This window comes from Paraliomyxa miuraensis, assembly GCF_026337845.1.
GTDB lineage: Bacteria > Myxococcota_A > Polyangia > Nannocystales > Nannocystaceae > Paraliomyxa > Paraliomyxa miuraensis.
On sequence record NZ_JAOVZF010000157.1, the window covers coordinates 57,672 to 173,014 of the forward strand.

The window sequence follows — 115,343 nt, forward strand, 5'->3', positions numbered from 1 at the left end:
CCTCAAGGTTGCGCCCTCCGATGCGCCGGCCGGGCCCGATGCGGCCGGTGAAGCGGCAGAGCCCGAGGATGCAGCGAGGCAGGACGACGGGGATCCGGCGGAGGAGGCCAATCCCTACGACGGCGGCGACGCGACTCCGGAGGGAGCGGCGGAGCCCGACCAAGATGATGCGCCCGAAGGCGATCGGGCGTCGGCCGACGGGCGGACGTAGCATGCCGCGGTCCGAGCCGCCCCACAGCACACGCGAGCAGATCACCCGCGTGATGGACACGCGCCTGTCGACCACTCGCAGCGTGCCGACTCGCCCCCGCCGTCTGCGCCCCGCCAACCCCGAGATCCCCGAACGGATCGGCCGCTTTCGTCCGCTCGCAATCCTCGGTCGGGGCGGCATGGGAGTGGTCTACCGCGCCGAGGACCCGAGCCTCGGTCGCATCGTGGCGATCAAGCTGCTCACCCGCCAGCGCGAGGACCTCGACGCCCAGCAGCGGCTGCGCCGGGAAGCCGAGGCGCTGGCCCAGCTCTCCCACCCCAACGTGGTCCAGATCTTCGATGGCGGAGTCTTCCGTGGTCAGGTCTACATCGCCATGGAGCTCGTCGCCGGCCAGAGCCTGCGGGCGTGGGTCCGGCACGGAAACCCACCGCTCGAGGCGATCGTCGACGCCTACGTGCAGGCGGGCCTCGGCCTCGCCGCCGCCCATGGACGAGGCATCATCCATCGCGACTTCAAGCCCGACAACGCGATCATGGGCGACGATGGGCGGGTGCGCGTGGTCGACTTCGGGCTCGCGCGAGCCGACGAGAGCATGGGCTCGCGGGCAGTCCGAAGCCCAGTCCCGGGCCCGGTCGACTCCGAGCGCAGCACCGGATCGTTCCACTCGATGCTCGACCTTCCGTTGACCGCCTCGGGGGCGGTGATGGGGACGCCGGTCTACATGGCGCCCGAACTCCATCAGGGGCTTTCGGCCTCACCCAGCAGCGATCAGTTCGCGCTGTGCGTGTCGCTGTTCGAGGCCGTCTTCGGCCGCCGGCCATTCGATGGCACGCGCCTGCAGGAATTGGTGGGTCGCATGCTTCGCTTCGAGCCGACCACCGAGCCCTCCGATGCCGCCGTGCCCCCGCGCCTGCGCGAGGTCGTCCTCCGGGGCCTGCTTCCCGATCCGGCGCAGCGCTGGCCCTCGATGGATGCGCTGCTGTCCGAGATCCGACGCGCGGTGGCACCACCGTGGTGGCGACGCCTCGGACCCACCGTGGTGCTGTCGCTGTCGGTCGCGGCCGGCGGCGTCGCGCTCGTCACCGCCTCGTCCGGTGCGCCCTGCGTCGACGCCCACGACGCGCTCGCCGGCGCGTGGGACGATGCCCGTCGTGCGGCCGTGCGCGACAACCTGCTGCGCACTCCCGCCCCCTATGCCACCCAGACCTGGACGCGGGTGGAGACGCGCCTCGACGACTACGCCGAGCGCTGGGTCGACACCCATCGCTTCGCCTGCGCGGGGACGCGCGAAGGAGGAGCCCTCGATCTGCACATGGCCTGCCTGCAGCGCCGACGACGAGAGCTGACCGCCGCCGTCGACGTGCTCGCCGAGCCCGGCCAGGACGTGTTGATGCGCGCCTCGTCGCTGGTGGATGGCCTGCTGGAGGTGGACGATTGTCTCGACCCCACCGCGGCCGACGAAGTCACGCTGCCGCCGCCCCGCGATGCCGCCCAGGCTCGCGCGGTGGAGGGCGTGCGCGAGCGTCTGGCCCGCAGCGCGGCCCTGCACACGGCGGGCAAGTTCACCGAGGCGGCCAGGGAGGCGCGCGAGGCCAGCACTGCCGCCGATGCGCTGGACTATGCGCCGCTCTCGGCCGAGGCTGCACTACGCGACGGCGCCTCGCGCAACAGCCTCGGCGAGCCCTCACAGGCCATCGCTCCCCTCGAGCGCGCTTACTTCACGGCCATGGAGCTGGGCTACGACGATCTCGCGGGGCAGGCGGCAGCGCTGCTGGTGAACGTGACCGGAGTGGGGCAGGGCGACCTGCCGACGGCCGCGCGCTGGGCCGAGCACGCGCTGGCCGTCACCGAGGGGCGTCACGAGCGAGTGCGGGCGTCCGCGCTGTTCGGCCTGGGCATGGTGTACTTCGAGCAGCAGCAAGGCGAGCGCGCGCGGCCGCTGTTCGAGGAGACGCTCGCGATCCAGGAGCGCCTGCTCCCACCCAACGACGGTCGCATCGCGGCCACGCTCAACCGGCTGGGCATGGTGCTCGACGAACTCGACGAGCCCGAGCGTGCGCTCGAGCTGCAGGAGCGGGCGCTGGCCCTGTGGGAGCAGTCCGTCGGGCCTCGGCATCCCTACCTGGCGGCGGGCTACCAGTACCGCGCCATCGCGCGGCAGAACCTCGAGCAGTACGACCGCGCGCTGTCCGATCTGCGTCGCGCCCTCGCGATCTGGGAGCAGGCCCTGGGCCCCGAGCACCCCGAGGTCGGAGGTGCGCTGGCCAACCTCGGGGTGCTGCTGCGAGACATGGACCGCACGCCGGAGGCCATCGAGCACTACCGCCGTGCGCTGTCGATCTGGGAGCGAACGATCGGCTCGGAGCATCCGCGGGTGGCCAGCGTGCACCTGAACCTCGGCCATGCGCTGGCAGACCAGGGAGATCGAGCGGGAGCGATCGCCGAGTTCCGCCGCGCGCTCGAGCTGCGCGAGCGAGCCCTGGGCCCCGAGCACCCGACCACCCTGATCGCACGGCAAGCCCTGCAAGAGCAGCGAACGCGAGGCCCCGAGCCATCGTCCACGCCATCCCCCGAGGCCAACGCCCCGCCCACCGACGTCCTGCCCCCGGGGCCCCCGGGCGCCCCTCGATGACGCGCACGCGCCGCCTGGCCCAGGGCGGACGGCGGCGCCCCCGGGTATACTCCCCCGCGAATGAGCGCCTCCTCCACGCCCGAGCTGGCGACGTTCGCCGACGTCCGTGCGTGGCTCTTGGCGATGAATCCACCCGGTCGTGGCCTGCGGGTGCAGACCCACGAGGACGGGCCCCTCGCTCTGGCCCGATCGCGCGCCACGGTGACGGTGATGGCTCCGGGCCACCTCGTACCCGAGCGCTTCGATCACCTGCTGGTGGTGGGCACCCGCGAAGAACTCACCCAGGCCCTGCAGGGCTTCACCGATCCTCGGGTGCACCTGCTGGCCCTGCCGTGCCATCCGCTGCTGGTGGCCCGGGTCGTCGAGGCGGCGATCGAGAGCGCCGAGGCGTTCGCCCGCGCTCGGGTCACCGACCAGCTGCTCGACATCGGCCTGGCCCTCAACGCCGAGCGACACCCGCAGCGGGTGCTCGAGCTCATCCTCAAGCACGCCCGCGAGATCACGGGCGCCGACGCGGGCTCGATCTACCTCGTCGACGAGGAGGCCGACGAGATCCGGTTCGCGGTGGCCGAGAACGACTCGGTCCCCACCAACCTCGGCGACCACGTGCTCCACATCGGCGACGGCTCGGTGGTGGGCAACGCGGTGCTCCGGCGCCACGTGATCCGCAGCTCGCACCTCTACCGGCGCACGATGCTGCCCGGCAATTTCGTGCGCCACGACCGAAGCATCGACCAGGAGCTGCAGTACCAGACGCGCTCGATGATCACGGCCCCCATGATCAGCCCCGAGGGGCGGGTGCTCGCGGTCATCCAGCTCATCAACGCCAAGCTCGGGTCGGCGCCGCTGCGAACCATCGAGGACTTCGACGAGCGGGTGCGACCGTTCACCGCCGACGACGAGCGCCTGTGCCAGAGCCTGGCCTCGCAGGCGGCGGTCGCCCTCGAGAGCGCGCGGCTCTACGCCGAGATCCAGTCGCTGTTCGAGGGCTTCGTGCGCGCGAGCGTGCGGGCGATCGAGCAGCGCGACCCCACCACCTCCGGGCACAGCCAGCGCGTGGCCGACCTCACCGTCGCGCTGGCCCGCGCGGCCGACCGCGCCGACGCGGGCTGGTTTGCGGAGGTGCGCTTCTCGGCCGATCAACTGCGCGAGATCGAGTACGCGGGCCTCCTGCACGACTTCGGCAAGGTCGGCGTGCGCGAGGAGGTGCTGGTCAAGGCCAAGAAGCTCTACCCGGCCCAGCTCCAGCGGGTACGCGCGCGCTTCGAACACATGCGCACCGCCTTGTTGGTCGAGCGCCTGCAGACCGAGCTGCAGCGGCTGCGCACGGGCCAGCCCGAGCCGCTCGGCCACGAACGGGACTACCAGCGCCGCGTGCTCGAGGTCGACGCCATGCTCGCGCTGGTGCTCGAGGCCAACGAGCCGACCGTGCTGCCCACCGAGGTGAGCTCGCGGCTGACCGCCATCGCCGGCGAGAGCTTCGTCGACGCCGCCGGCCAGCGCCATGCGCTGCTGCAAGGGGACGAGCTCGAGGCCCTGCTCATCCGACGCGGCAGCCTCACCGACGCCGAGCGGATCCAGATCCAGCACCATGTCACGCATACCTACGACTTCCTGGTGCGGATCCCCTGGGGGCAGAGCCTGGCGATGGTTCCCGACATCGCCGCCAGGCACCACGAGTACCTCGATGGCAGTGGCTATCCCTCCAACCTGCCCGCCGAGCGGATCCCGCTGCAGGCGCGCATGATGACCGTGGCCGACATCTTCGACGCGCTGACCGCCTCGGATCGCCCCTACAAGAAGGCCGTCCCGATCCCGCTGGCGCTCGACATCCTCCGCGCCGAGCAGCGCCAGGGCAAGCTCGACCCGCAGGTGCTGGCCCTGTTCATCGACGCCAAGATCTTCGAGGGGGGCGCGCGCCCGTGATCCCGCGCATCGCCGTCGCCGCGGGCGGCGATCGAGCGGCGAGCCCCTGGCCCAGCCCGGCCATGGCTCGCCGCCTCGCCCTTCGCGTGCGCCGGGCCGCCCGGGCCATGGGGTGCAGCCGCGCCGAGCTCGATGCGCTCGATCTGCGGATCGTCGACGACGCGCGCATGCGCGAGATCAAGCTGCGCGCCTTCGGAGTGGCCGAGGCCGCCGACGTGCTGTCGTTTCCCGCGGGCGAGCCGCTGCCGGGGCAGGAGCCCACCGCGTCGCTCGGCGAGATCGTGATCAACCGCGATGCGGTGACGCGGCAGGCCGCTCGCCCCGATGCTCGCGGATGGCTCGACGAGGCCACGTCGCTGGCGATCCACGGCGTGGCCCACCTGCGCGGCCACGATCACGATCGCCGCGATCGAGCCCGCCGCATGCTGGACTGCGAGCGCCGCGGCAGCCGAGCGGTGGGCCTGCCCTGTGTTCGCCCCTATGGAGGATGCGGAGCGTGAGCGCCCCCCTCGGTGGAATCGTCCCCACGATCGTCGTCCACGGCGGCGCCGGGCGAGTGGCCCCCGAGCACCACGCCGAGGTCGTCACCGGGGTGCGAGCCGCGGCCGAGCGGGGACGCGCCGTGCTCGTCGACGGTGGAGACTGCGAGGCCGCCGTGATCGCGGCCGTGCGGGAGCTCGAGGATCGCGAGGTCTTCAACGCGGGGCGCGGCGCCTGCATGACGGCCGACGGACGCTTCGAGGTCGACGCCGGCATCATGCGCTCCCACGATCGAAGGAGCGGTGCCGTCGCAGCCGTCGCCGACCTCGCCGATCCCATCCTGGTGGCACGGGCGGTGATGAACGGCAGCCGCCACTGCCTGCTTGCAGGGGAGGGCGCCGCCGCCTTCGCGCGGCGCCAGGGGGTGGGGACCTTTGGGCGCGAGCACCTTTGGACACCCAAGGCCCAGGCCCGCTACGACGAAGCGATCGCCGGCCACGCTCCGATCGTCGGGCAGGCCGATACGGTGGGCGCCGTCGCCATCGATGCGCGAGGCCACCTGTGTGTCGGGTGCTCGACCGGCGGCGTGCTGCTCAAGTCCGCGGGACGAGTGGGAGACAGCCCGCTGGTGGGCTCGGGGTTCCATGCCGCGGCCGAGCTCGGTGCAGCATGTGCCACGGGCCTTGGTGAGGCGATCATGGCCCATGTGGCCAGCTACACCGCACTGCTGCGCGCGGCCGAGGGCATCGATCCCGACGAGGCCGCCGATGAGGTCTGTGCTCGCGTTGCGTCCACTTCCGTGGCCGGAGCCACCGCGACCTGTGGGATCATCCTCATCACCTCCACGGGAGCCGTGGGGGTCGCGCATCGCAGCCCGCACATGAGCTGGGCCGTCGCGCAGGGCACCGAGACGGTGGTGGCCGACCTGCAGCGCACCCTTGCCCCGTCCACGGCACGCCGCCTATAAGGCACTTCGTGCTCCTCTCGGCCTGGATCCTCGCCGTCGCGCTCGCGCTCGAGCCCGACGCCAGCTCCAGCCTCGAGTCCGATGGCGGGTCCCGCGAAGCGGCGGCGGAGAACGCCGGCCCGACCCCCCGCCCAACGAAGGCCGAGGGCACCGCGCGGCTCGTCCTCGGACCCGAGCTCCGCGGCAGCGTCTCGGTGGTGGACGAGCAGGGGCGCGAGGTGGCCGTGGTGGTGCTGCGTCCCGAGCGGCGCGCCGTGGTCGAGGTGCCCGCGGGGCGCTACACCCTGCGCGACCCCAGCGGGGAGACCGTGGCCACCGTCGAGGTCGAGGCCGACCAGGTGCGCGCGGTCGAGCTCCCCTCCGCGTATCAGGAGTCCGCGACCTCCAGCAGCGCCCCGCGAGTCGGCCCCGCGTCGGGCCCCGCGGTGGTCACCGGTCGCCTCACCGAGGACCCCGAGGGCTCGTCCACATCCCCCGCCGCCTCGCAGGTCGAGCTCGTTCGCCGCCGCCGTCGCTGGGCCCGCTGGGCTGCCCCCTTGCTCTCCGCCGTGGTGCCCGGCGGCGGCCAGGCGCTCAACGGCCAGCCCGGCCGCGGCCTGGCCGTGTTCACCGGCACCGCGGGCCTCGTGCTCGGGACCATCGCGGTGGCCGGCGCTCGCGATCCCTTCGGGGGCGCCGGCGGGGCGTCGACCCGCTCCAACGCCGCCGAGATCGCGCGCCTGGGGGCCCTCTCGGGCCTGAGCACCGCCGCCGGTCTGCTCTACATCGGTCAGATCCTCGATGCCCATGCGCAGGCGGTGGATCGCCGCCCGCCTCGCCCCCACGTGGGCCACGCGGTCGCCCTCGAGCTGTCGCGCTTCGAAACGGTGGCCTTCGGCCCGGGTCGGCCCGCCTATCAGCTCCACTCCGACTGGTCGATCGCGATCATGGGGCAGATCGCGCCACGAGTGACGCTGGGCCTGTCGGATGCCAGCATCAAGCTCGGCCGTGAGCGCGACCGCGTGACCGTGCAGGCGGGCGCCCGCGCGGCCTATCGCTTCTACGATCGCCGCCGGGTGTGGCTGTCGGCGGGCGGCGGTGCGCTGCTGCAGGGAACGCGGGCCGATCCGGCGGCAGAGCCACTGACGGTCGACCCGGATGCACCCACCCCCGCGACCGAGCGGACGTTCTGTGTCGCCCCCTATGCCATGCTCGATGCCCGACTGTTCCTGCTCGACCGCTGGTCGCTGGGCCTGGTCCCGCGGGTGAGCGTGCCCCTGGCCTCGGCCCGGCGCACCAACGAGTGGGGGGTGGGCGGCCACGCCATCCCCCGCAACGCCGTCACCTTCGAGCTGGGCGCCAACCTGGGGGTGTACTTCTGATGGCGCGCGCGATCGTACGCGCGATCGCAGCCGCGGCGCTGTTGGCCGGCTGTGCGCTCGGCTTTCGGGGCGAGGCGCCGTTCGTCGGCGAGCACGATCTCGTCGGCACCGACGAGCTGCGCATCGAGCTCCCCGACGCGCAGCTGACCGTGGTGGCGTGTGCGGCCGACGTACCGCAGACCTGTCCTCCACAGCTGCACTACGAGGGCTCCTGGGTCTCGATCGCCGGGACCCGGCAGGACGCGCGTCGCAGCGCGTCCACGCCCTCCCTCGTGTTCGAACGCGACGAGGGCTTCGCCGTGCTGCGGGCCGAGGTTCCGCTCGCCGTCGATGGCCTGGTCGACCTCGAGCTCGGTCCGCTGACCCTCCCCGACGATCGCGATCTCGATCTGCGCACCGGCGTGGGCGACATCTCCGTGCAGGGCACCGAGGCCAGCGTGGTGGTCGACGTCGACGTCGGCGACGTCGAGATCCGCGGCGCCGACGGGGGCCTCGCCGTGCGCACCGGCCTGGGTGACGTCGACGTGGTGACCTCGGGGCACGCCGAGCTCCACACGGGCGCAGGAGCGGTCACCGTGGAGCAGAGCGGAGCCCCCCGCGACCTGCGGGTGCGCACCGACGGCGGCGGCCACATCACCGTCACGCTGGCCTCCGACGCCGACATCGACCTGGAGATCCACACCGAGGGGCGGATCTCCGTGCGCACGCCCAGCATCACCGCGCTCACCTCGGGGGTGCTGCAGCGCCGCAACGGCAACGGCTCGATTCGAGTCGAGCTGCGGAGCCCCCGCGGCGACGTGGACGTGCGCAGCGTTGATCCCGGCTGAGGGCCGTGCTAAACGCGTCCTCCTCCCACCCGCCAGAGTGGCGAAATTGGTAGACGCAGCGGACTCAAAATCCGCCGGGGGTGACCCCATGCCGGTTCGAGTCCGGCCTCTGGTACCGCAACGAGCCCTTCGACCGCCGCCAAGCGCAGGTGTCTCGGGCAGGGCCCAGCGCCCCTCGAGAGGCGCCTGGCCCGTCCGCTCGGGTGCGCTGGACCCGACGTCGGATCCACGCTTCGTTCTGCCCAGCCGCGGGCCCTGCTCGCTCGCGAGCCCCGCAGGGGGTGCACGAGCGGCACGAGCCAGCCATAATGGCATCAGCACGCGATGACCCAGGGCAGGGGAACCACCTCGTGATCACGATGGACAGCTCGAGCCTGGGCGGCCACCTCCTGTGCGCCGTACCCCAGCTGCTCGATCCCAACTTCCGTCGCTCGGTGGTGTTGATGCTCGAGCACAACGAAGAGGGCGCGCTCGGCTTGGTGCTCAACAACCCCTTGCCCAACACGGTGGCCGAGGTCTCGCGCAGCCTCCACCTCCAGTGGGAGGGCGACGAGCAGGCCACCGTTCGCCTGGGAGGTCCCGTCGAGCCCATGCGCGGCTGGATCCTCCACGATCAGCCCGACTGGGATCCCACCGCCGACGAGGTCCTGCCCGGGCTTTGGCTCACCACTTCGCTCGAGCCGGTGACCAAGGCCGGTCATCACACGGTGGGCGGCGACGGTAGCCACGTGTTGTTCCTGCTCGGCTACGCCGGCTGGGCCGGCGCCCAGCTCGAGGCCGAGATCGCGGCCGGCAGCTGGCTCCCCGTCCCCATCGACGCCCGGCACGGCCCTGCCCGCTTTGGTGTCTCGCCCCGCTGGGTGCTCGAGACCGATCCCGAGCAGATGTGGGCGGGGGCCCTGGGCGCACTGGGGGTCGATCCCGGTCGACTGGCTCGCGCCAAGCTCGGCGCCAACGCCTTGCAGTGAGTCGCCCCCCGCAACCGGCTTTCCGGTTGGCGAACACCCAGGTCGCCCCAGGGGGGCGTAGGGGATGTGCTTCGGGGGTCCGTATCGCGTGGCCTGGGGGCAGGGAGTGGTGAGAATTGTCGACTGGACGTGCTTTGGTAGTTATCCGTACCATTGACCGACTGCTCGCCGGAGATTGATCGTGATCCGCCCCAAGCACGCCCTCGCGTCCCTCCTGACCTTGCTTGCCCTCGGAATTCCCTCGGCGACCGCCGCCCCGGTCTCGTCGCCGACCCACGCCATCACTGCCGACGCCCCGTGGGCGCGAGCCATCGACGACGATCTCTCCAAGCCGTTGGTCGAGCAGTGGTACGGCCGCGAGGTCGCCGAGGCCTGGCGTGACCTCGAGCCCCGGTGGGAGGGCACCCAGCTCTTCACCCGCGACAGCTTCGACGCGGACATGCTCGCGACGCTCGGCCTCGATCCGATCCCCGCGATGAACTACGAACCCAGCCCCGGCGTGGTGTTCGTGGCCATGGACGGCGTGACCCTGTCGCCCAATTGCGGCAACGGAGATACGGCCAACTCGGCGCTCAACTGCTCGCCCCTGGTCAGCAGCCAGACCACGTTCCCGGCCTTCGGCGCCGGAGCGGCCGAGTTCCAGCAGCTCGCCGCCTACTACGAGGACTTCGACCTGGTGTTCACCAGCAACCGCCCGCCCGACTGGCTGCCCTACACCATGACGGTGATGGGCGGCTCCGCGGCGCAGATCGGCGCGGCCGGGGCCTGCGGGATCGCCAACGTGGCCTGCGATGGCCTCAAGCGCAACCACGTCTCGCTGAACTTCCCGCAGTCGTGCAACGGCATGGCCGAGACCGCGGCCCAGGAGACCTCGCACAACTGGGGCCTCGAGCACACCGACAACCCCACCGATCTGCTCTACCCGTTCAACAACGGCGGGTTCAAGACCTTCGTCGACGACTGCATGGACATCAGCGACGCCACCGGCGATGGCATCACCAACTGCGGCTACATCCACGAGATCTACTGCGAGGCCGGCATGGGCGAGCAGCAGAACTCCTACGCCGAGCTGATGGGCGTGTTCGGTCCCAGGAACCCCGACACCGAGGCGCCCCAGATCGTCTCGATCCAGCCCGCCGACGGAGCGGTCGTCGGCAATGCCGACGACATCCTCGTCACCGCCTCGATCTCCGACGACTCGAAGTTCATCGGCGTCAACTGGACCTGGCTCGAGGGCCTGCCCGACGGAGTCGAGAGCTACCGGCGCTGCACCAACAACGTGTGCGACCAGGACTTCAACCCCGGCGTCAGCTTCGATGCGATCGACATGCCCTGGGACTTCGTGGTGCTCGCCGGAGCCCCGGCCGGGATGTACACGTTCCAGGTCGAAGCGCTCGATTCCTATGGCAACTACGCTACCGAGACCATCTCCTTCGAAATCGTCGATGGCTCGGGCGGAACCACCAGCGGCGGATCGGGCTCGGGCGGCGTGGACGAGAGCGGTGGCGCCATGACCACGGAGCAGCCGCCGCTCGGCACCGGGGACGACACCGGTGGGGGCGGCGATGCCACCGAGAGCGGTGGTGGCCAGGACGATGGCAGCAGCGGCGGATGCCGGGTCGCGCAGGAGGATCTCGGTCCCATGGGCGCCGGCCTGCTGGGCCTGCTGGTGCTGGGCTTGCGTCGCCGCCGGGCCTGACCCGGTCCCGGCGCGAGCCCTTCGCCCGTCAACCGGAGGTCGGGGGGACGTCGTCCCCCCGCGCCATGGTCAGCGCATGAACCAGCAGCGCGGCCCAGCCTCCCATGAGGCACAGGCCGCCCAGCGGGGTGATCGCCCCCAACACCCGCGGTCCCCCCAGCACCATCGCGTAGAGCGTGCCGCTGAACACCAGCACGCCTGCCGTGAGCAGGAGCGAGGCCACGGCCAGCGCGCGGCGGTGGCCGCTGCGAGCCATCACCGCCACCGCGACCAGCACCACCGCATGCAGCTGCTGGTAGTGCGCGCCCGTCTGCCAGATCTCGAGGTCGCGCTCGGAGACCGCACCGCGCAGCGCATGGGCCCCAAAGGCACCGGCCATCACCCCCAACAGCCCCAGCACGGCGCCGGCCGCCAGCGTGCGCCGGGCCCCCATCGAGGCACGGCCCGAGCGGCCTGGCGACGAGCTCACGGCGCGCCTCCCTGGGCGATCTTGGTGCGCTCGCGCTCGAGCCGTCCCCGCAGCCAGGTCCCGAAGTCCTCCTCGCGACCGTCCTCGAGGACCACGCGATAGCGCACCATGTTGGCGAACGAGTCGGATGCGATCTCCTCGATGAACGTGTCGAGGTCGTGGATGTCGGCCCCGAGGAACTCCCACTTCTTGCGCAGCATGTCGGCGAACTGCGGGCCCGTGTACTCCTTGCGCTTGGGCTTGCGCTTGGGTCCGGCCAACGGGGCCTTCTTGGCGCTCGGCTTGAGCCCGGGCCCCGGCGCCGATCCATCCCCGTTCCCGGCGCCCGTCTTGGTCAGGGTCTCGCGGGCGGGCGACACGAACGACAGCTCGCTGCGCTCGACGATGGTGAGTGCGTCGAGGATCTGGAGCCGTCGCGCGTGCTCCTCGGCCTGCCGCGCCTGCTCGGGGTCGATGGGGGGGGCGGGCCGTCCCTCGAGCTCGGCGAGACGGGCGTGGTACCAGTTGCGCGCCAGCATCCACTCGTCCTCGGACAGCAGCACCCGGTCGCTCGGAACGTTGCGGCCGCGATCGGGGGCGGCGATCCGATCGATGAACTCGCGGGCGCTACGGACCCCGTTGGGGTCGCGCTCGAGCAGCAGCTGCAGCTTGTCCGCGGTGGCCTCGCCTCCGCGCTCGATGTCGTCGTGCACGAACACGTGCTCGCTGCGGCGAACGGCGGCGATGATCGCCTTGATCTTGTCCTGCTCGGTCATCTCGTTGCCGAGCTGCGCGGACGACATGCCCCGGGCGTCCTCCTCGGTGGCGTCGAGGATCCTCGGATTGGGCGAGCCGCATCCGGCGGCGAGCGTGGCTCCCACGCCCATGCTCGCGACCCACGGTGCACATACGGCCCACCACGCCCGCCGCCGTACCGCGAGAGCGGCGGACGCGGGACGGCTGGCGCGACGAGCGAACATCCGTTAGTAGGCTAGCATCGCGCATCATGATTCACACCTAGGGGATCTGTGGGAGGCGCGCGCCGCTCGAGATCCTTTGCTGACGCCGCTGGCCGAGCGCATGCGGCCGCGCTCACTCGACGAGGTGGTCGGCCAGGAGCACCTGCTCGGCCCCGATCGTCTGCTGCGACGCCTGGTCGAGTCGGGTCGGATCCCGAGCATGATCCTGTGGGGACCCCCCGGCACGGGCAAGACCACGCTCGCGCACCTGCTGGCGGGCCGGCATGGGGCGGCATTCGAGGTGCTCTCGGCCGTCAGCGCCGGCGTGCGAGACATCCGAGCCGTGGTCGACCGCGCCCGGGACCGGCGACGGCACGAGTCCCGCGCGACCGTGCTGTTCGTCGACGAGATCCATCGCTTCAACAAGGCCCAGCAAGACGCGCTGCTGCCCCACGTGGAGGCGGGTGTCTGCCGCCTGGTGGGAGCCACCACCGAGAACCCCAGCTTCGAGGTCAATGCCGCGCTCCTGTCCCGCGCACGGGTGTTCCAGCTGCGCCCGCTGGGCATCGGCCACCTGGTCACCCTCATGCGGCGGGCCCTGGTCGACGACGAGCGGGGCCTGGCGCGCGGCGACCTCACCGTCGAGGATGCCCTGCTCGGTGCGATCGCCCATACCGCCGGCGGTGATGCACGGCGGGCCCTCTCGGCCCTCGAGGCGGTGGTCGACCTGCTGCCGCCGGGCCAGACCACGCTGACGCGCGAGCTGGCCTCGCAGGCCCTGGGCGGGCAGCCGCTGCGCTACGACAAGGACGGCGAGGAGCACTACAACGTGGTCTCCGCCTTCATCAAGAGCATGCGAGCCAGCGATGCCGACGCCAGCGTGTACTGGCTGGCCCGCATGCTCGAGTCGGGCGAGGACCCCATGTTCGTCGCGCGGCGGATCGTGATCTTCGCCAGCGAAGACGTCGGCAACGCCGATCCGCAGGCGCTGCTCGTGGCCAAGGCCGCCGCCGATGCCGTGCACTTCGTGGGCATGCCCGAGGCGGTGCTGGCCCTGTCGCAGGCCACCACCTACATGGCGCTGGCGCCCAAGAGCAACGCCGCGCTGCGGGCCTACTCGGCGGCTCGCAAGGCGGTCCGGCAGTACGGCGCGCTCCCGGTGCCGCTGGTGGTCCGCAACGCCGTCACCGACCTGATGAAGGAGGTGCAGTACGGGGTCGGCTATCGCTACCCGCACGACCTCCAGGAGGGAGTCGACCAGGAGCACGTCGGCTACCTGCCCGATGCGATCCAGCGCCGGCGCGAGGCCGAGCCCTGGGAGCCGTTCGTACAGCCGAGCGATCGCGGCTGGGAGGGTCGTGCGGCCGCCGAGCTGGCGTCACGACGCCAAGGCTCCACCGCGGACGAAGCCTCCGCCCAAGCGCGCTCGAGCGACGAGCCCGAGGGGGCCTGAACCCACCACGGGTCCCGTCGAACTACGACTTGCTGCCCTCGGCGCGATCGCGACGGGCCTGCTCGGCGCGGCGGCGCATTCGCTCCTTGAGGCGACGCTGAGCGCGACGACGAAGCATCTTGGCGGTATGGCGATTGTCTCCTCGACCCATAGGCGGCAGGTTTTCGCGCAAGGCTTCGGCGGAATCAAGCCCCGTCGTGACATCGGGGGCCGCCTTCGCTACATCCACGCTCGTGGTGGCACGCCTGAGCGTCAACGTGAACAAGATCGCGACGTTGCGGAACTCCCGCATCTCGCCCCAGGTCCAGGGCGAGAGCGGCTACGGTGGGGTTCCTCGCATCGAGCGGGCCGTCCAGATCTGCCTGCGGGCGGGCGCTCCGGGCATCACCCTGCACCCGCGCCTCGACCAGCGCCACGTCACCCCGCAGGACGTGCGCGCGGTGGCTCGCCTGCTCGCGCCGCTACGCGACCAGCCCAAACCGCTACGCGACCAGCCCGAGCCGCACGAGTGCGTCGAGCTCAACATCGAGGGCGACCCGCGGCCCGATCTGCTGGCGCTGGTCCACGAGGTCTTGCCGCATCAGCTCACGCTGGTGCCCGTGCGCCCCGGGGAGATCACCAGCGAGGCGGGGTGGCCCGCCGACACCCCACGGGAGGCGCTCGCACAGGTGATCCAGGAGGCCCAGGCGGCCGGCATGCGGGTGAGCATGTTCGTGGATCCCAATCCCGACGCGATCCGATGGGTCGCCGACCTCGGCGCCGATCGGATCGAGCTCTACACCGAGCCGTTTGCCGCCGCGGCGCGGGGCGGTCGCGATGCCGCCGAGGCCGCGATGGCTCCCTACCGGGCCGCGGCCGAGCTGGCTCATGCGCTGGGCCTGGGGGTCAACGCCGGCCACGACCTCGACCTCGACAACCTGCTCGTGTTCCGCACGCTGCCCCATCTCGACGAGGTCTCGATCGGCCACGCGCTGATCGCCGAGGCGGTGTTCTGCGGGCTCGAGACGGTGGTGCAACGCTACCTCGACGTGCTCGCCGGCGCCGAGCACTGAGCGTGCCGTCGCTCGTGGCCACCTCGCTCAGCCCTCGAGCTCGGCGAGGATCCCCTCCACCCGCACCTGATCTCGCCGCCGCCCGGGGACCAGCTCGAGGTAGCGCTTGTAGTGCCCACGCGCCTGCTCGGCGTTGCCCAGCTCGCGCTCGATGTCGCCGAGCAGGCGGTGCAGCTCGCCGAGATCGGGCGCCAGCGCCAGCGCGACCTGGGCCGACCAGCGTGCGCGCTCTGGCAGGCCGCGGCCCAGCATGATGCGCGCGTGCTCGATGGCCTCGATGGCCTCTTGATAGTCGCGGTACTCCTCGCTGTAGAGCAGCGGATCGGGCGGTAGATCGTCGAGCGGGGCCGGCGGGCCCTCCGTTCGTCGCAGCCGTCGACCGAGATCGATGGCCTGATAGCGCCCCAGCGTCGACGGCCCCTCGGCCACCCACATCACCATGGCCGTGGCGTCCACCACCACCGACTGCGAGGTGCTCAGGTTCTCGAGCGCGTTGCGGTTGCCGAGCCCCAGCTCTTCTTCGCCGACCCCACGACGGTCTCGCAGCACCGCCACCGCACGGGCCACGTCGATGGGCTCCCCGCTGGTCAGCAGCTCCTCGAGTCGCTGGTAGCGATAGCCCGACGACGTGTAGCGCCGCACCCAGTCGTTGTGCAGGTCGCCCTCGAACGCCTCGTCGACCATGTGATCGGTGGCCCACACGATCGCGTCGCCCTCGCCACGCACCACCCGGCGGTTCTCGCGATCGCGCGGCGCCACCTCGAGCACCACCGCCTTGCGGTGCATGCCGTCGGCGATGAGCACGATCCCGGAGCTGCGCAGCTCGGCCTGCTGCACCATCTCGACCGCGCGCTCGAGCGTGTCGGCCTGCTCGAGCACCGTGCGCAGCACCAGCGGCAGCGGCGAGCCCTCCTCGGGGGGATCGTCGGTGCGCGCGGGGTCGAGCGCCACGAAGATCCCGCGCGCATTGATCCCCGTGACCACCCCCATCAGCCCCGGCCAGCCCACCGAGACGAACGGATAGCGGCCGTCGGGGTAGTAGAACGTCACCACGCGCTCGGCCTCGAAGTCGCGCCCGAGGTCGAAGCTCAGCGTACGCCCGATGACGAGGTTGCCCGGCTCGCCCGACGCGGTGCGCTTGGGCGCGGCTGCGAACATGCTGCCCTCGAGCAGCACGTCGTCGAGGCGCTGACCCAGGCCGTAGACGCACTGGTAGAGGAACAGGCGCTGGTAGCTGTTGATCCGATCGCCTTCCGACTCGGGCAGCGCCTTGGCCATCGCCGCCAGCTCCACGCGATGCTCCGGGTCGAGGAAGCGATCGGCCCCGCGGTAGTCCCAGCGCAGCACCATGGCCGCGGTCCACTGCTCGAGCCACGCGCCGTAGCGCCGGTCGACGAGGTCGCGGATCCGATCGTCGAGCTCGCGAAACAGCCGCTCCGACAGCCGGCCTCGCGCATCCCCGAACTCGGCCGGCGAGCCCTCGAGGTGCATGCGCCACAGCAGGCCATCGCGCTCGAGCCACGAGCGCCCGTAGTTCAGCCTTCGCCCGGTGGGATCCACCGAGAACTCGTAGCTCGGCACCTCGACCTCGGGCGCCTCGAGCTCGGTGTAGCTGAGGTACCCCGAGTACGACAGCGCGATCAGGATGAAGCCGATCCCGAGGAGCACCAACGTCGCGCGCAGCAGCGCGAAGAAGGGGCGTTCGGACGCCCGGGGGGCCGAGGGAAAGCGCGCCATGACGGGCTACGGGGGCGGCAATCTACCCTACCGGGCGAGCCGAGCGAGCCATCGCGGAGCGATGACGCCCGCCGGCCTCGCGCCGAAACGAGGCACGACCGCCCCCCGTACCGACCCCGGGACCGCAGGGGCTCGTCGCGCGACAGCCGCCGCGCTATGCTCCCAGGCCCAATGTCCATGCGTGCACGCGCATCGATCGGGTGGATGGGGGCCGTCCTCGGGCTCCTCGGGCTGACCCTGGCCTCCGCTTGCGAGGACGAGCGGCCGCCCGCACCACCGCCGGTCGCCGATGCCCCCGAGGGCCCGCAGGCGGCCCCGCCGACCCAGGCCGAGTCGTTCTTCGACCCGGGCGGTGGCCCCGCCGTACTCACCTACGCCGGTGACCGCGGCTCCTTCGCCGACGCCAGCGCGGTCGATGCCGTACCCGAGGAGGCGCGCGGCCTGGTCCGAGTCACCGTGCTGGACGGCGATCCGCCCCCGCCCGGGAGCGTATGGGTCACCAACCTGCGCGCTCCCGAGCCCGACGGACGCTTTCGCCTGCGCACCGTGGCGCGCGACATGTTCGAGGAGCTGGCCCTGGGCGAGGGACGCAGCAGCGCCGTGGAGCTCCCGCAGGGCCTGCAGCCGCCCGAGCAGGTCGCCGCGGTCGATGGCGTGGTGGTCTACAAGACCGCGTGGTGCGGCGTGTGCAAGAAGGTCGAGGCCTACTTGAAGCGCAAGGGCGTCGACTACGAGGCCAAGGACATCGAGAAGGATCCACGAGCCGCGGCCGAGCTCCAGGCCAAGGCCAGTGCCCAGGGGGTTCGCACGGGGAGCGTGCCCGTGATCGACGTGGGGGGGCAGCTCATCGTGGGGTTCGATCGGGCCAGGCTCGAGAAGCTGCTGTAGGCGAGCTACTCGATCGGCTCGATGGCCTCGAGGAACTCCTCGGCCTCCACCACCTCGTGGAAGTGTGCGGCCGCCTGCGGCATGAGCTTGCCCTCGCGCAGGGCGGACAGGTGCTGCGAGAGGCTCGCGCTCGAGGGGTAGACGAGCACGCTGGGCAGGGTCGCGCTGGCAAAGGCGTCCTGCATGGTGCCGTGCTCGTCGGTACCCTCGGTGACATCGATCTTGACCAGGTGGAAGCGCGTGGAGAGCAACGGCTCGACCGTCTCGTGGTGGAAGGTGGACAGCTCCATCTCCTTGCAGGGGTTGCACCACGTGGCGGCGAAGTCGATGAGGAGCGGCTTGCCCTCGGCCTCGGCCGCCGTGATCTCGGCCTCGAGCTGGGCCACCGTGGTCACCTGGTGCCAGTTGGCCGGCGGCACGTAGACCAGGTTGTTGACCGCCACCAGCGTGCCGAACACGGTCAGCCCCACCGCGAGGGCCTTGCGAAAGCGCTCGCCCGTGGGCCCGTGGAACGAGAGGTGGATCGCCCCCAGGCCCACGCCGATCAGCACCGCCGTCACGGCCACCCAAAATCCCCAGCTCGGATCGAGGATGAAGTTCTCGAGCGACGACGACAGCGGTCGCAGGAACCACAGCGCCATCACGATGAGCAGCACGCCGAAGAAGCTCTTGACGTACTCCATCCAGGCCCCGGGGCGAAACAGGCTCGCTCCGAGCGCGACGGCGAAGAACAACGTGCCCATGCCCAGCGCGTAGGTGAACAGCAGCGAGCCGCCGTAGAAGATCCCGCCGCCCTCCGCGGCCGCCTTGGCGATCATGGCCAGCAGCGACAGCAACACGGGCCCGGTGCACGGGGCGGAGATGAAGCCCGACACCAGGCCCATGAGGAAGGCACCCATCGGCCCCGCCCCGCCGACCGCGTTGAGCCGGTTCTGCATGCTGGTGGGCAGCTGCAGATCGAACGCGCCGAACATGCTGGCCGCGAGCGCCACCAGCAAGAGCGCAATGGGTACGACCACCCAGGGATTGGCCAGCCACGCCCCGAACGCATTGCCCGTGAGCGCGACGACGACCCCGAGGCTGGTGTAGAGCGTGGCCATGCCCAGCACGTAGGCGGTGGCCAGCAGCAGCGCGCGCGCTCGTGACACCCCCTTGGCTCCGAACACCGCCACCGTGATGGGGATGAGCGGGAACACGCACGGGGTCAGGTCCACCAGCACGCCGTAGACGAAGGCGGTGGCGTAGGCACCGGCGCCTCCGCTGCCGAAGCTCTGGGCGAAGTCGGGGGCGGAGGCCAGCAGGGCGGAGTCGAGGACGTGGGGCAGGAGATCCATGGGCGAAGCCCTCGCGGGTTGGTCGAGCGCGGCTCGATACGGGGAACGGGTCGAGGAGGCGGATCGTTAGCCCGGACCGCGCCCCTCAAGGCGGTGGGACCCGGACACAATGGCCGGCCTGCTGCAGCTCGGCAAGGTCCCTGGCGGAGACCGCGCCGCAGCAGGTGTCGTCGTCGAGGAGGCGGATCAGCTCGTCGAGCAGCGTGCGCGGCAGGCCGTGGCAGCATGCCGTCTGCCGGTCGTCGTGGCACTCGGGCAGCACCTGGCAGCGCCCGTCGTGGGGCGCGAGGCACGAAAGCCGCAGCGAGGGATTGAGGTCGGTGTAGTCGAGCACGGCCTCCGTGCCGGGAAACAGCGCTGTGCCCAGCAGTCCATCGGGCTCTAGCGCCTCCGGAGCCACGTCGCGCCGCACGGCCAGCGCCAGGGGATGGTCGGCCGGGAGCACGGTCGTGGGAATCCAGTGCGAGGGGCGTGGCCCGCCGGATCCATCCTCGAGGAAGGGCTCGCCGAGCACGGCGAGGGACGCCCCCGCTTGATCGCCCGCAACGCCGTCGAGGTCCTCGGCCTCGTCGACCTCGGCGGAGTAGGGCGGCGCCGCATCGCGGATGTCCCCGGTGAGCTCGGCTCGTTTCTGGTAGCGAAGACACTGCAGGTGGGCCGCATCGCGACGCTCGTCGGCGCGCTCGCAGGGCCCCTTGGCCCGGCTTCGGTCGGCCCCGGGGACCAACGCCAGGCTGCGCACCCGCAGGCGTAGCAGCGGCGCGTCCTCGCCCGCGGACGGCCAGCCCGCAAAGTGCAGCACGCCGTCGTTCCCGATGAGGCAGGCCGGCAGCGTGCCGTCGATCTCGGTGGTGGGGCTGATGGGGGTGGGGCACGGGGGCATCGCTTCGAGATCACCGAACATGCGCGCGGCGCTGTCGGAGAACAGCACCAGCCCCGGAACTCCCGTGGCGACCACGAGGCTGGCCGAGAAGCCGCCCAGGATGGGGTCGGTGGGCTCGTCGCACATGGCGGTCAGGCTGGGGCCGCGGGTCAGGTCGCACATGCCCGGGCCGAAGGGATCATCGGGCGAGGTGAGGTAGCGGGGGGCGCAGGGCGGGATCGCGACGCATGCATCCATCACCATGCGGCTGGGCTGCAGCGGGAGCTCGGGGGCGCTGGTCGAGATGTCGAAGCCGGGCAGGTCGCACGGGCCATCCTCCACCTCGCAGCGATCGGAGAGTTCACGCCCCAGCAGGCGACCGGGAAACTGCACCGGGAGGAACGCCCGCCCCTGGTCGGCGAGGATCGTCTCGCTGCCGGGGAACTCGCCGTAGAGGGTGACGGTGGCGTCGTCGGGACCCGCGGTGCGGATGGCGACCGCGAAGTTTCGCAGGAGATTGCCGCCCAGGACCCCGTCGGGCTCGATTGCATTGCTCTGGTTGCCAGCGGTCCACGACCAGTCGTCCGCGTCGGCGGCACGCACCAGGGGCAGCTCGTCGAAGCGGAAGCGGGCCACGGCGTCCTGCAGATCCCGTTCGTGGCGCATGCGCTCCTCGTCGGTCGCGTCGGCCTCGAGCTCGGCGAAGATCGTGCCGGCCGGGCGAACCTCGAGGCACTCGATCGACAGGCGCGAGCCTGCGCTGGCCTCGGGATCGCGCAGCACGCTCAGGGGGGCGAGCGAGTCGATGAGCAGCATCCGACACTGGCGCGAGCCGGATGGATCGCAGCCACCGGCCGCCGTCTCGCCCGGACACCCCTCGTCGATGAAGGCCAGCCGTGGCAGCACCGAGCCGTCGCCGTGGGCGAGCGCGAGGTTGCGGCCATACTGCCCGTCGATGGCGATGGGCTCGGCACTGCACGCCATCACGGATGGCGCCAGCAACCACACCAGCATCGAGAGAGCAGCGACCGGGCGCGCGCTCGGGACGGCGATGGTCTCGATGACCTCGGCCCCGGTCCGTGCGCTGCTGTCGCCCCTCACGGCGAGGATGGTAGCAGCCACGGCACGGGGCCGAGGAAGGAACGACGGGAGACGGACGGGACGACGCCTACTCGGCTTCGAGCTGGTCGATCTTCTTCTGGAGGGTGGAGATCACGGTGTCCATGCCGCCCTGGGCGTAGAGCCGGTTGATCTCGTACTTGTAATTCTTGGCGAGGCTGACGCCGTCGGTGATGACGTCGCGCACGTGCCACTTGCCCTCGACCTTGTGCATCACGTAGTCGATCTCGACGACCTTGGTGGCGCCTTCCTTGTCCTGGAAGGTGACCTTGGTGTCGACCTTGGTGGCCTTCTCGCGGACCTCCTCGCCGACGTACTCGACGGAGCCGCGATCCTTGGCCTTGATGCGCTTGAGATAGTTCTCGCGGATGAGGGCGGTCAACAGGGTCTGGAATTCGTCGCAGCGCTCGCCACAGAGCTCGGCGTACTTGGAGGGGCCTCCGAGCGCGGCCTGGGCGATCCAGCGGTAGTCGAGCAGCTCGTCGACCTTGGCCTGGATGTCCTTGCGGTCGGCGTCGGCATCGACGAGCGTGGTCACCTCGGTGTGCGAGGCCTTGAAGGCATCGATGGCGCCGGGGCCCCCTTCGGCCAGGGCAGCGGTGGGCAGGAGCAGCGCGAGGCTGAGCGACAGGGCGGCGATGGTCTGGCGCATGAGGGACATCGTTGGCTCGAGGGGTTCGTACGGCAACCGCGCGGATGCCGTGGGGGTGGCGGTTGGGGGCCTCAGACGGGGCCCTCCCGGGAGGTATTCAGGCCCCCGGAGCATACTCAAGTGCTCGGGATCACTGGGCTCCCTCGGCCTTGGGGCGGCGTGCGGGCGCGCTGGCAGCCGCTCCGTGGGGCCTGGACGGGTCCGGCGCAATCAGCGGGGCACCGGTGGCTCGGGCCAGGCGGGCGACCGCCTCGTTGTGCGCATGGATCGCCTCGGCCTCGTCGAAGCGCTTCTTGTACCAGTCCGACAGCGCACGCAGGAGCTTCTCGGCATCGCCGCCGCCGACCATGTCGCGCTGCTCGAGCGAGACGACCAGCTGCCAGCTCAGCTCGGTGGCGCGCCGCGACAGGGTGATGCGCTCGCGGGCCTCCACCACGTCCTCGTAGGCGCGCGTCACGTCTTGTCCCAGCAGCAGGGTCGCGGCATCGCGCTGGTACTCCTGTGCTCGCAGCTCGGCGCGGGCCTTCTGGAGATCGAAGGCGTCGTTGTGGAAGTCCCAGCGCCAGCGCATGGCCAGCGCGGCCGTGACCCGCGAGTAGTTGAACCGGTCTTGGTAGTAGAGCCGGTTCATCTCGGTGTCGACGGCGTTGGAGACCGCAAAGCCCACGCCCACGACCAGGCCGAGGTCGGGCAGGAAGTTGGAGCGCGCGAGCTTCTCCTGGGCCTTGCGCGCTTCGACGGCGGCGCGGGCCATGTGGGCCTCGGGGCGCTCGCTGATCGCCAGCTCGCGGTAGTCGCCCACCGAGCGCAGGCCTCCGTCGATCACGAACGGCTCGAGCCGATCCTCGCGCACGTCGAAGCCAGGCGGTGCGGCCGAGCCGGCCAGATCCCACAAGGCGGCCAGCGCGAGGGCCTCGCCCTTGAGAGCGGCGCGCATCTTCTGCTCGACGTCGATCTCGGCCAGCTCGACCTTGATGAGGTCGTTGGGATCGCGATCGGGATGGGACGCCTCGGCATCGGCGTCCCAGTCGTCGTCTCCGGATCCGCCCAGATCGGCCTCGACGCGCGCTCGGGCCTTGTCGACGACCGCCTTGGCGTCGCGCAGGATCGCCTGGGTCTCGCGGGCCAGCATCAACCCGGTGTGCGCCTGCAGCACCAGCTTGAGGGTCTCCTGCTGGTACTGGAGCTGCTCGAGCTTGGCCAGCGCGACCGCGGCGTTGGCCAGCCGCTTGGTGTTCTTGATCTTGCCGAATGTATAGAGCGGAATCACGGCGTCGGCATCGAACGCGAACCGCACGCCCGCGCGGGCGAGCTGGCTGAAGTAGCCCTGGACGGTGGTGAGGTCGAGGTCGTCGTTGCCGGCCGGGCGACACCACTGGAACTGGAACTGGTCGCTCGGCACCGCGGCGCCGTCCTGGACGTAGGTGGCATCGACCACGAGATCGTCGCAGGCGATGTTGGCCCCCGGTGAGAGCGTGGCGACCGTCTCGATGATGGGCAGCCAGGCGAACTGGGCCTTGCGGGCTTGCGCCTTCATGGCCTCGATCTTCTCGCCGGCCGAGCGCACGAGGGGGTTGTGCAGGGAGTAGCGGACGATCTGCTCGCGGGTGAGCACGGGGATGCCCTGCGGTCGCGGGCCGTAGGGGTCGAGGCGATCGGCGGTGGGGAGCGAGAAGGCGGAGCGGGGCTTGGCCTCGGTCGTTGGTGTCGGTGCGACGGCAGGGGAAGGCGAGGCAGCGGGGGAGGGCGAGGCGGTCGAGTCCGGCGACGCCGGTGAGGGCTCGGGCGCCGCAGGTCCGGGCGCTGCCCTCGCCGAGTCGATGGAGGACAGCGACAGGGCGACCACGGCCGCGGCGAGGCGTCCGAAGCGGGCACGGCTCCACGGGCGCGAAGGCATCACCGCGTTCTCCCTAACCCGGGCGCCCACGCCGATCAAGCGACGAGGGTCTCACGGTCCCTGCCGCCCCGGGCAAGCGGTAGGCGCCTTGCGCCGCGTTCCCCCGCAGGCGGAGGCTTGGCTTGCGTGGCTCGATCCGGGTTGCCATCGTACGCACCGTGACGGTCCGCTACGCGCTGCTCCACGAGATCCCCGGCCAGGCCCGCGCGCGTCTGCGCCTCCACGGGGCCGACACCCGCCGGTTCCTGCAGGGGACGGTGACTGCCGACCTCGAGGCCCTGCGACCCGGCGAGGCGCTGGCGGCCGGGCTGTGCACGGTCAAGGGCAAGCTCGTCACCGATCTCGTGCTATTGCCGGAAGGAGACGACGAGGTGCACGTGCTGGTGCCGACCGATCGCGCGGGCGCGGTCACGGAGCACTTCGATCGGCACATCATCATGGACGAGGTCGAGGTGGAGGCACTCGGGCCCGTCGGGCTGGCGGTGGCCTGGGACCCCGAGACGAACGAGCCGCCCGCGCTGCGTCAGACGCCCGGGGTGCAGGCGTTCGCGACCCGTCACCCGGCCCCCGGGCGGCTGTTGGTGGGCGTGCCGCAGGCGGTGCAGGGGGTGCTCGCCGGCTACGAGGCGGTCGACGCCGAGGGGTGGGCGGCCCGTCGCATCGCCACGGCATCGCCGGCGTGGGGCCACGAGCTGCGCGAGGGCTTCTTTGCGCCGGAGGTGGGCTTCGTGTACGCGGTCAGCTACGACAAGGGCTGCTTCCTGGGGCAGGAGCCGCTGGCGCGGATCCACGCGCGAGGGCAGGTCAACCGGGTGATGGTGCGCGTGCGAGCGTCCGCGGTGCCGGCGGAGGCGACCCCGCAGGGCGTGGCGCTGGCGGCCGAGGAGCGCCAGGACGCCGGGCGCCTGACGACGTGGGCCCCCGCAGAGGGTGGGGTCGATGGGCTGGCGGTGGTTCGTCGAGCGGTGGCCGAGCCCGGGACCAGGCTGCGAACCACGGACGAGCCCGCGATCGAGGTCGAGGTGACGAGCGGTCCGCTGGGCGACGATCCTGGCGTGGCCGGGCGCCACCCGCGATCCGACACCCCGGGCAAGTCCGGCTGAGCCGGCGCATGCGAGGGCGGTAGGGCTTCGAAACGCGCTGCGCCGTGGCTCCCCGAGCGACGGCGGGAGGAGGCCACGGCGCAGGACGGCGCGCTGCCGCGATCAGGCCGCAGGACGCTGCGAGATCACCAGGTGCTCCTCGGGGATCTTGAAGCCGGCCTTGCCGAGCTCGGTGCGGATGGCGGCATTGGTGTCGAAGTACACCTGCCAGTAGTGGTCGTTGTTGGTGTACGGGCGCACGCACAGCTTGGGCCCGGCGAGGTTGAACTCGAGGATGAAGACGTCGGGCGCGGGCTTGCTCTCGACGTTGGGGATCTTGGCGATGGCCTCGCGCAGGATCTCCATGGCCTGGTTGGCGTCGTCTCCGTGGTTCAGCTGGGCGAAGAGATCGACGCGGCGGTAGGGGTTGGCCGAGAAGTTCTGGATCACGCCGCCGAGCACCTGGCCGTTGCCGATGAACACGCGAACGTTGTCGAGGGTGTCGATCGAGGTGACGAACATGCCGATGTCGGTGACGGTGCCGGTCTGGCCGCCGATGGTGACGAAGTCGCCGACCTTGAACGGGCGCAGCACCAGCAGGAACACGCCGGCCGCGAAGTTGCCGAGCAGGCCCGACCACGCCATGCCGATCGCCACGCCGCCCGCGGCGAGCAAGCCGGCGAACGTGGTGGTCTCCACCCCGAACACCGACAGCACGGCGATGAACAGCAGGATGTTGAGCAGGATGTCGAGGGCCGAGCCGAGGTAGCGCGCGACGGTGGAGTCGAGGCGCTCCTTGAGCATGCCGTTGACGATCCGCGTGACCATGCGGATCACCATGCGACCGATGATCCAGAGGAGGAGCGCGCCGACGATCATCTTGCCGACGTCGATGCCGACATCGAGGGCCTTGTCGAGGTATTCGTTCATCGAGAGGGGTCTCCTGAGTGCGGCGCGATATACAATCGTCGTGCCAGGCCGTGCGAGCGCATTCGCGAGCCTCTCGGACGATTGGTTCGAGGAGCGCGGACCCAGCGGGGCAAATTGCCCGGGACACCGTTCGGATCGAGGTGGAGCGTTCGGACCACGGCGCGAATTCGCGCAATCCGGTACGGAACCGTGGATCGAACCCGCGGGCTCCCGCGGCCGCTCAGAGCCCGAACGCCGTCTGCCGTCGCGCGTCCTCGAGCACCGCGGCCGCGGCATCGTGACCGCTCTGGCACGCGGACTCGATGGTGGCGGGCAGCCCCGTGCGGACCCAGTCGCCCCCGAGCAGCAGCCCCGGCAGGGGGCTGCGGGTGGCGGGCCGCAGCTGGTAGGTGCCGGCGGCATGGGTGATGGTGGCCTTGCGCTCCTTGATGATCTTGTGGGCGCGAACCTGGACCGGGCGCTCGGGGAAGTAGCGCCGCAGCTCGCTGCGGCACAGCTCGAGCAGGGTCGAGGGACGATCGTCGACCAGCCCGCGGGCGCCGGAGATCGTGCAGTTGAGCAGCACCTGCCCGTGATCGTGGCCCTCGATGCGGCTGCGATCGAACAGCCAGTGCAGCGGGCTGCCGATGAGCCCCAAGAACGGCACGTCGACGAACGGGGCCCGGTCGAGCACCAGCCACAGGTTGATGATGGGGGACACGGTCAGCCGCGCGACGTCGGCGAACACGGGGTGGCGGCGCGCGGCGGCGGGCAGGGCATCGAGCAGCGGCTGCGGGGGCACGGTGGAGATCACGGTGCGCGTCTCGATGCGCTCGCCCGAGCGCAGCACGACGGCCCGTACGCCGTCGGCATCGGCCTCGATCGCGCGCATGGGCTGCCCCATGCGCAGCTCGGCGCCGCGCTGTCGCAGGTGCTCGAGCGCGTCGTCGACGTAGAGCCGCGACAGCGGGACCCGGGGCACGCCCAGGCGCGAGTCGTCGCGGGTGCCGAGGAACGCCCGCTCGAGCACGGCCACCAGCATCGCGGCCGAGGCGATCAGGGGATCGTCGTTGAGCACGGCCCAGATCAGCGGATCCCAGAAGGCGCTGCGGATCCCCTGGGTCTGGCCCATGCGGCGCAGCCAAGCGTCGCAGGTCTCGTTGTCGTCGGGGCGCGCGGCCTCGTGGCGCAGCATCACGCCCGCCCGCAGCGCGGCGGCCTTGTGCAACAGCCCCACGCCCCGCATGGAGGCCAGCCCGGCCGCGAGGTGCAGCGGGGCGGGCAGGGCGGGGCAGCGCAGCCGCACCCGGGCGCCGCCGGGCCTGACCATGTCGACCTCGAGGTTGCGCTGGAACGAGACCGCGTCGTCGTTGCCGATGGCGCGCAAGAACGCCAGGGTCTCGCGGTAGCAGCCCATCATCAGGTGCTGTCCGTTGTCGAGCTCGAGGCCGGTGGCGGGGTGTCGAAACGAGCGCGAGCGGCCGCCGCCGCCGCCGGTGGCCTCGACCAGGACGATCGGCTGGCCCGCATCGCACAGCCGCACCGCGGCCGAGAGCCCGGCAAGGCCCGCGCCCACGATCACGAGGGGCTGCGGTCGCTCCGAGGATGCGCTCCCGTCCATGGCCGGCCCACCCATTGCGCGGCTACCAGGTCAGCCCCGAGCGCGCGATGGCGAGGGCGGCGACCTTGAGCTTGTCGCGACGGCGCAGCACGGGGCGCCGCGTGAACACGTTGAAGTTGCGGGTGCGGATCTCGCCGAGGATCCGATGGTAGGTGCGCCCCATGATCTCGGCGGGCAAGAGCGCCTTGGCGTCGGCCGCTCGCAGGGCGTCCCACGCCCGTCGATACTCGCGCTCGGCGGCGTCGGCGAAGTCGCTGGCCATCGCGACGAAGCGATCGTCGTAGCGCTGCCGAAGCACGTCGTCGTCGCGCAGGCCGTGTCGGGTCAGGAGCTCGCGCGGCAGGTAGATCCGACCGCGCGCGGCGTCCTCGGCCACGTCGCGCAGGATGTTGGTGTACTGGAGCGCGAGTCCCAGGTGCTCGGCGTAGCGTCGCGCGGGCTCGGTTTGATCGCCGAACAGCGCGATGCACAGGAAGCCGACGCACGAGGCCACCCGGTAGCAGTAGAGGCGCAGATCCTCGAGGTCTTCGTAGCGGTCGCGATCGAGGTCCATTGCGACCCCCGCGATGATCTCGTCGAAGGCCTCGCGCGGGTACTCGAACAGCGCATGGGTGCGACGCAGGCCGCGGCCGAGTTCGGTGTGCGGAGGGTCGTCTTCGAAGTAGGCGTCGCCGTAGATCCGGGCGATCTCGCGGCTCCACTCGTGCAGGTGCAGGCGCGCCTTGGCGGCGCCCTCGGGGCCGGGCTCGCGCTCGTCGACGATGTCGTCGACCACCCGGCAGAACTCGTAGACCAGGTGCAGGCCCTCGGCGCGCTCGGGGCCGAGGAACAGGAACGCGAACTTGAAATTGGAGCTGCTGCGCTCGGTGAGGCGGCGCAGCAAGCCGGTCACGCCGCGGCCGTGCCGGCGCTGGGGCTCGGGGCGGGCGTCGTCTCGGAGCTCGGCGGCGGCGCTCATGGGTCAGGCCTCCCCCCGCAAGAAGCGGCGTCCGAACGAGAACAGCGAGCGCACGGCGATGCCGGCCACGTCGCGCTTCTCGAGCGTGGGGCGGTGGTCGAGGGTGGCGAATCCGCGGTCCTCGATGCGCTGGAGCACCGCCATGCCGCCTCGCCACGTGGCCTCGAGCTCCATCGACAGGCCGGGCGAGACCCGGCGGATGAGCGGGCGACCGCGGTGGAACATGGCTCGGACCCGCGCGACCGAGAACTCCATCAGCTCGCGCAGCTCGGGGGTGGTGCGCTGAGCCAGGAGTTCCTCGTGACCCACGCCGAAGTGCACGAGGTCTTCTTCGGGCAGGTAGATGCGGCCGCGCGGGATGTCGACCGACAGGTCCTGCAGGAAGTTGGCGATCTGGAGCGCGCTGCAGATCTCGTCGCTGAAGCGGTGCAGCGCGGGGTCGCGGTGGCCGTGGACGAAGAGCACCAGCTGCCCCACCGGGTTGGCCGAGTGCGAGCAGTAGTGCACCACCTCGCCGAAGGTGGCGTAGCGGTGCTTGGTCAGATCCATGCGAAACGCGGTGAGCAAGGCCCGCAGCGGCCCGATGGGGATGTCGTGGCGGCGCACGGTGTCGCGCAGGGCGAGGAACACGGGGTGCTGCACGTCGCGGTGGAAGCAGGTCTCGAGCAGGTGCTCCCAGGCATCGAGCGCCTCGCGGCGGCGGCCCTCGAAGCGCGGCTCGTCGGCGAAGTCGTCGGCGGTGCGGGCGAACGCGTAGATCGCCGCGATGTGGGGCCGGAGGTGAGCCGGCAGGAATTTGCTGGCCACGGGGAAGTTCTCGTAGTGGGTGGCCGCCATCCGCTCGCACCAGCGGTAGGCGTTGGCCTTGGTCCACGGCCCGGGAGGCGCACCGTCGGGCGGGCTGAATCGATCGCTGGCATCGTCGGCCGTCGGAGACGCGGGGACGCAGTAGAGGCGGGGCTCGGTGGCGCTGACCATGGGGAAGGCTCTGGGCAAGGCGGTGGGGACGGCGATCGAAGGGCAGGGCTGGGCTCAGGAATCGGTGCGGGGGCGGGCGCGCATCTGCTGCAGCAGGAGCATGGCGCGCTCGGCCTTGATCTCGCCGTGCTCCACCAGCGCGCGCGCGAGGGCCTCGACCTCGGGGCCGGTGGCGCCCGCGCCGAGGGCGACCGAGCGGGCGTGCAGCGACATGTGGCCGCGCGAGATGCCCTCGGTGGCCAGGGCCCGCAGCGCCGCGAGGTTGCTGGCGAGACCGGCGGCGGCCATCACCTGGCCGAGCTCGGCTCCGCTCTGGCAGCCGAGGATCTCGAGCGCGAGGCGGGCCACGGGATGGGTTCGGGTGGCGCCCCCCACCACGCCCACGGCGGCGGGCAGGCTCATGCGGCCCTCGAGCCAGCCGGCCTCGTCCTTGCGCCAGATGGCCAGGGGCTCGTAGCGGCCGTCGCGGGCGGCGTAGGCGTGGGCCGAGGCCTCCATCGCACGCCAGTCGTTGCCGGTGGCGAGCACCACCGCGTCGACGCCGTTCATGATGCCCTTGTTGTGGGTGGTCGCGCGGTAGGGGTCGAGCTCGGCGAAGCGCGAGGCGGAGACGATGCCGTCGACGACCTGCGGGCCGGTGTAGCCCCGGCCCGCGAGTGCCTCCGGCGGAATCCGGGCGGAGACGTGGGCGCAGCGGCGGTCGCTCAGGTTGCTCAGGATCCGCAGGCCCGCCTGCCACCCGGTCAGGGCCTCGAGCTCCGGGGCGACGGTCTCGGCCACGGTGTTGAGCAGATTGGCGCCCATGGCGTCCTGGCAGTCGACGAGCACGTGGACCACGAGCATCGCGGGGTCGACCACGCGGGCCTCGAGCTCGCGGGCACCACCGCCGCGGATGAGGAGGCGCGGGTGGGCCTCGTCGGCGAGCACCAGCAGGCGCTCGGCGGCCTCGCGGATGGCGTGCGCGGCGGCTTCGGCATCGGCCGGGGCGTCCAGAGCGGGAGTGAGCTGCACCTGGGCGATCATCCAGGGCGGATCGGAGTGGGCGGCAAAGCCCCCGCCGGCGCGGATCATCTTGGCCGCGTTGGAGGCCGCCGCGACCACCGAGGCCTCCTCGACGCACATGGGCACGAGGAAGTCGCGTCCGTTGATCCGGAAGTTGGTGGCGATGGCCAGCGGCAGCTCGAGGGTGCCGACCACGTTCTCGATCATGTGGTTGGCGCGCTGCACCCCGAAGCTGCCCGCGTCGAGCTCGCGCAGCCGATCCATCGACAGGCCCGTGGCCTCGGCCACGGCGCGGCGGCGGTTCTCGACGCTGAGCTTGAAGAACCCGGCCAGGCGCGAGTTGGTGGGCAGCCGCTGCTCGGCGCGCAGGCCCTCGGCGTGGGCGCTCAGATCCGTGCGCAGCACGAGCCCGTGCACGCGACGCAAGCGCTCGCCCAGGCGATCGAGCGCGGAGCGGTCGGTGGCCATGATCAGCACGAGGTCGCCGCCGCTGGCTCCGCTGGGCTTGGCGCACAGGCCCATGGCCTCGGCTTGCTCGACGATGGTGGCGATCTCGGCGGTGATGAAGGTGGCCCCGGCCAGCTCCTGGAGCAGCCGCAGCCCGTGGTTGTGGGTGGCGGTGGCCTTGCGCAGGCGTTCGAAGCGCTCGCGCAGTCCGTCGTCGTCGGGGGGGTCGTCACCGTCGAACAGGTAGGCGTCGATGAACGAGCGCGATGCGTCGGCGAGCACGTCCATCGCGGCGGAGTACCTGGCCGGGTGCGCGGCCTGGCCCTGGCGGACGCGGCGGACCAGCTCGGAGGTGATGGCGGGGTAGCCGGCGTCGACGAACGCGAGGTGCAGGCCCGGGAGCGGGTGCACGGGCACGGCCTTGCCCTGCTCGAAGCGAAGGGTGCCTCCGAGCACGGCCGCGGCCACGTCGGCTCCGCTGCCGCCGCCCCCCTGGGCTTCGGCGTGAGCGGCCATCGCCAGCTCGAGGGCATCGGGGAGCACCTCGGGATCGCGAGGATCGAGGCCGTGCGCGGCGAGGTGGTAGCCCACCACGGCCGCGGTCACGGCCGCGCTGCTGCCGAGGCCGAGCTTGCGGGCGCCGAGGTAGAACCGACCGGTGTCGACGTCGGGGTGCCCGTCGTCGCCGGCCGCCGCGACCCCGGCCTGCTGCAAGTACTCGACGACCCGCGCGTGGGCGCAGGCAACCACCGACGTGGGCTGCTGCCCGCGGCCATCCTCGCGGGGGGCATGGGCGACGGCCCGCACGTCGACCGCGGTCACCAGCGACGGAGCGCCCTCGAGCACGGCGTACTCGCCGATGAGGAATGCCTTGCCGGGGGCCGAGACCGAGATGCTCATGCGGAGGCCTCCTCACGCCCAGCCTCTGGGATGGTCTCGGGGGTGGTCTCGAGGATCGCCGCGGTCGCATCGGGTCCCGGGCGCGCCTCGATCACCCCGAGCACGCCGGGCACGGCCGCGAGCCGCTCGCGCAGCGCGGTCGCGGTCGTCGGCTCGCACAGCACCTTCACGTGCGGGCCGGCGTCGATGGTCACGTAGCCCGACAGGCCCTCGGCCCGGGCCTGCCACACCTCGTGCACCACGGTCACCGTGGTGCCGTTCCAGTAGAGCAGGGGGGGATCGGTCGCCATCATGCTCGCGTGCATCTTGAAGCAGCTGTGCTCGACCACGCGACCGAGCGCCGGGAGGTCGCGGGCCCGCAGCGCGGCTTCGGCCGCGTCGAGATCGGCCTCGGACGTGGCGACCCATGGCGAGTAGTAGGGTGACGTCTCGCGGCAGCGCTCCATGCCGTCGGTCGAGCCGATCGGCTTGCGGCCGGCGGTGGTCTGCACCACGAGCAAGGTGAGCGGCCAGTGGTCGGCGCCGACCAGCGGCCGTGCGCGGCAGTCGCTGCCGTCGGGGGCGCTGCCCCGGTGGAGGCGCACGAAGCCGCCGAAGATCGAGCGTGCAGCGCTGCCCGAGCCCTGGCGGGCCAGGCTCGAGAGGGCGGCCGGTGGCAAGTCCGTACCGAAGGCGGTGGCCGCAGCGATGGTCAGCGCGGCAAAGCCCGATGCGGAGCTGGCCAGACCGGCCGCGGTGGGAAAGCGGTTGTACGAGACGACCCGAGCCGCGGGACGAGCCCCATCACGACCGCTGGCGGCCCAGATCCGATCGAGGTGACGCCAGACCTTGGCCGCCTGTACGTCGTGCACGGGCCGGCCGTCGAGTTCGAAGGCATCCGCATCGGCGGGATGCAGCTCGGTCTCGGTACGCAGCGCATCGAGGGTCATCGACAGCGAGCCCACGGCGGGCAGGTTGAGCTCGGCGGACACGCCCGTGCGCTTGCCCCAGTACTTGACCAGGGCGATGTTCGAGCAGGCGGTGGCGCGGACGGGCTTCATGGGAGGGTGGGCGAGGCAGTGGAGGGCGAGGACCCGTGGAGCACGAAGGAGATGGGTGCGTGGCCCTGTTGGGTGAAGGCATCGATGATGGGTCGAGGATCGTCGCCGGGCAGCACGAGCACGCAGCCGCCGCCTCCAGCGCCGGTGAGCTTTGCACCCAGGGCGCCGTGGCGGAGTGCGGTGGAGCACAGTGCATCGAGGGCCGCGCAGGAGACCCCGAGGGCGGCGAGCACCCCGTGGGCGACCTGCATGATCTCGCCCAGTCGGGCCCGATCGTGGGGGCCCTTGGATGCTCGCAGGGTCTCGATGCCCTCGTCGACCGATCGCCCCAGGACCTCGAGCAGCGGTCGCCCGAGCGCGGGAAGACGCTCCACGCGAGCTCGCACCTGGGCCACCTGGACCGCGGTCCTGCGCTCGACGCCGCTGGGGACGATGAGCAGCGGCAGGGGCTCGGACAGCGGGATGGGGGTGGGTTCCTGGCCCCGGACGAAGCGAAGCAGACCGCCGCGGGCGGCCACCTGCGAGTCGAGCCCCGAGGGCTCGCCATGGAAGATCCGCTCGCCGGCGAGCGAGGCCTCGACCACGGCGCCCACGTCGGCGTGGGGGCCGAGCGCGAGGCGGGCCAGCGCCACCGTGAGGGCCGCCGACGAGCCCAGCCCGGCGCCGGGCAAGAGCGTGCTCTGTGCGGCGATCGCCCAGCCGGTCAGCGGTCCGTCGCAGTGCCCGAGCACCTCGAGGGCGGCGCGGGCGACCGGGTGCTCGGACTCCACGCGCAGCTCGAGGTCGATCCCCCACGCGGGGATCCGCAGGGTGCTCGGCTGTCGTGGATCCGGCCGCGGGCTCGCGGTGAGGGTGACGCCTCCGGGCAGCCCGGCCGCGAGCGCGGGGTAGCCGTGCACCACCGAGTGCTCGCCGAGCACGATGGTCTTGCCGTGGGCTTGCGCGCGAGGGTGTAGGCGGAGCTCCACGAGGACCTCGTCAGAGTCGGGGCTCCCAGCGCCGCAGGTCGGGCCCGAGCAGGGTGGGGACGCGACGGAAGTCCTCGACGGTGCGGCAGCCGGTCAGCAGCATCACGCTGCGGACGGTCATCATCACGCGCTGCAGGAACTGCCTGGCGCCCTCGTAGCCGCCCGCCTTGTGGGCCCGCAGCACCTGCGCGGCCATGCCGGCCGCGGTTGCGCCCAGGGCCACCGCCTTGGCGGCGTCGAGGCCGGTGCGCACGCCACCGGTGGCGATCACATCGAGGCCCAGGCCCCGCAGCTGCAGCACGGAGGCGGCGGTGGGGATGCCCCAGTCCCACAGCTCGCCGGCCACTGCCTTCCAGTCGGGGTCGACGGCGCGGTGCTCCTCGACCGCCACCCAGCTGGTGCCGCCGGCTCCGCTGACGTCGACGGTGCGCACGCCGGTCTTCACGATGAGCTCGCCCATGGCGCGCGAGAGCCCGCACCCGGTCTCCTTGGCCACCACCGGAATCGGCAGGTCCTGCACCAGGCGCGCCAGCACCTCCAAACCGCCCCGAAAGTCGCGGTCGCCACCGGGCTGGACGATCTCCATGGCGGGATTGAGGTGGATGCACAGCGCGTCGGCGCCGACCCGTCCGCACAGATCCTGGATCTGCGCGGTGGTCATGGCTCGAGCCTGCACGAGGCCGAGGTTGCCCAGCAGCAGCACGTTGGGGGCCACCTCGCGCACCTGGAAGGTCCACGCGGTGTCGGGGCGCTCGAACATGGCGCGCTGCGAGCCGAGGCCAAAGCCCAGGCCCAGCTCGTCGGCGGCGCGGGCCAGGTCGCGATTGATCTGGGCGGCGATGTCGGTGCCCCCGGTCATGGCGGCCACGATCACCGGGGCGGTGAGCCGCTTGCCCAGGAGGGTGGTCGTGCCGTCGACCTCGTCCGCATGCATCTCGGGCAGGGCGCAGTGCACCAGCTCGACCTGCTCGAGCAACGTGCTCTTCTCGCGAAAGCCCACGTTCGGCCCTGCGCAGAGCGCCAGGTGGTCCTTCTTGCGCTGGGAGATGTCGAAGCGGTCCGCCACGGCTGCCGCGGACTTTGGCGCAGGGGCCCCGCGAGCGCCACCTTGGGGCCGTGATCAGCCGCACAGCCGTCGGGCGGTTCGGCGACGATCGCGGGTGAGCTGGCCGCGTGCACGGGTCTTCGCGGGTTGGTCGCCGCCCGCGTTCCGAGGCACCCTGTGACGGCGTGACCGACGTTTGCGGACGCTACGCGCCCACGCCCAGCGGGCGGCTGCACCTCGGCAACGCCCGTACGGCGCTGCTGTCGTGGTTGTGGGCTCGCTCGCTGCGTGGACGCTACGTGATGCGCGTGGAGGATCTCGATCCCGGTCGCTCGCGGGCCGAGCACGAGCGCGACCAGCTCGCGGATCTGCGCTGGCTCGGGCTGGACTGGGACGAAGGTCCCGACGTGGGTGGTGCCCACGGCCCCTATCGGCAGTCGGAACGCGGCGAGCACTATGCGGCCGCGCTGGCTCGCCTGCACACGTTCGAGTGCACCTGTACCCGCCGCGAGCTTCGCGAGGCCACGTTTGCGCCGCACGGGCGCGAGCCGGTGTACCCCGGCACGTGCCGCGAGGGGGTGAGCCATCCCGAGCGTCCGCGGGCGATCCGCTGGCACACGCCGCCGGGGGTGATGGAGCTGCACGACGCGATCCAGGGGCCGCAGCGCGAGGACGTGGAGCGCGAGGCCGGGCAGTTCGTGCTGCGCCGCGCCGATGGAGCGTGGGCCTACCAGCTCGCGGTGGTCGTGGACGATGCGGCGATGGGGGTGACCCACGTGCTGCGGGGCGCCGACCTGCTGCACAGCACCGCCCGACAGGTGCTGCTCCAGCGGACCCTGGGGCTGCCCACGCCCGCGCATGCCCACGTGCCCTTGGTGGTCGGGCCCGACGGCGAGAAGCTCGGCAAGCGCCATGGCGCCCCCGATCTCACCGCGTTGCGGGAAGGCGGCGCCGACCCGCAGCGGGTGGTGGCGGCGCTTGCCCGCTCGGTGGGACTGGTGGGTGCTTCGGTGGTGCGGGTCCGGGCGCGGGCGCTGGTGGCCGACTTCGACGTGACGCGAATCCCGGGGCACGACACGGCGCTAGAGTCCACGGACGTGCAGTGAACCGCGACCCCTCGGTGATCACAGCTCGTCGAGCCAGGCCTCGCGCTCCGAGGCCGAGACGAGTCCGAGGTTGTATAGATGCCAGGTCAGCGCAGACTTGCCGACGCCAAGCGTGCGCATGGCCGCCTGAAGGACGTCCGTGGTCCAATCACGAGCCTCGACGGGCAGCAAGGCCCGTACGGCGTCCGGTGGCATCAAGAACATGGCGGCAAATGCGTTGGCACGGCGCTCGAGGACCTGTGGAGCCCATGGATTGGAGACCACGCCGACCATGCCGTTGGAGTCGAGGTCGTACAGCAGATGGCACAACTCGTGGGCCAGAGTCATGCGGCGGCCCCAGGGAGTCCTGGAGAAGCGCCCCGACAAGTTCACCGCTACGAGCGGAACGCGGCCCGAGGACACCACTGCGATCCCATCGACGTGTGAGTCATCGAGCCGTACGTCCACCACTCGAACGCCCAACCGTGGCATCAGGATGCGTTCGAGGTCGGTGTCTCCGGTCAGCGGGCGGTGTGGCTCGATCCCGAGGGCGTGGCGTAGTTCCAGCGCGCGCTCGTAGCCATCCTCGGTGATGGCCATGGCGCCGAAGGGAGGGGGCCGGTGCTCTTGGAGGTTGGCGAGTGCATTTCGCCCATCGGGGGCCTCGGGGACCGCAATCGCCAGCCGCATCAGCGCCTCGAGGTCGGCCGTGGTGAGCCGGGGATTCGCCGAGCGAAACAGGAGTGCAGGCACGGTCAGGTGAGCAACCAATCCCGGACGCTCGGCACCGTGGGCCCCGAGCAGTGACTCCACGGTCTCTTCCAACGTCCCCGACGTGACGCCCAGCAGTTGCCGCAGCTGCCCGGCGGCTTGATCGAGCGCCTGCCCTGCCGCCCATTTCAGGCGCGGCAGCCGGCGGTGGCCCCTCTCGAGGCTGACGAGTCGTTGCTCGAGGTCGCGTGCCGCGAGGCATGCGTGGGGCGCATCGCCGAGTTCCCCGACGACCGCCGTCGACCAGTCGAACAGGACACGCGCAACCTGCTCGACGGGAAGCAGCGCCGCACCGGGAGACTCGACGAGGCGAACGCCGCGAGGCACCGTTCTCCACTCGCGATCATCCCACGAGAGCTCGGCCTCGCTCCCTGCCCGACGGATGTGGAGGTCGGGAACGCGAAATTCCGGCAGCGCGGAGCCCAGTCCATGCCGATGCCACCACGCGTGCCTCTCCTCGAGCAATCGATCGAGGTCGTCCTCTCGGCCGAAGAGGGCGTCGAGACAGTCCATGCGCCACGATGCGGCGGTCCCCGCGTATGACGGACGGGGAAGGCGCTCCTCGTGCAGCAGCGGATCCCAGCGTTCGACGAGCCACCGCACGACTGGAAGCAGCGGAACCTCGGCTGCATCGAGCGCGACGCCATCGGCTCGCCCCGCCGTCAGGTTGCGACCGGCAACCCAGACCTGCAACGCTCCCCACGAGGCACGCTCGGCTGGATCTCCACCTTCGTCCGGGTCGGCACGAAGCTCGAACCCGAGGGCGAAGCTGGACTCGTCGCCGATCATCTTCATCGCTCGTCGCCCCAGCCCTTGCGCATGGCCCTGCGGAACGTTGCCTCGTCGAGCCGGCCGGCCGCGACGAGTCGGTTCTTGGCCTCCAGCGGCAAGCGCGACCACGGAATCGGATGCCCATGCCAGAAGCTGACATCCCCCTCGTGAGCGTGGCAGAAGGCCCGAAAGCAGCTTCGACCCTCGACGTTCCAGATCGCGTCCTCGGCCTCGACCCCTGTGGAGAGCAGCAGTTGAGCGTCGGTACCGTCGATCTCGTCGGGGCACGGCGAGCCCCACGCCCCGGGTCGCTTGTGCTTCTTGTACGTGCTCGTGTCGTACCTCCGGGGCATTGTGAGGACCAGCATAACGAGGCCGGCGTCCCCGACAAAGCGCAATCGTCGCAACCCTTGGACACGGACGCGCTCGGACCGGGCGAGTCCACGCGCTTGTCGGGTGCGCCACCCGACGATAGAACCGCCCCTCACGACGGCAGGAGCGAACTGGACGATGAGCAATGGGCACCGTGCGCATGCTGGGACGATGGCGTTGATGGGCATGCTGGCCGCGCTGGCCTGCCAGCCGCGCAAGGACGTGGAGTCGTCGACCCCGCCGGTGGTGGTGGATGCCGACCCCACGCCGGCGGGCGAGGGGAAGCACGACGCTCCTGCCCCGAGCTTCGAGTATCCCAAGGCCGCCCGCGGCGACGTGGTCGACGAGTATCACGGGGTGAAGGTCGCCGACCCCTACCGCTGGCTCGAGGATCTCGACGGCGAACGGACCCGCGCGTGGGTGGAGGCCGAGAACGCGGTGACGTTTCGCTACCTCGAGACGATCGCCGAGCGCGAGGCGATCCGCGAGCGGCTGACCGCCCTGTGGAATTACGAGCGCTGGGGCGTGCCCAGCCGCCACGGCGACCGCTACGTGGTCAGCCGCAACGACGGCCTGCAAAACCAGTCGGTGCTCTACACCCTCGACCGGCTCGACGGGGAGCCCACGCTGCTGCTCGATCCCAACACCCTGGCCAAGGACGGCACGGTGGCGCTGTCCGGGACCAACTTCTCGCAGAGCGGCACGCTCATGGCCTACGGCACCTCGGCTTCGGGCTCGGACTGGGAGGTGTGGAAGGTCCGCGACGTGGCCACCGCCCAGGATCGACCCGACGAGCTGCGGTGGATCAAGTTCTCGGACGTGGCCTGGACCCGTGGCGACGAGGGCTTCTACTACGCGCGCTACGACGCGCCCAAGGCCGGCGACGAGCTCGAGGATCTGAACTACGACCAGAAGGTCTACTACCACCGCGTGGGCACCACCCAGGACCAGGACGTGCTGGTCTATGCGCGGCCCGATCACAAGGACTGGGGCTTCACCCCCACCGTGACCGAGGACGGGCAGTACCTCGTACTCACGGTGCGGATCGGAACCGATCCCCGCAAGAGCATCTTCTTCCAGAAGATCCCCAACGGGGGACGGGGCCCATCGAAGGGGGTGGCCAAGGGTCCCGCGAAGACGATGAAGGAGCTGCTGCCCGACTTTCGGGCCAGCTACGCGTTCATCGGCAACGACGGGCCCGTGTTCTACTTCCGCACCGACGACGGCGCCCCCAAGGGTCGCATCGTGGCGGTGGACACCCGCAAGCCGGTGGGCAAGAACCAGCGCGAGCTGGTGGGCGAGGCGGCCGACACCCTGCGCAGCGCCTCGCTGGTGGGTGACTCGCTGTTCCTCGGCTATCTCAAGGACGCGCACTCCAAGGTCGAGATCTTCGATCTCAAGGGCAAGCGCACGGGCGAGGTGGAGCTGCCCGGGCTCGGCTCCGCCGGGGGCTTTGGCGGCAAGCGCAGCCACACCGAGACGTTCTACTCGTTCTCGAGCTTTGCCACCCCGGGGACGATCCATCGCTTCGATCTGCGGTCCAAGAAGAGCGAGGTGTTCCGCGAGCCCAAGGTGGCATTCTCGCCCGGCGACTACGTGACCGAGCAGGTGTTCTACGCGAGCAAGGACGGGACCAGGATTCCGATGTTCCTGTCGCGGCGCAAGGATCTGAAGCCCTCGGCCGACACGCCGACGTATCTCTACGGCTACGGCGGCTTCGACATCGCGATCACCCCCTCGTTCTCGGTGCCCAACCTGGTGTGGATGGAGATGGGGGGCCTCTACGCCGTGGCCAACCTGCGCGGAGGCGGCGAGTACGGCGAGGACTGGCACCAGGCCGGCACCAAGCTCGACAAGCAGAACGTGTTCGACGACTTCATTGCGGCGGCCGAGTACCTGGTGGCCCAGGGGTGGACCAGCCCGGCCAAGCTGGCGATCGGCGGGCGCAGCAACGGCGGGCTGCTCGTGGGCGCGGTGATGACCCAGCGACCCGATCTGTTCGGCGCCGCGCTGCCCGGGGTGGGGGTGATGGACATGCTGCGGTTCAACCAGTTCACCATCGGCTGGGCATGGGAGAGCGACTACGGCTCACCCGCGGATCCCGAGCAGTTCAAGGCGCTGCGATCCTACTCGCCGTACCACAACCTGAAGGAGGGCACCGCGTACCCGGCGACGCTGGTGTACACCGCCGATCACGACGATCGCGTGGTGCCGGGCCACAGCTACAAGTTCGCGGCGCAGCTCCAGCACGCGCATGCCGGGAAGACGCCGGTGTTGATCCGCATCGACACCAAGTCGGGACACGGCGCGGGCAAGCCCACGGCCAAGCAGATCGAGGAGTGGGCGGACCTTTGGGGGTTCGTGGTCGACAACCTCGACATGACGCCGATGGGGGGGAGCTAGGGCCCCGTGCGAGCGCATGGACTCGGAATCTGCCTCGCCTGGACGCTCGGCGGGGGCTGTGCGGGGGCGGGGTCGACGATGGTCGAGCCCGGCGAGCCCGTGCTGCGTCCCCACGAGGCCGGCGCTTCGGCGGTGGAGGAACGGACAGCGACCGCGGCTGGTGAGCCTGCGCCTGCGCCAACCCACCCCGAGCTGCGCGCGCAGATCGAGGCGCGCAACCGCGACCTCGAGCAGGCCTATGCCCGCGGTGACATGAAGGCGGTGGCGGCGATCTACGCCGACGATGCGCTGATGCTGTCGCCCGGCGGCCGCCGCTGGGAGGGGCGGGCGGAGATCGACGAGTACTGGAGCCGCCTTCGCGACCCGATCGAGTGGACGCTCGAGGTGCGAGAGGTCGAGGGCAACGAGGGGCTCGCGGTCGAGCGCGGGCGCTCGACCCTGGTCTACGGCCGCCCCGAGCCCCACCGTTCGGTGGTCGAGTTCATGCTGGTCTGGGTGCGTGAGGTGCCTGGAGATCCGAGCACCCCCTGGCGGATTGCGGTCGACGCGTACTGGTAGCCGGCCTTCGGTCGGGCGAGCAGGTCGCGCGGGCCCGATCGAGGTAGCATCCCGGCCAATGGCAGGACGCGGGGGCTGGGCCCACGGAATGATGTTCGTCGGGGCGTTGGTCCTCGGCTGCGGCGACGACGACGGCTCGGCGACGACCGCGAGCAGCAGCAGCGACGACGGGGGAGCGAGCACGTCGTCGTCGAGCACGGGAGAGGCGGTCACCAGCACCGGGCTCGACGCAAGCACCACCGCGCAGACGGACGAGACCGGGCCGCCGCCCGAGACCTGCGGCAACGGGATGATCGACGTGGGCGAGCTGTGCTACTTCGACGCGGTCGCGCTCGACGTGGGGATGACGCCGTCGGACGTGATCATCGTGGATCTGCAGGGGGACGGTGCGCTCGATCTGGTGAGCGCCGACGTGGGGGGCGACGGGCACACGGTGCTGCTCGGCGACGGCATGGGAGGGTTTGGCGCTCCCATCACCTTGCTCGGTGGCTTCGGCACGCGCGGGATCGCGGCGGGGCACATCGATCAAGACGCCGTGCTGGATCTCGCGGGCGCCAATCCGGGCACGGACTACGTGGCGGTCTACCTCGGCGACGGGGCCGGAGGATTCGCCGATCAGATGCCCGTGGGGGCGGGGACCGGTCCGCGGGCGGTGGCGGTGGCCGACCTCGAGGGCGATGGCTGGGGCGATCTGCTGGTCGTGGGCGAGGCCAGCGGTGACCTCACCGTGCGGCGTGGCGACGGGGCCGGTGGATTCGCGCCCGCCGAGGTCCATCCGGTAGGGCTCGAGCCCTATGATCTGGCCGTCGGCGACGTGGACGACGATGGGTTGATCGACGTGGTCGTGGTCAACCAGGGCGAGGACACGATGTCGCTGCTGCGCGGGCAGCCCGGAGGGACGTTCGCAGACGAGGAGCGGATCGTGGTGGGCCCCGGACCACGCGGGGTGACGATCGGTGATGCCGACGGGGATGACGTCGTGGACGTGATCACCGCGAACTTCGACGACGACCGCATGGGGATCCTCTACGGTGACGGCATGGGCGGATACGGCCAGCTCCAGAGCTATCCGGTGGGCAAGGAGCCCTACGCGGTGGCGCTGGCGGATCTGACCGCGGACGGAGTGCCGGAGATCATCGTGGTGCGGCGCGGGACGGGAGAGATCGGGATCTACGAGCGAGCTCCGCTGGGGGACTACGACATCCGCGGGGTGTACCAGGTGCCGCTCAATCCGCTGGCGCTGGAGCTCGGCGACCTCGATGGCGATGGAGTGCTCGACATCGCGGTGGCCTGCGGCGGGGCGAACGTGCTGGCGGTGCTGATGAGCCGCCCGTAGCGCATCCACTCACGTCGGATCGTCGTGGTGCAGCCCCGCCACCCCCGAGGCCAGCTCGGGGCCCAGCCGCCGTGCCTGCTCGAACGCAGTGCCCACCACGGGCGCATACCGGCACACGTCGAACACGATCCTCGCGATCCGATCGACCGCGACCCCGCCGGGCCGCAGCCGCCCCTCCTCGAAGTCACCAGGCCGGACCGCCGCCTGGTAGGGCAGGGTGAACCCGTGACACCAGTTGAAGCAGTTGCGCACCGCGGTCAGCGACATGTCCCCGCCGCCCCCTCCGGTCACCGCCACCACCCCTGCGAACTTGCCCGCGAGCTCGAGGTAGAGGAAGTCGAACCAGTTCTTGAGCGCGCCGCTCATGTTGCCGTGGTACTCGGGCGTCACCAGCACGAACCCCTCGGCCCACGCCGCGTCGGCCCGCACCGTGCGGACCGGCGGCAGCTGCCCCTGCTCGACGGCATCCTGCTCCATCAACGGCAGCCGTAGCCGCGACAGATCGTGCACCCGCACCTGCGCTCCGGCACGATGAGCCACCTCGACCGCGTACTCGACCACCGCCACCACCTGGCCATCGGGGCGCGCGGAGCCGGACACCACCAGCACTCGAGGGGCCTGCATGGCGCCATGCTGGGCTCGCGTAGGCCGCGCTGCAAGCATCCCCGACCACGCCCTCCCGTCTCTCCTGTGACCGAACGCTGGCATCGTGGCCCCGATGTGCTTGATTCTCGGAGGGATCCGGCCGATGCTTGCCCCGCCCGGGACTCCGGGTGGCACCTCGCAGGCGCTGGACGGTCTCCTTTCGGGGCCGCGTGTCCGGTCCCGTGCGGGCGCGCTGCGCATCCTTCGCCGCGCAATCGTGCCCATCTCGTGTCGAATCGGCCTTCCCTGGAGGTCGGCACGTCGCGTTCCCCGTTCGCCCGCCATCGGGCCGAAAGGAAGACCTCGATTGCCGCAGATCAGCTCCGAGCCCTCCGAGCCCCTCCGCTACCGCGCGGTCACCCGCGCCAACGTGGCCCGCACGCCGCAGTGGGACTCGATCCCTCGCGAGCTCCGCGACGCGATCATGGTCGTGTCCACCGTGCTGCCATTTCGTACCAACGAGTACGTGATGCGCGAGCTCATCGACTGGGACCGCGTCCCCGACGACCCGATCTTCCAGCTCACCTTCGTGCAGCGCAGCATGCTCGAGCCGGCCGACTACGCCACGATGGCGAGCCTGGTCCGAGCGGACGCTTCGCGGCCCGAGCTCAAGCAGGCCGCCGACCGCATCCGCCTGCGCATGAACCCGCACCCGGCGGGGCAGCTGACCCACAACGTCCCGCAGCTCCACGGCCGGCCGCTGCCGGGCCTGCAGCACAAGTATCGCGAGACGGTGCTGCTGTTCCCCAGCCAGGGCCAGACCTGCCACGCCTACTGCACCTTCTGCTTTCGCTGGGCCCAGTTCGTGGGCCTGCCCGACCTCAAGTTCCAGGCCCAGGAGACCCGCGACCTGCTCGAGTACCTCGCGGTGCACCCCGAGGTCACCGACGTGCTCGTGACCGGGGGAGATCCGCTGGTCATGCGCACCGAGGCCTTGCGCGGCTACATCGACCCGCTGCTCGACGCCGGGCTCGAGCACCTGCGGCACCTTCGAATCGGCACCAAGTCGGTCGCCTACTGGCCCCAGCGCTTCGTCACCGATCCCGATGCCGACGCGCTGCTGCGCCTGTTCGAGCGCGTCGTCGCCTCGGGACGGCACCTGGCGATCATGGGCCACTACAGCCACCCGCGTGAGCTGTCGACCCCCATCGCCCAGGAAGCGGTCCGCCGGATCCGCTCCACGGGCGCGGAGCTGCGCATGCAATCGCCGGTGATCCGCCACGTCAACGACGACCCCGACACCTGGGCCGATCTATGGCGCACCGGCGTGCGGCTGGGCGCCGTGCCGTACTACATGTTCGTCGAGCGCGACACCGGTCCCAAGCGATACTTCGAGCTGCCGCTGGTGCGCGCATGGGAGGTGTTTGCCCAGGCCTACGCCCAGGTGTCGGGCCTTTGCCGTACCGTGCGCGGGCCGTCGATGTCGGCGTTCCCCGGCAAGGTGCTCGTCGACGGCGTCGCCGAGATCCACGGCGAGTCCGTGCTGTGCCTGCAGTTCCTGCAGGCCCGCGACCCCTCGTGGGTGCGCCGTCCGTTCTTCGCCAAGTTCGACCCCCACGCCACCTGGCTCGACCAGCTCACGCCGGCGTTCGGGGCCGAGCACTTCTTCTTCGAGCGCGGCCCCACGGGCGTGCCGCGGAGCCCCCGACGCCTGGCCGTCGTGGGCGGCTAGAGCACCGAGGACGCATGGACGGGATTCGCGGGGTCCTGGAGTGGGGGGTGGGGGGCGTCACGGTGGGCGACGTGGGCGTGGCCCTCGTGGCCCTCGTCGTCGGCATCGTCGCCGGGCGCGTGGCCCAGCGCGTGCTTCGGGGCGTGGACCAGCGGCTCCCCGAGGGCTCGCTGGGGCATGCGGCGCTCGACGCCACCTCCGAGCCGCTGGTATGGGCGCTGCGCTTGGCTGGACTCTGGGCCGCCATCACGTCGCTGCCGCTGCCCAAGCTCGAGTCGGTCGATCTGCCGGGCGTGGTGGGGGCCTGCTATCAAGCCACCGTCATCGGCCTGGCCACCTGGCTCGGCGTGCGGCTCATCAGCGAGCTGTCGGTGCTGTGGGCCCGCCGCGCCTCGGGCACCGAGGACACCTTCGACGACCAGCTCGTCCCCATCGTCCGCAAGACCGCCAAGGTGATCCTGGTGTGCGTGGGCGGGGTGATGGTGCTGCAGAACCTCGGCTACTCGGTGGGCTCGCTGCTGGCCGGCCTCGGCATCGGTACCGCTGCCATCGCGTTCGCATCCAAGGACACCATCGCCAACTTCTTCGGCTCGCTGGTGGTGTTCATCGATCGCCCGTTCCAGGTGGGCGACTGGGTCGAGATCGGCGACGTGGAGGGGACCGTCGAGACCGTCGACATCCGCACCACCCGGATCCGGACCTTCGCCAACAGCCTCATCACCGTGCCCAACTCGCAGATGACGGTCACCGCGATCCAGAACTGGTCGCGCATGAAGAAGCGCCGGATCAAGATGGAGATCGGGGTCAGCTACGACACCACCCCCGAGCAGATGCGCGCCTCCATCGCGGCCATTCGCGGCATCATCGCGGGCGACGAGCGCTTCCACCACGACTTCTACCTCGTCAACTTCCACGCCCTGGGCGACTCGAGCCTCATCATCTACTGCTACTTCTTCACCATCACCACCCACTGGGCCGAGTACATGCAGACCCGCGAGGACTTCCTCCTGGAGGTGATGGTCAAGCTCCGCGAGGTCGGGGTGGAGATCGCATTCCCCACTCGGACCGTGCACTTGGTGGGCCCCGGCGCCCCCGCCGTGGCGGCGCTCCCGGCGGCCATGCAGCGGCAGACGCCGCTCTAACGTAAGCTCCCGGCCATGAAGGCGGCGATCCTGGGGGCGACCAAGGGCATCGGGCGGGCGCTGGCCCGGCGCATGGCGGCGCGAGGCGATGCGTTGTTCCTCCTCGGGCGCGACCACGAGGACCTCGCCCGCAGCGCCGCCGATCTCGGCGTACGTGGCGGAGCGGACGTGGCCCATGCCCGCTGCGATCTCGAGGATCCGAGCACCTTCGCGCCCGCGCTCGAGGCCGCCGAGCAGGCCATGGGCGGTCTGGACGCCGTCATCGTGACGGCCGGGATGTTCGGTACCCAGGAGCACCTCGAGGCCGACCTCGAGCTCACGCGGCGGCTGCTCACGGTGAATTTCGCCCACACGGTGCTGCTTTGCGAGCACGCCCGGGCGCGCCTGCTCGCGCGTGGGGGCGGAGTGCTCTGCGTGTTCTCCTCGGTCGCGGGCGACCGTGGGCGCAAGCCGGTGGTGCTCTACGGGGCCAGCAAGGCGGGCCTGTCGGCCTATTTGGAGGGGCTCGATCATCGCGAGCATGGCCGCGGCCTGCGCACGGTGTGCATCAAACCTGGTTTCGTTCGGACCGGCATGACCGCCGGCCTGCGTGCACCGCCGTTCGCCTCCGATCCCGACCCGGTTGCCGCCCGAGCGCTCGCTGCCATCGACCGCGCTCGCCCGGTGACCTACGCGCCTTCCATCTGGGCCCTGGTCATGGCCGTCATCCGTCGCTTGCCGCGTTGGGTGATGCGCCGCGTGAAGTTCTAGCCGCGCCGCGTCCACGAGTCCACCTCCGTAAGGCTTCCTTGGACGGCCGTGATGGCCCCATGCCCCACAGTGGGACTTGTTTGGATCTCGACGGACGACCCCCACGTCCCGGATAATGGGGTGGTGTCGAGTCGGCGTTCGAGCGGGGAGATCCTGCGCCTGGCCAAGTTCCAGGTCGATCGCCCTACCGTCGACTATCCCTCGGACGATGGAGCTTCCGACGCGCTCCCGCGCAACACACCCACCAAGATCGGCCGCTATACCGTGCTCGATCTGCTCGGGGTGGGGGGCATGGGAGTGGTGTGCACGGCCTACGACCCCAAGCTCGATCGCAAGGTCGCGCTCAAGCTCCTGCGCAAGCGTGCCAAGGGCAAGAGGGACAGCCGCAACTCCACCGGGCAGGCCCGCCTCATCCGTGAAGCCCAGGCCCTGGCCAAGCTCTCGCATCCCAACATCGTCACCGTTCACGACGTCGATCGGTTCGAGGGCCAGATCTACATGGCCATGGAGTACGTCGACGGGGAGTCGCTCGACCAGTGGATGGTCCGTGGTCAGCGAACCTGGCGCGAGGTGCTCGAGATCTTCATCCATGCCGCCCGCGGCCTGGCGGCCGCCCATGCGGCCGGCATCACCCACCGCGACTTCAAGCCGGCCAACGTGCTCATCGGCAAGGACGGCCGCGTCCTCGTGGTGGACTTCGGTCTGGCCAAGAGCCACGACGACAAGAGCCAGGATCGATCGGCCACCAACCACGACAAGATCACCGATCCCGCCACGTTCCTGCGCGAGCGCGGCAGCCTCATGGACGTGATCGGCTCGACCCAGGACACCAAGCTCACCCAGGTGGGCCGTACGGTGGGGACGCCGGCCTACATGGCACCCGAGCAGTTCCTGGGCCTGCCGGTGGGTCCCGAGACCGACCAGTTCAGCTTTGGCGTCGCGCTGTTCGAGGCGCTCTACGGCTACCTCCCGTTCCCCGACGACTCCCGCGACGAGCTCATCGAGCGCGTCACCGAGGGGCGCGTGGCCGAGCCCCCCAAGGACACGCCGGTGCCCAGCTGGGTGCATCGCGTGGTGCTGCGAGCGCTGCAGCAGCGCCCCGAGGACCGCTTCCCGTCGATGACCGTGCTCATCGCGGCGCTCCAGGCCGATCCGGCCAAGCGGCGTCGGCGAGCGCTGACGGTCGTCGGCGGCGTGCTGCTCGCGGCGCTCGGTGGCTACGGCGTCGTCCAGGCGCTGACGCCCGCGACGGGCACGTGCAGCGGGGCCGGCGAGCGCATGAACGAGGTGTGGAACGCCACCCGCAAGGCCACCGTGGAGTCGGCCTTTGGCGAGATCAAGCGCCCCTACGCCGCCGACGCCTGGAAGCGCGTGGAGCAGGAACTCGACGCTCGAACCGCGGCCTGGATCGAGCACCATACCGAGGTCTGCGAAGCCACCAGCGTACGGCACGAGCAGTCCCCTGCGCTCATGGATGTGCGCATGGCCTGCCTCGAGCGACGGCGTGGAGAGATGCGCGCGCTCATCGAGGTCTTCCAGATGCCCGACGAGCGCGTGGTCTCCGAGGCCGTCAACGCGGTGCAGGGGCTCGAGGACAGCGAGCTCTGCTTGACCATGCGGGAGAGCAACGACGCGCCGATCGAGGACGAGGTCGTTCGCGATCAGGTGGAAGAGATCGAGAGCATGCTCGCCCAGAGCATGGCGCGCAGCAACTCCGAGCGCGTGCAGTCGGCGATCGAGCTGGCGGCCTCTGCTCTGGCGGACGCGCGTAGCGTGGGTCATCGTCCCACGCTGGCTCGTGCCGCCGTGCAGCACGCCAAGCTTCGCGCCGACAACACGACCGATGCGGAGGCCGCAGGGGTACGCGACGAGCTCATCGAGGCGATCACGCTCGCCGACGAGACCAACCAGCCAACCCTCGAGATCGAGGTCTGGTCCAAGCTGATCGTGTTCGACGGCGTCACGCGAGGGCACCCCGAGGCGGGTCTTGCCCTGCAGGTCCCCGCCAAGATGGCCCTGCGGGACGTCCACGGCCCGAAGGCCGAGGCGTTGTTGGAGCAAGCCCTCGGCAAGGTGCTGTACGAGAGCGGCGATCACCAGGCTGCGCTCGAGGCCCACATGCGCGCGCTCGAGAAGTTCGAGGCCGAGGGGGACGAGGAGAGCACGCACATCGCGGGGGCGCTCAGCAACATCGGGGCCGAGTACGCCATGCTGGGCCAGCACGACAACGCGAGGAACTTCCTCGAGCAGGCGGCCGCGATGGTCGAGAAGCTGTACGGCCCCCACCACCCCATGCTGGGCAGCATTCAGCTCAACCTGGGAGGCGTACTCACCATGGAGGGCGACAAGGAAGGGGCACGCGCCAAGTACGAAGCCGCCGCCGACCTGTTCCAGCGTGCGTTGCCCGAGGGGCATCACCGCACGTTGCGAGCCCTCCAGGCGCTCGCTCAGGCCGAGCAGAACCTCGACCCCGCCAAGGCCGAGCAGCGCTTCGAGCAGGTGCTGTCCATCATGCGGAAGCAAAAGGAGCCCAATCCGGGCCTGATGGCCATCACCTACAATTCGCGCGGCCACATGCTGCGCATGCGAGCGCGCGAGGCGGCCGAGGTTGGAGATCTCGAGACGGCCGCGCTACAGCGCCGCAAGGCGTTCGACGACTTCACGGCCTCGCTCGAGATCTACGACCACATGCCCATCGACAGCCGCCCGACGGCGCGCGTCAAGATCGTCGAGCTCAACTTCTGCCTGCTCGAGTTCGACCGTGACCGGGTCGACGAGGCGGCCGAGCACTGCGAGGAGGCAATGGCGCTCCAAGAGCAGCAGGGGGACGAGCCCGACATCCACGGGTTCGAGGCCATCCTCTACCTCGCGAGGATCGAGGTTCGTCGCGGAAACGAGAGCGATGCGCTGGCCCTGCTCCGCAAGGGGATCGGGCTCGGCACGCCCAAGACGACGTTGTTGTTGCGCCTCGAACTCGCGAACATGATGTGGAAGGTCCGCGCCTACGGGGAAGCCTCGAAGCTGGTGCAGGAGGCCCGAGACGCCATGGATGGCGAGACGGACGCGGACGACCGCCTGCAGCTCGAGACCTGGCTACGCGAGCACCCGCTGTGAGCGACGAGCGCCACGTGGGCTCGCAGGCGTGGACGCGTCGATCCGAGCTCCAGATGTGAGGAGGGCGTGTTCCTCTTGAAGGAACACGCCCCGCGATCGGCTCGATGCCGTGAGCGCCTACATGTCCTCGAGGCCGTTGCTGCCGCAGTAGCCATCGACCAACGCGGCGATCTGCAGCTTGCGCCAGCCGCTCGAGAACTGGATGTGCGCCGACGCGTGCACCATCTCGTCGCCGCTGTTGGCCAGCCCCTCGATCACGGTGTCGAGATCGTAGCTGAAGCGAAGCTGGGACATCAGGGTCTGGAACTGCTGGAGAGGGTTCTGACCGCCGAGCTCGACCTCGCCGTCGAACACGAAGGGCCCAATCGTCGACAACAGCACGTCTCCATCGGCGTCGCGCAGCTGCACGAAGCCGTTGGCCGAGGTGCGCGTGCACAGCACCGCGCCGTCGGGGCTGCTGATCGCGTCGTTGCTCAGCTGCTGGATCTGCGTGCCATTCCGGTCGTAGGCCGCCGTGTCCACGATGTCGAAGTCGATGATGATCCCGCCGCCGCCACCCTCTCGGCTCAGCGAAACGTCGCCATTGGCGAGGAAGGGATTGCCATTGCCATTGCCCTGACCCGCCTTGCGGAAGTCATAGAGCGCCTGCTCGTCGTCGTTGGTGGGCCCAGATACGGGCTGATCATCGCAGGCCGTGAGGCCGGTCGCGGCAACGCAGAGAAACAGCGGGAGAAGACGTCGCATCGCTTTGTGGACCTGATACACGCGGGACCGGGGAGTTCCGCGGAGAGAGGGGAGGGGGCGGGAAGGCTTGGTCAATGTAATCCGCATTCACTCTGATTTCATGGAGAAAGATAAGTAATCCCGCCTCCACATTCTTTGCCCGTTGATGCCAAATTGGCCAAGGAATCGAATCTCTGGGCGAATCCTAGATGGCTTAAGGGTTACACTTACGTTGGCCACCAAACAGTCAAAAACTAACAATCCTCAATGAGAGGGCGAAAACACTTGGGGCCTCGGCACCAAACCGGCGCAGAGCCTGACATCGAGCACGGAACCGAGACTCGTCACTCGACCGATCGGCCGCCATGCGAGCGGCGCAGGGGAATCAAGGGGCCGATCTCCTCGTGGTCCTCGGGCGCGTCGCTTCCGAGCCCGGAGAAGCGCGGATCGAGCAGATGGGCGGGCTCGAGGTTGCCTGCCGCCGCGGCGAGGTTGGCTCGAAGGTTGGGCACGTGGGCCTCGAGCTCGGCGAGCCAGCGCTTGACCTGCTTGCGGCGCGCATCGGGCTGACTCCCGCATAGATTGCAAGGGAGGATCGGAACCCGAAGCTCGGCTGCGTAGGCGGCGAGCTCGGCTTCAGCGCAGCCGAGCAAGGGGCGAATGATGGCGTGCCCTCCCGGCGGGGCCGGTAGCTTGGCCGCCATGGCACGCAGGCGTCCCGCGAACAGCTGATTGAGCCACAAGGTCTCGATGAGATCGTCCCGATGGTGGCCCAGGGCGATCTTGTTGGCGCCGAAGCGATCCGCCAGCTGGTGGAGGATCGCGCGCCGCATGCGAGAGCAGCGGGAGCAGTAGGTCTTGCCGGCCGGCGTCTGCTCGACGACCACCGAGTAGGTGTCGCGCAGCTCGATGTGGTGCTCGAACCCGTGGGCCCGCAGGTGCTCCCGCAACGGGGTGGGATCGTACCCGGGCTGCCCTTGGTCGAGGTTCACCGCCACGAGGGAGATCGGAAACGGCAACCTGCGCTGGTAGGCCCGCAAGAGGTGGAGCAGCGCCCACGAGTCCTTGCCGCCGGAGCAGGCCACCATGATGCGATCTCCCGGCTCCACCAAGCCATGGGCGCGGCTTTGCTGTGACACCTGTCGCAGGAGCCGGGCCTCGAGCGCCGAACGGATCGTCACGGAGGGGCGGCTATAGCACGGCACCGTCCCGGGTGAACACCAGCAGCGTGACCGGGCCGTCGTTGCAGAGTTCGACCTCCATGTGCGCGCCGAAGCGGCCCGTCTGGACCGGGAGCCCCTGGGCTCGCAGCTCCTGCGCCACGCGCAGGTAGAGGGCCTCGGCCAGGGCGGGGGCCTCGGCGGCATCGAAGCCGGGCCGCCGGCCCTTGCGGATCGTTCCGGCCAGGGTGAACTGACTGATCACCAGGCATCCCCCCTTCGTCTCGGCCAGGTCGAGGTCCATTCTTGGCGGCCGATCCCGTCGTTGGACGCCTTCGGCGTCCGGGGCCTCGGGAGGGCGGCCAGGGAAGATCCGAAGCCCCGCGATCTTGCGGGCGGTGGCCAGCGCATCGGCCTCGGTGTCACCCCGCTCGACACCCACCAGGAGCAGCACACCTCGCTCCACCCGACCGACGACCTCGCCCTCCACTCGTACCTCGGCGCGGGAGACCCGCTGAACCACGGTTTTCATGGGTGCATCGTACCTCGACCGTACACGCGGCCACGGGACCGTGTCGCGGGGTGACGGGAGCGGTCGGTCGCTTGCTCGGTCGCCGTCCCGCACGCTACGGTCGCGGCACGGGACGAGGCCCGCGCCTTCCCCGAGCACGCGTACGAAGAGACCAGCCATGGGTGACCACGACGTCAACGAGACGAGCGACGACATCAGCCAACGGGTCTTCGTCAAGGCGCTCCTCGACGATGTCAACGCGCTCGAGGACATGCTCGAGCGCGAGATGTTCGAGACCGGGATTCGCCGCATCGGGGCGGAGCAGGAGATGTTCCTCGTCGATCGCACGATGGGGCCCGCGTCCGTGGCCACCGAGCTGCTCGACAAGGCCAACGACGAGCGGCTGACCACCGAGCTGGCACGCTTCAACCTCGAGGCCAACCTCACCCCCCACGTGTTCGGGCGCGACTGCTTGCGCAAGCTCGAGCAGGAGCTCGAGGACGTGGTGGCGGCGGCTCGCGCCGCCGCCAATGCCTGCGACGCGGACGTGCTGCTCGTGGGCATCCTGCCCACGCTGCGCAAGTCGGACCTGGGGCTCGACAACATGTGCCCGATCCCTCGCTACCACGCGCTCAATCGCGCGATGAGCAAGCTGCGGGGCGGTGACTTCCACGTGGTGATCAAGGGCCTCGACGAGCTCGAGACCACGCACGACAACGTGATGCTCGAGTCGTGCAATACCAGCTTCCAGATCCACTTCCAGGTGGCGCCCAAGGAGTTTGCGCGGCTCTACAACGTGGCCCAGGCGGTGACCGCCCCGGTGCTGGCGGCGGCGGTCAACTCGCCCGTGCTGCTCGGCCGGCGGCTGTGGGCCGAGACCCGCGTGGCGCTGTTCCAGCGCTCGGTCGATGCCCGCAGCAGCGCCCATCAGGCCCGCGGGCTGCGGCCGCGGGTGAGCTTTGGCGACGCGTGGGTCAAGGAGTCGGTGCTCGAGATCTTCCGCGAGGACATCGCGCTGTTCCGCGTGGTGCTGGGCCAGCAGGAGTACCAGAGCTCGCGGGCCGAGCTCGCGGCGGGGCGGATCCCCAAGCTGCAGGCCCTGCGCCTGCACAACGGGACCGTCTATCGCTGGAACCGGGCCTGCTACGGGTTCTCCGACGATGGGATGCCCCACCTGCGGATCGAGAACCGGGTGCTTCCGGCCGGGCCGTCCATCGTCGACGAGGTCGCCAACGCGGCGTTCTACTTTGGACTGATGTCGGGGGTGACCAGCGAGTATGAGGACATCGCCAAGGTGATGGACTTCGACGACGCGAAGAACAACTTCTTTGCGGCGGCGCGACACGGGCTGGGGGCGCAGTTTCGCTGGGTGGGTGGCGAGACCTACACCGCCAGCGGGCTCATCCTCGAGCGTCTGCTGCCGCTGGCCCGTGAGGGACTGCGACGCTCGCAGATCGACGAGGAGGACGTGGCGCGCTACCTCGACATCATCGAGGCCCGCGTGCGCACGCAGAGCACCGGGTCGACCTGGGCGCTGCGCTCGTTGTCGGCCATGGCGCCGCAGGCCCCGCTGGACCAGCGCCATCGGCGGATCACCCGGGCGATGCTCGAGCACCAGCGCGGCGACCGGGCTCCCGTGCACACCTGGGAACCTTGCACCATCGAGCGCGACGACGCGTGGCGCGAGGCCTACCGCACGGTGGGACAGATCATGTCGACCAACCTGCTCACGGTGCGACCGGAGGATCTGGTCGACCTGGCGGCGAGCATGATGGACTGGGAGAAGATCCGCCACGTGCCGGTGGAGGACGACGAGGGGCGCCTGGTGGGGATCGTGTCCCATCGCGCGCTCTTGCGGCTCGTGGCGCGGGGGCAGGCGGGGGATGCCCAGGTGGCGGTCAAGGACATCATGCGACGCGATCCGGTGTCGGTGACGCCGCAGACCCAGACCATCGAGGCGATGAAGCTCATGCGCGATCGTGCGGTGGGGTCGCTGCCGGTGGTCGAGGACGACAAGCTCGTGGGCATCATCACCGAGCACGACCTCATCGACGTGTCGGCCAAGCTGCTCGAGCGCTTCCTGGCGGAAGAAGAAGAAGAGTGAAGAGTGAAGAGGGAAGAGTAGGGCCGGGTCGAGCGAACGTCGCGACGGCCCGACGCGACGGCCCGACGTGACGGGGGTTCACTCGTCGGTGGAGTCCACCTTCGAGCCCACTCCCGAGCCCACTCTAGAGCAGGGATCGGCGGCCTCGAGATCGTCACCCGGGTAGTGCAAGAGCCGAACCGGAAGCGACTCGGGGAGCTCGCCCCGCAAGGAAGCCAACAGCTCGACCGAGGCCGCGTGACGGTCGTCGAAGTAGTCGATGCGCACGTGGTGCATGCCGGCCTCGAGCGGAACCTCGGCCCCGCGCGAGCGCTCGCCATGCCGCCCCCAGTTGTCGACCACGACCCGTCCGTCGATCGTCAGCCGCGACCCGTCGTCGGACACGAGCTGGAACGAGATCTCGAGCGCCTCGGGAAGCTCCATGCAGGTATCCCAGCGGATCGAGAATCCGTCATTGGGCAGCTCGGAGAACGGGCTCTGGCGCTTCCAGTCGAAGTGGACGTCGCCGTCACGCCGCACGATGGGCTCGCCTTGGAAGTCGGGGGAGCCGAAGTACTGGCCGCGCCAGGGACCTTCGCGAAAGTCGGGGACGGTCACGACCAAGCCCACGACCACCGGGATGGCCACGAGGATCCCCATCAGGGTGCGACGCACGAGGCGACGGCGTTGCTCGAGCCGTCGCCCGGGGGCAAAGCGAGCATCGGCGGCGGTGGCCACCGCCGTGCACAAGGCCCGGGACAGGGTCATCAGCACGCCGTCGGCGATCGCCGCGTCGTCGTCGGTCTCGAGCGCGCGGAGGGCATCGGTGACGGCCTGCGGTGAGCCCAGCCATGGCAGCGCGCTGGTGTCGATGGTGGCAGCAGGCTCGGGTCGGGCGATCCCAGCCGCACGGGCCAGGGCCGAGAACCCTTGCCGCAGGTGATCGGCGGCCGTCCAGGGGGGAACGGAGGGATCATCGAGCAGCGACGCCGCGGCCAGGGCATGGGCCTCGGCGGCGGCGAAGCCCTCGGCCTCGGTCGCGGTGACGGGCATCGAGCCCGAAGGGGTCTGCCGCGCGGCCGGATGCTCGTCCGACGGCGGGCCCAACGTGGTCCCTGGCTGGCTCATGGCTCGTCGGCCTCCTCGGAGCGCTTGGTCTCCCGAGCGGGGCCGGCCTGCCGGCGGGCGTTGCCCAAGCGGCGCGGCCGGGGACGTCGCGTCTTCGGCTCGTCCTCGTCCGTGTCGTCCTCTCCGCCCTCGTCCTCGTCCTCGGCCACCGGATCGCCTCGCAGGTCGCGAATGGTGAGCAGCATGGTGCCCATGCGCTCGACTCGCAGCAATTCGGGGCGCCGTTCATAGCGGAGGTGGCAATCGGCACGGGTGTAGCCCAGGTAGAACTGGGCGCCCTCGGAGGCATTCTTGGCCCAGGCGAAGTTCCCATGCACGTACTCTCGGGCGATGAAGTCGGGGATGCAGCCGGTCACCAGGTAGCGCGTGTCGAGGAAGCGCTGGGGATCGGTGCGCCACAGCTGCTCGGCCAGGGCGGCAAAGCCCTCCTTGTAGGAGTTGCCGTAGTAGTCGGTGTCGTAGTTGCCGTAGGCACCGGGCAGGCCTCCGATGATCTCGTTGAAGTAGACGTACTGGTGGGGGTGGAGCTCGTGCATCGCCCGGACCTGCCGAACGATCATGGTGCTCGCTCCGAGCGCGAGCATCACGAGCGTCACCATCACCGCGCGCGGAGCCGCTGGCCAGCGACGCGCGAGGACCCTTGGCAGCGAGACGGCACCGAGGGATGCAACGACCGCGAGCACGGGCACCAGGAACAAGAAGTGACGCAGGCCGTCGTAGAGCACCGAGCGCAGCACGATCGCATAGAGCGGGGGGATCGCGATGGCGAGCACGAGCACGCCGCCCGCCCGAGCCCGTTGATGCGGCACGGGAACCCGCGAGCGCCGTAGCCATGCTGCGCCGGCCAGCCCCACCGCAACGAGCACGAGCACGAGCACGAGCACCGGGAGCTTGAGGCCGAAGTAGTGCAGCAGGTAGTCCCAGCGCGGATCGGTGGTGAGCATCTCCTCGCCCGCGAACGGCATGGATCGCTTGTGGATGGTGAAGCGGCTCATGCGACCGAGGGCCATGAAGGGGCGACGGAGGGGGTCGAGCAGGGCCCAGGGCCACGGCATGAGCATCACCACCCACGCCCCCATCATGGCCAGCGCGGCGGGGCGTCCGAGGCGCTGCACGGTGCGAAGGCCCGCGGCCAGGCTCCCGGTGGCGCGCAGGCGCTGCCAGGCGAGCACGGCCACGATCGCGCCGAGGTAGCAAAGCAGGAGGATCCCGGCGATCCGTACGCCCATGGCCAGGCCGGCCAGGATGGCGAAGCGGATCCAGACCCGTCGCGGCACGCGGGGCAGGTGCAGCACGACCTCGCACAGCGCGTCGATGGCCCACACATAGCCGACCGCGAACGGCAGGTCCTTGGGGTTGTTGAACATGTGGCCGTAGTACACGGGGGTGGTGGCCAAGAGCGTGACCGCCATGAACCCCGCGAACGGTCCCCCCAGGCGCCGCGCCAGCCGCCAGGCGCCCAGCAGGCCCAGCACGCCGACCAGCGCGCCGAACAGGTGGATGGTGTCGAAACCCGAGAGCGGCGAGACGCGGCGGACGATGGCGCCCAGCAGATCGAACGTTCCGCCGTAGAGGAAGTCGATGCGGTAGCACAGAGCCGAGGTATCGGCGCCCAGGGTCAGAAACCACTCGAGGATGTAGTCGCCGTAGACCAGGTGCCAGGTCTCGTCCCAGGTGATGCCGTAGTCGCGGAAGGTGAGCAGGACGACGGCGATCACGGCGGCGATCACGGCGGCCGAGGCAAGATCGAGGACCAGGCCGATCCGCCCGCCCTTGGCTCCGGATGCGTGCATCGACCCCCACGGGGGATCGAGGGAGGGGTGCAGGGCAGGGCCCAGCGAGGCGGACCGGGACCGGCTCATGAGCCACGACGCTGGGCGAGCACCATGGTCCATGGGGCGACGAGCGGCGCCTCGAGGATCTCGAAGTGCGGCTCGATGAAGCGGAAGAAGCCGCGGCGGCTCCAGTGATTGACGTGCTCGGGATCGTTGCCGAAGGCGCGCACGTGCTTGCCCCTGGCCATGTTGAGGCCGCGGAACATGGGCTCCCAGGGGACCGAGAGCAGCAGGTGGCGCCGCGTGAGCCGGTCGAGGATCGGCAGCATCTGCGCGGGATCGGGGATGTGCTCGAGCACCTCGAGCATCATGACCAGATCGAACGTGCGTCCGTCGTCGGCCAGCTCGCGGGCGTCGCGAGCCTCGAGCTCCGCGCGCGCGCCCAGGCGCGTGCGTGCGTCTTCGATGGCGGGCTCGGAGAAGTCGACCCCGTGCAGCGCGGCGGTGACACCCCCGCGGCTGAGTGCGTCGAGCATGTAGCCCTCGCCGCAGCCCACCTCGAGGATGCTGCGCGGCGCGACGCCCTGGACCAGCCGGATGGCCCGGGACTTGAAGTGGTGGATCAGCGCGCGCTGGATCGGGTTGCGGCTCTCGTGCTTCTGCTTGTTGCCGTAGTCCTTCGACACTGGAGCACCTCCGCTCAGCGCTTGCCCTCGCAGGGATTGGCGTCGTCCGGGAATTCCATGCCCGGGAACTCCAGTATGCGGGACGGGATGGGGCTTGGTGGCTCGTCCTCGTCGAACGAGGCCGTCACGTGGATCGATGCGTCGTACTTGAACTCGAAGTACTCGATCCGCAGGTGGTGCACCCCGGCCGACAGCGGGATGCGCTTGCCCTTGGCGGTGGGGCGGTGCTTCTCCCAGTTGTCGACGATGATCTTGCCGTCGAGGATGATCCGCGCGCCATCGTCGGAGACCACCTGGAACGCGGCGTCGACCTCCTCGTCGATGACCAGACAGGTGTCCCAGCGCGCGCCGAAGCGGTCGGAGGGGATCGAGTCGGTGGGGGGGTCCTTCTCCCAGTCGAAGTCCACGTCGACGTCGCGGCGAACGTCGGGGCGGCCCTCGAACTTCTCGGTGGGGTAGTAGGCGCCGCGCCACGAGCCGACGTCCTCGGCCTGCCAGGGACGCAGGGCGAGCAGGATGAAGGCGGTGACGCCCCCGACCCAGGCGGCGGTCCGCAAGCCCCAGCGCATCGCGAGCTGGGCCTTGGGGGGACGGCCGAGCTGCTGCAGGCGCAGGGCCTCCACCAGCCGACCGAGCGTACGCAGGTGGGACACGAGCGCGGGGGTAGACGGAATGGTGGGGGGGGGCTCGGTCTCGCCCCAGGGCTCGGGATCGCGGGGGTGCCGACAGACTGCGACGAGGGTGCGGTGGACCCGTTGGCGCTCCTTGTCGGGGATCAAGGGCAGGTGCTCGGCGCTCAGCCATGACGAGAGATCCTCCCCGGCATCGTCCGGGGGGAGCTGTTCACGGCTGAGCCACGCGACCGTCTGCCATGCGCGCCGCAGGTGCGGCATCGCAGTGACGGGGTCGCAGTCGGGATCGGCGATCAAGGTATAGGCGCTGCGCAGCTCCGCCGCGGCTGCATCGAGCACCCTGGCGTGGTCGGGCTTGGTCATGGCGAGTCCTCTGCGGGCTCTGGGTCGTCGGCCGAGGCGTCATCGGCCGGTCCTGCTTCGTCGTCGACCGCTGCGGCGTCGTCGGCTGGCGCGGCGTCGTCGGCGTCCGCGGCGTCGTTGCCGGGTCGTGCCATCGATGGCTTGGGCTCGGTGGCATCGTCGTCGGCCGCGCCCGCCGTGGCGCTCGCACCACTCGGGCTCGACGGGGTTCGTGTCGGGGTTCGCGGCGCGGGCTTGGAGGGCTTGGCGCGGCTGGGCTTGGTCTTGCGAGTGATCCGCCTGCGGACGTCGCGAACCACGTTGAGCACGGCGTCGTCGCGCGTCAGGGTGGCGACCACCGGACTGTCGCTATGGCGCAGGTGGCAGTTCTGCCGGGTGTAGCCGAGCCAGAAGTCGTACTCGCCCTTCTTGCCCTTGCGATACTCGAAGTTGGGCGGCAGCCGCCGCATGATGCGCTGCTTGCCGCCGCATCCGGCCACCCGGTACATCGAGTTGAGGTACTCGTCGGGGTGCTCCTTCCACAGCTCGCGGGCGAGCAGCGCGGCCGCGTCTCCGTAGGTCTCGGCGTAGTAGTCGGTGTCGTACTGACCCACGGCGCCCTTCACCCCGCCGATGAAGCGGTTGAAGTAGACGTACTCGTGGGGGTGCAGCCGGGCCATGGTGGCGTACTGATCGGCACAGAGCACGGCCACCACCGCGCCAGCGCCCACCGCCCCCGGGGTGCCGAAACGCCGGACCACCCGGTCGATGATCGCGTTGGCCAGCCACGCGGTCGCGGCGACCATCACCGGCACCTCGAACAGGAAGTGCCGCAGGCCGTCGTAGAGCACGGACTCCTTGTGGACGGCGTAGAGCCAGGGAAACCACAGCGAGAACAACAGCGTGCCGAGCACGAGGTTGTCGGTGAAGCACCGCACCCGACGTGCTCGATGGAGCAGCAGCCCCACGCCCACGACCGTGCCCACCACGAACAGCACGATCACGAACTCGGGCATCTTGAGCCCGAAGTAGTGCGGCATGTAGCGCCAGTCGACGTCGAAGTTGGAGACCAGCTCGCCGGCGAACGGCATCTTGCGGTGGTGGTCCATGAATTGCGACATGCGCCGGACGGCGGCCAGCGGTCGCTTGATGGGGTCGTACAGGGCCCACGGCCACCACACCAGCATCACCACCCACGCCCCGGCGACCACGCCGATGCCGGTGAGGGCCAGGCGGCGGCCATAGCGGTAGGTGGCCTCGGCGTCGCGTCGCAGCCAGCCGTGGTAGAGCACCCAGACCCCGATGGCGGCGCCGAGGTAGCAGACCAGCAGCATGCCGCCGATCCGCACGCTCATGGCCAGACCGATGGCGATCGCCAGCTTGATGGCCAGGCTCCGGGGCACCCGCGGGAACGTGCGGATGGCCTGGAGCAGGAACCCCATGCCCCACACGTAGCCGACGGCAAACGGAAGGTCCTTGGGGTTGTTGGCCATGTGGCCCCAGTAGACCGAGGTGGCGCCGAGGAACAGCGCGGCCAGCAATCCCGCGCGAGGTCCACCGAGCACGCGGCCCAGCCTCCACGTGCCCCACAGCCCCGCGACGCCGACCAGCGTGCCCAGCAGGTGGATGGCATCGTTGCGATCGAGCGGCTTGGCCAGGCGGCGGAACAGCGCGCCGCTGAGGTCGAAGCCACCGCCGTAGAGATAGTCGATGCGGAAGGTGACGGCGGTCTGGTCCTCGAACCCCGAGCCGTAGAACGCGAGGATGTGCTCGCCATAGTCGAGGTGGTAGTTCTCGTCCCACGTGATGCCGTAGTCCTGCCAGGTGAGCAGGGCCACCAGCGTCATCACCAGCAGGGCGAGCACGGCCAGCCCGTCGTAGAGGCGGTCGTAGCGGCCAATGGTTCGCGGGAACTCGGGGGTCATGGTGGAGCCCTGGGTCAGGCGTTGGCCACCTCGGAGCCAGGGGCGGACCCTATTGTTTCGGGGGGCGTTTCGGGCGCGTTGGAGATCGCGGGGGTCGAAGGAGCCTTGGACGGAACGGGCTCGGTGGCGCGCGCGGAGGGACGCGAGGGGACGTCATCCTCGCCGCAGCCGCGGGTGCTCTTGATCGAGAACACCTCCTGCGGGGTGATGGTGGTGCGCACGAGGAGCTCGCTGACGAGCCCGATCCCGATGAACTGGATGGCGGCGAGGGTGAGCAGCACCCCCAGGGTGAGCAGCGGCCGGTTGCCGATCGACTCGCCCAGGAACCATAGGATGCTGAGGTAGACCAAGAGCAGCAGCCCCACGCCGCCGCTGCCGGCCCCGAGCACCCCGAAGAAGTGCAGGGGCCGCGTGCGGTAGCGGGTGACCATGAGCACGGTGAGCAGGTCGAGGAAGCCATCGAAGAAGCGGCCGACCCCGAACTTGGACACGCCGTGCTGGCGGGCCCGGTGTTGGACGACCAGCTGTTCGACCACGAAGCCCTTCCAGCCGGCGAGCACGGGCAGGAAGCGGTGGAAGCCGCCGTAGACCGACAGCTCGCGGATGCACTCGATCCGGTAGGCCTTGAACCCGCAGTTGAAGTCCATCAGCTGCACGCCGCTGACGCGCCGGACCACCCAGTTGAAGACCTTGGACGGGGCCGTCTTGCCCAGCGGATCGTGGCGGCGCTTCTTCCAGCCCGAGACCAGGTCGGCCCCGGCCTCGATGCGCTCGACGAACTCGGGGATCATCGCGGGGTCGTCCTGCAGATCGGCATCGAGGGTGAGCACGATGCGGCCACGGACGCGCTCGAAGGCGGCGTTGAGGGCAGGGGACTTGCCGAAGTTCTTGCGGAAGTGGACGACGCGCACGTGCTGAGGGTCGCGGTCGGCGAGCTGCTCGAGCTTGTCGGTGCTGCCGTCGGTGCTGCCGTCGTTGACGAACAGGATCTCGTAGGAGCGCCCGAGGGTGCGCAGGCCCTCGGTCAGCTGGTGGTGCATCTGCTCGAGCGAGTCGACCTCGTTGAAGACGGGGACGACGGCCGAGATCTCGGGTGTGGGCGACTCCACGGCCGGGGAGCCTACCCCAGGGCCAGGGCTGCGTCGAAAGCGGTTCGGGACGACCGATGCTCGTCCACCATGGCTCGCTCGCGCGGTGAGGGCGGGGGCGGATTCGACGTCGGAGTTTTCGCACGCACCCGGTGTCGGCGCAGGAGCGCCCACGGGCCGTTCGTCGGCCCTTCCGGCAGACATCGTCGCCTTCGCCTGCTGGCTAGCCGACGGTCCCGGATCGAGGTAGTAGATGCGCTCCATGGCTTCACAGACCGAGGGCCCCCAAGACCAAGGGTCGGCTTCGCCCGCCCCCTCGGGGGAGGCCGAATCCCAGGGCCGTCCCTCCCAAGGCCGTCCCAAGAGCCCCACGAGCCGCCCCACGGGTTGGGTGGACGCGTTCGTGGAGCGCGTGGTGGCGGGCTTTTGGTCCTGGGGCTTGGTCGCGTTGCTGGTGGTGATCTCGCCAGGGCTGGCCATGTGGCCGCTGGCCCATCCCGATGATCGCGACTACGTCATCGCCAACGATCTCGATGCCGACCAGCGGGTGGCGATCATCAAGACGATGCTGCTGCTGGCTCTGCCGATGGCGCTCTGCTACCTCGGCTTCCACCTGGTGCGGCTGCGTCGGGGTGGGCGGCCGAGCCTGGGGGACAGCGCGCGAAGGCTCAACCGCTTCGCGTTCGTGATCATGGTCGCGCCGCTGCTGGCCGTGCTCGCGCACCGGGGGATCGAGGAGAAGCACGAGTTCCTCACGCTCGTGGTCATCGGGGTCTGCACCGGGATCCTGGGCGTGTTCACCCACCGCGTGCTGGGGCTGCGGACGCCCAAGAGCGTGCCCGAGCTCATCCGCTGGCGCTGGCTGCCGCCGCTCTGCGCGATGGGGTTGGCGGTGTTCTACGCGCTCTACGCGTCGCACCTGGCGCTGCTCGATCACCGCAACCTGGGGACCCACGTCTACGACCTGGGGATCTACGACAACGTCTTTTGGCGCACGGTCAACGGCGACTTCCTAGGCTGCTCCTACTGCAAGACGGGCAAGCACGTCTCGGCGCACTTCGACCCGATCATCGCGGTGTTCTCGCCCCTCTACATGCTCAGCCCGAGGGCCGAGACGCTCTTGGTGCTGCAGTCGGTGTGGTTGGCCACCGCGGCCGCGCCGCTCTACCTGCTGGCCACGCGCAGGCTCGGCAACCCCTGGTTCGGGGTGCTGCTGGTCGCGCTCTACGTGCTCTATCCGGCGCTGCACGGCGTCAACCTGTTCGACTTCCACTCGCTGACGATGGTGGTGCCCAGCCTGACCTGGGCGATCTACTTCATCGACGTGGGCGCGCGCTGGCGCTACTGGCTGGTGCTGGTGCTCATGCTGCTGACGCGCGAGGACATGTCGCTGCTGGCGTGCTTCGTGGGCGCCTACGCGGTGCTGCAGCGCCGGCCGTGGACGGGGGTGGCCACGGTGGTGGTGGCGCTGTCCTACCTGGCCTTCGTCAAGCTCGAGATGATGAACGACTCGGGCCTGATGATGGCGGGGGGCAAGGACAGCATGTCCTACGTGTTCTTCTACGAGGACATGATCCCGCACGAGTCCGAGGGGCTCAAGGGACTCATCATCTCGTTGGTGACCAACCCGGGGTTCGTGCTCAAGGTGCTGCTGATGGAGCAGAAGGTCTTCTTCGCGCTGGCGCTCCTGGGGCCGCTCTTGTTCCTGCCGTTCATTGCGGGGCGCAAGACCGTGATCATGGTCTATGGGCTCATCTTCTTGGGCCTGGCCAGCCGGCGGCACGTGTACTCGCTGCACTTCCAGTACTCGTCGGTGCTGTTCCCCGTGCTGCTGGCGAGCCTGCCCGACGCGATCGCAAGGGCCTCGGAGGCACGGGTGGTGCGGGCGCTGGGGATTTCGTCGCGGCGGCTCTCGTGGACGCTGATGTGGACGTGCCTGCTGGCGACGGCGCTGACCAGCATCAAGTTCGGGGCGTTCGTCCCCAACGACTCGTTCAAGGCCGGCTGGAATTCGATCGTTCGCAACCCCAAGCAAGAGCATCGCGATCGCTACGAGAAGGTCAAGGAGCTGGCGGCCAGCATCCCGCCCGATGCACCGGTGTCGAGCACCAGCGGGCTGGGGCCGCACATCTCGAACCGGCGTGACGTGTACAAGTGGCCCGCCTATCGCGAGGCCGACTACCTGCTGCTGCACTCGAGCAAGTTCGACAAGAAGGACAAGCGACGGCTCGAGCGCCTGGTCAAGCGGGGCGAGTATCGTCGCATCGATGGCGGCCTGGGCATCGAGCTGTTCGAGAAGGTCCCCGAGGAGGAGCGCAAGGCGATCCAGAAGGCCGATCGCGACGCCCGGGGCAAGCGCAAGCGCAGCGCCGAGGAGATCGAGCAGGAGCGGCTCGACGACGAGGATCTCGAGGCCGACATCCGGCGGCGGCCCGACGAGCTCGACGGCGATCGCAGCGAAGGAGGAGAGTGATCATGGCACCGCTCGATTCCACGTCCAGCACGGCACCGGCGTGGCAGGCCGCGCTCGGCGAGGTGCGTCGCGCCGGGCAGCGGATGTCGGAGGCCGAGGCGGACGATCCGGCGGCGCTGGCCGAGGTGGCCGCGCACCTGCGAAGGGCCTGGGGATTGCTCGGCGTGGAGCTGCTGGGCTCGGCCGACGATGACGCCGCAGTGGCGGCGCTGGCCGAGCGAATCCATGCGCCAACGCTGGCCGGCGAGGAGCTGGCGCGAAGGCTGGTGTTCGCCGAGCCCGATGGTGACGAGGCCACGCGGCTGCTGCGGACGCCCGGGCTTGCACAGGGCCTGCGGCTCGAGCTCGGAGCGCTGCGGCGGGCGGCCGACGAGTTCGCGGCCCGCCGCGACGGATCGGCCATCACCGGCATGGGCCTGCTGTTCGCGGTGACGACGCTGCTCGCGTTCGCGCCGCTCATCGGTGACATCGGGGGCACGGTGACCGCACCGTGGAGGGGTCTCTACTACGACAACGAGCGCTTCGAAGGGGATCCGCGGGAGCGCTTCGATCGCACGATCGAGTTCGACTTTGGCAAGGACTCGCCGATCCGCGGGGTTGGCGTCGATGCGTTCTCGATCCGATGGGACACCTGCATCGCGATCGAGGAGGACACCAAGGTGCGCTTCGAACTCGCGTCCGACGACGGCTCGCGGCTCTACATCGACGGTGAGCGCATCATCGACAATTGGGGCGACCACGGCACGGAGACGCGCAACGGCTCGGCCACGCTCGAGGCCGGCTCGCACCACATGATGATCGAGTACTACGAGGCGCGACACGGGGCCAACATTGCCCTGCGGGCCTCGTTCGACTCGGACAAGCTCGAGACGATCCCGGTGGACATGCTGACGGCGCCGCTCGACGGCGATGATCCGTGCCCGTAGTAGGGCAGAGAGAGCCCTGGCACGAAGGGGACTTCGGAGCGGGTCGTGGCCAACCGGTTGGCCACGACCCGACCAAGACTCCCAGTCTCTGACCACGACTGTCGTTGCCACCGCTTGGCAGCATTCGAACGGAAGAGATCGTGAGTGGCCAACGGGTTGGCCAAGCGTGCAGACGAATGAGCGCCAAGTGCTTGATCGCCGGTGACCGTGGACCGTGCACGATTCTCGCACTGGGCCGGCGGCGATGTCGTGCGACGAGTGGAAGCGAGATCGTCCGCACGATCTGCTGTTTCGCTACGTGTTCTCGCAGGTGAGGCATGCGCGAGGGGCGTTGCGTCACCTGGTGGGCAAGGGGGTGGCCGAGCACCTCGACTGGTCGACGCTGAGGCACGAGCCAGGTGCCTACGTCGAGGAGCACCTGCGCGACTCGTACAGCGATCTTCCATTCTCGATCGAGCTTCGCGACGAGCCGGGCCAGATCGGTGCGATCATCGTATGGGAGCACGTTCGCAAGCCTCGGCGGCTGATGCCGCTGCACCTGCTCAACTACGGCGGGCGGGCGCTCCGAGACCATGCCCGCGGCCGCCATGCAGTACCCGGGCGATTGCCACAGCTGATCCCCGTCGTGCTCCATCAGGGCTCGGGACGATGGCCTGGTCCGCGGCGTCTCACCGAACTGCATGGCAAGGCTGGGCGACGGTCGCCGCTGCCGACGTTCGTGGATCTACGCATGATCGTGCACGAGCTTCGGCATGACTCGATACCACCCCACGAGATCACCTCGGTGGCCCGCACGGCGCTACGCCTGTTGTGGTTGGTTTCGTCGGGCGGCATGACGATTCGGAACGCGCGGCGAGTTGCGCGGTGGGTCAAAGAGGTCCACGACGATGGAACAGCCGAACGCGATGATCTGCACGCGCTGCTGGAATACATCTACCGCACGAAGGAGAACGAGGGCATGCTCGAAGCCATCATGGAGCACGTGGACCGGGAGTTGCGTACGGAGTTCGTCAGCGTGGCCGACAAGCTCGAGGCGCGGGGGAAGGCAGGGCTCGTCTTGCGGCAGCTTGGGCAGCGCTTCGGCGGGCTGCCACCGTGGGTCGAGCTGCGCGTACGTTCGGGCTCGCTCGATGAACTCGATGCCTGGGGCTCGCGGCTGCTCGAAGCCAGTACGCTCGGCGAGGTCTTCGGCGACGCGTAGGGTCAGCTCGGAGCGGGGGCCGGCAGCTCCACGGTGACAGTGCTTCCGCGGCCGACCTCGCCCTGCGCATCGAGGGCGGCGCCAAGGGCTCGGGCCAGGCGGCGGGCGACCCACAGACCAACGCCACTGTCGCCGACGGGCTCCTCGCCTTGGGTGGAGATCCGCGAGGCCTGACGGGCGGTGAGACCGATGCCGGTGTCGGCAATGGCGAGTCGGATGCGGTCACCGTCGCGGCTGATGCGGACCTCGACCTTGCCGCGGCGGGTGAACTTGCAGGCGTTGTCGACGAGGTGCTCGAGCAGGCGACGAAGCATGGCGGGATCGGTCTGCACCTCGAGTTCGGTCTCGAGAGCGGCGTCGGCAACGACGGTGACCGGGCGCTCCGGGTCGTGGTCCTGCGCGTCGACCAGTTCCTGGACCAGGGAGGTCAGTACCACCCGACGGGGCTTGGGGCGTAGCGTGCCGTCGGCATTGGCGAGGGCGGCCAGATCGAGCGCGGTACCCTGCAGCTGCGCGCTCACCCGGCGCAGGTTGCCGCGAGGGGCGAGCTCGGTGGCCTCGTCGATTGCCGCTCGGGCGCCATCGAGGACGGCGTGGGCACGAGCGACCGCCTCGGTCCGCGCCTTGGCGACCGCTTCGGCGAGGTCACGCGCATGGTCGCTGCGCGCGCGAGCGTCGTGCTCGGCGCGGACGGCCTGGCGCATCTGCTCGGCCAGGCGCTCCACGCTGGTCGCGAGCACCCCCAGCTCGTCGTCGCGAGGCAGGCGCAGCGGCTCGGTGGGCTCACCATCGGCAAGGCGGCGGGCGTGAGCGGCGAGATCGACGATCTGGCGGGAGAACCGGCGAATGAGCAGGGCGATCACCAGGGCCACCCCGAATGCGACGAGGCCCGAGCGCAAGAGGGCCGACTCGGCGATCTCGTGCAGGGGCCCGCGGAAGTCGGCCGCGGGCTCGCCCAGCAGCACGTAGCCATAGGGCTCGTCGCCGCTGGACATCACGGGGGCGTAGCCGACCATGGTGGGGATCGGCGTCTGCCCGAAGGCGCTGGGGAACGCATGCTCCGCCGCCCCGCTGCGCCGCTGCTGGAGCGCGGTCCACAGCGGGTCCAGCGGCAGGGGGTCCTGCACGCGATCGAGGTAGTGCTCGCCCTCGCGGGTGCCATAGCGGCGGGTCTGCTCGAACAGGGTCTGGAAGCGTGCCACCGAGGCCAGCGGGTGGAACTGCAGGCTCTGCGGGTCCTCGGTGTCGCGCAGGGTACCGGTCCAGGCATCGCTGACGACCACTCCGAAGCGGTCCACGAGCATGGCGCTTCCGCTGGTGCGCGCGAGATCGGCGACGACCTCGTGCAGCGCTCCGCTTTGGACCTTGAGCACGACTACGCCCACGACGGCGTCGTCGCGCAGCACGGGGGCGGACACGAAGATGCCCGTGCCGGGGCTCGTGGCGTTCTTGAGCACGTCGGAGACGAACGGGGCGCGGTTCTCGAGGGCCGCCTGGAAGTAGGGGCGATAGTCGTAGGGGCGGCCGACCATCTCGGGCTTGGTGGCGCGCTCGCTGGTGGCGATGCACACGCCCGCCGGATCGAGCAGGTAGACGTTCTCGAACCACGGGTTGGCGCGACGGAGGCTGACGAGGAGCGCGTAGATCTCGGGGTGGCGGGCATCCCAGGCGCGGGCCTGCGCCTGCGGGGTGGGGGCATCGGAGAGATCGGGAACGGCCGCGAGGATGGTGGGGTTTTGGGCCACCAGCTCCACGTAGGCCCGCAGGCGGCCCACGCGTTCCTCGAGGCGGCGGGCGGCGGCGGCGGAGCTGCGCTGCAGCGACTGGGTCTCGCGAACGAACGACTGGGACTCGACCTCGCGCGCGTTGAGATAGGCCGCGAGCAGGGTGGGGATCACCGCGAGCAGCAGGACGGTGGTCGCGAGCTTGAGCGACAGGGGCCAGTCACGGATGGGGCGCAGACGAGGCACGGGGAGGGGTCGAGGGTAGCGCTGGTGCGGGAAGGGGGGAATGGGCGTGGGCGAGCGGCCGGTGCTCGAAGCAGGGCCAGATGAGGTTGCCAGGACTCGGGCCGCACGCTGGCGGTGGTCTTGCCGCGGGTGCTCCTGGTGATCGCCGGAGCCGGCACCGGATCACCCCCAGTACAGGATCGCCCCGGTCTCCACCACGTAGCCGAGGATCGCGGCCATGAACAGCGGGTCGCGCAGCATGGCGTCGGTGGGGCTCTCGGCGTCCTTGCGGGTGGTCGCCAGTCGGATGAAGCGCACGATCGCCACCGCCGGCAGCGGCACCGTGTAGATGAGCGACGCGGTGCCGAACTGCTCCACCGTGTGGGGGCTGAGCGTGTACGCGGCGTAGGTGAGCACGACCGCCGCCGAGAGCACGTAGAGGATCCAGCGCAGGCTCTGGGGGTGATACCCCGCCAGCGCCGCCCGCTGCTTGCCGGCATCGACCGCGGTGGCCAGCTCGTGCGCCCGCTTGCCGAACCCGAGGAAGAGCGCGAGCAGGAACGTGCAGCCGAGCAGCCACGGCGACGCCACCACCTCGATCGCGAACGCCCCCGCGAGCACGCGCAGGATGAAGAACAGCGCGATGAGCAGCACGTCGAGGTAGGCCACGTGCTTGAAGCGAAAGCTGTAGCCCACGTTCAGCACGAAGTAGCTCGACAGCACCGCGCAAAACCACGGCTGGAGCACGAACGCCAGGGTCACGCACAGGGGCACGGCCACGGCCAGGAACCCCTTGGCCGCCGCCATGGGCAGCGCCCCGGACGCGATCGGGCGCAGCCGCTTCTTGGGATGCTCGCGGTCGGCCTCCACGTCGACGAGGTCGTTGAGGACGTAGACGCAGCCCGAGATCAGCGAGAACAGACCCACCGCGGCGGCGGTGCGAAGCACGCTTTGGGGGTCGAGCAGGCGCAATGAAAAGAACAACGGGGCGGCGACGAAGGAGTTCTTGACCCACTGTTTCGGCCGCAGCGTCTTGATAAGCGCAAGGAGCACGGTATGTCCCGGGACTATGGCATGGGGCGGTTCGATGTTCCATGATCCGCGCCCATGAGCGCCTCGCCCCCTGGCGATCTCCGTCCGTCACGCTGGTGTTGGTCGTGCTTGCCCCGCTCGCACCGGACGGCCTCGGGCTGGTGGCTCGGGCTGGCGCTCTTGCTGCCGCTTTCGCCCGTACCGGTCGCCGCCGCCGCCCCTTCGCCCACCCGTGCGATCCCCGAGGTCCTCGGACGGGCCGAGGCCGATCATCGATCCCCCGGTCGCTGGGCCCGCGAGCTGCAGCGCCGCAAGACGGTGCTGGCCAAGCACCGCGGTCGGGACCCCGCGGCGGTGCTCGCCCTGGTGGGCCTGCTGCCCGAGCTCGAGGGCGAGCTGCCCCCCGGCGCGCTCGAGTCGTTCGTGGACGAGGTCGCGGACGACCGCGGCCGTCACCCCTTGGTCCGCAGCTATGCCGGCTACTTGCGCGCGCGTCTCTACGAAGAGCAGGGCCGCCTCGACGACGCCGAAGCGCGGCTGCTCGACGAGGGCTACCTGGTGCGCTGGCAGATCGCGGGTCCGTTCGACAACGCCGGACGCAAGGGCGAGACCGAGGCCTACGCGCCGCAGCTCGAGCCGTTTTCGATCTCCCAGGTGATGGAGGGCAAGCTGCCGGGTGAGCCGCTGTCGTGGCGGCACTACGACTACGAGGGCATCCCCCGAGCGGGGTACGTCTCGCTCGACGACCTGCTGCGCCCCAACGAGGACGTCACCGGCTATGCCACCTGCTGGGTCCACGTGGACGACTCGACCGAGGCGGTGCTGCACCTGGGGACGGGCGGGCCCTACCGCGCCTGGGTGGGGACCGACGAGGTCGGTCATGGCGATGCGTACCGTGCTCCGCACCCGCTACAAGACGCCCATCCGATCTCGCTGCGAGCGGGCTGGAACCGGGTGCTCGTCAAGACCAGCGCCCAGTCGGGCATGTGGGGGTTCTACGCGCGCCTGAGCCTGCGCTCGGGGGCGCCGATTCCCGGCCTGCGCACCACCGCCGAGCCCACCGAGGGCGCCCCGCTACAGGCCCCGGGAGCCACGAGCGGCTCGCCCACCACCGCCGCCGACACGCTGTCGCTGCGGGGCCTGCTCGAGCGACGCCATCCGGGCCGCGACCCCGCGGCCAAGCGCCCCGGCTCGGCGGAGGCAGGGCTGGAGCTGGTCGAGCTATACCGCTGGATCCACCCGTTCGATCGCGACGACCGCTCGCTGGTCGAGCTCGCCGAGCGGGTCGACGAGCGGGTCGAGTCGACGCGCTCGGCATGGCTACGGTCGGTGGTCGATCGCGATCAGAACACCAGCCGCCGCGCGCTCGATTCCGCAGTGGAGCGCGCCCGCGCCGAGGGGCCGGACGGGGCGGCCGTGCTGGCCCAGCTGCTGCTCGAGGTCGCGTGGCGCGAGCGCTCGCTCGGGCTCGAGCGCCAGTTCCGAGCCCTGGTCGACGAGGCCAGCGCCGTTGCTCCCGACGACCCCCTGATCGCGCTGGCCCTGTGCGATCGCCTCGCCGAGGACGGCTACCCCTGGCTGGCCGTGGCCGAGCTGCGTCGGCTGATCGAGCGCTTCCCCAGCTCGAGCACGCTGCGCCGCGACCTGGCGGCTCGCTTGCGCGGACAGGGGCGCACCGACGAGGCCCTAGCCACGCTGGCCGCGCTGGCCCGTGACCGGGGGGCCGCCGAGGGCCTGGCCGCCGCTCGGGTCGATGCGCTGCTGGATCTCGGACGGGCCGACGAGGCGGCCGCGGTGGCCCGCGCCGCGGCCGAGGCCACCCCCGGGGTGCCCGAGGCGCACGCGCGACTGGCCGAGGTCGAGCTGGCCCGGGGGGACATCGGGGCGGCTCGCATCGCGCTGGGGCAGGCGATCGCGCTGGCGCCCCAGGCCGCCGATCTGCACGCATCGATGGGGAGCCTGCTGCTGCGCAGCGGCAGCACGCCTGGCGCCATCGCGGCCTTCGAGCGCTCGCTGCAGCTGATGCCGCAGCAGCCCGAGCTCCGGGACCTGCTCGCCAGCCTCGACGACAGTCGCACCGACGACCTGATGGCCCGCTACGACGTGGACCTGAAGGCGCTGGGGGCCGAGGTCACCCCCAAGGGGTGGAAGGGCAAGGACGCGGGCGTGCTGCACCACCGGGTGGTGGTGCGAGTGCTCCCCAATGGTCTGACCGAGCGCCTCGACCACCGCATCATCCGCGTGCTCGACGACCGAGGGATCCGCAGCCAGGCCGTGCAGGGGGTGGCGTTCGATCCCGCCGAGAGCACGGTGGAGGTGCGTCGGGCTCGGGTGCACCGCAAGGACGGCACCATCGAGGAGCTCGGCGACACGCAGATCTACGGGCTCGCCTCGGCCGGCTACCGCATGTACTACGACCAGCGTCAGATCGTGGTGTCGTTCCCGGGCCTGCGGGTGGGTGACACGCTCGAGGTCGCGTTCCTGCGGCGGGACGTGGCGGCGCGCAACATGTTCGACGAGTACTACGGTGACCTGATGCCGCTGCAGGGCGACGAGCCCATCCGGCACGTGGAGTACGTGCTCGAGGCCCCCAGCGACAAGCCGCTCTACTTCAACCGCAAGGTCGAGCAGACGCAGAGCAAGGACGGCAAGGCGACCACGTACCGGGTGGTGGCGAAGAACGTGCCGGGGATCAAGCCCGAGGGCGCGATGCCGGGCTGGACCGAGGTGGCGCAGTTCCTCCACGTGAGCACCTATCGCTCGTGGGACGACGTGGGGCGCTGGTACTGGAACCTGGTGCGCGAGCAGCTGGTGGTCGACGATGCGATCCGCAAGGGGGTCCAGCAGGCGCTGGCCGATCTGCCCCCCAACGCGGACGAGCGCGCCAAGGTCGACGCGATCTACGAGCACGTGGTCCGCAACACCCGCTACGTGGGGCTGGAGTTCGGGATCCACGGCTACAAGCCGTATCGCACCACCGACGTCTACAGCCGCCGCTTCGGCGACTGCAAGGACAAGGCGAGCCTGCTCAAGGTGATGCTGGCCGAGATCGGCATCGACAGCCACCTGGTGCTGGTGCGAACCCGCGACCTGGGCACGCTGCCGCAGGCGCCGGCCAGCCTCGCCGCCTTCAACCACGCCATCACCTACGTGCCCTCGCTCGACCTGTTCCTCGACGGCACCGCCGAGTGGTCGGGTCCGGGCGAGCTGCCCTCGGGCGATCAAGGCGCCACCGTCTTGGTGGTCGAGGACGGCAAGGGGGCGAAGTTCCGCACGATTCCGATGAGCGGGGCCGACGACAACGGCCGCCGCACCGAGCAGCACGTGACGCTGCGGGCCGATGGCACCGCGAGCATCGATCACACCATCACCGTGTGGGGGGGCGGGGCGTCGTCGGTGCGCTTTCGCTTCCAGTCGCCCGAGCAGCGCAAGGAGCGGCTGACCTCGGTGTTCGGCGACGTGTTCCCCGGAGTGGAGGTCCGTGACGTGAAGGCCCCGGGGCTCGACGACATCCTGCAGCCGGCGACGCTCTCGGCGACGCTGAGGGTGCCCACGTGGTCGACCAAGGAAGGTGCGGCCGAGGACCCGCGGCTTCGCTTCCAGGTGCTGGGTCGCGACTCGCGGCTGGCCGCGGCCATGGCTGGCACGACCGAGCGCGAGCACGACCTCGTGCTCGATCTGCCATCGACCGAGGAGTACCGGGTGCGCTACGCCCTGCCGCCCGGCCACCGGTTCTCTCGCTTGCCCGAGGGCAAGTCGATCGACTCCCCGGTGGGACGGTTCTCGCTCGAGGTCGAGCCCACCGACGAAGGCGTCGAGGTCCGCAGCCGGCTGCTGCTGCCCAAGCCTCGCATCACCCCGGCGGAGTACGACGCCTTCCGCCAATTCCTCCGCCAGGTCGACGCCAGCCTCGAGCAGAGCTTCGAGATCACCCCCGCCCGATGATGCACGTATCACGCCCTTCGTCCTCCGCCGCGCGTCGGCCCCTTGGGGAGCGTCGTCGCCACTCGCGCTCGTGGTCGTGGTCGTGGCCGTGGTCACGAGCCCGGGCTCGCCTGCGCGCGCTGCTGCCCACGGCATTGCTGCTCGTGGCCGCCTGCCGTGCCACCGGGACGCGACCGCCCTTCGATCCGTCCGAGCCTCAGGCAGCGGTGGAGCCGCTGCACGCCCACCTGCGTGCACATCCCGAGGACGTGGCCGCTCGCCGCGATCTGGCCCACCTGCAGTGGCTATACCTGGGCAATGCAGACGCAGCACGCCCGGTGCTCGACGAGCTGGCCTCGGCCGGCGATCCGGTGTCGCAGCTCTCGCGCCTGCTGATGGCCGAGGCCCGCGAGGAGCCCACGGTCCTGGCCCAGCTCTCGTTCGCGGCGGTGCGCGCCGCCGCGGCCACCCCCCGGGACGACTCCTCGTGGCGGCTGCGAGTGGCGGTGGCCGAGGTCGCGGCGCGCCTCTTGGCCGATCATCACGGCGAGCGACCCGACGACGACCGCGAGGTCGCGGCGCTGGTCGATGGGCTGCCCCCCCATGCGCTGCCGTTCGACGTGATGCAGCCGCTGTCGAGCCTGCGCGCAGCGATCGCCCGGCGCCGCGGCGAGCCCTATCACGCCTACTACGACGCGCAGGGATGCGTGCAGCAGTGGACGGTGGGGCCCATGCACGGCAGCCGCGGTGCGGTGGAGCTGTCCCACCTGACACCGGGCCCGCTGTCGCCCGATCCCGAGGCCGCCATGGTGCCGCTTGCGTGTGTGGTGCGGGTATGGAATCCGTCGCCGTCCCCCGGGGCCCGGCGCATGGTCACGCACGTGCGGGCCAAGGGGGGACCGGTGGTGCTCGATCTGGGTGCGGAGGAGGCCGCGCGCTTCTACCTCGATGGCCGGCTGCTGCATCGCACCGACGACAGCGAGCGCTATGGACGAGGTCGCGCCACCCTGCAGGTGTCGCTGACCGAGGGCTGGCACCGACTCGAGATCCACACCGTGATCCCGGCCGAGCGCGCGTGGGTGCTGGTGCGTGCGGTGGAGGGCGACGGGCCTCCGCTGCCTGCTTCGACCGACGAGCCCACGGTGCTCGCAGCTCCGTGGACGGGCCGACCGCGTCGCATGCGAGCGTCGTGGCCCGAAGCGGTGCCCGGCATCGAGGGCCCGATCCATGCCCCGCTGCGGGCATATCTCGCGGTCGAGGACGCGCTGGCCGACGGCGACAGCGATCGGGCCGAGCGCGAGCTTCCGGGCCTGTCCCGGGCCGAGCGCTTCGCCGAAGGCCACTGGATGCGGGCTCGCTTCGAGCGTGCCGATCCATCGCGCGGTCGCACCGTCTCGGTGTCGCGCGAGATGGAGGCGCTCGAGCGAGCCCTCGACCTCGACCCCACGCTCGACGCGGTCCACCTGCGCCTGCTCGACGTGCGCCGCGATCGCGGTGAGGAGGCCGAGGTCGAGCAGATCCTGCGCGCGCTGCCGCCGACCCGCCTCGCCGGGATCGACGGCCAGCTCATGCGATTTTCGGTGTTCCTGGCCCAGGGCAACGAGTATCTGGCCGAGCAGGCGCTGATGCGGGCGGCCTCGCTGTCGCCCGACAGCTGCAAGGTGCTCCGGGCCCAGCGATTGCTGGCCCGGGAGCGAGCCGACGTGCGCCGCGAGGACGAGATCGCGGCCGCGATGTCGGTGTGCGCAGGCAGCCTGGGTCTGCGCGCGCGGCTGGCCGAGTCGCGCGGCCGCTGGGACGAGGCGCAGGCGCTGCTGTCGACCGACCTGGAGCGCACTCCCGACGACCTCGATGCGCTCGGGCACCTCGCCCGCGTGGAGGCACTGCGTGGCGATCTCGGAGCCTCGCGGGGGCACCTGAACACCGTGCTGCGCTACAACCCGTTTCGGGTGGGCAGCCACCTCGCCCTGGCCGATCTGGCCGCGACCTCCGGCGACCTGCCGGGCGCTCGCGGAGAGCTGCGGGAGGCGCTCGCCAAGATCCCGCAGAGCAACGCCTTGTGGCGCTCGGCGGCCGATCTGGGGATCGCCGACGATCTGATGACCTGGCGGATCGATGGCCTGGCCGCGCTGCGCGAGTATCGGGCCTCGGGCGCGACCTACGAGGGCGTGGGGGAGGTGCTGGTGCTCGACCGCAGCGTGGCCCGCGTCTACGACAACGGCGGCCAGCGACAGATCGTGCACATCATGGCCCACTTGCTGAGCAAGGAGGCGCTCGACGACTACGGCGAGCTCTCGATCCCCGACGCGGCCGAGCTGCTCACTCTGCGCACGATCAAGCCCGACGGTCGCTTGCTCGAGCCCGAGTCGGTGCCGGGCAAGGAGGGGGTGAGCCTGCGGCACCTCGAGATCGGCGACGTCGTCGAGTACGAGTACATCGTGGAGCAGGGCCCCGCCGGCGCCGTGCCGGGCTACGTCGACGTCTCGACGTTCCGGTTCCAGTCGGCCGACGTGCCCTATCACCGCTCCGAGCTGTTGGTCGTGCACCCGCCCTCGATTCCGCTGCGCTTCGACGAGCGCAACGGACCGCCGGTCGACCAGCCGCGCACGCTGGAGATCGACGGACGGCCCCTGACCGTGCACCACTTTCGCGCCGACGAGGTCCCGCGGCTGGGCGTCGAGCCCGGGTCGCGACCATGGCTCGAGGAGCTGCCCTCGGTGCACGTCTACACCGACCTCGATCTGCCGCGATACCTCGACGGACTCGCGGCTCAGATCCGCGACTCGCAGCGCCGCAACCCCGCCTTGCGCTCGCTGGTACGATCGCTCGTCCGTGGCCAGGCCACGCCCCGCGACCAGCTCCAGGTGCTGTGGAGCTGGGTGGTCGAGAACGTGGAGGACGCCGGTGACCTCTCCACGCCCGCCACCGCCACCCTGGCCGGGCGAACCGGCAGCCGGCTGATGCTCCTGCGAGCCATGCTGCGCGAGGCCGGGCTCCCCGCGGAGCTATGGCTGGCGCGCGATGGCTACGGTCCTCGCCCGCTGCCGGGCGGGCATCCGCTGGTCGAGACCTATGAGGCGGCCATGCTGGCGGTGACGCTGCCCGACGCCGACGAGCCGCTGATGGTGATGACGGTCTCGAAGGTGATGCCGCTGGGCTATCTCGCCCCTGGCTACCGCAAGACCGATGGCCTGCGGATCCAGCTCGAGCCGAGCGAGGGCCCCTCGGGCCCGGTGACCTTGCCCGACGTCGCCCCCGAGTACGAAGACCGGCGGCGCTACGACCTCGATCTACGGCTCGATGCCCGGGGCGCCGGTACGGTGGAAGGCACCATCACCCTTCAGGGCATGGAGGCGATCCTGTGGCGGCAGGCCCTGCGGCAGATCGATCGCGATCGCATCGAGGAGGTCTTCGAGCAAGCCGAGCTGTCGTGGCTGCCCGCGGCCTCCCTCGATCGGCTCGAGCTTCGGCACGAAGACGAGCTCACTGCGCCGCTCGAGCTGCGGTTCTCGGCGTCCACCTCGGGAGCCGGGGTCACCCAAGACGGCACCCTGGTGCTGCGGGCCACGCCGATGCCGCTCAATCCGGCGGCCCCGTTCGCCGGACTGCCGCGGCGCACCACGGGGCTCGTGATCCCCTACGCACCCAAGCTCGAGGCCGAGCTGCGGCTCCACGTCTCCGGTGCACGGCTCGACTCGGTCCCCGAACCCAGGGTCCTCGAGTCCGAGCACGGGCGCTTCGTGCGAGAGGTCGACCGAACCTCCGAGGGTCTGCTCCTGCGCGTCACATCGACCCTTCGCACGGGCGTGCTTCCCCCCGAGCACTACGAAGGTCTCACGACGTTCGCCCGGCAGGTGGAGCACGCGGTGCAGGACGTCGTACGCGCCCGCTGATCGGCGAAGGCGACGACGCTCGCGCTCGTTCCCATCCCCCTGGGCATCGCTTCGGCCGCCGCGCCGGGGATGGAGCCGCCATCGCGACCACCTCCGCACGGGTGAGCGCTCACGTCACGGTCGTGCTCGCTCGGCGCTTCGCCGCGGGCGCAGCAATCCTCGGTCATGCGCTTGGATCGCGCCTTGCACGAGTCATCGGGGTACCCCGGACCATGACCATGCAACCCAAGCCCGTGAGACCTGCCGCTCCACCGCTCGTTCCCTCGTGCCCCCTGATTTCGTCGAACTCAGAGCCGATGAGCACCGACCCCACGGGCTCCGGTACCGTCGCCCGCGTGGTCCCTCGACCCGAGGAGATCACGCGCCCCGTCGACGTGCCCGTGACTCGCGAACACGGCCTGTCGGGTCGGCTCCTGCCGGGTACGGAGCTGCGCCTCGAGGCACGCGTGGGCAAGGGCGCGTCGGGCGAGGTCTACCGGGCGACCAGCGGCCACGCAGGCCCTCCGCTGGCGGTCAAGGTGCTCTGCCATCGCAGCACGGGATCGGTGCGGCTGCGCTTCCATCGCGAGGTGGAGATCTTGCGCCAGATCGACTCGCCCTACGTGGTCAAGGTGGTGGCGGACGGCGTGCTCCCCGACGGCCGCCCCTGGTATGCGATGGAGTACATCGATGGCGAGTCGCTCGCTGCCAAGCTCGAGGCAACGGGTCGCTGCGAGCCCGCCGCCGTGATCGCGTGGATTCGCGGAGCCTGCCGGGGCCTGGCCGCGATCCACGATGCAGGCTGGGTTCATCGCGACGTCAAGCCCGCCAACATCATCGTGTTGGGGGAGGGGGCCGTCGACGACGTGCGCATCGTGGATCTGGGCATTGCCGAGCGGATCCACTCCGAGCCCGATCTCCTCAGCGGCACGCCCGAGTACATCGCTCCCGAGCAGGCCGAGTTTCGCCCGGTCGACGTGCGCTCGGACGTCTACGCGCTCGGGTGCTGCGCCTACGAGCTGCTGACCGGCCGTCGGTTGGTGGAGGGGCGCAGCGCAGTGGCCAAGATCAACGCGCACATCGAGGGGGTCCGCCCCTCCTGGCCGAACCACCCTCCGATCCATCCACGGCTGCGTCGCCTGGTCGAGCGCTGTCTGGCGCGACATCCCGAGGCACGCCCTCCCAACGTCTACGTGCTCGAGGAGGAGCTGCGGCGGCTCGTACCCGGACTGGCTCGGAAGGCCGAGCCTCGCCGCCCCTCGGCCCTCGCGCCGCGCCGCGGGGTGTGGAGGCACCTGGCCCGCGGTCTCGCGGCGCTCCTTGGTCCCCGGCGTCGTCGAGCCGAGGGGCCGGAGGTCCCGATCATGGCGCGGGCGCGTGCAGGGTGACGCTGAGCTCGAGGCCCTCCCGATGCTCGCGAAGGCGCAGCGCGTAGCCCTCGTCGCGGATGCACTCGATCACGGCATCGACCCCGGCCTTGGCCCGCCGCGGCGCGGGCCTGACCTCCGCGTGACGCAGGCGTCCCTCCTCGAACCGTAGCGCGAGCGTCACCGCTGACGGCGGCCGCTCGGCGCCGAGCTCGGGCAGGCACACCGCGAGATCCTCGGCGAGTGCCTCGAGGCGCTTCTGATCCCCGGCTCCCAGCGCGTAGGGCTGCTCGAGCTCCACCCGCGGATGCTCCCAGGCCATCGCCGAGCGTCGCTCCAGCCAGTCGTCGCCCCCCTGCTTGGGGGGAGGAGCAGAGCCGTCGGCCATCCACCCGACCGCTTCGAACGGGCGCTGCGGGCCGCCCTGCAGCGCCACGAGCAGCTCGAGCAGCTGCTGCAGCTGGACGTCCCCCCCGAGGCTCACCACCACGCCTCGCTCGCGAGGGAAGGCACGACCGAGCTGCTCCACCACCGCCCGCAGACCCCGGGCATCGGCGGGCACGCGGCTCAGCCAGCGCCCATCGACCGCGATGCTCGGGCCGCGTCCGTCGAGGTGCACGTGGACGCGAGCCTGCGCCCAGGCCCGATCGCCCGCGCGCTGCCCCGCGGCGTGGGTGACGTACAGGGGAAGGGCCATCACGACCTCGCCCCGATCGTCACGCGGACTGGCGGACACTCGTGGCTCGACGACCGCGAGCTCGACCCGCTCGGCATGGGCGCGGAAGATCGCCCGCAGCACCGTGCGCAAGAGCGGCGCGGGCAGCTGGGGCTCCGCAACCAGCAGCAGGGTGCCTCGTCCGTCCTGGGCCAGCGTGTTGCCCACGGCCTGTGCGAGCTCGGCCAGCTCGTCGTTGGTCTCGACGTCGAGGCCGAAGGCGCGCGCGTGCGAGCGACCAGCGTCCACCACCAGACGCCCTTCATGGGCCCAGACCACCGGCGCCAGGCTCTCGGCGCGTGCGGTGCCAGCCGGGAACGATCGCAGCGGCCAGTCGGGCGCACGGGGAGCGGGCAGCGATGCCCGGAGCGTGTCGTGCAGGGCGTGGTCGTCGCCCGCGCGTCGATCGACCACCGTGGCCCAGCGGGGCTCGCTCGAGAGCGCGCGCTGCTGCTCGTCCATCAAGGCCCACAGCTCGTCGGCGGTGGGCCATGGGGGGCGGGCGTGGGGCGCCGTGTCGGCCAGCAGCGCCTCCACGGAGTCGCGCTCGGCGTAGAGCGCCTGCACGGCGATCGACAGTCGATCGCCGGGCGGTACCTCCACCGCGGCCGCCAGGGTGCCCCGCACGTGGTCGTAGATCCTCCAGCGCGCGTTGTCGGCCAGGCGCGGGTGACCCTGCTCGATCACGGTGCGGTACACCAGGGTGCGGATCGAGAGGTCCTCCGCGACCGCGGGCGGCTGGAGGTCGGCCGAGAGCAGCATGATCAGATCGGCGCAGAAGCTCGCGACCGTGAGATCGGCCGATCGGTGGGCGGCCTCTTCGAGACCGAGCGCCTCCCGCAGCAAGCGCTCGGTCGCCTCGCGGGTCGCTCGTTCGCCCACCCCGGTCGCATGGCCCCCCAGCGCATCCCAGAGGGTCTCGCGAGCATCCTGATCCTGGCCAAAGCGCGCCGCGTCGAGCAGATCGAGCAGGCGATCGAGTCGCACGGCCCGGGCCTGGGGATCCCCTCGCGACAGCGACGCCAGCATGGCCACTTCGCGAGGGGCCGAGCCGAGGAGGGGATCATCGATCCACGGGGTGGGCAAGGCCGCGGGCGCCACGGTCGCGGCGGGATGAGCGCAAGCCGCGAGCAGCCCTCCCAGGAGTCCTGCCGCGGCTCTTCGTGCCGCCCACCGACCGAGCCTCGACCCCACGCCGGCGCCCCATCGCGTGAGGGACCGGTCCGAGGCCGCGGAGCAGGGGGCAAGGGGACGGGGTGGTGCGGCGCGCGTCATTTCGTCGGGAGGGTGCGTGGGGATCGCATAGCATACGCCTCGCCCATGCTGCGCGTGCCCAAAGCCCGGCCGCCGCGATTGCGTGCGACCGCGCCTTCCTGCACGTGGGGCGCGGTCGCGACCGCGCTGTGGCTTTGGACCGGCGGGGCGCAGGCGGCCGAGGTCCGCACCGTGGCGCGCACGATCGGCGAGGGCTACATGGTCCGGCTGCCCGGGGAGAGCGGAGCCCTGGTCAGCCGACGCCGCGTGGTCCAGTACGTCAACCTCGGCGTATTCGAGCTGCTGCCACCCAAGGAAGCGGACCAGTGGCGTCGCGACCCCGACGACGGCCAGCTGCGCCTGGTCTCGTCCATGCGGCTGCGTCACGACTTCGGCACCATGCAGACCGGCGCGACCGGATCGGCCCAGTCGCTGCTGCAGTCGATCGACGGCCGCCAGATCGATCTCCTGTTCGGCTACCTCGAGGGCGAGCGCCTCGGTGGCTGGGTCGACCTCCGCCTCGGCCGCCAATTCGAGATGTCGGGCCTGGACTTCTATGCGTTCGACGGTGGCTGGGTGAAGGTGCGAACTCCGGCCCACCTCGCGGTGGAGGCGTTTGGCGGCCTGCAGGTCGACGGCTCGGCCGTGTTCGGCTTTCCGACCTTCGAGCTCGATGGGACCTCGGGCACGGACGCCGATGCGATCTCGTCGCCGATGGTGGGCGCCGCGGTCTCGATGTCCGACGTGCGGTTCATGGATGCACGCGTCGCCTACCGCCGGACCTTCACCCCGGCATCGCTCGGCGTGGATCGGATCGACAGCGACGGCACGCTGGGACTCGCTCCCGGGATCGACCAGGAGGTGTGGAGCGGCACGGTGGCCCTGCACCTTCGCGACGGCAAGTTCTCGCCGTTTGCCTCGGCCCGCTACAACCTCGGCACCAGCCGCGTCGACGACCTGTCGGCGGGCGTCGACTGGGTGCTCACCGAGCTGCACCGCGTACGGGCCCAGTACCTGCGCACGATTCCCGCATTCGACCTCGACTCGATCTTCAACGTGTTCTCGGTGACCCCGTTCGAGGACGTGCGGCTGTCCTACGAGGTGCGCCCCGGCCCGCGCTGGCGACTCGACGCACGCTTTCAGGGCCGACTGTTTCGCGATGACCTCACCGCCGCCCTCGGGACCGAGCCCACCAAGGCCGTGCGCTTTGGGGGAGGGGGCGGGGCCGGAGCCGCCTACCAGCGGCGGCGCGTGGGCCTGCGGGCCGATGCATTCGGCCTGGGTGGTGAGGGCGGCACGCGAGTGGGCGCCAGTGTGGATGCGCGCACCCACGTGATCTACGACCGGCTGGGTCTCGATGGCCGTGGCTACGTGCTCTACTACTCATCATCGCCGTCGTCAGGGGCGACGGGCGAGCCCGACGCCCCCACCGGCTATAGCGTGGCCGTGCAGGGCGGTGCCAACCTCCGCCTGGGGCACGGCATCTACATCAACGTGGTGGCCGAGGAGATGTTCTCCCCGTTCCTGCGCGGGGCCTTCCGCGCGTTCGGGATCCTGAGCGTCGACTGGGCCCTGCGAGGAGGCCAGCGATGACCCGCAACCTCGTGCTCTGGGTGCTCGGCTTGGGCCTGCTGTTCGTGGCCGCGCTGTGCCGCGATCCGCTCGCCCAGGGGGCACCGACCCGTGGAGGCCCAAGTCGCACCGCGACGGTGGGCGACGGGGGCAAGGCTCGCGCCCGGGCCGAGGTCCCCACCACTGCCGCCGTGATGGTGGGACCCGTACGCCGCGGCTCGCCCGTGTACCCCGAGCAGGAGATCCCGCTGCGCTTCAACCATGGCCAGCACCTCGCGCTCGGGATCGACTGCAGTCGTTGCCACACCGACGTGGCGACCAGCACGAGATCCCGCGACCTCAACTTCCCGCGCGGGGAGAGCTGCGACGAGTGCCATGGCCCCCAGCACCCGCGCCCGCGTGGCGAGCCGGCCCGCTGCGCCCTTTGCCACACCGAGGTCGATGCCGACAACCGGGTGACGGCGGGTCTGCGAGCGCCGCGTCCCCAGCTCGTGTTCAACCACCAGATGCACGCCCAGTTCAAGGGCCAGCGCGGCAGTGACTGCGAGGACTGCCACGGCGACATGAGCAAGGTGCGGCTGGCCACCACGCTGCAGCTTCCGCGCGAGGCCGACTGCCTCACGTGCCACGACGGGTTCCAGGCCACCGAGCGCTGCGGCGCCTGCCACCCCACCGAGGCCTCGGGCCGCCTGGCAACGCGCGCCCAGGACGACCGGGTGCTTCCAGCGCTCATCCCGACCGGCCGCAGCGGCTGGGGGGCGGCGCACGATCTGAATTTCGTGGAGGACCACGCCGGCATCAGCAAGGCCAACCCCACCCTGTGCCAGTCGTGCCACGACGAGAGCTTCTGCCTCGACTGCCACGCGGGCGCGCTGCGTCCGCTGCGGATCCATGCGGGCGACTACGTGACCGCGCACGCGCTCGATGCCCGGGCGCGTACCCAGGATTGCCAGTCGTGCCACCGCACGCAGACCTTCTGCCTGGGCTGCCACGAGCGCATGGGCTTTGGCGAGCGCGAGGAGGGGGCCTTTGGCGTCGGCGGGGGCTTGCGCTTCCACCCCGATGGCTGGTCGGGTCCCCCCGGGATGCCCCAGGGGCATGCGCATGCGGCCCAGCGCAACATCGGAGCCTGCGTCAGCTGCCACACCGAGGACAGCTGTCTGGCGTGCCACGCCACGACCGGAGTCGCCGCGGCGGGGCTCGACGTCAGCCCGCACGGGCCGGGATTCGGGCGCTCACCACGGTGCCGGGCGCTCGCCAGCCGGGCGCGGCGGGCCTGCCTCAAGTGTCACGCCCCGGTGGATCCCCACCTCGAGTGTGGGTGACGACTTTCGGGGCGCCTCGGACATGCAGCGGACCGAGGACTTCTTCGAGCGAACCCGCCGTCAAGACCCGCTTGGCCCACGCCTCGACCTGCTCCGGTGATGCCGCCTCCACGCGGGCGTGATTCGCCTCGGACAGCGGTCCGAATCGCGTGTCCAACAATACGAGCAGGAGCTCGGCCCGACCTTCAGCCCGACCTTCAGCCCGACCGTCGGCCCGACCGTCCGCGAGGGCTTGCTCGCGGCCGGCAACGCGCTCGATCTCGTACAGCCTGATCTCCTGCTCCCGCCATCGAGCGAGGCGACAGGTCTCGGGGTCTTGGGAGAGATCTTCGAGGGTCTGCTTTGCAAGGGCCATGATGGGATCTTCCGCAGCGAGGCAGTCCAGCTCGGCGTCGTCGTCGAACCTGGTGAAGAACCGAGCCCAGCGCTCGACCACGGCATCATAGCCGGTAGCATCCGAGGTCGGCAGTGCGCTGAGCTGCAACACGTGGATCGAGAGCTGGTCGCAGAGCAGGATGTGCGAGTGGCGCTCCCTCATCTCGAACACCGCGTGTAGGGGTAGCCCGGAAAACAGTGGTTCGACGAGCCAGGCAACGACCACGGTTGGGGTGAGTCGATCGTATCCATCGCCGCGCGAGAGCTGGTCCACGTAGTCCCGAGCGCCGTAGTACAGCAGGCGAGACGGCAACGCGACGGTGTTCGTACGCTGCATCTCGACGTCGGTGCGGGTTCCGTCGTCGAAGACCACGCGTACGTCGAAGACCACGCGCCGGTCCCGAACATCCTGCCCGGGGATGTCGGCGTCGATCACGGTGATGGACCGGATCGGTCGGGCGAGGACGCCCTGGAGCATGTGGCGAAGCAACTCGGGCTCGCGCGTGAGCATGCGCTTGAAGACCACATCGAGGGTGGGATCCAAGAGATCATTGGGTCCATCTCGTTCGAACTGGTGTCGTGGCACGAACGGGACGCCGGGGTCCGGCTGCGGGGGTCCAGTCACGGGGAACACATCGGCCACGAGCGGCTAGCGTTGCAGGAAAAATGCTCGATCGATCCGTTCCGTCATCGTGCATGCTGGGGCGCCACCAGCGCGTCGAACAGCGCCGCCAGGGTTCGGGCCGGGTCCGCGCATCGCCCGGCGTGCACGCTCGAGGCCTGCAGCATGGTGCTGCGCGGACTGACGAGCCAGTGGAAGCGCTCGCTGCGGGGAAGCGCCGCGATCGGACCGGCGCCCCGCCGCCCGCGGCACACCGCCTCGATCGCCCGTAGCTGCCGCTCGATCGCCTCCACGTCGGCCGAGGGATCGAGGGCCCGCAGCCGCTCGCGATCGAGCCCGGTGGCACAATCGAGGAACCCCAGGGTGGGGCACGACAGCACGACGCCCACGTTGATCCGCTCCCCCCGCTCGACGCGGGGGACGGCGCGAAGCACCGCGTAGTCATAGGCGTGCTCGGGCATCGATCGCCTCCTGCAAGAACCCCTCGGCCTGGTCACGGCGCGCGCGCAGGAACGAAGCATAGGCCGTCCGCCGTGGCTCGACCTGCGCCGGATCGTCGTGGATCCACGCCGCGGGCACGTCGGCCACGGCGGCTTCGATGCGCGCATCGGTGAGCCCTTGCCGCAGCCAGTCGCCCGCCCGGGACAGCGCATCGGCCCACGGCAGCAGCACGTGGTCCTTGGTCAGGGGAAACCGCCGATCGACCCCCACGAGCCCTCCGTCCCAGTCGTGATGCCAGTAGAGCGCAGCCCCGTGATCGATGAGCCAAAGCTCGCCCTGTCGGCACAGCAGATTGGGGTTGCGTGCGGTACGATCGACGTTGGTCACGAAGGCATCGAACACCACCAGCCGCGAGGCCAGCTCGCTGTCCAACGAGGGCGGCGGAGCGGCCGGATCGAACATCAACGCCCCCGACAGGAACGCGAGGCCCACGTTCAGGCCCACGCTGGCCACGAGCAGCTCCTGGATCTCCTGGTCGCGCTCGGTCCGCGCGATCGCGTCGGGCAGGGTCACCAGCGCGACCTCGGGCGCGGGCAGCTCGAGCGCCCGCGCCAGCTGCCCCACGATGATCTCGGCCACCAACGCCCGCGGCCCTTGGCCCGCGCCCCGCAGCTTGACCACGTGCAGCGTGCCATCCGACAGCTCCATCACCGCGGGCACCGAGCCTCCCTCGCGAAGCGGGGTCACGTAGCGGATCGCATCGAGGTGGCGCAGGGGAGGGGGGCGCTCATCGGTCGTCACGCCGTTCCTTCTAGTCGCACTCGGCCCGTTGGCCAAGGCCGCGGCTCAGGTCAGCGACGAGTACACGGTGAACAGCTCGACCTCGGTCACCGCCAGCAGGCGGTAGGATCGATCGGGGCTGATCGTCACGGGAGCCGCGGGCAGCAGCTCCACGCGGTCGACCTCGTTGCCGTCGTTGACCTCGAGGACCCCACGACCGCCGGTCAGCATCACCACCATGTCACGCCGACCGTGGGTCGAGACGACGACGTTCTCGCCTTCCTTGACCCGTAGCACCGTGGACGTATAGCTCTCGCCACGGGCCCACACGAACGCTCCACCGAAGGTCTTGGGGGAGAACGGCGGGCCAAAGTCCGAGTCGGCGTCATCGCTGTCGTCGGTGTCGTCGATCTCGTCGGGCTCCTCGGCCATGGCTGGGAGCGTATCGAACTCGGCCATGGCTGGCGACGGGCCCCGGCTCGTGGGCTCACGAGGGACTAGCCGGGCTTGACGGGCGTGGGCTTGACCGGTGCGGGAGCGCCCGAGGCTGGCTTGGCGGGCTCGGGCTTGGCAGGCTCGGGCTCGGGCTCGGCCGTGGCCGGCTTCGAGGGCGCGGACGGGGGCGCGACCGTCCTGCCCTTGCTCTTGCCGGCATCGCTGGGCTTGGTCTTGGCACCGTCGTCGACCTTGCCCTTGCCCTTCTTGCCCTTGCCCTTCTTGCTGCCCTTGCCCTCGTCCTCGCTGGCCGCGGCCTCCTCGTCGCCCGCGGCCTCCTCCGACGCGTCTTCGTCCTCGCCCCTGGCCGGCTCGTCCACGTAGCCCTCGGCCTTGGGCGCGGCCTCTTGCTCGTCCTTGATGCGGAGCTGCTCGGCCTGTCGAGCGCGCCGGGCTGCGTCGTGATCCCACTGATCGACCTTGCCGTCGCCGCTGACGTCGTAGCCGATCCGATCGATGCGGCCCGCGAGATAGTAGGCGAACATGTCGGGGCGACCATCGCCATCGCGATCGGTCTCGATGCGGGTCAGCCGGCCCTTGTCGTAGCGCCGCCACGCGTCCACGAACCCGTCGCGATTGAGATCGAGCTCGTCGAGCACGAGGGCACCACCCTCGTAGTAGCTGCCCAGGTCGATGCGCCCGTCGTAGTCCTGGTCGAACTGCTCGCGAACGATCTCGCCCTTGTCGTCGTAGTGGAAGTAGGCGTCGAGGCGGCCGTCGAAGTTGAGATCGGCCTGCTTGCACCGCAGCGGACCGTCGGCCGAGCGATCGTACAGCGAGACGACGTCGGCTCGGCCGTCGTGGTTGGTGTCGAGCTGCTTGGGGTGGGCACCTCGGGTGTCACAGCGGGTGCTGTCGACCGACAGATCCCGCAGGTTGGGATTGCGCGCCCGCGCGTCCAACGCGGGCTCGTCCTCGGGGGGCTGGGGCTCGTCGTCCTTGTTCTGCGGACCGGCGCAGGCAGCGGCCCCCAGCAGGAAGGCGCCCAACCACAGCCCCAGGGATGCGGCCTGCCCCCGCGTCGTGCGTCGGTAGGCGCTCGAGGGGCTGGCGATCACGACCCGAGCCCGCCCCTCACGCGGGCCACGGCGCCCTCGTCGGCCTGCTGGGAAGGGCTCATGACCGGACGCACGTGCTGGCACGGCCATACTCTAGAAGGGCGAGGGACCCAGGGCAAGCCGGGAGGGCCGGGCTGTGGTATCCCCCCCCGCCCGAGCTTTCCGTCATGAACGCGACCGCACCCACCGGCAAGCCCGAAATCCTCGTGGCGCCGCCGCAGGCTCGCATCCGCAGCTTCTGCATCATCGCGCACATCGATCATGGCAAGAGCACGCTGGCCGATCGGCTCATGGAGCACACGGGGCTGCTCGGCGAGCGCGACAAGCAGGCGCAGTACCTCGATCGCATGGATCTCGAGCGCGAGCGAGGCATCACCATCAAGGCCCAGACCGTGCGCATGACCTACCGCGCGGCCGACGGGGAGTCGTACGAGCTGAACCTCATCGACACCCCCGGACACGTGGACTTCGGCTACGAGGTCTCGCGCAGCCTCAAGGCCTGCGAGGGGGCGCTGCTCGTGGTCGACGCCGCGCAGGGGGTCGAGGCCCAGACCCTCGCCAACGTCTATCTCGCGCTCGACGCCGACCTCGAGATCATCCCCGTCATCAACAAGATCGATCTGCCCAGCGCCGACCCCGACACGGTCAAGGAGCAGATCGAGGAGATGGTCGGTCTCGATGCCACCGACGCCGTCGAGGTGAGCGCGAAGACCGGCCTGGGCATCGGCGCGCTGCTCGAGGCCATCGTGCAGCGGATTCCGCCCCCCAAGGGCGATCGCGAGGTCCCGCTGCGCGCGCTGGTCATCGACAGCTGGTGGGATTCCTACCGCGGGGTCATCTCGGTGATCCGCGTGTTCCAGGGTCGCGTCCGCCCCGACGATCGGATCCAGCTCCTGGCCACCGCCGGGCGCTACGAGGTGCAGTCGGTGGGGGTGTTCGCGCCCGAGGGCACCGATCTGCCCGAGCTGTGCGCGGGCGAGGTGGGCTACCTCAACGCCAGCATCAAGGAGCTGGCCGACGCCAAGATCGGCGACACGGTGGCCCTCGCCAGCGACGAGGGGGCGACCCCGCTGCCGGGCTTCCAGGAGGTCCAGCCGATGGTGTTCGCCGGGGTGTTCCCCACCGACAACGCCGACTACCCCGCGCTGCGCGACGCGCTGGCCAAGCTCAAGGTCAACGACGCCTCGTTCTCCTACGAGCCCGAGACCTCCGAGGCGCTGGGCTTCGGCTACCGCCTGGGGTTCCTGGGCCTGCTCCACATGGAGATCGTGCAGGAGCGGCTCGAGCGCGAGTACGACCTCGACCTCATCACCACCGCGCCCAGCGTCAAGTACCAGGTGGGGCTCAAGACCGGTGAGTCCATCGTGGTCGAGAACCCGGCCAAATTTCCCGATCTGGGCGACTACGAGTGGATCGAGGAGCCGGTGATCCTGGCCCGGATCCAGCTGCCGCAGGAGCACCTGGGGGCGATCATCAAGCTCTGCGAGGAGCGGCGGGGGATCCAGCGCGACCTCAGCTACCTCACCGAGACCCGCGTGCAGCTCTCCTACGAGCTGCCGCTGGCCGAGGTGGTGTTCGGGTTCTATGACGCGCTCAAGAGCCGCTCGCGTGGCTACGCCAGCCTCGACTACGAGGCGGCCGGGCACCGCCGCTCCGATCTGGTGCGGCTGGATCTGCTGGTCAACGGCGAGGTGGTCGATGCCCTTTCGCTCATCACCCACCGCGACACGTCGTTCCACCGCGGTCGCGACCTGTGCGTGAAGATGAAGGAGCTGATCCCGCGGCAGCAGTTCGAGGTGGCGGTGCAGGCGGCCATCGGCACGCGGGTGATCGCGCGCACCACCGTCAAGGCCGTGCGCAAGAACGTGACGGCGAAGTGCTATGGTGGCGACATCAGCCGCAAGCGCAAGCTGCTCGAGAAACAGAAGCGGGGCAAGCGGCGTCTCAAGGCCATCGGCAACGTCGAGATCCCTCAGGCCGCCTTTCACGCGGTCTTGAGCCTGGAGGGTGGGTGAGCGAGCGCAGCGAAGGGCAGCCGGAACCGGAGGCGGGCACGGCGAAGTCCGAGGGTGCGGCCGGCTCCAAGGGCGTGGCCGAGCCCGAGGGGGCAGCGGCCAAGGGCACCCCCAAGGCGCCTGCGTTCGGCGACGCCAAGCCCAAGGCCGGCGCCCAGGCCAAGCCCGAGCCGGTCGCCGATCCCCGGCAGGTGCGCGCGGCCGTCCGCATCCTCCGCAAGGAGGCCACGCGCATCCTCAAGCGCCACGGAGCCCGCATCGCCCGCGAGCCCGCCGAGCAGATGCGCCAGTGCATCGCGGCCATCGACCAGCTGCGCGAGAAGGAGGACTGGCGAGGCCTGCACACGCAAGCCGATCTCCTCGACCAGCTGCTCGACACGCACGCGGGCTTTGCCCGCAAGAGCGCGCTGCGGGAGACGCTCGAGAACATCGCGATCGCGGTGCTCATCGCCCTGGGCCTGCGCTCGTGCCTCTACGAGCCGTTCAAGATCCCCAGCGGCAGCATGATGCCCACGCTGCGGACCGGCGATCACATCTTCGTCAACAAGTTCGTCTACGGGATCCAGATCCCGTTCACCACCACGGTGGTGGGCGAGAGCCTGGGCCAGATCGAGCGCGGCGACGTGATCGTGTTCCGTTATCCCGTCGACGAGACCCAGGACTTCATCAAGCGCGTGGTGGGGCTGCCCGGCGACGAGATCATGGTCGAGGGACGGCGCGTGTCGATCAAGCGCGCAGGGGAGGGCGAGTTCTCGGAGCTGCCGCGGCGTCGGCTCGAGCAGCGCTGCTTCGACCCCGAGAGCGACAAGCCCATCGCCAACTGCACGCTCTACGAGGAGACCATGGGCGACCGCACCTACGTGGTGCGCTACAAGCTCAGCGTCGAGGAACACAAGGATCCCACCGGGACGGCGCAGGTCTGGAAGGTGCCGCAAGCGCACCTGTTCGTGATGGGCGACAACCGCAACGACTCGCTCGACAGTCGGCGCTGGATGGTGCCCGCCACCGCGGTCAAGGCCGATGGGCTCTTGTCCACCAAGGACCTGCGAGACCTGACCGACGAGCGCTTGTTCTCGATGGCGCGGCCGGACTACTTCGACGAGCAGGCCGAGTTCTCCCACGACCACGTGATCTTCAGGGCCAGCCACCGCGCGCTGGCCCACGACCTGGCGCTCGAGGTGTGGCGCGAGCCCACGCTCTCGGCCCCGGCGGTGCGCGCGAGCAAGGTGGCCATGCTGGCGTCCGCGGGCGTTCAGGTCCACGACCGCGGCTGGGATGCGCTGGTCGGGCCGGGGCAGGGCGCCGAGCTCGATGCCCTTCGCCGCCACGGCGAGGACGTGGCCGCATTGCACGTGGGCGAGGATCCCGATGCCTTCCACGCCGTGGTGGAGCTGCGCGAGCCGGCCACGCTGCTGGCGCTCTCGTGCGGCAAGGCGGTATGCGCCGACGAGGCTGCGCTGGCACGCCGGCTCGGCGAGGTGCTCGACCGCCTGGGGGACAATCGCGGCCGCGAGGCGCGGGAGCTGCTGGCGCGGCCCGACGGACCCACCAACTACAGCTCTCAGTTCAAGTCGCGGCACAACCCCCGCGATCACTACTTCGAGCGACGCTTCGCCTCGGCGGAGGTCGAGGGCGCGCGCGGGCAGGTGCGGCTACGCGTGTTTCGGCGGCCCGACGACGGCACCGAGCTGGTGCGCGATGCCGCGTTGCGCATGCTTGGCGTCGAGCCGGGGAAGGGGACCGAGGAGGGGGGGCCTCCCGAGCCCGAGCTCGACGACCAGGGCATTGCCGCATGGACCCTCGATCGCGGTGATTCCTGGGCCCTGGTGGCCGCCGACACCACGCGCGAGATGGTGGTGGTGCTCGAGTGCGGCAAGGGCGTGTGCGTGAAGGAGTCGCGGGGCAAGGAGCTGCTGCAGCTCGTGCGCGGGCGGCTGCCGCGGGCGGCCGGTGACCGCCGGCGGATGACGGCGCTGCTCGGCGTGGCCGATCTCGATGGCTTGCCCGAGATCCCCGCCGGGCGCGGCGAGCTGGCCGAGTACGATCGCGTGCAGCTCGAAGCCTCGGTCAAGGGCGACGACCACAGCGTCGAGCTCGAGGCGTGGTTGCAGCCGCAGGAGGGCGTGGTCGGCAAGATCGAGGCGCTGCGCCAGGAGATCCCGGGGCTGGAGGCCGACGACGCTGCGCTGCCGGGAGCCTGGTCGACTACCGACGAGTCGTCGATCACGTTCGTGGTGCCGGTGTCCGAGTCGCAGACGGTGCTGCGGCTGCGGTGCTTTCGGGGGCTGTGCCCCGCACGGCAGACCGCGCTGGCGCTGGTCCAGCGCGCGGCCGAAAAGGCGATCGATCCGGACAACTTCGTGGATCCCGAGGCCGAGCGACCGCTGCCGTTCGTGCCGCGCGGCAACGTCAAGGGCCGGGCCGAGCGGATCTGGCTGCCGCTGTCGCGGTTTTGGCTGCCGGTGCGGTAGAAACGTGCCCGGGCGCGGTTGGCCCCGAGACCCGCTGGGGCACGGAACGACCAACAACCGGGCAACGTGAAACCGGGGCGTCCGTCGGATCGTTGAGCTTCGCCCTCGTCGCCTCGCCCTCCCATGCCCGCCGAGATCATCACCGGCCTGCTCCTCGGCTTGCTCGCGGCTGCCCCCGCGGGGCGGGGAAGGGCGGCCGCGCAGCCCTGGGAAGGGGATGTGGAGCCGGGGGGGGCCGGGGTCGCGCTGATGCCCGGTGAGGTCGAGCTGACCGGGGAGCAGTGGAGGGCGCTGCAGCCCGAGCCCGAGCGGGAGCCCGAGGTGATGCTGCTGCGCCGCGAGGTGTGGCTGCGGGCCGTCGAGGGCGGGGTGGAGGTGAGGGCGCGGTGGACGCTGCGGAGCGAACGGCCGGAGTGGTTCGGCCATGGAATCGTGGGCTCCGGGGCGCACCTGCGGCGGGCCACCTGGAACGGGCGCGAGGCCACCGTGTGGGCGGCGACCATGGGCGGTCCCATGGTCGTCGAGCGGGTCGACGGGAACGGCACGCTGGAGGCCGAGGCGTTCGTGCCCGGGGATCCGCGCGCCGGGCTGACCGTGAGCCTGTTGGGCGCGCCGCAGGGCATGGTGCACCTCGAGGGCTTTTCGGACGATGTGATCCTCATCGGGGACGAGCTGCCCGTGGTGGCGCACGGAGGGGGTCTGTCGACTGGATCGGCCGGGCTCGAGCTGCGGGCCAAGGTGCCGGAGCCCCGGGATCGCGGGCCCTTGGTGGTCGCGAGCGTGGGGCTGGGGCTGACGGTCGGCGATGCCGAGGTGACCGGACGGGCGCGGGTGCGGTGGGAGATCCGGCAGGGATCTCGAGAGTCACTGTCACTATCGGTCGCGGGCGTGGGAGAGGACCTGACGGTCGAGGGTGCTCAGGTGGCCTCGTGGCGGCGCGAGGGGGGGCAGGTGCTCGTGGAGCTCGGGGCGGAGACCACGGGGTTGGTCGACCTCGATCTGCGCTGGACCGTGGCGGCGCCCGCAGGCGCCGAGGCCACGGTGGCCATGCCGTCGATCGTGCCGCAACACGTGTTTCGCAGCCCCTGCGCGATGCAGGTGGCTCGCGATGGCGAGGTCGACGTGCGGCCGGAGCTGTCACGAGGGTGGAGGGCGGTGCCGAGCGCCCTGGTCCCCGCGTGGGCCGAGGGCCTGGTCGAGGGCACGCCCACGGCCGCGTTCGTGCGCTCGCGGGTGGTCGAAGGCGGGGGCGACTCGCTGTCGCTCTTGCGGCTCGAGCCCGTGCCCGGGCCCCCGGTGGTGGTCGACGTGGCGGACCTGAGGGTGGCGGTCACCGAGGAGGGGCGGATGCTCATGCGGGTGCGTTACGAGCTGCGCAACGAGCGGGCCTCGCACCTGTTGCTGACGCCGCCGCCGGGGATGGAGCTGCTCGGGGTCGAGGTGGCCGGGCGCCGGGTCCGGCCCGGGCGGGCCGAGGGCGGCGGGCTGTGGATCCCGCTCAAGCGCTCGCTCGAGACGATCGAGGGCCTGGTGACGGTGCCGGTCACGGTGGCACTGATCGGGCGGGGCGAGGCCGCGTGGGCGCGACGGGAGCGGCGCGAGCTGCCGCTGCCGGTCGTGGACGCGCCGGTCAACGTCCAGCGGATCACGCTGCACCTGCCGCCGCGGTATCGCAATCGCGTGCAGGCGGGTGACGGTGCCGTGGTGGACGGCTTCGATCGCGGCGAGGAGGTCGGCTACGGGCTGTGGGATCCGCAGCAGGTGGCGCGGGCGGATCGGGTGTTCAGCGAGGCGGTCGAGGCGTGGAACGCCAACGAGTTCGAGCGCGCGCAGGCACTGCTGGACCAGCTCGGCATGCTCGGGGCGGGTGGTGCAGCCAACGTGCGGGGCCTGCAGGCCAACGTGGAGCTGGTGCGACCGCGGGAGCCCGAGGAGCCCGAGCCAGCTCCCGAGAGCGCCACCGTCTATCACTTCGAGGACGACGACATCGACGGCCAGACGTACTTCGAGGACGAGCTGGCGGACTACGACCGGGCCTCGATATCCGCGGCGCCCGCCAAGAAGGCGCAGAGTTCGGCGCTGGAGCGACGGATCCGGGCGCGGGCCCGGGCGCGGTCGAGCGACAAGAAGGCTTCGTTCGAGGGCCGCAAGCAGAAGGCCAAGAAGCTCAAGGCCGAGGGCAACTACGAGGCAGCGGCCGCCGAGTATCGAGAGGCGCTCGAGGAGAGCAAGGAGCTGCGCCGGCTCGAGGACGAAGAGAGCGTCGAGTACGACTTCGAGGCCGAGGCGCTCGAGGACGAGCTGGCCGACATCGAGGCACGGACGTCGAACGACGCGCCCGAGCCGTCGGAGGCCGTCGAGGACGTGGTCGACGAGGCTGGTGAGAAGGACTTGGTCTCGGCGATGGTCGGCGGGGTCTGGGCGGCGGTGCTCGGGGACGAGGACGGTGGGGAGCCCGACGACGGGGCCGTGGCGGCGGTCAGCACGGGGCCGGTCGCCGCACCCTGGGGGATCGGGGTGCTCGTGGTGGTGCCCGAGGTCGGTGAGGCGGTGCTGTATCAGCACCTGCTGCTCGAGGCGGGGGAGCAGCGCTCGATCCGGGTGGACGCCCGCCGGGGTTGGCGGCGCTGACCGGGTGCACGGCGGGGCGGGCTGGGGCGTTACGGGGCGGAGAATGGCTCCGCGGGCCACCCAGGGTCGAGAAACGACCCATACGTTTTACTTTACATAATATTGATTATCGGAAAAACAGATAGGCAATCCTTACGGCGCTGATAGCGCCTACCTGTCACGTGCCCAGGGGTTGATCGCCCAGGAGTTGATCGAGCAGCGAGACGAGATCCTCGGGGACCGAGAGCTTGGCCGCGCGGGCGACTTGGCGGAGATCCCTTGCGAGGTTGATGGCCAATGTGCCCAATGGGTGGGAAGGATGGGCTGCTAGTGGCAGGATGAGCCGAAGACCCTCGGCAATGGCGTCCAACGCATCCGCTGGTCGTTCCGCCGTGGCATGCACGGATCCGAGCGCGCCCATCGTCATGGCGAGGTTGGGTAGGAACACCTCGGGCCGCTGCTCGGCCAGCCCTCGAACGGTGTCCACCGCTTCCTGTGCGGCCTGCAGCGCCTCCTCTGGTCTCCCAAGGTCGCTCAAACGAAGCCCGAGGTTGTTGAGCGCGATGGCGAGGTCGGGCAGGAACGCGTCGGGCCGCTGCTCGGCCAGCCCTCGATATGCCTCCAGCGCCTCTTGCGTGACCCGCAGCGCCTCCTCTCGTTTCCCCAGCTTGCTCAAGCGAATCCCGAGGTTGTCGAGCGCGCGGGCGACTTCGTGGAGGAACAGGGCCTTCGGCCACCGCTCGTTGAGCTTGCGATACGCGTCGACCGCCTCTTGCGTGGCACGCAGAGCATCTTCATGCCGTCCGAGGTTGCTCAGGCGAGCGCCGAGCACGTCGAGGGATCTGGCGAAGTCCGGGAGGAATTCGTCGGGCCTTCCTTCGACCAACTCCCGGTATGCATCCAGCGCCTCCTGTGCAGCACGCAGTGCCTCCTGATGCTCGTCGAGCTCGGCCAGGGCGTGTCCGCGAAGGCCACGAGTGCGCGCAAGGTCGGGTAGGTACTCGTCGGGGTGTTCCTCGGCTAGCGCTCGGTAGAATTCCACGAGTCCGGACAGTGCATCGAGCGCATCTCGATGACGACCAGCGGAGGCCAGGCGCATCGCCAACTTCTCCTCGATCTTGGCTCGAGTGATCGGATCCTGTTCGACCACCGCGTCCGACACGAGGCGCATGTCGGTGTCGAGAAGCTCGCGATCGACGAAGGGAGCTGTAGAACGCCCATCCGCTCTGATGATGGTTTCACGGAGCGCATCGCTACCTCGCTGGACACGCTCACTGGGTGGAAGCTCGAACACGAACTGGCGTACCGACCAAAGATCCGGACCTGCATCTCGGATCGCACCCTTTAGGCTCGGCTCGGCAACGAGCACGAGCCCTCCGAGGCCATCCCGCAGGAGTTCCCTCCGCTCATTGGCCCGAAGCACCAGGCTCGTCCATGCATCGCACCATGTCGCATTCTCGGGGCCGCTCGAGCCGGGACCTCGCACCGACTCGACCCACACGCAATCCGCTCTTGGTGCCCCGAGGACATCGGACAACACCGCCTCGAGCGCCTGCGGCGTCTGTGGCCGTAGCACCCGCTGCTTTCTCCCCTGCCCCCGCAGCTTTGCCCCTACCCGCTCCTGCAGGATGTGCGCCTGCGGTGGCGAGATCGTGAACACGTACGCCAGCCAAAACCCCTTGTGCCACTCCAAGTGCCGCTCGAGACGTGTTGCCGCTCGCTCGGTCTCCAGCGACGGCAAGAACGTCGGCTCCTGGCTCATGAGTCGGCCTTCTTGCCCTGCTCCCGCTTGACGACGCGATCGACGGCCTCGCGAATGAGCGGGTGCAGGTCGTACCACTCGCTCCCGTTGCGGTAGCAAAGCAGCAAGTGTGTGTCGAAGTACCGTGACAGCTCGGGGAGTTCACCGTGCTCGGGGAGCTCGGCCTCGTGGGACCGCGCCACCTTTCGCAGCCATCGCGCGTCCGCAATGGAGATCGGCAGGTAGTCGTTGCGAAGCTCCGATAGCTCGAGTTCGATCGCTTCCCGGTCGATCGGCATCGAGCCTCGATCCGCGGCGCTCATCAGCATGTTCTGCAGCGCCCGAAACAGATCGCGCAGATACCCGCCCGTCTGCAGCAGCACGTGGTCAAAGTCCTCTTGGCCCGCGAACAGCTGCTGCCAGTCCCCTCGCTTGGTCACGATCGTCCGCAGCACGTCCAGCCCAGCCTCGAAGCGCTTGCCGTCCTGCTGGCGAACCTTCACGCACGGCAGCAAGAAGCTGCTGTCGAACAGCTTGCTGACCCCAGGCGAGCGAATCTTGAGCCAGGGAGGCACCGTGTACACTGCGTGCATCCCCTGAAACTTGAGCTTGTCCGAGTGCCCGACGAACAGGGTCTCGACCGAGGAAAACACCTCGGCGTCGTTGACCGAGCTGCCGCGGATCTGCTCGATAGAGTCGAACAGGACCACGAGGTTCCTGTGATCGCCGTGCTTGCGCCGTACGGCCTTGACGCACTCGGCCATGAACATGCGCACGTCATCAGCCAGCCCGCCGAGGTGCCCCTTCATGTGCTCCTGCAAGATCTGCTTGAACGTCGGGTCCTGCCGGAGCCCGATCTTGAGGCTCTCCGAGGCGTCCTCGATCTGGGCGGCGAGCTGCAGGTTGCCCAGGTTCACCTGCGTCCGCTTCATGAAGTCGACGGCCCGCACCCAGTATCCACGCTCCGCAACATCCTCCCCGAGCAGTTCCTCATCCTCGGCCAGCGCATCGCTCAGCGCGCCCGCGATCGAGATCAGGAAGTCGCTGATGTCGATCGGCGTGGAGAGGTTGAGGTAGTTCTTCATGTCACAGAGCACGACCTTGAAGCCCTGCTGCTCCAGCAGCAGGCGCAGCCGCCGAAGCTCCGTGCTCTTGCCCGTCCCGCGAAATCCGCTGAACAGCTGGGCCGACTCGAGCGGCGTCCATCGCATCCCGCGGGCGAGCCGCTGGACCGGATCGGCGTTCGACGAGGCCGGGCCGGAGTAGATCGGCACATACCAGGGGTTCTGCGGCTCCAGCGGCCGGTCAGCGAGGTTCTGGTAGAACGTCCGCAGGAAATCCTCGTCGGCCGGCTCCACGAACGAGGAACCTAGCATGCCCAGCGGAGGCCTCACAGGCTGGCCTGGGGTGCCCATGCTCCCCTGCCCCTCGTCCTGCGGCTCCTCCTCGAGTCGGCTCCCGCGTGCTCTCGTTCGCCGCGGCCGCCCCTCGCGTTGGCTCGTGCTCCAGCGTGGCCCCCGCAACCAAAACCAAGGGGAGGGGATCGAGCTCGGCTCCGACGCCCTCGCCTACTGGCTGCGCCATCGCAGCTGCAGCTCGAGCTCCTCCTGCCCGTCCGCCGCCTCGTGCTCGATGGATAGCTCTGCCGACGCGGGCACGGTGAAGCGCTTGCCCACCACCTGAATCCGGAATGGCTCTCCGGCCTCGAGCGCATCGGCGAGCCGGCGCAGGGTGGTGACGAAGGACTCGGTCGTACAGTCGCGCTCGACGTCGCGGGAACTCATGGACACCACGATACCGCACCGTGCGCCCACTGGGCCCACGGTGCGCGTGCGAGGGGCACGGCGGACGAAGCCCCGTCGTACCCCTGCCCTCGCCTTCTACTGGTGCGGCGGAGCGAAGAACGGGAACTCGTCGCTGAACGCCACGTCGTTCTCGGTGGGGTTGACCCCCACCAGGGACAGCGGATCCTGACCGGGCTCGGTCAGGTCGAGCAGCACCACCGCGAGCGTCACGTCGATCACCGGATCGGTCGGCAAGCGCCCGTTGGGGAAGCCCGCGGTCCCGCTCAGGTCGATCTTGATGGTGTCGGGCACCACCAGCGGCGCGGCCTGGTTGACGCAGTCCATCGGCATGCAGGGCACGAGGCCCGCGCCCATCAGGTCGTCGTCGAGCGCGTCGTGCAGCCCGGTGACGTTGGCCACGATCTCGTCCACGAAGTCGCCGTTGGCGTCATCCTCCGGCGACGCGGCGTTGTAGTTGTCCTTGCTCGAGATCACCGCGGTGTTGATCGCGGGCATGCCCATGCGATCGACCCGCGTGTAGTCGTCGGGCGGTGCATCCTCGAACATGAAGCCGGGGCCCTCGCCGGTCGAGTCGGTCGACTCCTCGGTCATCGTGGTGGGCTCCATGGTGGTCCCCCCGGTGCTGTCCGGATCGGGGCCCGTGGAGGTCGTGCCGGTGGTCGTGGTGGTGGCCGTCGTCTCCATCATCATGGAGTCGTCGCCAGGGCAGCCAGCGGTGAGCAAGAGCCCGGTCAGGCTCACGAAGGTGATGATCGTGCGGTTCATGGCGTGCATGTCCTTTCTCGAGCCCTCGATCACAGGCGACCGGTGGTTGCCCACAGCTGGAGGTCGTTGGAGCCGGCCGCGACGCCGTCGATACTCATCTCGACGACGATCATGGTGACGTTGGTGGCCGCGAACGTGTCGTTGCTCGGGTCGAACGACAGGGTCGCGGTGCTCAGCGTGGCCTGGAAGCCGTCGAGGTCGAAGAAGAATGGATCGTCCCGAACCCCCGCGAATACGCGCAGGCCGAGGCCGGCATCGAGCACCTCGCCCACCGGCCCGATCACGTCCGCCGTGGCGCCAGGGAGTCCCTCGACCTTCACGCCCCAGTTGCCCTCGGCATCCTGCCCGAACCGCGCCCAGACGGTCTGGTCGGCCACGTTGTCGCCGTCGTTGTCCACGTGGATCCCATAGAGGACCTGGTCGTCGTAGGTGCCCGTGCTGCCCGGGACGTCGAGCCCCGCAAAGGCCATCGCCGCGACCACCCGATCACCCTCGTGCCATGCGAAGAAATCGGTGATGTCTGCGGCCGCGTCCCCCCCGGTCCCCGGTGCGTCGATGTGATCGGCGGCCTGGGCCTGCGGTCGTGCCAGCATCAGCCCCGTGGTGGCGAGGGCCACCGTGGCCATCGCTGCTTTGGTCATGGTCATCGTCATCGTGCGTTCCCGCGCAAGGGCCAACCCCGCGAACGCCGCGAAAGCGGGAGCCGGGTCGGCGTGGTGCCCCGGTACGGAGGAGCAAACCATTCGGATCGACCCGCTCTCCTTTTTGCCTCCCGGCGATCGATCCACGGTGGGCCAAACCGCGTAGCATGGGGTGATCGCCGCGACCGAGCCGGCCGGCGACGACCCAACGTTTGGATTTTCTGCGGAGGCACGACGATGAAGAGCATGCGAGGCGCGATCTCGATCCTGTGGGCGGTGGCGTGGCTAGGGGTCCCCGGCTGCGAGGGCGGCGGCGACGAGGACACGGGGGCGAGCGGCTCCACCGGAATGGAGATGGATGGCAGCACGGGATCGAGCAACGGCTCGGAAGGCTCGACGACCACCAACGATCCGACCACCACGGGCGTGGACAGCAGCAGCGGCGGGCCCCCCATCGAGCTCTCCTGCGAGTCCTACTGCGAGATCTACTCGACGGCGTGCCCGGACTTCAGCGAGTACGCCAACGACCAGCACTGCCTCGATCACTGCGGGCAGTGGCCCGAGGGCGCGCCCGAGGACGTGGACGGCGACAGCCTGGGCTGCCGGACCTACCACGCCACCGTGGCCGGCAGCACGGATCCCGACTTCCACTGCCCGCACGCGGGCCCCAGCGGCGCGGCGGTGTGTGTGGCCGAGGACGCGCCCACCTGCGATCTCTACTGCACGCGCTACTTCGGCAACTGCACCGACGACCTGAACCTCTGGGTCGACATGGACGAGTGCCTGACCGAGTGCGCCACGTGGTACCCGGGCACGACGACCGACGACAGCGGCAACACCATCGGCTGCCGCGCCTACTACGCCAACCTCGCGGCGGGCGATCCCGACACGCACTGCCCCAACGCCGGCCCCGGGGGCGGCGAGGCCTGCGTGTTCCCGTAGCGTCGATCGGACCCGCTCACCCGAACAGCTCGGGGATGTTGCCGCTGACCTCCCCGAGCGTTTCGCCGTCGTAGCCCACCGCCTGCATCGCGCTGATCAGGTTCTGCACCGGATGCGCGCCGGCGGTGTCGATGTGCTTGCCGGGCACCAGCCCTCCGGCTCGGCCGGCGGTGAGCTGCACCATCTCCTCCACCGAGTGGGTGGCGTAGGGCGTGACCCCGTCGTTGAGCTGCAAGCCGTGCCCGGCCTCGGGCATGAACACGACCACGCTGTTGTCGAGCGCGGTGCCGGCCCCCTCGGGGGTCTCCTTGAGCTTGCGAACGAGCTGGCCCCAGATGTCCACGTGCCAGCCGAGGATCGTGCTCACCACGATCTGCCCGCGGTTGTCCGCGTCGCCGTTGTGCCCCACCTCGTGCTGATCGGCGCGGATCGGCAGGCCGAGGTCGTTGGACAGCTGCCACACGTTCATGTGCGACTGGAACGTGGTCACCTGCAGCGTGGCCACCCGCGACAGGTCGCAGATGAAGGCCATGTGGATGAGGTCGACCAGCACCCGCGCCCGCAGATCCTCGTCGCTGTAGCCGGTGTTGGTGCCGATGTCGCCCGAGCCCATGCCCGCGTTGTCGCCTCCGATGTCCGGATCGGCCCCCGGATCGGGGGGTAGCGCGCACGCGGGGATCGAGCCGGGATCGATGGCCGCGACCCTCATCTCGAGCTCCCGCAGCTCGTCGAAGTGCTGCTCGAGGCGGATCCGGTCGGCCGCGCCCACCTTGCCCACCAGCGCATCGCGCTTGGCGAGGATGAGGTCGAGCACGCTGCGTCGCGCTCGCAGCTCGAAGTCGAGGCGCGCCACCTCGTCGCCATCGTCGGGGGTGAAGCTGCCGAACAGGGTGGTGAACGCGTTCTGCGGGCTCACCTGCGCCTCCACCGGCTGCTGCGCTCCGGTGTACGAGATGTACTGGCGCCCCGCGTAGCTGCTGCCCGACAGGTACCACGAGGGCTGGGCGCGGAACACCAGCGAGTCGTACAGCAGGCCCGGGTTCATCTGCGCGATCACCTGATCGGAGGTGATCCCATTGGCGGTGAAGTTGGGCGCGGTCGAGCGCGTGCCGGAGATCAGCGGACTGCACCCCCCGCCGTGGAAGTCGCGGTAGGCCCCGCCCGCGGGCACGGCCCCGGGATCGGAGTCGGCGGCATTCCACGGGATCCGCATGTTCGAGACGATGCTGAAGTCGTCGCGCAGATCGGCCACGGTCTGGAGCGGCGTGGTGATCGTGTAGCCCGAGCCCACCTCGGCCGGGGCGATGAAGTGCCCGTCCTCGGTGAAGCTCATGCCCGCCACGCGGTTCTCGTTCTTGGCGTAGTTGTCGGCGCCGAGGGCCTGGCCTGCGAACACGATCGCGAAGCGCTGCGGCAGCGCACCACCGCCGGCATGGGCCAGGCCATGGTCGTCGAGCATGCACTCGAGCACGGGCAGCCCAATGGCCACCCCACCGGCGCCGCGAAGGAAGGTCCTGCGATGAAGTCGAAATGCCATGATTGCCGCCCTCCCTCAGGTCCCCGGCTCCCGCCGAAAGCCGAACCGCTCGCTCCCCGCGAGGTCGATCATCATCTGTCGGAAGTCGAGGCCCCGTGCCTCGAAGTCCTCGTGCAGCCGGTCGATGGCCGTGGCCTCGTCGAGCTCGAGCGTGCGTCCGGTGGCGTAGGTGAGGTACTGCTGCGCCACGCAGCGCTCGACCCGGCCCGACTCGAGCAGCCGCTCGGACAGCTCCCTGGGCCCGCTGAACGTGCCCACGCCCGGCAGCTCGCCCTGCCCGGTGATCGTGCACTCGGGCTTGCCCTCGTCGGTGGCCCGGAACACGCCCGCGATGTCGTAGTTCTCGAGGCCCATGCCGATCGGATCCATCAAGGAGTGGCACCCCGCGCAGCTCTCGACCTCCTGGTGAGCGAGGTAGCGCTGCTCCTTGCAAGCGGTGGGGTCGTCGGGGTTGCCCGGCGGATTGTCGCTGTCGACCTCGGGGGGCGGTCGCGGAATCGGAGAGCACTGCAGGCGCTCCTGGATCAGGATCCCGCGCTGGGTGGGGCTGGTGTCGGTGAACTTGCTGAACGAGGCCAGCACGCTGCCGTGCGACAGGATGCCCGCGCGATCGGACGGATAGGTCACCCAGCCCTCGCCACCCGCCGGGCGGTCGAAGCCATAGTGATCGGCGAGGTAGTCGTCGACGTAGGTCTCCCCGGCCGAGAACAGCTCGCGATAGCTCGTTCGATCGTCGAAGATCACGCGGTCGATGAGCGCGGTGGTCTCCCGGTTGAAGGCCTCGACCAGCGTGGCCTCGTGGGGGATCCCGCGGTAGCCGAGCCACATCGCGTGCCAGCGGTAGAGCTGACGCCGGGCGCGGGGATCGGCGAGCAGGCGCTCGATGCTGGCGGCGCGATCGGCCGGCTCCTGCAGGAGCCCCGCCTCGGCGTCGGCCAGCAGCTCGTCGTCGGGCGTGCTGCCCCACAGCAGGTACGAGACCTTGGTGGCCAGCTCGAGGTCGGTGAGCTTGGAGACGCCCGGCTCGGTGGTGGGGCTGCCGACCTCGAGGCGATAGAGGAATTCGGGGTCTTGGATGATCGCCGAGATCACCAGCGCGACCGCGGTGTAGAAGTCGTTGTCGATGGCGGGGTCGACCTCGGTGGCGAAGCTCTGGAGCGTGGCGTAGGCGTCGATCTCCTCGCTCTGCAGGGGTCGACGCAGGGCCAGGCGACCGAAGTGCTCGATGAACTGGCGAAAGCAGGCCTCGTCGCCAGGGCCGGTGGGCGTGCAGCCGACCACGCGATCACGCTCGGCCGGGGTGGCGATGAGGCGGTTGGCCACGTCGATCGACAGCACCTCCATCGACTCCACGTAGGTGCGCGAGACCAGCTGGAGCCGATAGTCGTTGTCGAACGGAGTGTGCTCGTCCTCGGAGAGGAACTGCCTGGCTGGCCGGGTCAGGTCGCCCAGCAGGTCCTCGAGGGTGTTGTCGAGCTCGGCCTGGGTCATGCGGCGCGACTGAGTCTCGAGCACGAGATCCACGTCGTCGGGCGGCAGCTCGGGCTCGCCGTCGGTGTCGGTGCCGCTGCCCGATCCGGCGGAGTCGGTGCCATCGCCCGCACCATCATCGACGGTGCCGCGGTAGCACGCGCCGGCCAGGAGCCCCAGGCAGAGGGACAGGCTGGCGATCGGGAACGATCGCCGCACAACCAGTTCGAGCCGTGGACCGAGCATCGAGGACATCCTCCAACCGCCGGGGATCATAGACCCTCCCGCCAGGGCTCGTCGTGCAAGCTTTGGAGGCTCGGTCACGGTCGCGGCGGGTGTACGACGTTCGGGGTCGTGGGCGTGCGCGGGGGCTCGCAGCGACAGATGGGGGCCATCGCAGACGAACACCGTACGGCCGCCTCGTCGGCGGTCGGTCGCGCGCTCACGGGTCGATGTGCTCGAGCTCGTCGATCAGCGCCACGTAGGCGGGCCGGCGATCGGGGCGAGCCCGGCGAGCCGCTCGACGCAGGTCCGGCAGGGCCTCGTGGCCCCACGCCCGGAGCGCCTCGTGAGCGCCCTGGCGCACGCGAAGGTCGCCATGGGTGAGGCGCTCGAGCAGCGCGGGGAGCGATGGCGCATGTCGGCCGTGGCCGAGGCTCTTCATCAGCTGCAGCACCACGTCGCGACGGGTCTCCATCGCCAGCATCTCCGCCGTCGCCTGCAGCGTGACCTCGCGCGACGCCACCCGCCGCAGGGCCCGGAGCGCGGCGCTGCGCACCGGAGGGCGCCGGTCGGTGACCAGGTCTCGTAGCGGCGCCATCCCTCGCTCGCCGTGCTCGACCAGCGCGTGGACGGCTCGCACCGCGAGACCCTTGGCCACGTCGGAGCGCCGTGCGAGCGCGAGCAGCTCGTCGGGCTCGGCCCCCTCGATGGGATCGAGCGGGTCGACGGCATCGTCGGTCGGTGGCTCCGGCTCGCGCGGCAGCAGGTGCTGGATCTGGTCGGAGTAGCGCTCGGACGCGACCCGCACCAGGGCGCGCTGCGCCGAGGTGTCGCTTTGGCGCAGCAGCGCGAGCAAGCGGGCGTCACCGCGATCGAGCGCTTCCCAGACCAGGGGAAGCAGCAGCTCCTCGGAGGCGCTGCGGAGCAGCTCGTCGGTCGCGCCGTCGCCGTCGACCCAGCGCTCGGTGAAGCCGCGCACGAACGCTCGTTGCTGCCATGGCGAGAGCGACGACCACAGCACCTGGGCTCGGGGCCACGCGCGCGGGTCCTGCGGCCATGCGGTCAGCAGCTCGGCCAGGCGCGGGTAGTGGCGGGGGCTCGGACCGACGTCGCCGGCCAGGAACGCCTCGAGCACCTTGGGCCACGACTCCTGGGCCTGCGGCCACTCCAGCAGGCGATCCGCGGCGCGCGAGCGCTCCTGCGGGTCACCCTCGTGGAGGGTGCGCTCGAGGGCCTCGAGGTCGGCCCGAGTGCTGGGCACGTACCGCGGCTTGGCGGGGGCAGTCGCGGGATCGATCGCCGGAAGATCGAGCGGACGCTCCGCCAGCCGCTGGTCCAACCACCGCTGCCGAGCGTCGGGATCGTCGGCGTGCCAGCGCTCGGCTTGCTCGCGCAGCGTGGTGAGCTCGGCCGGCTCGTCCGCCCGAGCGGTGGGGATCTGCAGGGCTTGCACGAGCAGCGCCGTGGTCTCGCGCGCGTGGTCGGGGCCGAGGCGGCACTCCTCGAGGCAGCGCTCGAGATCGGTCCGGGTTCGCACCGCACCGAGGCGACCGAGCAACCGATGGCGCCGCAGGCCACCGACCCGGGGCGAAGGCGGCAGGCTGCGCAAGAGCATCGACGCCCGCATGCGCAGCTCGCCACCGACTGCGGTCCCGGCCACGCAGCGCTCGAGCCAGCCCGCCACGGCGCCTGGATCGACGGTGTCGCGCGCGTCTTCGGTCCGCTCGAGCAGCGCCTCGACGTGCTCGGCGTGCCGCGGCAAGGCGGCGTCGAGCACCAGCTCGAGCACGCGCGAGTCGGGGGCCAGATCGGGGGACGCATCGGGAGCCCGCAACCGCAACCAGGCGATCCACTCGGACAGCCCCTGGCGCACCGTCTCGAGCACCTGCGGCTCGAGTTCGGGCGTGCGCTGCTCCACCAGCGCGAGCGCAGCCTGCGGCGAGAAGCCCTCGATCCGCAGGCTGCGACCGGGATCCAGGCGCTCGGGTGGGCTCCGCAGCTTGGCCTGGTGCAGCAGCGCGGCCAGGCGCTCGGGGCTGGCGTCCGACAGCTTCACGCGGCCCTCGAGGCAGGCGTCCAGCACCCGCGCATGCGAGGCCCGCGACGATCTCGCCAGGCGCAGCGCGGCCGCGAGCGGCACGTGGCCATCGAGCGCATCGAGCACGAGGCCCACGCGGCGTGCCTCGGTCTCCCCCTCGAGCGCATCGACCAGGACCGCGACCAGCGAGGGCCCGGCCGCCACGCGGAGCGCGGCCAGCAGCGCGGTACGAAATCCGGGATTGTCGTGGTGGGCGAGCCACTCGACCAGCGCCGGGATGGCCCGGGCGCTGGCGATGCGCTCGAGCGCCGAGGCGGCCTCCTTCTTGACCGCCATCTCGGGTCGCCGCAGCGCCGCGAGCACCAGGGGCTCGGCCCAGCGCGCCTGCAGGGCCCCGGCCGCGGCGAGGGCCTGGGTCACGATCCGCGGGTCCTCGTGCTCGACCAGGCGACACAGCGACAGCTCGAGCCCACGCGCGCCCTCCCCCGCCGACAGGATCGCCTCGATGGCGGCACGCTGGACCTCGCGGTCGCCATGGCGCCACAAGCCTTCCACTCGGCGCAGGACGGCGGCGCCTGGGCTGTGGCGCCCCATGATCTCGAGCAACGCAACGCAGAGCGCCGGGCTCGGGCGTTCGCGCAGCCACTCCACCACCACCCGCAGCACCAGGTCGCGGCCGGTCTCGGGGCCCGGCTCGAGGAATCGCCGCACGCTGCGTCCGTCGGCGACCAGGTGTAGCCCGTAGCGAAACAACCGCTGCTCCAGCTCGGGCAGCTGCACCCGCTTGATCGTGAAGTCGCCGGCCAGGGCCTTGCGCACGCAGCGACGGACCCGCTCGCGAAACAGCTCCACGATCTCGGGGAGGTGATCGAGATCGCCGGACTCGCACAGGATCGAGAGTCGACGCGCAGGGTCGATCGCATGCCAGGGCTCGTCGGGCCAGGGAGCTCGTGCGAGGATCCGCGCCACCCGAGGATCTCGGGAGCCCAGCCGCGCCGCATCGAGCAGCCCCGAGTCGTGCGGGCCGAGCGTGGCCGCCAGCTCGTGCAGCAGCGTGGTGCGATCCGGCGCCAACGCCCACAGCACGCCGAGCGCCAGAGTCCGTTGGGTCCGACCGAGCCGCGGATCCTCGACCCGCGCACGCAGCCGCTCCACCGTCCTTGGGCCACCCTTGGCCCTCAGCACCGGGATCACGACCTCGGGCAGCGCATCGAGCCACCGTAAGAGCGCCTCCTCGCCGTCGTACTCGGGGCTCTGGCCCGCGGCCTCGACCAGCGCCTGGGCCACCGCCGGATGCTGCACGCGCTCGAGCTGGGTGCGCAGCACCATCGGGGCCCGGGTGCCCACGCTCGCGGTCAGGATCGATGCGCGTCGGATCCAGCGCGGATCATCGGGCGGCAGCGCGGCCAATCGCTCCACCAGCGCGTCTCGAACGAGATGGGTCACCCGCACGAGCTCGTCCCCCGTCCACTCGGGATCGGCATCGAACCGCGCCAGCAGGGCCGGCAGGTGGGGCTCGCGGACGAACGCCCCGTGTCGATGGGCGTGCAGCACCATGCGACGCAGGGCGGGGCCAAAGTGCAGGGGGTCGTGCTCGGCGAGGGCCAGCCCGAGCTCGAGGTCCTCCTCCTCCGCCAGCGGCCCCAACGCCTCGAGCGCCTCGGGACACGGAGGCAGGTCGTCGGCCAGGAGCCGGGTCAGCAGCCAATCGCGGCGGCCCAGCATGGCCGCGCCCGCGATCGCTGCGTTCGCGACCGCGGGCGCATCGTCGGCCAGGGCCCGCTGCAGCACCTTGGCGCGTGCGCGCTGCCAGGCCGCGGTGGGGCTCGTCAGCCACCCCTGGGCCAGGGCCTCCAGCGTGCGGGTGCGCAGGGCGGGCTCGTCGTCCTCCGCGAGCGGCAGCAGAAGCGCGAGCGCATCACCCGGGGTGGCTCCGAGCTGGCGCACGGTCTCGATCATCCAGTCCAGCCCGCGGGCGCGCAGGCGTGGGTCCTCGGCCTCCACCAACCGGCGCAGCAGCGGGAGCGGATCGAGCAAGGGGTCGCTCGACCACCCCTCGACCATCCGCAGCAGCTCGGCGTCGGAGAGGCCCTCGAGCGCGCCCGGGCCACCCGCTGCGACTCGGATCCTCTGCCACATCACCCGCAGCCGGGGCGGAAGCTCGTCCACGTCGCGCGGGAGCACGGGGCCATGGGGCACCAGTGCCTCGGCCACTCGAGCCAGGGCCAGGCACACCTCCGGTGCCAGTGCGCTCACCGATGGGGGCAACGCCTGGGCCAGGGCTTGGAGCGCTCGGGGGTCCGACCGCGAGGGCAACGCGTCGAGCAGAGCCTCGAGGCGAGCGAGGGCCAAGGGGGCCGGCCACGCGGACGACCCCTCGAGCACCGACGACGAAGGCGGGCGGTCGCTCATCGGGGTCGACGGTAGCACCGTCGAGCCCCTGCCCTGGGCTCCGCCCGTCCCGACCTCGGCCTCGCCCGGGTCAGCGCCCCACGCCGTGGATCGCCCGCAGGGTCGGACCGTCGTCGAGCACCAGCACGTCGTCCACGCCATCCCCATCGATGTCGCCGACCTCGAGATCGACGATCGCCGGCAGCGGCAGGTACGAGCGACAGCGCGGGCCCTCGGCGTCCATGAGGTACAGGTCGAGCCGACCGTCGTCGTTGGCCACCAGCACGTCGTAGACGCCGTTGCCATCGAGATCGGTGGTCGCGAGCGCGCGCGGGATGCCGGGAGCTCCGAACGGCGGGGTGCCGCTGAGCGGCTCGTCGATGCGCACGAGTTCGATCGCGGCGTAGTCGACGAGCAGCCCTGGCTGGGGCTCGATCACGAGGTGCGAGACCGCCATCAAACGAGGCTCGCCACCGCCGGTGTCGAGTGCGGGGGCCAGGTCGACGGGCGACCCCGCGAGGGTGTGGCCCTGCACGGTGACCACGTCTGCGCTCACGTCCCACAGCTCGACGGCCCCGTCCTCCCGCGCCAGCGCGGCCAGGGACGTGCCGTCTCCCATGGGGAACCGAGCCAGCGTTGCTGGCGGTGAGAAGAGCAGCGGAACGGGGCCGATCGGCTGCAGCTGCGCCGTCCAGCGCACGAGCTGGCCGTCGGTCGCCACGACCACCTCGGCCGGGGTGTGCAGCCACGCGGCGGCCCGGGCCGGCGCGGCCTGGAGCTCGGTCGACTCCACCAGCCACGCGCCATCACCGGGGTCGTGGAGCCGAGACAGGTGGTGGTCCCCTCCCCTCGGCCCGGTGGTCATCGCCACCAGGGTGGAGGCATCGAGGGCCAGCAGCTCGCGCGCCGTGTCGTCGGGCAGCGTCGCCCCCACGGGCGCACCAACCCCCGTCTCGAAGCTCACCGGGTGCAGCTGCGGGCCGACGCCGATCACCCACGGGCTGCCCCCGGCCACCGCCACCTGCTGGTACGCACCATCGAGCGCGAGCTCGTCGATCCACAGCGCCAGGTCGTCGCGACAGGCCGGAGGCTCCTGGAGCTCGGGGTTGGGATCGGGCTCGCACCACCCACCCACGCAGATCTCACCGTCGCCGCACTCGGAGTCGTCCCAGCAGTCCAGTGGAGGCGAGCAGCGCCACTGCTGCGGGTCCTCCGGGCTGCTGCCGCAGCAGCCCACGTCCTCCTGACACACGCCAGCCGAGCACCAGCCGCACCAGCCCCCGCAATCCGAGTCGTCCACGCACTCGACCGGAGGTCCGTCGTCCGAGCCCGAGTCGGCGGGCGGAGTGGTCGAGGTGCCCGGAAAGGTCTCCGTGCCCGTGTCCCCTTCCGTATCCCCGTCGTCATCGGAATCGAGGGAGATCGAGTTGCTCGTGCATCCCCCCAGCATCGATAGCGATAGTGCCAGCGCCCAGGTGGTCGTTCGATCGATCGTCATGAAGCTCGAGTCCAGGTCCAAGAAGGGCCCACGATTCCTCGATCGCGCGGGCGCGCTTGCCTCTAGCAACCCTCGTACCACTCGGCGTTTCAACGACTTGCCCCGCTGCACCACGACTCGACCGTGACAGCGACGTCAGGGTCGGGGCATGGAGGTCGCGACGTCCCGAGGGCGGTCAGGCCTCCAGCGCATGGAACAGCCCGTCGTCGATCCACGTGCCGAGCCACCTCACCAGCGTCGCGGGATCGAGCGAGGGGTCGAGCTCGACCGCCGCATCGCACATGGCCTCGAACGTCCGTCCGGCCGCGAGCGCGCGCAGGGCCGCGGCCTGGGCGGGCACCAGGGCGCGATGGAAGACCTCGAGCCGGGTGCGCCACACCAGCACGTGGAACGGGCCGTCCTCGGGAACGGGGGGGATCGGATCGGGCGACGGCGCGTCGTCGCGCCAGGCCGCGAAGGCCAGGGGGTAGCTGCGGCGGGTGGTCAGCACCTCCACGTGGTCGGCCAGGCGCAGCCGCAGCCCCGGCCAGCGCTCGGCCTCCACGGCCTGCAGCGCCGAGCGCTCGACCGGCCCTCGAGCGGAATCGGGTCGATCGATCGCGGTCACGATCGCCCGCTCGACCCGCGCGAGCTCGCCGAGTCCCGGGTGGCGGGCCTCGAGCGGATGCCCGGCGAGGAAGTCCGGCAGCGCCTCGCCAAACCGCCGCACGTCGGGGCTGTGCGAGGGTCGCTGCCACACGAAGTCGGTGGCGAGATCGTGGAAGCGCACCGGCCCGATGATCCACGCGAGCACCCGGTACTGCTCGCGCAGCACGTCGGCAAGCCGGTAGAAGTACGACTCGGCGTAGATCGTCATGCGGCGCGGGCCGGGCAGGCGGGCGTCGCCGGTCACCATGCGGCCGAACGCCTCGCGGGTGGCGTCGTCGGTCCGCGCCAGGAAGTCGTCCACGCCCGTCGGCCAGCTGATCGCGCGCCAGAACAGCGCCTGCTCGTCCCGCAAGCGCTGGCTCATGCCTCACCTCCCACCAGGGCGGCGGCGAGGTCGCGCGCGCGCTCGGCCTGCGCGCGCAGGACCTCCCACGGGGGCACCTCTTGATCCCACTCGACGATCGACGCCACCTCTCCAAAACGGGCCACCGCCGCCTCGTACAGCGACCACACCTCGTCGGGCACCGGACCCACGTGATCGTCGAATTTGTAGGCGCCGCGATCGGTGTGTCCCGCCAGGTGGAACTGCCACACGCGATCGCCATCGACCCCGGCGAGGTAGTCGAGGGCGTCGAAGCCGTGGTTCTTCGCATTGACCACGATGTTGTTGATGTCGAGCAGCACCAGGCAGTCGGCGCGCCGGGCCACCTCCATCAGGAACTCCCACTCGGGCATGGTGCCGCCACCGATCGCCGCATAGCTCGACACGTTCTCGAGCAGGATCCGACGACCGAGCGCGTCCTGGGCCCGTCCCACGTTGTCGACGGCGACCGCGATCGCGTCCTCGCGGTAGGGCAGCGGCAGCAGATCGTGGGCATAGTGCCCCCCGACGCTGCCCCAGCACAGGTGATCGGAGACGATCGCGGGCTCGATCCAGTCGACCACCGTTCGCAGCGCTCGCAGATACTCCTCCGGCGGCGGATCGACCGAGCCCACGCCCAGCGAGACCCCGTGCAGCGCCACCGGAACCTGGGCGCGAACCCGCTCGAGCACCGCGCGTGGCCGCCCGCCGGGCACGGTGCCGCCCGGTCCGAAGAAGTTCTCCGTGACCACCTCCACCAGCTCCACGCCGAGGTCCCCCGCGAGGCTCCCATCGGAGCCATCCGCTCCGGGGGCGAGGATGCGGTCGTAGTGGGTCAGGCGCAGGCCCACCCCATGGCCTAGCGAAGGGCGCACGGACATCGCGGGGGCAAGCATGCACCGTCCGCGACGGGGCGTGATCGGCTCGGGCGTAACACGCGGTGATCCGTTGCGTTTCGCGGACGGGCCGCCATGGCCATGCCGTTGGTGCGACCATGGCCTTGGCCCGATCCCGACCCGCCCCGCCCCATCCAGGACCAAGGACCAAGGACCGTCCCCATGAAGAAGAACCTCGCCAGCACCTTTGCGATCTCGGCCGCCGCCCTGTTCTTGGCCGGCTGCGGCAAGGAAAAGACCCCCGCGAACCCGCCCGATGGCGCTCAGGGGGGATCGCCCACGGCCGAGGCAACCCCGGCCGATCCCAACAAGAAGCAGCGCTGCTACGGGGTCAACGAGTGCGCTGGGCTCACCGCGTGCGACGTGAAGGGCAAGTGGGAGTGCGGCGGCAACAACGACTGCTGCGGCAAGGGCTGGCTCCACATCACCAGGGCCGAGTGTGATGCCCTCGGTGGATCGGACGACGAGGCGACGCTGGCCAACCCGCCGATCGACTGCTCGGGTAAGGGTCCGGCCGCCGAGGGCGGTGAGGCGGCCGCCGAGGAGTAGTCCCTCGGGCGAGCGTCTCCCCTGCCCTCGTGACGGCGCGGCGACGGGGCTTCACAGCGACTCGAGGTAGGCGACCACGTCGCCGACCTCGTCGTCCGAGGGCGTCGGTGCGCCGGCTCGCGTGCGCGCCAGCATGTCGTGCACGGCCTCGGTCAGGTCGGCCGCGCGCCCGTCGTGCATGTACGGCGGATGCAGGGCCACCCCGTGGAGCCCCGGGACCTGCACGGCGAAGCCCACGCCCAGATCGAAGCCATGGTTGCTGGCCATGGCCACCCCCGCGTGGCAGGCGTTGCAGCCCCATGCGGTGAACCGCGCCTCGCCGCGCACGACCGCTTCGTCCTCCCGCGTGCGCAGGGGGGCGGGCGGGGTCATCGCGAACATCCACGACTGCAGCGCCTTCACATGGTCCTCCGACAGCGGACGTCCGCCCATGCGCCCTTGGTGGACCTCGTGGACCAGCGCGCCCATGTCGGCGAGGTCGCCCTGCCAGTGGAAGGGCTCGGTGCCCGCCAGACCGATGGCGAGCGCCGGGGTGTGGCGCGGCCCCAGCCCCTCGAACCTCCACACGTGCCCATCGTCACCGCCTTCGGCGTGGCACGACGCGCAGGCAATGCCCCCGCCGGCGTCGATGTGGAACAGGTCGTGTCCGGTGTCGCGCCGCGGGGGTCCGGGGAGCTCGATGATGGTGGGACGGCTGCCGTGCGGGGACCCGATGACCACGCGCGCGGGCTCGCGGCTCTGGGCCACCACGCGGCCGGTCCAGTCGAACGCCACCGCCACGAACTGGCCCCCTCCCATGTCGACCGAGGTGGGCAAGATGCAGCCGGTCTCGTTCGTGTCCTCGAAGTCGCCGAGGTTGAGCACGACCACGCCACCCTGCTCCGAGCCGTCGAGGGCCATGTGAACGCCAGCCACCGCCATCGCGGCCAGGCGCGAGCTCGACACCGCGACATCGACCGGCAGCACCGTCTTGAGCATCGCCGCCGAGTGCTTGGTGTCGAGGGTCCCGTTGCCGAGGGTGAGCATCGGGTGCACGACCGCGTCGCAGGTAAACGACGCCGAGCCGCCGTAGCCGCTGCCGCCACCCCCGTCGTCCTCGCCGACGCCATCGGTCACACCGCCAAACCCGCCGGACTCCCCAAAGCCCCCTTCGGACGGATCGCCCTGGGACTCGCCCGCGCTGGTCGTCCCATCCGGCATGTCGTCGCCCTCGGAGGGGGGAGGCGCCACGGGAATCGTGCGCGTGGTCGAGATCTGGTGGAGCATCAGCCAGTCGCCGCGCGGGGCCGGGATCGTGCGCCACGCCGTGTTGGGTCGCAGCTCCTCGCGCGAGCCGTCGGGCTCGATCGACCCGCGCTCGAGCACCGGCAGGCCCACGCGCTCCACCACCGAGCCATCGTCGCCGAGCTGCAGCAGATCGGCGGTGCGAAAGCGCGACACGAACAGACCGTCGGGGGTGAAGAACACGTCGCGAAGATCCGGGGCCACCATCACGCGCCGGAGGGCCGCCCCGCCCTCGGCGGGCAGCGTGACCAGCTCGCCGCCGGCGCACGCCACGTGGAGCACGTCGGGCTCGGGCTCGTGCACGATGCCACGCGGGTTGGGGCACACCGCGCGGCTGCCCAGGATCGAGCCCGAGGCCGGGTCGAGATCCACCACCGCTCCGGCCCCGCGCGCGACCACGTGCACGAGGCCTCGAGCATCCGCCGTCAGTCGCCCCGGCTGGGAGCCATGCGGCAGCTCGATGGTGTGGCGCACCGAGGCGTCGACCACGTCGACCACGTGCACGAGGTCGCGGTCGGGGTCGGCCGCCACCGCTGCGGTATCCTCCTCGATCATCAAGAGCGTGCCGCCGAGGATCGGCGGGGGGGAGACCGCCGATCGGATCACCTCGCCTGCGGCGGGCACCTCGGCCTCGGCCTCGGCAGCCGGGACCGGCTCGCCCTCCGCCACACACCCCGCGGTCGCGAGCACCGTCGCGGACACGGGAATCCATCGCCATCGATTCGATCGCATCGTCGTCCTCCGGGCCGGCGGGCGGTCGTTCGCGCCCGGGCTTCGGCGGTCTCACACCCCTCGGGCGCGGAGGTTTCCTGGCGGAGCGAAAGCCGCCAGGGGCCCGATGGCTTGCAAATGACGGCGATCCAGCCCAAGATGCGCCCGCCGCATGCGTAGCTCAGCAGGATAGAGCGACGGTTTCCTAAACCGTAGGTCGCAGGTTCGAATCCTGCCGCGTGCACCAGCTCGAACCCCGTTCTTGAAGGGCCGGGGTCGATCGAGGGACGACCGGGGGCAAGCCGGGCGCAAGTCCCCGTGCGAGACCAGGCCCTCACCCCAACAGCTGCCGGATCGCCACCCCGTCGCTCAGCTTCACCGGCCGCGCCGCGGGGGTGACCAGCTCGAGCTCCGGATCGATCCCCAACGCCCGCAACACCGTCGCATGCACGTCCGCGATCGTCCGCGGATCCTTCACCTCACGCCCGCCTTCGGGATCGGTCTCGCCCACCACCTGCCCTCCGCGCAGCCCCCCGCCGGCCAGCGCGAACGAGAACCCATGCGGCCAGTGGTCGCGCCCGTCGAGGCGATTGAGCCGCGGCGTCCGCCCGAATTCCCCCCCGCACATCACCACCGTCTGCGAAAGCAGCTCGCGCTCGCGCAGGTCGGCCACCAGCGCCGCAAAGGCCGGATCGAGCGTGCGCACCAGCTCGCGCGTGTTGGTGTGGTTGTCCACGTGCGTATCCCAGCCGCGCAGCGAGACCTCCACGCAGCGCACGCCCACCTCCACCAGGCGTCGCGCCGCCAGGCAGCCGCGGCCGAACTCCGTGTCCCCGTAGCGCTCGAGCACCGCGCTGGGCTCCTCGCCCACGTCGAACGCCCGAAGCTGGGCCGAGCCCATCATCGTGCGAGCGCCTTCCACCGTCTGCCGATGCCGGGTCTGCGCGTACTGGTGCTCGCGTCCCTCGGCGAACTGGTGCTCCACGACCTCGAGGTCGGAGAAGCGCCGCTCGCTGCGATCGACCGAGACATGCGGCTCCACGTCGGGCAGCCGCCCCCCGGGATCCTCGACCTTGAACGCATCGAGCGACGCTCCCAAGAACCCGCCGCGCGCCGGCCAGCGACCGGGGAGGATCGACACGTGCGGCGGGATCTCGACCCCGTCGGCCCCGAGCTGATCGCACACGATGGCCCCCACCGAGGGATGCACCACCGTGGGATCGAGGCGATGACCGTTCTTGACGTAGTACGTGGCGCGCTCGTGATCCCCTTCCTTGCTGACCAGCGATCGCACCAGCGAGACATCCGCCATCTGCTCGGCCAAGCGCTGAAACCCCGCCGCGAGCCGGATCTCGGGCACCGCGGTCGCGATCGCCTCGGTCCCCGCCGCGATCGGCCGCCCCGGGTGCGGATCGAAGGTCTCGAGCTGACTGGGGCCGCCGTCGAGCCACAAGAGGATCACCGCCCTCCGATCTCCATCCGCCGCGCCGCCTCCGAGCGCACGTGCCACCTGCCACAGCCCTCCACCGAAGACCATCGCGCCGGCTCCCGCTCCCGAAAGCGTCAGCCACCGTCGCCGACTCAGTGGTTCCATGCCGCCTCCGTGCTGTTGTGCAGCGTCCAGTAGAGATCCGTCAGCGCCTCTCGTCGCGCCTTGCCGCGCAGCCCCGAGAGCCGCCGGCCGAAGTGCTCGGCCTCGACCGGCGAGGGCCGCCGGGTCAGCACCGCGAGGTAGGCCACCTCGATCGCCCGGGCGTCATCATCGGTCAGCATGGCGATCCGCGTGGCTGCGTTGCCCACCAGATCGTCTCGGGTACGCCGATGCACCAGGTCGCCGTTGAGCATCAACAGCCGCTGCGGGATCGTCCCCGCATCGGGCTCGAGCTCGTCCTCGCCGGCGTCGCCATAGCGCCGCACGAACTCCCGCTCCTGCACGAAGCGCGCGAGCTTGATGACCACGTGCGACTCGTGATCCACGGTGGACAGCGAGGCCGACTGCAAGAGCGCCCCGACCATCTGCTCGGGCCGCAGCCGGGTGAGCGGAAACTCGGCCCAGGTCGACAGCCGGGCCTCGAGCCTGGGCTCGTCGTCCTCGGCGCTCGGCGCTCGACTCTCCCGCCCGAACGCCTCGGTGGCCGCAATCACCCGGCAGAGCCGCCGCAGATCGAAGCCATGCGCCACGAAGTCATCGGCCAGCCGATCCAACGCGGCCGGCACCTCGCCGTCGACCGGCAGGTCGTCGACGGGCTCGACCAGCGGACGGCCGAGCATCA

The 115,343-nt window shown here is 70.6% G+C and carries 84 protein-coding genes and 2 tRNA genes (2 of these 86 cut by a window edge); 37 read left to right on the plus strand and 49 right to left on the minus strand.

Features of this window, described 5'->3' with window-relative positions; translation table 11 throughout:
- The 10 genes from OEB96_RS27635 to OEB96_RS27680 all read left to right on the plus strand — a co-directional run.
- A protein-coding gene (locus OEB96_RS27635; RefSeq protein WP_266219757.1) for a hypothetical protein crosses the window boundary here: on the plus strand, positions 1-211 show its 3' portion. Its footprint begins 131 nt before the window's first position; 211 of the gene's 342 nt are visible here — the last part of the coding sequence; its start codon lies off the left edge, out of view; its stop codon occupies positions 209-211.
- A gap of 1 nt (position 212) precedes the next feature.
- Positions 213-2,843: a tetratricopeptide repeat protein gene (locus tag OEB96_RS27640; RefSeq protein ID WP_266219758.1), complete on the plus strand. Its 2,631-nt coding sequence runs from the start codon at positions 213-215 to the stop codon at positions 2,841-2,843.
- A gap of 60 nt (positions 2,844-2,903) precedes the next feature.
- Positions 2,904-4,769: an HD-GYP domain-containing protein gene (locus OEB96_RS27645; RefSeq protein WP_266219759.1), complete on the plus strand. Its 1,866-nt coding sequence runs from the start codon at positions 2,904-2,906 to the stop codon at positions 4,767-4,769.
- The gene (ybeY, locus tag OEB96_RS27650; protein ID WP_266219760.1) at positions 4,766-5,269 is read left to right on the plus strand and encodes an rRNA maturation RNase YbeY; all 504 of its coding nucleotides are present in this window, start codon (positions 4,766-4,768) and stop codon (positions 5,267-5,269) included. The genes OEB96_RS27645 and ybeY overlap by 4 nt, the downstream gene beginning before the upstream one ends.
- Positions 5,266-6,216, plus strand: coding sequence for an isoaspartyl peptidase/L-asparaginase (locus tag OEB96_RS27655; RefSeq protein WP_266219761.1), 951 nt, complete (start codon positions 5,266-5,268; stop codon positions 6,214-6,216). The genes ybeY and OEB96_RS27655 overlap by 4 nt, the downstream gene beginning before the upstream one ends.
- A gap of 8 nt (positions 6,217-6,224) precedes the next feature.
- Positions 6,225-7,577: a hypothetical protein gene (locus OEB96_RS27660; RefSeq protein ID WP_266219762.1), complete on the plus strand. Its 1,353-nt coding sequence runs from the start codon at positions 6,225-6,227 to the stop codon at positions 7,575-7,577.
- The gene (locus OEB96_RS27665) at positions 7,577-8,404 is read left to right on the plus strand and encodes a DUF4097 family beta strand repeat-containing protein (protein WP_266219763.1); all 828 of its coding nucleotides are present in this window, start codon (positions 7,577-7,579) and stop codon (positions 8,402-8,404) included. The genes OEB96_RS27660 and OEB96_RS27665 overlap by 1 nt, the downstream gene beginning before the upstream one ends.
- Positions 8,405-8,435: 31 nt before the next feature.
- Positions 8,436-8,519: transfer RNA gene (locus tag OEB96_RS27670), tRNA-Leu, on the plus strand.
- A 244-nt stretch (positions 8,520-8,763) separates the two neighbouring features.
- Positions 8,764-9,372, plus strand: a complete 609-nt coding sequence (locus OEB96_RS27675) for a YqgE/AlgH family protein (protein WP_266219764.1) — start codon at positions 8,764-8,766, stop codon at positions 9,370-9,372.
- 181 nt (positions 9,373-9,553) lie between these two features.
- Positions 9,554-11,071 carry a hypothetical protein gene (locus OEB96_RS27680; RefSeq protein WP_266219765.1) on the plus strand — a complete coding sequence of 506 codons (1,518 nt, stop codon included), beginning with the start codon at positions 9,554-9,556 and terminating at the stop codon, positions 11,069-11,071.
- 28 nt (positions 11,072-11,099) lie between these two features.
- Here the strand turns inward: OEB96_RS27680 and OEB96_RS27685 are convergent, their stop codons facing one another.
- Together OEB96_RS27685 and OEB96_RS27690 are read right to left on the minus strand one after the other, a co-directional pair.
- Positions 11,100-11,540: a DUF423 domain-containing protein gene (locus OEB96_RS27685; protein ID WP_266219766.1), complete on the minus strand. Its 441-nt coding sequence runs from the start codon at positions 11,538-11,540 to the stop codon at positions 11,100-11,102.
- Positions 11,537-12,406, minus strand: a complete 870-nt coding sequence (locus OEB96_RS27690) for a DUF5329 family protein (RefSeq protein WP_266219767.1) — start codon at positions 12,404-12,406, stop codon at positions 11,537-11,539. The genes OEB96_RS27685 and OEB96_RS27690 overlap by 4 nt, the downstream gene beginning before the upstream one ends.
- Positions 12,407-12,599: 193 nt before the next feature.
- Between OEB96_RS27690 and OEB96_RS27695 the strand changes: the two genes are divergently transcribed.
- Together OEB96_RS27695 and OEB96_RS27700 are read left to right on the plus strand one after the other, a co-directional pair.
- Positions 12,600-13,931: a replication-associated recombination protein A gene (locus tag OEB96_RS27695; RefSeq protein ID WP_266219768.1), complete on the plus strand. Its 1,332-nt coding sequence runs from the start codon at positions 12,600-12,602 to the stop codon at positions 13,929-13,931.
- A gap of 233 nt (positions 13,932-14,164) precedes the next feature.
- Positions 14,165-14,983, plus strand: coding sequence for a pyridoxine 5'-phosphate synthase (locus tag OEB96_RS27700; protein ID WP_266219769.1), 819 nt, complete (start codon positions 14,165-14,167; stop codon positions 14,981-14,983).
- A 27-nt stretch (positions 14,984-15,010) separates the two neighbouring features.
- Here the strand turns inward: OEB96_RS27700 and OEB96_RS27705 are convergent, their stop codons facing one another.
- Complete coding sequence (locus OEB96_RS27705) at positions 15,011-16,720, minus strand: C45 family autoproteolytic acyltransferase/hydolase (RefSeq protein ID WP_266219770.1); 1,710 nt, start codon at positions 16,718-16,720, stop codon at positions 15,011-15,013.
- 171 nt (positions 16,721-16,891) lie between these two features.
- On the opposite strand from OEB96_RS27705, the gene OEB96_RS27710 reads away from it, so the two are divergent.
- Complete coding sequence (locus tag OEB96_RS27710) at positions 16,892-17,608, plus strand: glutaredoxin family protein (protein ID WP_266219771.1); 717 nt, start codon at positions 16,892-16,894, stop codon at positions 17,606-17,608.
- Positions 17,609-17,613: 5 nt separating this feature from the next.
- Here the strand turns inward: OEB96_RS27710 and OEB96_RS27715 are convergent, their stop codons facing one another.
- From OEB96_RS27715 to OEB96_RS27730, 4 genes are all read right to left on the minus strand, one after another.
- Positions 17,614-18,942, minus strand: a complete 1,329-nt coding sequence (locus tag OEB96_RS27715; RefSeq protein WP_266219772.1) for a protein-disulfide reductase DsbD family protein — start codon at positions 18,940-18,942, stop codon at positions 17,614-17,616.
- Between the two features lie 85 nt (positions 18,943-19,027).
- Positions 19,028-20,905, minus strand: coding sequence for a hypothetical protein (locus OEB96_RS27720; protein WP_266219773.1), 1,878 nt, complete (start codon positions 20,903-20,905; stop codon positions 19,028-19,030).
- 67 nt (positions 20,906-20,972) lie between these two features.
- Complete coding sequence (locus OEB96_RS27725) at positions 20,973-21,575, minus strand: MlaC/ttg2D family ABC transporter substrate-binding protein (protein WP_266219774.1); 603 nt, start codon at positions 21,573-21,575, stop codon at positions 20,973-20,975.
- Positions 21,576-21,705: 130 nt separating this feature from the next.
- Positions 21,706-23,472 (minus strand): TolC family protein, encoded by a 1,767-nt coding sequence (locus OEB96_RS27730; protein WP_266220080.1) that lies wholly within the window; start codon positions 23,470-23,472, stop codon positions 21,706-21,708.
- Positions 23,473-23,630: 158 nt separating this feature from the next.
- Here OEB96_RS27730 and ygfZ point away from each other — a divergent pair, with 158 nt between their 5' ends.
- Positions 23,631-24,575, plus strand: a complete 945-nt coding sequence (gene ygfZ, locus OEB96_RS27735) for a CAF17-like 4Fe-4S cluster assembly/insertion protein YgfZ (protein ID WP_266219775.1) — start codon at positions 23,631-23,633, stop codon at positions 24,573-24,575.
- 102 nt (positions 24,576-24,677) lie between these two features.
- Here ygfZ and OEB96_RS27740 read toward each other — a convergent pair whose 3' ends face one another.
- The 8 genes from OEB96_RS27740 to fni form a co-directional block, all read right to left on the minus strand.
- Entirely contained in the window at positions 24,678-25,484 is an 807-nt protein-coding gene (locus OEB96_RS27740; RefSeq protein ID WP_266219776.1) for a mechanosensitive ion channel family protein, read from the minus strand.
- Positions 25,485-25,704: 220 nt separating this feature from the next.
- Positions 25,705-27,084 carry a hydroxysqualene dehydroxylase HpnE gene (hpnE, locus tag OEB96_RS27745; protein WP_266219777.1) on the minus strand — a complete coding sequence of 460 codons (1,380 nt, stop codon included), beginning with the start codon at positions 27,082-27,084 and terminating at the stop codon, positions 25,705-25,707.
- Between the two features lie 22 nt (positions 27,085-27,106).
- Complete coding sequence (locus OEB96_RS27750; protein WP_266219778.1) at positions 27,107-28,042, minus strand: phytoene/squalene synthase family protein; 936 nt, start codon at positions 28,040-28,042, stop codon at positions 27,107-27,109.
- Between the two features lie 3 nt (positions 28,043-28,045).
- A complete protein-coding gene (hpnC, locus tag OEB96_RS27755) occupies positions 28,046-29,020 on the minus strand; it encodes a squalene synthase HpnC (RefSeq protein ID WP_266219779.1) in 975 nt (324 codons plus the stop codon).
- 54 nt (positions 29,021-29,074) lie between these two features.
- A complete protein-coding gene (locus OEB96_RS46465; protein ID WP_323137438.1) occupies positions 29,075-31,369 on the minus strand; it encodes a hydroxymethylglutaryl-CoA reductase, degradative in 2,295 nt (764 codons plus the stop codon).
- A complete protein-coding gene (mvaD, locus tag OEB96_RS27770) occupies positions 31,366-32,409 on the minus strand; it encodes a diphosphomevalonate decarboxylase (RefSeq protein ID WP_266219780.1) in 1,044 nt (347 codons plus the stop codon). The genes OEB96_RS46465 and mvaD overlap by 4 nt, the downstream gene beginning before the upstream one ends.
- The gene (gene mvk / locus OEB96_RS27775) at positions 32,406-33,377 is read right to left on the minus strand and encodes a mevalonate kinase (RefSeq protein ID WP_266219781.1); all 972 of its coding nucleotides are present in this window, start codon (positions 33,375-33,377) and stop codon (positions 32,406-32,408) included. The genes mvaD and mvk overlap by 4 nt, the downstream gene beginning before the upstream one ends.
- A gap of 10 nt (positions 33,378-33,387) precedes the next feature.
- Complete coding sequence (gene fni, locus OEB96_RS27780) at positions 33,388-34,443, minus strand: type 2 isopentenyl-diphosphate Delta-isomerase (RefSeq protein WP_266219782.1); 1,056 nt, start codon at positions 34,441-34,443, stop codon at positions 33,388-33,390.
- A 164-nt stretch (positions 34,444-34,607) separates the two neighbouring features.
- Here fni and gluQRS point away from each other — a divergent pair, with 164 nt between their 5' ends.
- Complete coding sequence (gluQRS, locus tag OEB96_RS27785) at positions 34,608-35,528, plus strand: tRNA glutamyl-Q(34) synthetase GluQRS (protein ID WP_266219783.1); 921 nt, start codon at positions 34,608-34,610, stop codon at positions 35,526-35,528.
- A gap of 18 nt (positions 35,529-35,546) precedes the next feature.
- Here the strand turns inward: gluQRS and OEB96_RS27790 are convergent, their stop codons facing one another.
- Entirely contained in the window at positions 35,547-37,073 is a 1,527-nt protein-coding gene (locus tag OEB96_RS27790; protein WP_266219784.1) for an ImmA/IrrE family metallo-endopeptidase, read from the minus strand.
- Positions 37,070-37,402, minus strand: a complete 333-nt coding sequence (locus OEB96_RS27795) for a hypothetical protein (protein ID WP_266219785.1) — start codon at positions 37,400-37,402, stop codon at positions 37,070-37,072. The genes OEB96_RS27790 and OEB96_RS27795 overlap by 4 nt, the downstream gene beginning before the upstream one ends.
- A gap of 190 nt (positions 37,403-37,592) precedes the next feature.
- Between OEB96_RS27795 and OEB96_RS27800 the strand changes: the two genes are divergently transcribed.
- From OEB96_RS27800 to OEB96_RS27810, 3 genes are read left to right on the plus strand one after another with little or no spacing between them, the layout of a single operon-like run.
- Positions 37,593-39,824, plus strand: coding sequence for a prolyl oligopeptidase family serine peptidase (locus tag OEB96_RS27800; RefSeq protein WP_266219786.1), 2,232 nt, complete (start codon positions 37,593-37,595; stop codon positions 39,822-39,824).
- Positions 39,825-39,830: 6 nt separating this feature from the next.
- Entirely contained in the window at positions 39,831-40,382 is a 552-nt protein-coding gene (locus OEB96_RS27805) for a YybH family protein (protein ID WP_266219787.1), read from the plus strand.
- Between the two features lie 58 nt (positions 40,383-40,440).
- Positions 40,441-41,718 carry an FG-GAP repeat domain-containing protein gene (locus OEB96_RS27810; RefSeq protein ID WP_266219788.1) on the plus strand — a complete coding sequence of 426 codons (1,278 nt, stop codon included), beginning with the start codon at positions 40,441-40,443 and terminating at the stop codon, positions 41,716-41,718.
- A gap of 9 nt (positions 41,719-41,727) precedes the next feature.
- Here the strand turns inward: OEB96_RS27810 and OEB96_RS27815 are convergent, their stop codons facing one another.
- Positions 41,728-42,342: an NADPH-dependent FMN reductase gene (locus tag OEB96_RS27815; protein ID WP_266219789.1), complete on the minus strand. Its 615-nt coding sequence runs from the start codon at positions 42,340-42,342 to the stop codon at positions 41,728-41,730.
- 328 nt (positions 42,343-42,670) lie between these two features.
- On the opposite strand from OEB96_RS27815, the gene OEB96_RS27820 reads away from it, so the two are divergent.
- The 4 genes from OEB96_RS27820 to OEB96_RS27835 all read left to right on the plus strand — a co-directional run bounded on the left by OEB96_RS27820 (position 42,671) and on the right by OEB96_RS27835 (position 49,041).
- Positions 42,671-44,035, plus strand: a complete 1,365-nt coding sequence (locus OEB96_RS27820; RefSeq protein WP_266219790.1) for a KamA family radical SAM protein — start codon at positions 42,671-42,673, stop codon at positions 44,033-44,035.
- Positions 44,036-44,049: 14 nt separating this feature from the next.
- Positions 44,050-45,177, plus strand: a complete 1,128-nt coding sequence (locus tag OEB96_RS27825) for a mechanosensitive ion channel family protein (protein WP_266219791.1) — start codon at positions 44,050-44,052, stop codon at positions 45,175-45,177.
- Positions 45,178-45,192: 15 nt separating this feature from the next.
- Positions 45,193-45,927: an SDR family NAD(P)-dependent oxidoreductase gene (locus OEB96_RS27830; protein ID WP_266219792.1), complete on the plus strand. Its 735-nt coding sequence runs from the start codon at positions 45,193-45,195 to the stop codon at positions 45,925-45,927.
- Between the two features lie 123 nt (positions 45,928-46,050).
- Positions 46,051-49,041, plus strand: coding sequence for a serine/threonine-protein kinase (locus OEB96_RS27835; RefSeq protein ID WP_266219793.1), 2,991 nt, complete (start codon positions 46,051-46,053; stop codon positions 49,039-49,041).
- A gap of 117 nt (positions 49,042-49,158) precedes the next feature.
- On the opposite strand, the gene OEB96_RS27840 is transcribed toward OEB96_RS27835, so the two are convergent.
- The 3 genes from OEB96_RS27840 to dtd all read right to left on the minus strand — a co-directional run bounded on the left by OEB96_RS27840 (position 49,159) and on the right by dtd (position 51,456).
- Positions 49,159-49,785 carry a hypothetical protein gene (locus tag OEB96_RS27840; RefSeq protein WP_266219794.1) on the minus strand — a complete coding sequence of 209 codons (627 nt, stop codon included), beginning with the start codon at positions 49,783-49,785 and terminating at the stop codon, positions 49,159-49,161.
- 323 nt (positions 49,786-50,108) lie between these two features.
- A complete protein-coding gene (ttcA, locus tag OEB96_RS27845) occupies positions 50,109-50,945 on the minus strand; it encodes a tRNA 2-thiocytidine(32) synthetase TtcA (protein WP_266219795.1) in 837 nt (278 codons plus the stop codon).
- 10 nt (positions 50,946-50,955) lie between these two features.
- Positions 50,956-51,456, minus strand: coding sequence for a D-aminoacyl-tRNA deacylase (gene dtd / locus OEB96_RS27850; RefSeq protein WP_266219796.1), 501 nt, complete (start codon positions 51,454-51,456; stop codon positions 50,956-50,958).
- Positions 51,457-51,613: 157 nt separating this feature from the next.
- Between dtd and OEB96_RS27855 the strand changes: the two genes are divergently transcribed.
- Positions 51,614-53,539: a glutamate-cysteine ligase family protein gene (locus OEB96_RS27855; RefSeq protein WP_266219797.1), complete on the plus strand. Its 1,926-nt coding sequence runs from the start codon at positions 51,614-51,616 to the stop codon at positions 53,537-53,539.
- Between the two features lie 78 nt (positions 53,540-53,617).
- On the opposite strand, the gene OEB96_RS27860 is transcribed toward OEB96_RS27855, so the two are convergent.
- Genes OEB96_RS27860 through OEB96_RS27885 form a run of 6 tightly spaced genes read right to left on the minus strand, consistent with a single transcriptional unit; the run spans position 53,618 to position 61,115 of the window.
- Entirely contained in the window at positions 53,618-54,646 is a 1,029-nt protein-coding gene (locus tag OEB96_RS27860; RefSeq protein WP_266219798.1) for a PA14 domain-containing protein, read from the minus strand.
- Positions 54,643-56,508 (minus strand): ArnT family glycosyltransferase, encoded by a 1,866-nt coding sequence (locus OEB96_RS27865; protein WP_266219799.1) that lies wholly within the window; start codon positions 56,506-56,508, stop codon positions 54,643-54,645. Before OEB96_RS27865 ends, OEB96_RS27860 begins: the two co-directional genes overlap by 4 nt.
- On the minus strand, positions 56,505-57,107 hold the full coding sequence (locus OEB96_RS27870) for a class I SAM-dependent methyltransferase (RefSeq protein WP_266219800.1): 603 nt from the start codon (positions 57,105-57,107) through the stop codon (positions 56,505-56,507). The genes OEB96_RS27865 and OEB96_RS27870 overlap by 4 nt, the downstream gene beginning before the upstream one ends.
- Positions 57,108-57,121: 14 nt before the next feature.
- On the minus strand, positions 57,122-58,102 hold the full coding sequence (locus OEB96_RS27875) for a PA14 domain-containing protein (protein ID WP_266219801.1): 981 nt from the start codon (positions 58,100-58,102) through the stop codon (positions 57,122-57,124).
- Positions 58,099-60,006, minus strand: coding sequence for an ArnT family glycosyltransferase (locus OEB96_RS27880; protein WP_266219802.1), 1,908 nt, complete (start codon positions 60,004-60,006; stop codon positions 58,099-58,101). Before OEB96_RS27880 ends, OEB96_RS27875 begins: the two co-directional genes overlap by 4 nt.
- Positions 60,007-60,020: 14 nt before the next feature.
- Complete coding sequence (locus OEB96_RS27885) at positions 60,021-61,115, minus strand: glycosyltransferase family 2 protein (protein ID WP_266219803.1); 1,095 nt, start codon at positions 61,113-61,115, stop codon at positions 60,021-60,023.
- Positions 61,116-61,485: 370 nt separating this feature from the next.
- Here OEB96_RS27885 and OEB96_RS27890 point away from each other — a divergent pair, with 370 nt between their 5' ends.
- From OEB96_RS27890 to OEB96_RS27900, 3 genes are all read left to right on the plus strand, one after another.
- On the plus strand, positions 61,486-63,567 hold the full coding sequence (locus OEB96_RS27890; protein WP_266219804.1) for a DUF2079 domain-containing protein: 2,082 nt from the start codon (positions 61,486-61,488) through the stop codon (positions 63,565-63,567).
- A 2-nt stretch (positions 63,568-63,569) separates the two neighbouring features.
- Positions 63,570-64,493, plus strand: coding sequence for a PA14 domain-containing protein (locus OEB96_RS27895; RefSeq protein ID WP_266219805.1), 924 nt, complete (start codon positions 63,570-63,572; stop codon positions 64,491-64,493).
- Positions 64,494-64,707: 214 nt separating this feature from the next.
- Positions 64,708-65,694, plus strand: a complete 987-nt coding sequence (locus OEB96_RS27900; RefSeq protein ID WP_266219806.1) for an Rpn family recombination-promoting nuclease/putative transposase — start codon at positions 64,708-64,710, stop codon at positions 65,692-65,694.
- 2 nt (positions 65,695-65,696) lie between these two features.
- Here OEB96_RS27900 and OEB96_RS27905 read toward each other — a convergent pair whose 3' ends face one another.
- Together OEB96_RS27905 and OEB96_RS27910 are read right to left on the minus strand one after the other, a co-directional pair.
- The gene (locus OEB96_RS27905; protein WP_266219807.1) at positions 65,697-67,664 is read right to left on the minus strand and encodes an ATP-binding protein; all 1,968 of its coding nucleotides are present in this window, start codon (positions 67,662-67,664) and stop codon (positions 65,697-65,699) included.
- Between the two features lie 162 nt (positions 67,665-67,826).
- Positions 67,827-68,696, minus strand: coding sequence for a decaprenyl-phosphate phosphoribosyltransferase (locus OEB96_RS27910; protein ID WP_266219808.1), 870 nt, complete (start codon positions 68,694-68,696; stop codon positions 67,827-67,829).
- A gap of 54 nt (positions 68,697-68,750) precedes the next feature.
- Here OEB96_RS27910 and OEB96_RS27915 point away from each other — a divergent pair, with 54 nt between their 5' ends.
- From OEB96_RS27915 to OEB96_RS27925, 3 genes are all read left to right on the plus strand, one after another.
- The gene (locus OEB96_RS27915) at positions 68,751-72,620 is read left to right on the plus strand and encodes a DUF3857 domain-containing protein (protein ID WP_266219809.1); all 3,870 of its coding nucleotides are present in this window, start codon (positions 68,751-68,753) and stop codon (positions 72,618-72,620) included.
- Positions 72,617-76,492: a hypothetical protein gene (locus OEB96_RS27920; RefSeq protein WP_266219810.1), complete on the plus strand. Its 3,876-nt coding sequence runs from the start codon at positions 72,617-72,619 to the stop codon at positions 76,490-76,492. Before OEB96_RS27915 ends, OEB96_RS27920 begins: the two co-directional genes overlap by 4 nt.
- Positions 76,493-76,788: 296 nt before the next feature.
- The gene (locus tag OEB96_RS27925) at positions 76,789-77,859 is read left to right on the plus strand and encodes a serine/threonine-protein kinase (protein ID WP_266219811.1); all 1,071 of its coding nucleotides are present in this window, start codon (positions 76,789-76,791) and stop codon (positions 77,857-77,859) included.
- On the opposite strand, the gene OEB96_RS27930 is transcribed toward OEB96_RS27925, so the two are convergent.
- A complete protein-coding gene (locus OEB96_RS27930) occupies positions 77,834-79,654 on the minus strand; it encodes a hypothetical protein (protein ID WP_266219812.1) in 1,821 nt (606 codons plus the stop codon). The two genes, OEB96_RS27925 and OEB96_RS27930, sit on opposite strands and share 26 nt — an antisense overlap.
- A gap of 219 nt (positions 79,655-79,873) precedes the next feature.
- Between OEB96_RS27930 and OEB96_RS27935 the strand changes: the two genes are divergently transcribed.
- A complete protein-coding gene (locus OEB96_RS27935; RefSeq protein WP_266219813.1) occupies positions 79,874-81,400 on the plus strand; it encodes a hypothetical protein in 1,527 nt (508 codons plus the stop codon).
- Positions 81,397-82,704, plus strand: a complete 1,308-nt coding sequence (locus OEB96_RS27940; protein WP_266219814.1) for a cytochrome c3 family protein — start codon at positions 81,397-81,399, stop codon at positions 82,702-82,704. Before OEB96_RS27935 ends, OEB96_RS27940 begins: the two co-directional genes overlap by 4 nt.
- On the opposite strand, the gene OEB96_RS27945 is transcribed toward OEB96_RS27940, so the two are convergent.
- The 5 genes from OEB96_RS27945 to OEB96_RS27965 all read right to left on the minus strand — a co-directional run bounded on the left by OEB96_RS27945 (position 82,661) and on the right by OEB96_RS27965 (position 86,475).
- Complete coding sequence (locus OEB96_RS27945; protein ID WP_266219815.1) at positions 82,661-83,722, minus strand: Rpn family recombination-promoting nuclease/putative transposase; 1,062 nt, start codon at positions 83,720-83,722, stop codon at positions 82,661-82,663. The genes OEB96_RS27940 and OEB96_RS27945 overlap by 44 nt on opposite strands.
- A 44-nt stretch (positions 83,723-83,766) precedes the next feature.
- Complete coding sequence (locus tag OEB96_RS27950) at positions 83,767-84,162, minus strand: DUF3037 domain-containing protein (protein ID WP_266219816.1); 396 nt, start codon at positions 84,160-84,162, stop codon at positions 83,767-83,769.
- Entirely contained in the window at positions 84,143-84,943 is an 801-nt protein-coding gene (locus tag OEB96_RS27955) for a HipA family kinase (RefSeq protein WP_266219817.1), read from the minus strand. Before OEB96_RS27955 ends, OEB96_RS27950 begins: the two co-directional genes overlap by 20 nt.
- Before the next feature lie 45 nt (positions 84,944-84,988).
- Entirely contained in the window at positions 84,989-85,354 is a 366-nt protein-coding gene (locus tag OEB96_RS27960) for a hypothetical protein (protein WP_266219818.1), read from the minus strand.
- Between the two features lie 65 nt (positions 85,355-85,419).
- Complete coding sequence (locus OEB96_RS27965) at positions 85,420-86,475, minus strand: hypothetical protein (RefSeq protein WP_266219819.1); 1,056 nt, start codon at positions 86,473-86,475, stop codon at positions 85,420-85,422.
- Between the two features lie 206 nt (positions 86,476-86,681).
- Here OEB96_RS27965 and lepA point away from each other — a divergent pair, with 206 nt between their 5' ends.
- The 3 genes from lepA (at position 86,682) to OEB96_RS27980 (ending at position 93,592) form a co-directional block, all read left to right on the plus strand.
- Positions 86,682-88,490 (plus strand): translation elongation factor 4, encoded by a 1,809-nt coding sequence (lepA, locus tag OEB96_RS27970; protein ID WP_407674690.1) that lies wholly within the window; start codon positions 86,682-86,684, stop codon positions 88,488-88,490.
- The gene (gene lepB, locus OEB96_RS27975; RefSeq protein ID WP_266219821.1) at positions 88,487-90,961 is read left to right on the plus strand and encodes a signal peptidase I; all 2,475 of its coding nucleotides are present in this window, start codon (positions 88,487-88,489) and stop codon (positions 90,959-90,961) included. The genes lepA and lepB overlap by 4 nt, the downstream gene beginning before the upstream one ends.
- A gap of 123 nt (positions 90,962-91,084) precedes the next feature.
- The gene (locus tag OEB96_RS27980; protein WP_266219822.1) at positions 91,085-93,592 is read left to right on the plus strand and encodes a hypothetical protein; all 2,508 of its coding nucleotides are present in this window, start codon (positions 91,085-91,087) and stop codon (positions 93,590-93,592) included.
- Positions 93,593-93,749: 157 nt separating this feature from the next.
- Here the strand turns inward: OEB96_RS27980 and OEB96_RS27985 are convergent, their stop codons facing one another.
- The 5 genes from OEB96_RS27985 to OEB96_RS28005 all read right to left on the minus strand — a co-directional run bounded on the left by OEB96_RS27985 (position 93,750) and on the right by OEB96_RS28005 (position 98,523).
- On the minus strand, positions 93,750-95,333 hold the full coding sequence (locus OEB96_RS27985; protein WP_266219823.1) for a tetratricopeptide repeat protein: 1,584 nt from the start codon (positions 95,331-95,333) through the stop codon (positions 93,750-93,752).
- Positions 95,330-96,688, minus strand: a complete 1,359-nt coding sequence (locus OEB96_RS27990) for a hypothetical protein (protein ID WP_266219824.1) — start codon at positions 96,686-96,688, stop codon at positions 95,330-95,332. The genes OEB96_RS27985 and OEB96_RS27990 overlap by 4 nt, the downstream gene beginning before the upstream one ends.
- Before the next feature lie 192 nt (positions 96,689-96,880).
- Complete coding sequence (locus tag OEB96_RS27995; protein WP_266219825.1) at positions 96,881-97,096, minus strand: amphi-Trp domain-containing protein; 216 nt, start codon at positions 97,094-97,096, stop codon at positions 96,881-96,883.
- Between the two features lie 96 nt (positions 97,097-97,192).
- Complete coding sequence (locus OEB96_RS28000; RefSeq protein ID WP_266219826.1) at positions 97,193-97,882, minus strand: DUF4331 family protein; 690 nt, start codon at positions 97,880-97,882, stop codon at positions 97,193-97,195.
- A gap of 29 nt (positions 97,883-97,911) precedes the next feature.
- Positions 97,912-98,523, minus strand: a complete 612-nt coding sequence (locus OEB96_RS28005; RefSeq protein WP_266219827.1) for a DUF4331 family protein — start codon at positions 98,521-98,523, stop codon at positions 97,912-97,914.
- 237 nt (positions 98,524-98,760) lie between these two features.
- Between OEB96_RS28005 and OEB96_RS28010 the strand changes: the two genes are divergently transcribed.
- A complete protein-coding gene (locus OEB96_RS28010; RefSeq protein ID WP_266219828.1) occupies positions 98,761-99,465 on the plus strand; it encodes a hypothetical protein in 705 nt (234 codons plus the stop codon).
- Between the two features lie 16 nt (positions 99,466-99,481).
- On the opposite strand, the gene OEB96_RS28015 is transcribed toward OEB96_RS28010, so the two are convergent.
- From OEB96_RS28015 to OEB96_RS28040, 6 genes are all read right to left on the minus strand, one after another.
- Positions 99,482-101,002, minus strand: a complete 1,521-nt coding sequence (locus tag OEB96_RS28015; RefSeq protein WP_266219829.1) for a DUF1552 domain-containing protein — start codon at positions 101,000-101,002, stop codon at positions 99,482-99,484.
- Between the two features lie 15 nt (positions 101,003-101,017).
- Positions 101,018-102,718: a DUF1588 domain-containing protein gene (locus OEB96_RS28020; protein WP_266219830.1), complete on the minus strand. Its 1,701-nt coding sequence runs from the start codon at positions 102,716-102,718 to the stop codon at positions 101,018-101,020.
- 196 nt (positions 102,719-102,914) lie between these two features.
- Entirely contained in the window at positions 102,915-107,144 is a 4,230-nt protein-coding gene (locus OEB96_RS28025; protein ID WP_266219831.1) for a HEAT repeat domain-containing protein, read from the minus strand.
- Between the two features lie 70 nt (positions 107,145-107,214).
- Positions 107,215-108,621 carry an FG-GAP-like repeat-containing protein gene (locus OEB96_RS28030; RefSeq protein ID WP_266219832.1) on the minus strand — a complete coding sequence of 469 codons (1,407 nt, stop codon included), beginning with the start codon at positions 108,619-108,621 and terminating at the stop codon, positions 107,215-107,217.
- 175 nt (positions 108,622-108,796) lie between these two features.
- Complete coding sequence (locus tag OEB96_RS28035) at positions 108,797-109,633, minus strand: HvfC/BufC N-terminal domain-containing protein (RefSeq protein WP_266219833.1); 837 nt, start codon at positions 109,631-109,633, stop codon at positions 108,797-108,799.
- Positions 109,630-110,511 carry a DUF692 domain-containing protein gene (locus OEB96_RS28040; protein WP_266219834.1) on the minus strand — a complete coding sequence of 294 codons (882 nt, stop codon included), beginning with the start codon at positions 110,509-110,511 and terminating at the stop codon, positions 109,630-109,632. Before OEB96_RS28040 ends, OEB96_RS28035 begins: the two co-directional genes overlap by 4 nt.
- A gap of 177 nt (positions 110,512-110,688) precedes the next feature.
- Here OEB96_RS28040 and OEB96_RS28045 point away from each other — a divergent pair, with 177 nt between their 5' ends.
- The gene (locus OEB96_RS28045) at positions 110,689-111,075 is read left to right on the plus strand and encodes a hypothetical protein (RefSeq protein ID WP_266219835.1); all 387 of its coding nucleotides are present in this window, start codon (positions 110,689-110,691) and stop codon (positions 111,073-111,075) included.
- Between the two features lie 51 nt (positions 111,076-111,126).
- Here the strand turns inward: OEB96_RS28045 and OEB96_RS28050 are convergent, their stop codons facing one another.
- On the minus strand, positions 111,127-113,091 hold the full coding sequence (locus tag OEB96_RS28050) for a c-type cytochrome (RefSeq protein WP_266219836.1): 1,965 nt from the start codon (positions 113,089-113,091) through the stop codon (positions 111,127-111,129).
- Between the two features lie 149 nt (positions 113,092-113,240).
- On the opposite strand from OEB96_RS28050, the gene OEB96_RS28055 reads away from it, so the two are divergent.
- Positions 113,241-113,317: transfer RNA gene (locus tag OEB96_RS28055), tRNA-Arg, on the plus strand.
- A gap of 87 nt (positions 113,318-113,404) precedes the next feature.
- Here the strand turns inward: OEB96_RS28055 and OEB96_RS28060 are convergent.
- Together OEB96_RS28060 and OEB96_RS28065 are read right to left on the minus strand one after the other, a co-directional pair.
- Positions 113,405-114,607: a DUF1501 domain-containing protein gene (locus OEB96_RS28060; protein ID WP_266219837.1), complete on the minus strand. Its 1,203-nt coding sequence runs from the start codon at positions 114,605-114,607 to the stop codon at positions 113,405-113,407.
- A 44-nt stretch (positions 114,608-114,651) separates the two neighbouring features.
- Positions 114,652-115,343, minus strand: partial view of a DUF1549 domain-containing protein gene (locus OEB96_RS28065; protein WP_266219838.1) — the 3' portion only. It continues 955 nt past the right edge of the window; only the last 692 of its 1,647 coding nucleotides appear in the window; its start codon lies off the right edge, out of view; its stop codon occupies positions 114,652-114,654.

Bases quoted from the DNA above. Each gene is read 5' to 3' on its own strand.
- OEB96_RS27690 (WP_266219767.1), bottom strand. From the start codon at position 12,406: ATGGGCGTGGGAGCCACGCTCGCCGCCGGATGCGGCTCGCCCAATCCG.
- OEB96_RS28040 (WP_266219834.1), bottom strand. From the start codon at position 110,511: ATGTCCGTGCGCCCTTCGCTAGGCCATGGGGTGGGCCTGCGCCTGACC.
- OEB96_RS28005 (WP_266219827.1), bottom strand. From the start codon at position 98,523: ATGACCAAAGCAGCGATGGCCACGGTGGCCCTCGCCACCACGGGGCTG.
- OEB96_RS28060 (WP_266219837.1), bottom strand. From the start codon at position 114,607: ATGGTCTTCGGTGGAGGGCTGTGGCAGGTGGCACGTGCGCTCGGAGGC.
- OEB96_RS28000 (WP_266219826.1), bottom strand. From the start codon at position 97,882: ATGAACCGCACGATCATCACCTTCGTGAGCCTGACCGGGCTCTTGCTC.
- OEB96_RS27710 (WP_266219771.1), top strand. From the start codon at position 16,892: ATGTCCATGCGTGCACGCGCATCGATCGGGTGGATGGGGGCCGTCCTC.
- OEB96_RS27665 (WP_266219763.1), top strand. From the start codon at position 7,577: ATGGCGCGCGCGATCGTACGCGCGATCGCAGCCGCGGCGCTGTTGGCC.
- OEB96_RS27730 (WP_266220080.1), bottom strand. From the start codon at position 23,472: ATGCCTTCGCGCCCGTGGAGCCGTGCCCGCTTCGGACGCCTCGCCGCG.
- OEB96_RS27985 (WP_266219823.1), bottom strand. From the start codon at position 95,333: ATGAGCCAGGAGCCGACGTTCTTGCCGTCGCTGGAGACCGAGCGAGCG.
- OEB96_RS27990 (WP_266219824.1), bottom strand. From the start codon at position 96,688: ATGCTAGGTTCCTCGTTCGTGGAGCCGGCCGACGAGGATTTCCTGCGG.
- OEB96_RS28015 (WP_266219829.1), bottom strand. From the start codon at position 101,002: ATGGCATTTCGACTTCATCGCAGGACCTTCCTTCGCGGCGCCGGTGGG.
- hpnE (WP_266219777.1), bottom strand. From the start codon at position 27,084: ATGGACGGGAGCGCATCCTCGGAGCGACCGCAGCCCCTCGTGATCGTG.
- OEB96_RS27925 (WP_266219811.1), top strand. From the start codon at position 76,789: ATGAGCACCGACCCCACGGGCTCCGGTACCGTCGCCCGCGTGGTCCCT.
- OEB96_RS27865 (WP_266219799.1), bottom strand. From the start codon at position 56,508: ATGAGCCGGTCCCGGTCCGCCTCGCTGGGCCCTGCCCTGCACCCCTCC.
- OEB96_RS27960 (WP_266219818.1), bottom strand. From the start codon at position 85,354: ATGGCCGAGGAGCCCGACGAGATCGACGACACCGACGACAGCGATGAC.
- OEB96_RS27940 (WP_266219814.1), top strand. From the start codon at position 81,397: ATGACCCGCAACCTCGTGCTCTGGGTGCTCGGCTTGGGCCTGCTGTTC.
- OEB96_RS27715 (WP_266219772.1), bottom strand. From the start codon at position 18,942: ATGGATCTCCTGCCCCACGTCCTCGACTCCGCCCTGCTGGCCTCCGCC.
- OEB96_RS27830 (WP_266219792.1), top strand. From the start codon at position 45,193: ATGAAGGCGGCGATCCTGGGGGCGACCAAGGGCATCGGGCGGGCGCTG.
- OEB96_RS27980 (WP_266219822.1), top strand. From the start codon at position 91,085: ATGCCCGCCGAGATCATCACCGGCCTGCTCCTCGGCTTGCTCGCGGCT.
- OEB96_RS28025 (WP_266219831.1), bottom strand. From the start codon at position 107,144: ATGAGCGACCGCCCGCCTTCGTCGTCGGTGCTCGAGGGGTCGTCCGCG.
- OEB96_RS27880 (WP_266219802.1), bottom strand. From the start codon at position 60,006: ATGACCCCCGAGTTCCCGCGAACCATTGGCCGCTACGACCGCCTCTAC.
- OEB96_RS28030 (WP_266219832.1), bottom strand. From the start codon at position 108,621: ATGACGATCGATCGAACGACCACCTGGGCGCTGGCACTATCGCTATCG.
- OEB96_RS27815 (WP_266219789.1), bottom strand. From the start codon at position 42,342: ATGCAGGCCCCTCGAGTGCTGGTGGTGTCCGGCTCCGCGCGCCCCGAT.
- OEB96_RS27895 (WP_266219805.1), top strand. From the start codon at position 63,570: ATGGCACCGCTCGATTCCACGTCCAGCACGGCACCGGCGTGGCAGGCC.
- OEB96_RS27640 (WP_266219758.1), top strand. From the start codon at position 213: ATGCCGCGGTCCGAGCCGCCCCACAGCACACGCGAGCAGATCACCCGC.
- OEB96_RS27645 (WP_266219759.1), top strand. From the start codon at position 2,904: ATGAGCGCCTCCTCCACGCCCGAGCTGGCGACGTTCGCCGACGTCCGT.
- OEB96_RS28010 (WP_266219828.1), top strand. From the start codon at position 98,761: ATGAAGAGCATGCGAGGCGCGATCTCGATCCTGTGGGCGGTGGCGTGG.
- OEB96_RS27935 (WP_266219813.1), top strand. From the start codon at position 79,874: ATGCTGCGCGTGCCCAAAGCCCGGCCGCCGCGATTGCGTGCGACCGCG.
- OEB96_RS27750 (WP_266219778.1), bottom strand. From the start codon at position 28,042: ATGAGCGCCGCCGCCGAGCTCCGAGACGACGCCCGCCCCGAGCCCCAG.
- OEB96_RS46465 (WP_323137438.1), bottom strand. From the start codon at position 31,369: ATGAGCATCTCGGTCTCGGCCCCCGGCAAGGCATTCCTCATCGGCGAG.
- OEB96_RS27860 (WP_266219798.1), bottom strand. From the start codon at position 54,646: ATGAGCCAGCCAGGGACCACGTTGGGCCCGCCGTCGGACGAGCATCCG.
- OEB96_RS27995 (WP_266219825.1), bottom strand. From the start codon at position 97,096: ATGAGTTCCCGCGACGTCGAGCGCGACTGTACGACCGAGTCCTTCGTC.
- OEB96_RS27790 (WP_266219784.1), bottom strand. From the start codon at position 37,073: ATGAAGATGATCGGCGACGAGTCCAGCTTCGCCCTCGGGTTCGAGCTT.
- OEB96_RS27795 (WP_266219785.1), bottom strand. From the start codon at position 37,402: ATGCCCCGGAGGTACGACACGAGCACGTACAAGAAGCACAAGCGACCC.
- OEB96_RS27705 (WP_266219770.1), bottom strand. From the start codon at position 16,720: ATGGCGCGCTTTCCCTCGGCCCCCCGGGCGTCCGAACGCCCCTTCTTC.
- hpnC (WP_266219779.1), bottom strand. From the start codon at position 29,020: ATGGTCAGCGCCACCGAGCCCCGCCTCTACTGCGTCCCCGCGTCTCCG.
- dtd (WP_266219796.1), bottom strand. From the start codon at position 51,456: ATGAAAACCGTGGTTCAGCGGGTCTCCCGCGCCGAGGTACGAGTGGAG.
- OEB96_RS27740 (WP_266219776.1), bottom strand. From the start codon at position 25,484: ATGAACGAATACCTCGACAAGGCCCTCGATGTCGGCATCGACGTCGGC.
- OEB96_RS28035 (WP_266219833.1), bottom strand. From the start codon at position 109,633: ATGAGCCAGCGCTTGCGGGACGAGCAGGCGCTGTTCTGGCGCGCGATC.
- OEB96_RS27915 (WP_266219809.1), top strand. From the start codon at position 68,751: ATGAGCGCCTCGCCCCCTGGCGATCTCCGTCCGTCACGCTGGTGTTGG.
- OEB96_RS27855 (WP_266219797.1), top strand. From the start codon at position 51,614: ATGGGTGACCACGACGTCAACGAGACGAGCGACGACATCAGCCAACGG.
- OEB96_RS27800 (WP_266219786.1), top strand. From the start codon at position 37,593: ATGGCGTTGATGGGCATGCTGGCCGCGCTGGCCTGCCAGCCGCGCAAG.
- OEB96_RS27840 (WP_266219794.1), bottom strand. From the start codon at position 49,785: ATGCGACGTCTTCTCCCGCTGTTTCTCTGCGTTGCCGCGACCGGCCTC.
- OEB96_RS27825 (WP_266219791.1), top strand. From the start codon at position 44,050: ATGGACGGGATTCGCGGGGTCCTGGAGTGGGGGGTGGGGGGCGTCACG.
- OEB96_RS27950 (WP_266219816.1), bottom strand. From the start codon at position 84,162: ATGCCCGAGCACGCCTATGACTACGCGGTGCTTCGCGCCGTCCCCCGC.
- OEB96_RS27875 (WP_266219801.1), bottom strand. From the start codon at position 58,102: ATGACCAAGCCCGACCACGCCAGGGTGCTCGATGCAGCCGCGGCGGAG.
- OEB96_RS27695 (WP_266219768.1), top strand. From the start codon at position 12,600: ATGCGGCCGCGCTCACTCGACGAGGTGGTCGGCCAGGAGCACCTGCTC.
- OEB96_RS27675 (WP_266219764.1), top strand. From the start codon at position 8,764: ATGGACAGCTCGAGCCTGGGCGGCCACCTCCTGTGCGCCGTACCCCAG.
- OEB96_RS27920 (WP_266219810.1), top strand. From the start codon at position 72,617: ATGATGCACGTATCACGCCCTTCGTCCTCCGCCGCGCGTCGGCCCCTT.
- OEB96_RS28020 (WP_266219830.1), bottom strand. From the start codon at position 102,718: ATGCTCGGTCCACGGCTCGAACTGGTTGTGCGGCGATCGTTCCCGATC.
- mvaD (WP_266219780.1), bottom strand. From the start codon at position 32,409: ATGAAGCCCGTCCGCGCCACCGCCTGCTCGAACATCGCCCTGGTCAAG.
- OEB96_RS27810 (WP_266219788.1), top strand. From the start codon at position 40,441: ATGGCAGGACGCGGGGGCTGGGCCCACGGAATGATGTTCGTCGGGGCG.
- OEB96_RS28045 (WP_266219835.1), top strand. From the start codon at position 110,689: ATGAAGAAGAACCTCGCCAGCACCTTTGCGATCTCGGCCGCCGCCCTG.
- OEB96_RS27725 (WP_266219774.1), bottom strand. From the start codon at position 21,575: ATGCGCCAGACCATCGCCGCCCTGTCGCTCAGCCTCGCGCTGCTCCTG.
- OEB96_RS28050 (WP_266219836.1), bottom strand. From the start codon at position 113,091: ATGCGATCGAATCGATGGCGATGGATTCCCGTGTCCGCGACGGTGCTC.